Origin of the sequence: Halapricum hydrolyticum (genome assembly GCF_025517535.1) — an archaeon.
GTDB classification, from domain to species: Archaea; Halobacteriota; Halobacteria; order Halobacteriales; family Haloarculaceae; genus Halapricum; species Halapricum hydrolyticum.
In genome coordinates, this window is the sequence record NZ_JAOPKC010000003.1 from 112013 (window position 1) to 202092 (window position 90080).

Below are 90080 nucleotides of genomic sequence, written 5' to 3' on the forward strand. Positions count from 1 at the left end.
ACCTCGAAGGGGACGGGGATCTCCTGGCCGACCCAGGAGGGCACTTCGCCGCCGGGGTCGGCGACGGGGCTGACCTGGACGCGTTCCTCCTCCTCGTCGATCTCGACGATGCGCCACATCTCCCCGCGCTGGATGAAGATCTCGCCGGGCTGGGCGAAGTTGACGACGAACCGCTCGTCGAGCGTCCCGATGCGATCGCCGGAAGCGACGTCCTCGACGGTGTAGGTGGCCTCGTCGGGGATCATCGAGAGGTTCTGATAGAAGTACTGCCAGGTGCCCCGGCGCTTTTCGAGGGTGTCGCGGTCCTCGTCGAGCCAGATCACGTCGTTGCCGGCCAGTTCGCGGACGACCTGCTTGAACTCGTCTTCCCCGAGGTCGGCGAACGGATAGGCGCGGGTGAGGATCTCGTAGGCAGCCATCGCCCGGATCTCGCCGAAGTCCATGACGAGACCGGCGATCTGGTTGGCGACGGTGTCGAGGCTGCCGTGGTGGATCGCCGCGGGTTCGACCTCACCCTCGGTCGCCCGGCGGGCGATCGCCAGCGCTTCGAGCGTGTCGTCCGGCCGGGTCGTGATCACCGTCCCTGCGGACACGAGATCCCGGCGGTGGCCCGCCCGGCCGATCCGCTGGAGCAACCGGCGGACCTCACGGGGGCTGTTGTACTGGACAACGTGATCGACGCGACCGACGTCGATCCCCAGTTCCATCGAGGAGGTACACAGGAGCGCGTCGAGGTCGCCGGACTTGAATCGATCCTCGACGTCGATGCGGGCTTCCTTCGAGAGCGATCCGTGGTGGACGCCGATGTCGGTGCCGAGTTTCTTGAACCGCGAACCCAGCGCCTCGGCGGTCTGGCGCGTGTTGACGAACACCAGCGTCGAGTCGTGTTCGTCGATGATCTCGTCGATCGCGCGGACGTGGCTGGCCACGTCGGCGTCGGTCATCAGCTGGCCGGCGAGACGCTCGTCCTCGTCGGTGACCCGCGGCTCGCGGACCTCGACGTCGAGGCGGCTCCCCACGTCGACTTCAGCGATCTGACAGCCCCGATCGCCGGTGAGGAACTTCCCGACTTCCTCGGGATCGCCGACGGTCGCCGAGAGGCCGATCCGCTGGAACGGGCCGGCGAGTTCGCGCAGGCGTTCCAGCCCGACCGTCAGCTGTGCGCCGCGCTTCGCGGCGGCCAGTTCGTGGACCTCGTCGACAACGACGTGTTCGACGTCTTCCAGTGCACGCCGGAGCTTCTTCCCCGTGAGCATCGCCTGTAGCGTCTCGGGCGTCGTGACGAGCACGTCCGGCGGATCGTTGGCCTGCTTGCTGCGCTGGTAGTCGGTTGTGTCGCCGTGACGGACGTCGACGTCCAGGTCGAGTGTCTCGCCCCACCACTCCAGGCGGTCGCGCATGTCCCGGTTGAGTGCGCGCAGCGGCGTGACGTACAGTGCCCCGATCCCGAACCGGTCCTCGCTTTCCTCTTTTACCAGCGCGTCAAGCACGGGCAGCATCGCCGTCTCTGTCTTGCCCGTCCCGGTCGGAGCGATGACGAGCGCGTGGTCGCCCCCCGCGATCGGTCCGATTGCGCGACGCTGTGGCTCGGTCGGCGTCTCGAAGCCGCGCTCGGACAGCGCCTCCCGGACGGCCGCACCCAGTGCGGTGAAGGCCTCCGGACCGTCTACCGCTGACTCTGCCATCGGCTTCGATTGGGGCTTGAACCGATTAAGCGACGCGGTAATCGCCGGCCTGGCAACGCGGCAGTCAGTGATCCGGCGCCGCGGCAGTCAGCGCTTGGGGGATGTGGTAGCCGGCGATCGAGAGGCGCGACACCAACGGTCGACCGGGTTCTGCACGTCGCCTCGAACGGCGTCAATGGGCGTCGGGATCCGGGCCAGCAGTGCTATTCGACGTACTGGAAGAGTCGAGCCATCCCGGATTCGAGGTGATAGAGGTTGTGGCAGTGGAACAGCCAGTTGCCGGGGTTGTCGGCGAGGAAGTCGAACGTCACAGTCCCCATGTGGCCGGGGACGACGACGGTGTCCTTGACCGCGTTCCCGACACGGAAGAAGTGGCCGTGCAGGTGCATCGGGTGGACGACCGGACTCCGATTCCGCATGGTGACCCTGACGTGCTCGCCCTCTCTGATCCGGAGGGGGTCGGCGTCCGGGTACGCCTGCCCGTCGATCAGCCATCCGGACTGGCCCGCCGAAAGCGTCAGGTCGAACGTCCGGTCCGGACTCCCGTCGAGTCCGTCGATCGGCGTGCGTGCGACGAGGTCACTGTAGGAGAGTTCCCGTCTCGGGACGGACGGTGCGACCGGCGCGGAGGTGTCTCCGTCGTACGACAGGAGCGCTCTGGCAGGCGGTTCGCTCCCGTTGAGGGCCGTCGCCAGCAGTTCCCACGTTCCGGGGTTCGTCGCGTCCACGACCACGTCGTACCGTTCGCCTGCGCCGAAACGGAACGAGTCGACGCCGACCGGGTCGACCGGCCGGCCGTCGGAGTGCGTGACCGTCATCGGGTGGCCGCCGAGTCTCACCCGGAAGTACGTCGCACTGCTCGCGTTGATGAACCTGAAGCGGACGCGCTGGCCCTCCCGAACGTCGAGCCGCTGGGGATCGGCCGGTGGACGACCGTTGGCGAGCAGAGCGGCGTACGGCGGTCGTCTGTCGCCCATCATCCCGCCCATACCTGGACCGCCACCCATGCCGGGACCGCCACCCATGCCTGGACCGCGCCCGTCGCTATCGGTCCCCTCGTAGAGGGGCTGTGGCGCTCTATCGAGGTAATCGTCGAGTACGACCGTGTACTCCCGGTCGTACTCCACGTGAGGGTCGGCCTCTTCGACGATCAGCGGTGCAAGCAGTCCCCGGTCCAGCTGGAGTCCGACGTGGCTGTGGAAGAAGTAGGTCCCGGCCGGTTCGGCCCGGAACCGGTAGGTGAACGACTCTCCGGATCCGACCGGCTGCTGGGTGACGCCCGGGACGCCGTCCATCGGATTCGCCACGGGGACGCCGTGCCAGTGGACTGTCGTCTCCCGGGGCAGGTCGTTCGCCAGCTCGACCTCGAACACGTCGCCCTCGGGGACCCGAAGTTCGGGTCCGGGCAACCCCCCGCTGTAGATCCAGGTGTCGGGAGACAGGCCGCTGGCCGCCTGTGCCGGGGCTGCCCGGACCGTCGCAGCGGTGTCTGCCGGCCCCGATGGCGGCGAACGCGGCGTCGCAGTCGGGACGTCGCTGTCGTTCGACAGCGCTCCGATTCCCGTACAACCTGCGAGTCCGCCGAGGCCGGCCGCGCCCAGTGCCCCCAGGAGTCGTCGCCGCGTCGTCGATAACTCGGTCATCGTGCCCCGGGCTCGCCTGTGGCGCCTTCGGCTGCACTGGCACGAACGTCGTCGTGGACACTGCTGGTCGGGCTGTTTCCGAGTGTCGTCGCTTGCGCTTTGATCGCGTCTCCCGCCCCGTCAGATCGGTCCTGCTTCGTGTCGTTCATACTGTACAATACTCGCCGGACGCGGATGACGGTTGCGCGTGTGCCGATGACTACCACATCTTCCTGCCGTTTGCACTGTGACCTCCGTTGTGCGGCCGTTCGCTCGCCTGGTGCGCCGACGCTGGCCGCTGGGCTGTCTGGCGGTCTGATCGCCCTGATAGTTCGGTTGTGTCTCAAACGCACACTACTTTATCCGGCCGAGATCACGGACGATCCTCAGAATCGGGGGGAGCGGCGCGGAAAACCCCTGGGCGGACGAGTGGTTACTCCGTCGAAACAGACGAGGATGTACAATACTATTCTTTACCAGTAACTGGGGGAGCGCACGTAAACTAAAGTAGGGTGATTACCAAGTCCCGACGAGAACCGATGAATAATCCATCGACGATCGTCATTGGGGGCGGCGCGACCGGCGTCGGGATCGCGCGCGACCTCGCGATGCGTGGCGTCGACGTGACGCTCGTGGAGAAGGGGAACCTGACCCACGGGACGTCCGGCCGGATGCACGGGATGCTCCATAGCGGTGGCCGGTACGCCGTCACCGACCAGCACAGCGCGGAAGACTGCATGACAGAGAACCGGATCCTCCGGGACATCGCCTCCCACTGCGTCGAGATGACCGGTGGGCTGTTCGTCCAGATGCCCGAGGACGACGACGAGTACTTCCAGCAGAAACTGGAGGGGTGTCTGGAGTGTGATATCCCTGCCGAGGAACTGACCGCCGAGCAGGCCCTGGAGATGGAACCGTACCTCTCGGAGGACCTCGAACGGGCGATCTGGGTCCCCGACGGGGCGATCGACCCCTTCAGGCTCTGTGTCGCTAACGCCGTCAGTGCGGAGAACCACGGCGCACGGATCGAGACCCACTCGGAAGTGACCGACCTCCTGGTCGAGGACGGCGAGGTCGTCGGCGTCGAGGTCGAGCACAAGTCCGGAGCGGGGAGTCGTGTCCACGGCAACGAGGGCGAGATCGAGGAGATCTACGCCGACCACGTCGTCAACGCCGCGGGGGCGTGGGCCGGGCAGATCGGCGCGATGGCCGACCTCGACGTCGAGGTCATCCCGGCGAAAGGCGTCATGACCATCATGAACGTCCGGCAGGTCGACATGGTGATCAACCGCTGCAAGCCGCGGGGCAACGCAGATATCATCGTCCCCCACGAGACCACGGCCATCCTCGGGACGACCGACGAGGAGGTCGAAGACCCCGAGGACTTCCCCGAGGAGCAAGCGGAGGTCGACTTCCTCATCGAGGAGATGTCGAAGATGGCACCGATCCTCGAAGACGCCCGGACCCTGCGATCATACTGGGGCGTGCGACCGCTGTACGAACCGCCGGGGACCGGTACCGAGGAAACCGAACAGATCACGCGGAACTACTTCGTGCTCGATCACGACGAGCGAGACGGGACGCCCGGCCTGACGACCGTCGTCGGCGGGAAGTTCGTCACCTACCGGAAGATGGCTGAGGACTGTGCCGACCACGTCTGTGACCTGCTGGGCGTCGACGCCGAGTGTCGGACGGCCGAGGAACCGCTCCCGGGCAGCGAGGACGACGCGGTGCTGAGCGATGCGATGGATCGCTACGGCCTGCGCTCGCCGGTTGCCCGTCGGAACAAGCAGCGACTCGGCAGCCGCTACGACGACGTGCTCTCTGGCGCGGACCCCAACCCCGTCGTCTGTGACTGCGAGGGCGTGACCCGCGCCGAGGTCCAGGACGCGATCGAAAGTGTGGGAACCGACCTCAACGCCGTCCGCCAGCGGACGCGGGCGTCGATGGGGACCTGCCAGGGCGGTACCTGTGCGTATCGACTGGCGGCCGAACTCCACCCCGAGTACGACGAGGAGACCGCCCGGGCCGCGCTCGAAGAGCTGTATCAGGAACGCTGGAAGGGCCAGCGCCACGCGCTCTGGGGCGAGCAACTCTCGCAGGCGACGCTCAACCACGCCGTGCACGCAAGTACCATGAACCGCGATCGCGATCCCACCGACGTCAGCGTCGACTTCGACGCGTTCGAGTCCCGGGCCGTCGCCGACGGAGGTGAGTCAGATGGCGATTGAAGACGACGTGCTGGTGATCGGCGGCGGTATCGCCGGTCTCACGAGCGCCATCGCGGCCGCTGAGGCGGGCGCACGCACGCGTCTGGTCACCTACAAGCAGAGCACGCTCGGGAACGCGAGCGGTCTCGTCGACGTACTGGGATACGCCCCGGGCGACGACGCGCCGCGTGCCGATCCGTACGACGCGATCGCGCAACTCCCCGCCGAGCATCCCTACAGCAAGGTCGGGGCCGACGCCGTCCGCGAAGGACTGGCGCTGTTCGACGACGCCGTCGGAGATGGCTATCTCGGGAGCCAGTCGGAGGCGAACGCGCTGGTGCCGACCCACGCCGGTTCGGTCAAACCGACGGCGCGATACCCGCGCTCGATCGCCCCGGGGCTCGCCAGCGACGACCGGGACATGCTGCTTGTCGGCATCGACAGCGTCACCGGCTTCGACGCACCGATGGCCGCCGATCACCTTTCGGCCGTCGACGTGCCTTTCGACGTGCGCGGCGAGACCGTCCGCTTCCCGAAATCGTTCCCGCAAGACGCGGACGTGACCCGCTACGCCCGGGCGCTCGACCGCGACGAGTCGACCGACGCCGGAACCGTCCGGGAGGTGCTTGCCGATCGCGTCGAGACCGTCCTTGAAGACGAGCGGCGCGTCGGCTTCACGGCGTTGCTGGGTGACGCCCGCCACGAGGCCGTCCGGACGGAGTTGCAGGACTGGCTCGGCGTCGACGTCTTCGAGGTACCCACCGGGCCGCCGAGCCTCCCGGGATTGCGGCTGGAAGACGCCCTCTACGACGCGGCCGAGGACGCCGGGGTCCGGATCACGTCCGGCAACCCGATCGTCGACTACGACGCCGACGGTGGCCGGGTCGAACAGGTGCTCATGGACCGGATGGGTTCGGAGGTTGCCTACGAGGCCGAACAGTACGTGCTGGCGACCGGCGGCCCCGTCGGCGGCGGGATCGAGTCCGACCGAGACGTCGTCGAGGAACCGATCTTCGGCCTGCCGGTCGAGCACCCCGGCGACCGCTACGAGTGGTTCGCGGACGACGTCTGGGGCGACCACGCGTACACGACCTTCGGCGTCGATGTCGACGACGACCTGCGCCCGGTCGCGGACGAGGAGGTACAGTTCGAGAACCTTCGCGCCGCCGGCAACGTGATCGGCGGCTACGACTTCGCCACCGAGAAATCCGGCTGTGGCGTCTCGCTGGCCACAGGATACGTGGCCGGCAGTGAGGCAGGTGAGTTGACATGAGCAAACCAGAGGAATCCGAGACGTTCGATCCCGTGGACCTGTTCCCGGAAGCGACGGAGATGGACCTCCGCCCGGGAGTCGACAAGTGTGACAAGAACAGCAACTGCGAGACGGTCTGTCCGGTCGCGGAAGTCAACGAGGACTTCCCGGGACCGAAGTTCCAGGGGCCCGAACAGTGGCGACTCACCCGCAAGGGCGACCTGGAGTTCGACGAGTCGGTCGACAAGTGTCTGAACTGCATGCGGTGTGATACCGCCTGTACGAACGGCGTCCCGCTGGGGCAGATGCACAACGTCGCCCGGGCGAACTACGTCGACAACCAGATGAACCACGCTTCCCGGGAGTTCCTCCGCAACAAGATGCTGGCCAACTACGGCACGCTGGGGAAACTCGGGAGCATGATGCCCCGGATTTCGAACGCCGTCTTCGGGCTCGGGGCGACGCGCTGGCTGAACGAGAAGCTGCTCGGCTTCCCGAGCGAGCGCTCGTTCCCCGATTTCGCCACTCAGACCTTCCGGGGCTGGTGGAGCGACCGCGGCGGCGACGCCACCTCTGCCGAACGAGCCCGCGAAGCCCGCGAGGCGCGCGGCGAGGACGGTGAGGACAAGAAGGTCGCGTTCTTCCACGGCTGTTACGCCAACTACCACCAGACCGAGGTCGCCAAGTCGATGGTCCGGCTCTACGAGTCGCTGGGCTACGAGATCGCCGTGCCCGAACAGAGTTGCTGTGGCACGCCGATGTTCGCGAACGGGATGCTCGAGGACGCCCGTGGTGTCGCCGAAGGCAACGTCGACACCTTCGGCTCGCTCGTCGAGGACGGCTACGACCTGATCGCGACCTGCACCTCCTGTTCGATGGCCCTGCGCAAGGAGTACCCCGAACTGTTCGACATCGACGGCATCGAGGACGTCGCCTCGCACATGTTCGACGCGGTCGAGTACCTCCGGGTCAACGAGGATCTCGAAGCCGAACTCGAGGCCGCCGACGTCGACTTCCCGGCGATGACCTACCACGCCCCCTGTCACGGCGAGGTCATGGGCGTCGAGGGGATCATCACCGAACTCTTCGCGGACGTCGACGGCGTCGAACTCGATGACACGGGCGACGTCTGCTGTGGCCTGGCCGGCACGTACGGCTGGAAAGAGGAGAAGTACGACGACTCGATGGAGATCGGCGCGGAGATGTTCGAGGCCTTCGAGGAGGCCCCGGGCGAGGTCGCGCTGACCGAGTGTCCGATGTGCAGCGCCCAGATCGAACACGGCACCGGCTACGAGGTCAAACACCCGATGCAACTGCTCGAGACGGCGCTGGTCGAGTCCTGACGCGTCGCCTGAACTTCGTGCAGCCACGCAGAACAGACGCCCATTCCGTTCGCCGGTGACGCAGCACCGACGCGCATTCCTTTCCCGGTGACGCTCGAACGAGTTCTCGTACGGATTATTGTACCGCTTCGACCGCCCCGCGGTCGGTGCGGACGGGACGTACAATAACCCGTCTCACAGAGCGACCAGCACGGCCAGGCCGGCGGCGAACGCGAGCGCGATCGCGGCGACGGTCGAGTTCGTGTGGCCGCGCTGCAGGCGCCGGCTCCGGGACGCGACCCACGCGTAGGCGCCGACCGACCGCAGATAGAGGTCGTCGAACCCGTAGCGTCGATCCAGGATCGACGTGACGAACGTCGGCGTGACGCCGGCGATCGCGGCCCGGTACCGGAAGCCGACCGCCCCGGCGACGAGAACCGTGCCGGTCAACGCCAGCGTCGACGTCGTGACGACGTGGTCGACGAAACTCGACAGCGTGTAGGTCTCGACCGCGCGGGCCGGAACCGTCTCGGCCAGCGCCTGCGAGAACGACGGGACGGCAGCCCACGACCCGAGCGTCAGGACCGCCAGCACGAACAGCGGTACCGCCATCCGGATCGGAACCCGGCCGGCGTCTGTCGACGGCTCGCCCGTGAACACGAGGACGTAGATCCGCAGCGAGTAGACGACGGTGAGGACGGCCGTGACTGCCAGGACCGCCCCCGCAGCGACTTCGATCGGACTGCCGTGCAGTCCGGTTCCCAGGATTAGCTCCTTCGTCCAGAAGCCGTTGAACCCGGGGACGCCGATCAGCGCCAGGATCCCGACCAGGAACGTCAGGTTCGTGACCGGCATCTGCTGGCGCGACCCGATGCCGCGGTGCTCGAACATGTCCACGTGCTTGTGGACACTCCCGCCGATCTCGTAGATCACCGCGCCGGCACCGAGGAACAGCAGTGCCTTGAACAGCGAGTGGCTCAGCAGGTGGGCGGTCGCCGGAACGAGTCCGTGCGTCAGCCCGAGCGCGGCGAAGACGTAGCCCAGTTGGCTGATCGTACAGTAGGCCAGCGCGCGCTTGAAGTCGTTCTCTCGGGTCGCAAGCACTGCCGCGAGGAACGCGGTGGCGGTCCCGACGGCCAGCACGAGCGTGTGCCACCACGCAACCGACTCGAACAGCGGTCGCGTGCGGGCGAGCAGGTAGATCCCGGCGTTGACCATGCAGGCCGCGTGGATGAGCGCGGTCGAGGTCGTCGGGGCCTCCATCGCGTCGGGCAACCAGACGTGCAGCGGGAACTGCGCGGACTTGCCGACGGCCGCGAGCACGAACAGGCCGCCGACCCAGGCGAGCACCCACGTCGGAACGCCTCCGGCCTCGGCCAGCGCGATCGTCTCCTGCACGGAGAACGTCCCCGTGTGCGCGTACAGGACCGCGATCCCAGCGAGCAGCCCGACGTCACCGAAGCGCGTGACGACGAAGGCCTTCATCCCGGCGCGGGTCGAGGTCCGATCCCGGAGCCAAAAGGCGATCAGCCCCATCGAGCAGAGGCCCAGCACCTCCCAGAAGGCGTACAGCGCCACCAGCGAGTCGCTGAGACCGAACCCGATCATCCCGCCGACGAACAACAGCGTCAGCGCGTAGTAGCGAGTCAGCCCGTCCTCGCGCTCCATGAACCGCGTCGAGAACAGGAGGACGAGCGCCCCCACGACGCCCGCGATGGCGGCCATCGTGACGCCCAGAATGTCCAGATACAGCCCGAAGGAGACGTCGACGGCGGCCGCCCAGGAGACGCTGTAGTGGACGGATTCGCTCCCCGTCGCCTCCAGCGCCTGTGGGACCAGCGCGAGGGTCAACACGCCGGTGAGCGTGCCGACCAGCGTCGCGAACCAGGCCCGCGCGCGGTCGCCGGCGCGCGCTGTGACCGGCACGAGCGCCGCACCGACCAGCGGCGCGATGATCGCGGCCAGCGCGAGTACCGCGGGCGTCGCGAGACCGCTCCCCTCGACTCCCACGCCGACGGCTCCGAGCAGGACGCCGGCAGCGACGAGTCCCGGCAACGCCGCGGTCGTGTTCTCGACCGTGACGTTCGAGGTCACCATGACATCGCCCCCATTGCGTCGAGATCGAGCGTGTCGTACTGGCGATACACCGCGACGGCCATGGCCATCACGACGGCGACGACGATCGCGTCGACGAGGATCAGCAGGACGACGATCCCCTGGCTCGCCGCGTCGGTCGCGGCGAAGATCACCAGCGCTGCCTTCGAAGTGAGTTCGATGCCGACGAGCGTCTTCAGCAGGTTTCTGCCGGCCAGGACGCCGACGAATCCAACAGCCAGCATCGCCAGTGCTGCACCCAGTGGGACTGTCATGCTATCTCCTCCGTTTCGACTGCGCCTGATTCCGCCGCTTCGGAGGCCTCGCCGGGAGCCCGCTCGCTCTCCGGCGGTGCGAGCGGCGTCGTGAGCCGCGAGATCGCCAGCACGCCGACGAACACGAGGACGGTCACCAGCAGCACGTCCAGCGGATGGGCCGCCCAGAACCACTCGACGAACGGCTCGGTGGCTGCTGTCGACTCCGCCAGCGTGATCGTTGAGAGCCCCTGCCAGGCGAGCCCCAGCGCGGCGAGGAAGACCGCCCCCGCGCCGCCAGCCAGGACGGCGGTTCGTCCCCGGACGTACCCGACGTGGTCGTCGTCGGTCATGCTGATCACCAGCAGGAAGAGGATCGAGACCAGCCCCCCGGCGACGGTCGCCTCGAAGACCGCGGCGTAGGCCATCCCCTCGACGAACAGGAACGCTGCCAGCGCGAGACTCGACAGCGCCAGCGCGGAGACGACCCGGATCATGTCTCGAAGCCCGACGGCCGCAACCGCGAAGACGAGCATCGCCGCGAGTGCGGCGATGCCGACTGTCGAGGTCACGAACCCACCCCCGTTAGCGCGTCAGCCATCGCCTCCGCGGCCGGATGGACGATCTCGAAGCCGGACATCGGCACGAGCCCGACGACGATCGTCAGCGTCGTAACCGCGACCAGCGGGACCGCGATTGCTCGTGGCGAGGGTCCCAACGTCGCCAGCGACTCGTCGCCGCTCGCGAACAGACTCCGGAGCAACGGCAGGTAATAGCCCAGCGAGAGAAAGGAGTTGGCGACGACGACGAGCGCGAGCACGATCCCGGCCGTGCCGGCGACCTCGGCGCTCGCGACGACGATGAACAGCTTTCCCCAGAAGCCCGCAAGCGGCGGGACGCCGGCGAGCGCGAGGACGCCGACGACGAGCGCGCCGGCCGCGATCGGCATCCGGTAGCCGACCCCCGCGAGTGAGTCCATCGTCCCGGGATTGTCCGGGTCCGCCCGGCGCAACCGATAGAGGATCGCGCCGACGGCCAGGAACGCCCCGCCCTTCATCAGGGCGTTCGCCAGGATATGGAAGAAGGCCCCGTCGAAGGCCAGCACACCGCCGCCGTAGAGGCCCACGCCGAGGCCGACGACGATATAGCCGATGTGGGGGATACTCGAATAGGCGAGCAACCGCTTGAGTTCGCGCTGGCGCAGCGCCAGCAGGTTGCCGACGGTCATCGTCACGACCCCGAATCCGACCAGCAGGAGGCCGCTGGGGATCGACCCGGGGAAGACGGCCAGGCACTTGACGATTGCAACGAGCGCTGCGGGCGTCGCGACCCCCGCCAGCAGTGCGCTGACGGCCGCCGGTGCCTCGGTGTAGGCGTCGGGCAACCAGGCGTGCAACGGGACGATCGCGGCCTTGACGCCGAACCCGACGACTAACAATAGCACGGCGACTGCGAGCGGATCGACGAGCTGACCCTCCGCGGCGACGAGTGCCGGACCCAGCGCGTCGAACGCGAGGACGCCACCGCTCTGAGCGTAGACCAGCGAGATGCCGACGATCGCGAGCACGGAGCCGACGACGTTCATGATCAGATACCGGGTGCCGGCGGCGACCGCTCGTTCTCGTCCGAGTCTGAACGGGACCAGCGCGTAGCTCGCGACGGCCAGCAGCTCGAAACTGAGATAGAGCGTGAACATGTCGGCGGCGAAGCCGATCCCGACGACGCCGGCGACGAGCGCGACCACGAGCGGGTAGTAGGTCTCCTGGCCAGCGTCGAGAAACCGGACGGACGCGACACACACGAGGGCCCCGACGAACGTGGCGATCCCGGCCACGAGCACGCCCAGGTGTGTGACTACCACCGCGCCCTCGCTGCCCAGCACCGACGCCGTCCTCGGCAGTGAGCCGGTCGCCAGTACGGCAGTCGTGGCGAACGCGACGACGCAGACCAGCGACGCGACCCAGCCGGCGACCGTCTCCTGATCCGGCGCGGCCGCCACGACGTACGTTAGCAACACACCGACGAGCAGCACACCTAGCGGGCCGACGGCCAGCGGACTCGCGGTCATGTCCTCACCTCCTGACTAACACCAGCGTGGCCCATCGAGCGTCTCGGCGCAGCCGATCTCCGGACGCAAAGTGTTTTGCACGTGAACGTCGTGTCCCGAGACGTGTTCGAACAGCTCTCGCGTGTCGAGACCGACCGCGTCGCCGTCGTCGGGATGGGTGCCGAGGGCCGCGGCGACGACGCCGCCGGTCTCGAAGTGGCGCGACGACTCGATTCGACCCAGGGCCTGCACGCGATCGAGGGCGGCGTCGCGCCCGAGAACTTCACCGGCGTCGTCCGGGACTTCGAGCCGACGCTGGTCGTGCTGGTCGACGCCATCGAGTTCGGGGGTGAACCCGGCGACGTGGCGGTGATCGACTCCGACGACCTCCGGTCGGGATCGGTGTCCTCGCACACGCCGACGCCGTCGATGCTCCTCACGTACCTCGAACGCGAGACCGGCGGGACCGCCGTCCTGGTTGGCATCCAGCCGGCGACGATCGACCCCGGCGACTCGGTGTCACCCGCCGTCGAAACGGCCATCGAGGAGACCGTCGCCGTCATCGAACGTCTGTGTGCCGTCGAGTGACTGCATCGTATCGTAGCGTGATTGTCTCTCATTGTATCACCTTTCGAACGTATGTGTCGTCTCGAACGACGCGGGGTCCGAACTCGCGAGATCGTACTCTTCGGACATGGTGATCACGTCTGTGGGACAGGACTCGCCACACTGGCCACAGAACATGCACGCCGATTCGTCGTAGCGCCAGGAAATCTCCGAGCCGTCGGCCTCGACGACGATCGCGTCGGCCGCACAGTGGCGTTCGCACATGCCACAGCCCGTGCAGCCGTCCGGGTCGAACGCGACCCGCCCGCGGAACCGGTCTGGCATCGACCGGGACTGCTCCGGGTAGCGGATCGTCGCACTGTCCTTGCCGAGTGTCTTGAGCGCTTCCGGAACGAGTTTGCCAGGTAATCTCATGGAATCACCTCCGTCGTGCCGACGACGCCCACCACTGCCAGCTGGATCAACGCAAGCGGGACCAGCCACAGGTAGAACACCGAGACGAGTTGTTCGATGCGCAACCGGGCCAGCACCGCCCGCAGGACCGTCAGCACGAACACGATCGCGAGGGTCTTCACCAGGAAGACCCCGAATCCGATGACTGCGCCGGCAGTGCTACCGACGTCAGCGATCGCACCGGCGGGATACGGTCCGCCGAGAAACAGCGCCGACAGCAGTGCCGCGCCGACGACCAGCTCGACGTCCTTGGTCAACCGGAACAGCGCGAGCTTGCGGCCGGAGTACTCGACCAGCGGCCCCGTGACGAGTTCCGTCTCTGCCTCCGGTACGTCGAAGGGGATTCGCTCGAGCTTCGCCTGCAGCGAGAGCAGCGCCACGGCGAAGCCGATCGCGAACACCGGGATATACAGCGGCCGGGTCCCGACGAAGCTCGCGATACCGGAGACTGACCAGGTACCGGCGGCGACCGCCGGCGCGAGACACGCGAGGAAAAAGGGGATCTCGTAGCCGAACAGTTGCGTGAGCGTCCGGACGGTCCCGACCTGGCCGAAGGCGTTCCGGGAGTGCCAGCCGCCGAAGATCAGCGCGAACGACGGGATCGTCAGCAAGAAGAGGACGACGATCAGATCGCCCTGGAACGCGAAGACGGCCTCAACGCTCCAGATCGGAACGTACAGGATGGGCGTCAGCACGCCGGCCAGCGCGACGATCGGGGCAGCCTCGAAGATCGTCCCCTCGGCGTCTTCGGGGACGATACTCTCCTTCGAAAGGAGTTTCAGGAAGTCGGCGAACGGCTGGACGGCCGGCGGTCCGACCCGGTTCTGGAGCCGGGCGTAGAGCTTCCGGTCGGCGTATTCGGCGACGAGGGCGTACCCGAACAGGAAGGCAAAGCCCGGAAAGACCAGCACGTAAAACAGGCTCTGGCCGAGTTCGACCGCGAGGCTCATCGCGTATCACCGCCCTCGTACCACTCGATGCCGTACTCTCGGAGGTCGTCCAGCGTGTACCCCCCGGGGTCGTCGTCGGTCCCGGACTCGTCGACCCCGACCACCCCGCTGTCCGTCGCATCGGCCAGGGTGGCCTCGTCTTCGGCGACGGCCACGCCGATGCGGGACGTGCAACTGATGCAGGGGTCGATCCCGGCGACGACGATCGGCGTATCGGCGATATAGCTCCCTTTCAGCGCCTCGACGACCGTCGGCCAGTTCGCCAGCGTCGGCACCCGCACGTGGACTCGCTCGGGCGTGTCGCTGCCGTCGCTGCGGATGAAATGGGTGAGTTCGCCCCGCGGTGCCTCGTAGCGACTGAGCACGTCGCCGCTCTCGATGCCCGCGAGCAGGGCCTGCGGGGGCTTCTGACTCGCCTTCAGCTCTCCCTCTGGGAGATCCGCGAGCACCTGCTCGATGATAGCGACGCTCTCGGCGAGTTCTTCGATCCGGACCTGGAGTCGCGCCAGGAGGTCGCCGTCCTCGGCGGTGATCACCTCGAAGTCGACTTCGTCGTATGCGGCGTACGGTTCGTCCTTGCGAACGTCCCCCTGGACGCCCGACGCGCGGGCCGTCGGACCGACGGCACACAGTTCCTGAGCGCGCTGCTTCGAGACGACGCCGACGTCTTCACACCGAAGCTGGACCGTCCGCTCTGCGGGCACGGTTTCCAGGTAGAAGTCGATGCGATCGGACAGCTCTGCCATCCGGTCGCGGATCGCGTCGATCGTCTCCGTATCGATGTCCTCGCGGACGCCGCCGATCGTGTTGATCGAGTAGTGGACGCGGTTGCCCGTCAGCTCTTCCAGGCTATCCATCACGGCCTCGCGGTCGCGCCAGGCGTACTGCCAGAGGGTGTCGAACCCGATCTCGTGGCCGGCGACGCCCAGCCAGAGCAGGTGGCTGTGCAGCCGCTCCAGTTCGGCCACGAGCGTTCGGACGTAGCGAGCACGATCCGGCACCGAGAGACCCAGCAACTGTTCGACGCCCCGGACGAACGCCGTCGTATGGCTGTGCGAACAGATGCCACAGATCCGTTCGAGCAGGTAGATGTTCTCCAGGTAGCTCTTCGATCGGACCGCCTGTTCGATCCCGCGGTGGTTGTACGAGATCGACAGTTCCGCGCCGGTGATCTGTTCGCCCTCGACGGTGAGTTCGAAGTTCGCCGGCTCCTTCAGCGAGGGATGCTGGGGGCCGATAGGGATCGTCGTTTCCTCGGCCATCGTCAGTCACCTCCCTCCTCGTCGACCCGGAGCGGTGACCCACCTTCCCAGTCGTCCGGGAGCAGGAGCCGCTCGGGATTAGGGTGGTCGACGACTTCGATACCGAGCATGTCGATCAACTCCCGCTCGTACATGCTCGCGCCGGGGATCCGATCGGTGACCGTCCGGAGCCGGGGGTCGTCTTTGGGGAGACTCACCTGCAACGTCACTGTCCGGGTCCCGTCGTTCTCGACTGTCTTGGCGCGTGGTCGCAAGTGATAGAGTATGTCGATTTCTTCGCCAGCATCGACGCCCGTGATCGTCACGAGATGCGAAATCTCGGCTTCGAGCAGGAACTCGAGCGCGTCCCCGAGACGGTCCCGACTCGCGAGCGAGACCGTCTGCCGGCCGTCCGCGCTCCGGTCGATCGATTCGACCGCGTCGGGGAGTTCGTCCGCCATCTCACGTATCGGCGACGTGCTCATCGTCGATCACCCCCGCTGGCGCGTCACTGTCCTCGAAGATGCCTTCGCTTCGCTCGCGAAGCCGGGACGCTTTCCCGCCTTCGCCGGATTCTTCCAGGAGTCTGACGAGCCCGTCGATCAGCGCCTCCGGCGAGATCGGACAGCCGGGGACGTACATGTCGACGGGGATCACCTCGTCGACGCCGTCGTGGCAGCTGTAACAGTCCTGGAAGACGCCACCCGACGCGGCACAGGAGCCGGCAGCGACGACGAGTTTCGGCTCCGGCATCTGCTCGTAGATCCGCTCCAGACGCGGCTCCATCTGCCGGGTGACCGGCCCGGTACAGACGAGCACGTCCGCGTGACGAGGTGTGTCTTTCTTTAGGACGCCGAACCGTTCGAGGTCGTAGCGCGGCATCAGCGAATCGAGCGTCTCGATGTCACAGCCGTTGCAACTCCCGCAGTTGAGATGCAGTATCCACGGCGAGGCGCTGCGTGCCCATTCGAGGAGTTTCCCCATCTTTTCACCTCCGGGTCACCGGTCGTCGATCCGCTTCGAGCAGTGCGACCAGCGACAGGCCAACGACGGAAAGCAGTGGGATTCCGAGACTCAGCCCGCGCCAGGACAGCGGCATCGTCGCGACCAGCAACACGGCGACGTGGACGATCGTAAACCCGATCCCGACGTGATAGAGTCGGTATTTCGGCTGGAGTCGCTCACCCAAAGCGTCTTCACCACACGCGTACGCCGTTCGGAACTCTCCCTCGCCAGTTCGCTCATCCGCTATCCGCTGGCCGACCCGATCGATACCGATCGCGACGAGCAGGAATACCAGAAGTGCAACCGGCGGTGTGAGAACGACCGCTACAGTCATGCTCGGTCGAAGGAACAACTACGTAACGAGTAAATCCATCTCACATTCCCAAATTGTGAGCATTCCACACCACTGTATGTCGATAGTCGAACCACGGCGACCGCTCACTGAGTTTTGTTCGTGGCATGTGACACTACCCGCCACAGTCGAGCCGCTACGCGTCCGGGAGAAGCATGTCACACACCGAGTGGGCGGCGGGATGCGGTCCCCGAGACAACCGATGGACGCCGACGATCTCGCCTCTGTAATATTTCGAAGTCTGTTCAACGACGCGAACGCTGACGCGCTCCGGGGGACGTCCGGTCGGTCCCCCGGCCGGTGACGAGGGTTCGTCCGACCGACCACGACTCCCCCACGTGATCCGTGGCCAGGTGGCAGGTCCCCCATCCGATCGGCGATTCGGCGTCGGTTCCTCTTCCGGCGTGGCTCACTAACCGCCGCGATAATCACTCAGGCGCGGATGACGCTCGTCGGCCAGCAGTAATCCGACCTCCGCGATCAGCCCGACTACGACGGGGCCGGCGATGACGCCCACGACGCCGATCGAGAGGATGCCGCCGACGAAGCCGATAAAGTAGAGGCTTCCCGGCATCTTCGCCGTGAGCGCGGCCAGTTGCGGCCGAATGAGTGCGTCCGGGAGGAATCCGATCAGGAAGAGCCCGAGCACGGCGACCACGATCGCACCGGTCGTATTCCCGAGGGCGACCTCGAACCCGGCGATCGCCAGCACGAGTACGCTCGGACCGATGATCGGCACGAACTGGAGGATACCACTGACGACCGCAAGCGAGAACGCCGTCTCGTATCCGAGCGCCCAGAACAGGACGAACGCGACGAGAAACGTCCCGACCGAGGTCGCCGCCTGCAACACGTAGATCGCGTACAGTGTCGATCGCAGCCGCTCGTGTAGGGCCATCACGACGTCGTGATACTCTCGGGGGATCGGATGCAACAACGCGTTCGTGACGTCTTCTGGGCGGACCAGCAACGCGTACACCAGTAACACGAACAGGAATAATTTGAACCCCAGCGCCGGTGTCGAGCCGGCGACCGACAGCGCCAGCGACTCCCCGACTTCGGCCGCTTCGGCACTGAGGTCGCTCAGTGTGATCGGATAGCGCATCCCTGCAACCTCGAGTACCACCTCGTCCGGGATCTTCTCCAGCAACGTGATCAGATCGTTTCGGCGCACGTACAGGACGATCACGACCGGTAACACGATCAGTGCGACCGCAACGAAGGCCAGGGCCGTACTCGCTGCGGCCGCTGTCCGCCGACCGAGCCCCCGTTCGATGAGCTGCTCTCGAACCGGATAGAGCACGTATGCGACCGTGATAGCGAAGAATATCGTTCCGAACACGGCACCGAGGATGACCATCGACAGTGCCCCCAACACGACCAGCAACCCCGCAAGGACTGTGACACGTCGAACCATGCCTGCCTGTTTCACCAGATGTGACTAAACTGTTTTCCACAGACCGGGACACACGCACAAACACAACGATCAACCGTGAAGATATCAGCAATCGGACAAAATATCCCCGGATATCGGGGCCAAACCCTTTCCAGTCCTGAGATGTATATCAGTGATATGGAATCGCAGCAGGGTCTCGGTAACGATCACACTGTGGTCGAGCTCGAACCGGACGACTTCGGCGGCTACGAGATGTTCGTGACACTCGGACGGCTGGTCACGCCGCGACCGGTCGGATGGATTTCGACCGTGAGCGAAGACGGCCAGGACAACGTCGCGCCCTACAGTTTCGTCACACCGGCCAGCGTCGACCCGCCGGTCGTCGTCTTTACTGCTGCCGACCACCAGGACGGGACGATGAAAGACACCGCCCGAAACGCGATCGACACTGGCGAGTTCGTCTACAACGTCTTCACGGCCGGGTTGCTCGAAGAGATGAACGACAGCGCCGCCGACATCGACGAGTCGGAGTTCGAGGCCGCCGACATCAAGCACACTGACAGTGAGGTCGTCGATCCCAAGCGCGTTGTCGGCTGTCCGGCCTGGCTGGAATGTTCGGTCCGAGAGACGATGGAAATCGAGGGCACGCAGGTCATCTTCGGCGACGTTGAGCACCTGGGGATCCGTGAGGACTACCTCGACGCCGCCGACCTCCCCGACGTCGAACACATCGAACAGCGCGTGCTCGGCCATCTCATCGACGAACACTACACGCGGCTGGAACTGCTCGAGAAGCAACAGCCGCAGTAAAGGAGTCCAGGGGAGTTACGAGGGGAGCCGGATCGTCACGACGCTGCCGCGGGGTTCGTTGTCCGCGACCGAAATCGTCCCGTTCGACCGGACGACGAGTTGCCTGACCAGAAAGAGCCCGACGCCGGTTCCGTGAAACAGCGGCGTCTCGTCGGTATTGCCACACAGGAGTTCGCGCTCTATCTCGGGTATCCCCGGTCCGTCGTCGGCGACGGCGATCTCGACGCTCTCTGCCTTCTCACGGACGGTCACGGACACCGACAGGTCGTCGCCGTGACGGAGCGCGTTGTCAAGCAACTCGACGAGTGCCCGTTCGAACCCGTCGACGACGGTCGCCGTCGCGGTCTCGGTCCCGTCGACGGACACGGTCGCGTCGGGGTGCGTTTCGAGTACGTCCACACGCGCGATTTCGGCCAGACGCACGATATCACGCGCCGTCGACTCCGTCGAGCCGCGCAGCAACTCGGTGAGCGCTCGTTCCTTCTCGGCCTGCCGGAGCAACGAATCCGTCCGTTCGAGGATCGTGCCGACGGCGTCCTTGGCGTCGGCGCGCTCCCAGCGCAGTAACTCGGCCTGGCCCTGGACCACGGTCAATGCGTTGCGGATGTTGTGTCGCAGGATCCGACCCAGCACCGCGAGCTGGCGGTCGCGCTGCTTCCGATCGGTGACGTCCCGCGTGAATCCGGTTATCACGCGCGCCCCATCGTGGTGTTCATCGAGCAACCGGGCGTTCATCGAGAGCCAGCGGTGCTGGCCGTCGACTGCCACTGCTTCGTACTCGAAGTCCTCGACCGCTCCCTCCGCGAGCAGGCGTTCGAGAAACGCCTCGCGTCGCTGTGGATCGACGTAGAAGTCCGATCCGAGATCGTCGTACGCCGCCATCGCTTCTCGCGGGCTGTCGTAGCCGAGCGTCGTCGCCAGCTTGTGGTTGACCGAGAGCACGCGGCCGTCGGTCGTCGTCCTGAACACGCCGACCGGCGCGACTTCTAGCAAGCGCTCGTACGCCTTGAGGTCGAGCGTCGAACGCTGTGGTTCGAGCCGGCAATGGATCCGGGACACACCCCCGTCGGATCCGATTTCCGGACGCACGTCGAGGGCTATCGGTACCGCCGTACCGTCGCTCGCGCGAATCGCGATCGCACACGAACTGGCGTCCCCCTCTACGGCGTCGTCGAACGCGTCTTCGAACGCGTCGCGCTCGCCCTCGGGGAGCAACTCGACAAACGGGCGACCGACGACGTCCCCGCGGTCGCGATCGGTCAGTTTGACCCACTTGTCGTCGACGAACCGGATAGAGCCGTCCACATCGAGCGACTGCAGGGCGACGGAAACGCCGTGATCATCCTGCCGTCCGTCGACCCCCGAATCACGCGAACGACCAGTCATACGCCACGTAGACTCGCACCATGTATGAAGGTGAGGGATTTATGGAAAATATTTATCAGTACCGTGGACCGTGGCTCGATCACGGAGCGGCAGCGCGGAAGCCAGCGGCTTCAGCCCCCGGTAGCTGCTGCCGTCGCCACTTGCTGTTCGATCTCGTCGCCGATTTCCTCGATTAGCCTCGGAACCGCCTCGCTGACAGCTTCGGTCATCCCCTCGCCGTACTCGAAGGGGTCGGCCACCTCGATCGCGTAGATGGTTATCTCGGGCATCGACTCGCCCATCGCCTCCCCGAGCGTCGTCAGCGTCCCCAGGCCGACGTTGTGGGTCGCGAGTCCGCCGCTCTCTTTGTCGGGTTCGACGGCCTGGGGATCGAAGACGTACCAGTCGCCCGGGTCGCCGTCCTCGGTCACGATCGAGTCGATGATACAGACCCGATCGTGGCCGCTCAGCTCGTCGATGAGCATCAGCCGACCCGAGTTCATCGTTTCGAAGGTAACGCCCGGTCGATCGAGTCGCGACTGGAGGGCGTCGACGACTTCTAGCCCGACGACGTCGTCGCGCTTGATCTCGTTGCCGATACCCAACACGAGGGTGTCCATGGCTATCGGGAGACCTCGTCGAGCACCTCGCCGTCCTGTTCGACTGTCACTTCCAGAGGCATGTCGCCGATCGCGTGGGTCGAACACGACAGACAGGGGTCGTAACACCGGATGACGCTCTCCATCTTGTTGAGCGTCCCCTCGGGGATCTCGGGACCGTCGACGAACTTCTCGGCAGCGGTCCGGACGCCCTTGTTCATCGCGCCGTTGTTGTGGGTGGTGGCGACGATGAAGTTGGCGTTCGTGACCTTGCCCGTGTCGTCGACGTCGTACTCGTGGATGAGCGTGCCCCGCGGGGCCTCGATGACGCCGACACCGTTGTTCTTCTCGGGCTTGGTCGGGACGTTCGGAACCCCGTCGTAGACGTCGTCGTCGTCGAGCAACTCCCGGATGCGCTCGATACAGTAGAGGATCTCGATGAGCCGTGCCCAGTGGTAGTACGTCGAGCGCTCGTGGACGGGGCCGTCGGCGGCGTCCATGTAGCGTTCGAACTCCTCCTGGGCTTGCGGCGTCCGGAGCTGATCGACGGCGTTGAGCCGTCCCAGCGGGCCGACGCGGTACTGACCGTCCTCGAAGTCACGCCCCTTGTAGTAGGGGAACTTGAGGTAGCTCCAGTCCTCGGAGCGCTCGCCGATGATGTCGGCGTAGTCGCCGTCATCGATCTCCTCGAGGAGGTCGCCGTCCTCGTCGACCAGCCGGATGTCTCCGTCGTAATGTTCGAGGCCACCATCCTCGTCAACCAGACCCATGTAGCCGGTCTCGTAGGTGGCGTAATCCAGCGTGTCGTCGTCCATCTCCGCGAAGATCTCCTGCAGCAGATCGATCGTCTCGCGGACGTACGTATCCAGGTCCTCGGACTGTTCGAGCAACTGCTGGCCGTCCTCGCGGTCCAGCGTGTTGGTGACGCCGCCGCCGATCGCGAAGTCCGGATGGACCTTCTTGTCACCGAGCGTCGCGATGACGTCCTGGCCGAAGCTCCGCAGGTCGATCCCGCGCTCGGCGAGCTGGGGGTTCTCCTCCAGCACGCCTTCGATGTTGCGTTTCTCCGGATCGGCGTCGTAGCCCAATACCAGATCCGGACTGGACAGATAGAAGAAACTCAACGCGTGGCTCTGCAGGACCTGCCCCATGTGAAGCAGTTCCCGCAGCTTGTATGCGCCCTCGGGAATCTCGACGTCGGCGATCTCGTCGACGGCCTTCGCCGCGGCCAGCTGGTGGCTGACCGGACAGATCCCGCAGATCCGGGCCGTGATCTCGGGCATCTCCCAGACGGGACGGCCCTCGACGAACTCCTCGAACCCGCGGAACTCCGTGACGTGGAACTGCGTATCTTCGACATCGCCGTCGTCGTCCAATTCTATCGTGATCTTGCCGTGTCCTTCGACCCGCGTGACCGGATCGATAACTTCCTTCTTGCTCATTGTTAGTCGTACTGGAGTTTTTCTTCGACGATTTCAGGCTGCTCGCCGTCGAGCAGCGCTTCGATACCGTAGGCCATCACCTCTGCGTCCGGGGGACATCCCGGAATGTACACGTCGACGTCGATATAGTCGTCGAGCGGCCGGGCGTCCTCGAGCAGTGCCGGCACGGGGACGTCTCCGCGCGGGCTCTCGCTTTCCTCGTCGGCCTTGCCCTCGTAGACCTCGTCGATCATTTCGTCGGCGTCCTCGTCGTTTCGCAGGGACATGATCCCGCGCAGGGCCGCACAGTCGCCCCACGCGACGACGGTATCGCAGTTCTCTCGCAGTTCCTCGGCGACCTCGACGTTCTCCTCGTTCGTGACCACGCCCTCGGCGATGCCGATGTCGGCCTCGGGAACGCCTTTCTCGTCGACGATCATGTGGCTCGCTTTGATCTTGACGTCCTCGAGCAGGTCGACCAGGTCGTGGTCGATGTTCAGGAACTCCATGTGACAGCCCGAGCAACCGCCGAGACAGACCGTCGCGACGGTCGCCCGCTCGTCAGTCGTTTCTGCCTGGCTCATGGTTTCACCTCCTGTGGCTCGACAGCTTCGGAAAGCGCCGACAGCACCTCGCGGTCGGAGTCGACGGCGACGCGCGGTTCGAGCACACGCGCAATCTCGCGGTCGGCACCGCTGGCGTCGGTGACCGTGCCCGAGCGCTCGAACCAGTCGAGTGCCGGCAGGACGACGTCGGCGGCCTTCGTGAGGATCGACTCGCGAGTGGCCTGGACGATCACGGTGTCGGCCCCGCGAGCGACATCGAGCATCCGGTCGACGTTCTCCTCGCGGTCGTCGCCGGCGAAGAGGTACGCCACGTCCGCACTGCCGTGCAGGTCGTCGGTCCCCACGTCGGTGCCGGTGTTTGCCTGCCTGGGCAGGCTCAGGACCTTGCTGCCGGTCATCCCCGCCAGCGCGTAGGCGTTGACGATCGTGTCCTCGCTGACGTCGGGGCCGAGCACGACCACGCCGATTCCCGACGTCAGTGCCGGGACGGCGTCCATCAGCGTCTCGGCGTCGACGTCGGACAGCGCCGAGGCACCCTCCTCGACGACTTCGACGGCGTCTTCGGAGACCCGGTCCAGTCCGGTGCCTGCTTCGATGGAGACGTCAGACTTGCGGCCGAATCGGTCCTCGTCTTCGTCGACGCTCAGCAGCGTCGCGCCGCCCTTGCTGGCCCGGCGGACGTAGGACGCAGCAACGGGGTGCGTGTCGACGATGTCCGTATCGAAGACGACGACGCTGTCGGCGTCTAGCAGCGCTCGCGGCCCGCTCGCGCGCAGGCCGCTCGGGCTCTTCTCGAAGTGTTTCGCGACCTGTCGGGCGATCCGCTTTTCTTCCCTTGCCCGCCCGGCACCGGGAACCTCGACGGCTGCGTCGTAGTCGTCCATTGCCTCGGCGAACGCATCGAGCGTCTCGCTGGGCAGTCGATCGGACGCGACCGCGTCGACCGTCTCGGCGTCTTCGAGCAGGTCGGCGACCCGGTCAGTGGCCACGTCGACACCGACCGCGCCTTCGCCGCGGATCGACGGTTCGTGGATCCGGTCGCGATCGTCGCCGAGCAGGCCGAACCGTCCCATCTCACAGAGCTGGCCGCCGTCCGGACCGTCCTCGACGCCTTCGATCTTGACGATCCGGCCGGAGTTGGTGTACACCTCCAGTTCACAGCCCATGCTGCACTCGCTGCAGGTCGTCTGGACGACGTCACAGTCCTCCTCGCGGCCGCGATATGCGCTGAGGGGGCTGTACAGCGCGCCGGTCGGACAGGACTGCACACAGGCCCCACAGGAGACACACGAGGACTCTCCGAGGGGAACGTCGTCGTCGGCGACGATGGTGGCGTCCTTGCCGCGGTTACCGAACGAGAGGGTGTCGTTGCCGACGACCTCGTCGCAGGTCCGGATACACCGACCGCAGCTGATACAGCGGTCCAGATCCATCGTGATGAACTCGTTGGAGGTGTCCGGATCGATCTCGGGATACTCAAGCGGGAAGCGACTGCTGTCCAGCCCTGCACGGTTGAACATGTCCTCGAGTTCGCAGTCGCCTTCCATTTCGCAGTACATACAGTAGTGATTCTCCTCGGAGAACATTAGCTCCAGAATCGTCTGCCGGTGATCCCAGAGGTCGTCGGTGTCGACTTCGACCTCCATGCCGTCCTGGACGGCGGTCGTACACGCCGTCTCCAGGCGACTGCCGTCGATTTCGACCAGACACATCCGACAGGCACCGACGTTGGTCAGGTCGGCGTAGGCACACAGTGTCGGAATGTCGATGTCGGTCCGTTCGGTGGCTTCGAGAATCGTCTCGCCCTGCTTTGCCTGTACTTCCTGACCGTTGATTTCGAGCGTGACGCCGAGTTCGGCGTCAGCGTCGGTTGCCTTGCTCATGCTTCACCTCCGCGAACCTCGATGATATCAAGCGGACAGGCCTCGACACACTGCCCACAGCCGATACACGCCTCGGGATCGATCTCGTGGACCTCGCCCTGCTCGCCGCTGATCGCGTCGACCGGGCACGCCTTGGCACACTGATGGCAGCCGACACACTCGTCGTGGAGGATTTTGTACGTGTTCGCGTGTGCGCCACCGCCGAGTTCGCAGTCGCCGGCGGGACACTCTTCGTCTTCGATGTGTGCCCAGTACTCCTGTTCGAAGTAATCGAGCGTGCTCATCACGGGGTTGGGCGCGGTCTGCCCGAGCCCACACAGTGAGGCTTCGCCCATCGTGTCACCGAGCGACCGCAGCTCTTCGATGTCTTCGGCCTCGCCCTCGCCGTTGGTGATCCGTTCGAGGATCTGCAGCGTCTTTTTCGTGCCGTAGCGACAGGGCGGACACTTCCCACAGGACTCGTCGACACAGAAGTCCAGGAAAAAGCGCGACTGATCGACCATGCAGGTCGACTCGTCGATGACGATCATTCCGCCCGACCCCATCATCGAGCCCAGTTCCGAGAGGGTGTCGTAGTCGATGGGCGTGTCGCCGTACTCTTCGGGGATGACCCCACCGGAGGGACCGCCCGTCTGGACGGCTTTGAAGTCGCCGCCGGTCGTCCCTCCGCCGATGTCGAAGACGACGGTTTCGAGCTCTGTTCCGAGCGGCACCTCGACGAGCCCGGTGTTGCGAACGTCGCCGGTGACCGAGAAGACCTTGGTGCCACCGGACTGGTCGGTGCCGATGTCGGCGAACCAGTCGGCGCCCTCCAGGACGATCTGGGGAACGTTCGCCCACGTCTCGACGTTGTTGATGTTGGTGGGCTTGCCCCACAGGCCGGACTGGGGCGGGAACGGCGGGCGCGGACGCGGCATGCCGCGCTCGGACTCGATGGAAGCCATCAGCGCCGTCTCCTCACCACAGACGAACGCGCCGGCACCCTTCTTGATCTCCAGGTCGAACCCGTAGCCCGAGCCGAGGATGTCGTCCCCGAGCAGGCCGACCGATCGAAGCGTCTCGATGGCGTTCTGCAGGTGGTCGATCGCCAGCGGGTACTCCGCCCGGACGTACATGTAGCCGTGGGTCGCGCCGGTCGCGTACCCCGCGATGATCATTCCCTCGATGACGCTGTACGGATCGGACTCCAGCAGCGTCCGGTCCATGTATGCGCCGGGGTCGCCCTCGTCGGCGTTGCAGATCAGATACTTCTCGTCGGCCTCGTTGCCGGCGAGGAACTCCCACTTCTGACCGGTCGGGAACCCACCGCCACCACGACCGCGGAGGTTCGAGTCTTTGACTTCGTCGATGACTTCCTCGGGCGTGTACGAAGAGAGAACTTCCTCGAGCGCGAAAAAGCCGTCACGGGCAACGTACTCCCCGAGGTCTTCGGGATCGATCAGCCCGCTGTTGCCCAGCACGACCCGTTCCTGCGGCGCGTAGAACGGCACCTCGTCGAACAGCGGCACGTCGTAATCGTGGCTGCGCGCCTCGTGGTGGAGTCGCCCGGCCAGGACGCCACCCTCGGGCAGATCGCCCCGGGTGATCGCGTCGGCCAGCCGCTCGGCGGTGTCTTCGGTCACCTCTTCGTAGATGATCGACTGGCCGTTCGGTTCGACGACCTCGACAAGCGGCTCGCGGTCACAGAACCCGAGACAGCCGGTCTGGCCGACGATCGCGTTCTCGGCGCCGTCCAGCTCGTCGCTGAGAACGTCGTAGACGTCGTCGGCTCCGGCCGCGCGCCCACAGGAAGACATCCCGACCAGTACTTTCGTCTTGCCGGGATACAGCGAGTCGAGGCCGTCCCGTTTGAGCGCCTCCAGGTCTTCGATCGAGGTGATCTCTTCGAGACTGTCTGACTGGAGTAGGGTGCTCATGCGTCATCACCCCGGTATTCCTCGATGACGTCGGGGACTTTCTCCTCGGTGACGTTGCCGTGGACGTTGTCGCCGACCATCACTGCCGGTGCGAGGCTGCAGGCCCCGATACACCGGACGTGACTGACAGTAAACTGCCCGTCGTCAGTGACTTCTTCGAGTTCGACGTCGAGTTCGTCACAGAACTCTTCGGAGATCTCGTCTGCGCCCTTGACGTGACAGGCCGTTCCCGTACAGACCTTGATCGTGTGTTCACCACGCGGTTCCAGATAGAACTGCGAGTAGAACGACGCAGTCCCGTAGACGTGTGCCATAGAAGTGCCAGCTTTGTCTGCGATGAGCTGCATCGAGAATCGCGGTAGGTATCCGTACTCGCCTTGCACCTCCTGGAGAGCCGGGATCACTCCCTCCTTATCGTCCGGAAACGGTTCGATAAGCGATCGTACAGTGTCTACTTCTTCGTCGCAGACGTCTTCGACGTCCGCGTCGGCCGGGATGATCTCCGCGTCGTCGCCGCCCACGTCGGCGTCCGACTCGTGGATCGATTGCCGAATCGAATCTAACGATGCCATCCTACGTCTCCCTAAGTCTTACTCCTAAAGCAATCCTGGCCGGATTCTCACCGCCTGAAAACATATCTGTTAGAATATGAAGGACTGATACGAGCCTACATGAAAAAACAGGCAAAAAACTCCGGTAAAATCTGACGATACCGAACATGAACGTCGTTAATTTTGCCTTCGATAGGGTTTTCAAGAAGTGAGAACAGCCGCCGCTGTTAGGCTTTTTGGCTGTGACTGTCCGTGCAGTGGCCGACAGCAGCGTCGGCCGGGTGGATGGCATGAAGACACTGGCAAAATCAGAGTTCGAGACGCTGATCGACGGGTTGATCGACGACGACCCACGATCCGTCGTCGGCCCACAACGGCGGAGCGGGCAGTACGTCTTCGAGGAGCTCGACTCGGCTGCGGATCTGGCGCTGGAGTACGACCTGACGGCGCTCTCACCGAAGAAGTACCTGCTGCCGCAGTACGAACAGTTGCTGACCTACGAGCGAACCGACGGAGAGTACGAGATGCATGCCGGGACAGACACGGAGGGAGTGATCATCGTGGGCGTTCACCCCTACGACCTGGCCGCGATCGAGCATCTCGATAAGGTCCACATCGACACGATGGGCGACGAGCCGTATCGCAAGCGCCGCGAGGACTCGCTTTTGATCGGGCTGACGATGCAGTCGGTCGCACCCGAGAGTTTCGCCGCGAGTATGGGTGCGGCGACGACGGATTCGGGCTATGACCTCCTCGTGACGGACATCGGGGATCGGTTCGTCGTCGACATCGGGTCGTTCGAGGGCAACGAGTTGCTCGCGGACCTCGACACGCACAGCGCGAGTCATTCCGAAGTCCAGGAGGTTCGACGGATCGAGGACGATCTCCGGGGGCGGTTCGAGCGGGAGTTGCAGTTTCCGCCGGAGGAGCTCCCGACGTTGCTCGCAGAGCACTACGACGACATGGAGTTCTGGGAGTCCTACGCCGAGCAGTGTCTCTCCTGTGGGAGCTGTAACATGGTCTGTCCGACCTGTTACTGTTTCCAGGTAGAGACCGTCCGGGATCTGGGCGGGGACAGCGGCTACCAGCAGCGCAGTTGGGACGGCTGTCTCTTAGAGGAGTTCGCCTCGGTCGCACAGGGGGAGAACTTCCGCGAAGAGGTCGCACAGCGACACCGCCACCGGTTCATGCGCAAGGGACTGTACGTCTACGAGCGCTACGGCGACGTTTCCTGTGTCGGCTGCGGGCGGTGTACGCGCCACTGCGTCGCCGACGTCGCCGATCCGACCGATGTCTACAACGACCTCTGGGAGGCCACCAATGCTTGAAACTACCGAGACCGTCCGCAGCGAGTACGAACCCGTCCAGGGACGCATCGCCTGGATCGAGCAGTTCACCGACCAGGACAAGCTGTACGTGATCAGCTTACCCGACGACGTCGAACTCGACCACGATCCCGGCCAGTTCGTCGAACTGTTCGTCCCCGGCGTCGGCGAAGCGCCGTTCTCCATCTCGTCGTCGCCGACGAAGGACGGCCCCCTCGAGCTGTGTATCAGGGCGGTCGGCAACGTCACCCGTGCGCTCGACAGCATGGAGGGCGGGGACCCGCTCGGGATCCGCGGGCCGTACGGCACGGGCTTCGATCCCGAGGCGCTCGCGGGCGATGACCTGTTGTTTGTTGCCGGCGGGATCGGGCTGGCTCCGCTCCGGTCGATGATCAACTACGCGCTGGACAGAAGCGGGGAGTTCGGCGACCTCACGACGCTGTACGGCTGCAAGGAGCCGGCCGAACAGCTGTTCCCGGAGGAACTGCAGCGGTGGGATGACTCCGAAGAGATGGCCTTCTACGAGACGGTCGATCAGTGCCCCGAGGACCAGACCTGGGAAGGCCGGGAGGGCGTCATCACCGAGCTCATCCCCGAGGCGGAGTTCGACCCCGAGACCACGACCGCGCTGGTGTGTGGTCCGCCGGTGATGTACCGGTTCGTCATCGAGTCCCTGCAGGAACAGGGGCTTGCCGACGATCACATCTACCTCTCGCTGGAGCGCAACATGCACTGCGGTCGCGGGCTCTGTGGGCACTGCCAGATCAACGAACTGTACGTCTGCGTGGACGGTCCGGTGTTCAACTATCCGGAGGTTCGGGACAAATCGGAGGCGGAGGTATGACCGAACGCCCACGCGTCGCCTTCTTCGACTTCACGGGCTGTGAAGGCGACCAGCTGCAGGTCGTCAACCTCGAAGAGCGGCTGTTCGATCTCGTGGAGGTCGTTGAGGTCGTCAGCTTCCGGGAGGCGATGTCGGAACACAGCGACGACTACGAGATCGCCTTCATCGAGGGCAGCGTCGTGACGGCCCACGACGAGGAGCGTCTGGCGGGAATCCGCGAGAACGCCGACGTGGTCGTTGCACTCGGCTCGTGTGCTGCTTTCGGCGGTATCAACGCGATCCGCAACGACCAGGACTTCGAAACGGTCACAGAGCGCGTCTACGGCGACGACGCCGACATGATCGAGGCGAACCCGGAGGCCCGCCCGATCGAAAGCGTCGTCGAGGTCGACGCCACGATCCCGGGCTGTCCGATCGACCGCGAGGAGTTCGTCCAGGTCGTCACTGGCCTGATCAGGGGCGTCGAGCCGACGCTCCCGAACCACCCCGTCTGTGTGGAGTGCAAACTCGAGGAAAACGAGTGCGCGTTCCACCGCGACGAGATCTGTCTCGGTCCGGTCACCCGGGGCGGTTGCGGGGCGGATTGCGTCGGCGAGGGGACCCACTGCTGGGGCTGTCGCGGCATGGTCGACACTCCCAGTGAGGACGCCTACACGGCGGTCCTCGAAGAGCACGGTCTCGACGCCGAGGAGATCGTCGAGCAGTACCAGCTCTACTGGGGCTGGCAGCGGCCCGAACGGGCTACTCAGGAGGAAGCACAATGAGCGAGACAATAGACATCGAGAGCGAGTACGTCACCCGCGTCGAGGGACACGGCAACATCGTCGTCAACGTTGCGGACGGGGAAGTCGAGACCTGCGAGTGGCAGGTCGTCGAGTCGCCGCGCTTTTTCGAGTCGATGCTGGTCGGTCGTGACTGGACCGAGGCCCACCACGTCACCGCCCGGATCTGTGCGATCTGCTCGATCAGTCACACCACCGCGTCGCTGAAGGCGACCGAGGCCGCGATGGGCGTCGACCTCTCGGCGCAAGACGAGCGGCTGCGCAAACTGGCGCTGTACGCCGAGACCCTGCAGAGTCACGTCCTCCACCTGGGATACCTGGCGCTACCGGATCTGGTCGGCAAGCAGTCTGTGCTGCCGATTCTCGACTCTCACGAAGCGGAAGTCGAGGCCGTCGTCCGGCTGCACCGGCTGGGCAACGACCTGACCGAGGCCATCGCCGGTCGCTCCGTCCACGCCCAGCGTCACCTCCCCGGCGGCTTCTCGAAACTGCCCGACGAAGACGAACTGGACGCGCTCCGCACGCGGCTCGAATCGGCCTGGAGCGACGTCGAGCTCGTCGCCGATCTGCTGGTCGAGCTCAGCGACGAACTCCCCGACTTCGAGCGCGAGACGGAGTTCATCTCGCTGACCCATCCCGACGAGTACGCCTTCTACGACGGCACGCTGTACTCCTCGGACACCGGCGAACTCGACGTCGAGGACTATCGCGAGATCGTCGACGAGGTGGTCGTCGAGCAGTCGACGGCGAAGTTCACGTCCCACGCTCGCGAGTCGTACATGGTCGGTGCACTGGCGCGGCTGAACAACAACTTCGAGCAACTGGGGCCGATGGCGAAGGCGGTCGCCGACCGCTTCGGTCTCGAACCCGGCTCTCACAACCCGTATCTGAACAACGTCGCCCAGCTGGTCGAGATCGCCCACCTGATCGAGACCTCGATCGTCGAGCTCGACACGCTGCTGGACGGCGGGCTCGACCCGCAACCGGACTACCACACCCCCGACGTCGAGGTGGAAGCCGGGACCGGTATCGGTGCGGTCGAAGTGCCACGTGGCGTGCTCTTCCACGAGTACACCTACGACGAGGACGGCGAGATCACCGACGCGAACTGCGTCATCCCGACCAACCAGAACCACGCGAACATCCAACAGGACATGGAGGAACTGGTCCCGACGATCCTCGATCGGCCGGAAGACGAAATCGAGCTCACCCTGGAGATGCTCGTTCGGGCCTACGACCCCTGTATCTCCTGTTCGACGCACTATCTGGACGTCGAGTTCGTCGACGAGTAGCGCCCGGACACGCTTTTCTCCCCTGTGCACCCCCGGACACGCTTTTCCCCCTGTGCAGCCGGCAGGTACGCTTTTGCGTCCGTCGCGTCTATCGATACCTGTGTCGACAGTCGTGATCGCGCTGGGGAATCCGCTCCGGGGCGACGACGGGATCGGCAACGTCCTGCTCGATCGCCTCCGCGAGCGCGGGCTCCCGGCGGACGTGGAGTTTCGAGATCTCGGCGACGGCGGGTTCGACGTCCTGCACGCGCTGGCCGACGCCGACCGGGCGGTGATCGTCGACGCCGTCCGGTTCGGTGGTGAGCCCGGCGAGTGCGCCGTCTTCGAGCCCGACGACGTCGCGGCCGTCGTCGAGTCGCGGGGATCACACGATAGCGACCTCTTCGAGTTGCTCGATCTCGCGGCCGCCCGTGAGGAAGCACCCGAGCGAGTCGTGATATTCGGCGTCCAGCCCGGGGGAATGCGGGCGGGCGAGCGATTGAGCGACCCTGTCGAGACGGCCCTGCCGGATCTGACCGACGCGCTCGTCGAGGTCGTCGAGGGGCTGTGACCGGCCGGACGGGGGAACGTATCGACGATCAGGGCGCGACGCCGACGGTCAACAGCGTCCCGTGTTCGCGGAAGTGTTCGACCATCGCCTCGCGAGTCTCCCAGTCCTCGGTCGGGAATTCGTCAGCAGGCGGAATCTCGACTTCCCGATCCGGGATCGTGTCCTGCTCGACGACGTAAAAGCCGGCTTCCCGGAAGCGCTCGCGATACTCCTTTCGGGACCAGCGAGTCATCTCGATGTCGACGTACTCGGTCCACTCCGCAGTATGAGGATTGTCGGCGTGGAAGTCCACCGCACAGTAGAAGGTGCCCCCGGGCCGGAGGATCCGCCGGACCTCCTCGAGTGCAGCCATCGGATCGCTCGCGTAGTAAAACGCCTCCATCGAGAAGACGTGATCGACGCTGTCGGACTCGAAGGGCAGGTGTTCGAAGTCACCGACCAGAAAACCCGTGTTCGCGTCGTCGGTGTACGCGCTGGCGTTGCGTACCATCGCCGGCGATCCGTCCAGGCCGTAGGCCTGACCGGCACCGCCGGCCTCCCGCATCGCACGGGCAGCGTAGCCGCTGCCACAGCCCATATCGAGGACGGTATCGCCCTCCTCGATCGCCATTCGGGCCAGCGCGTGCTTTGCCGTGTGCCAGTGCCGTTCCTCCATGCCCCTGTCGCGGCCCTCGGCCGCCCACTCGTCGAATTCCTCGCGAACGCTCATACGCCGATCCAGTACCGCGGCGGTGAAAACGGGTTCGACTGCCGGTCGCCTGTCCGGCCGACTGTCGGTCGCCGACCCCTTCGTTTCGGGTGGAAGACGGGATAAATATCTCTCTATAGCACCGCATACCTCGACAGCGGTCCGTTTCGGGTGCGTCCGGTGGAACGGTGTCGCCCCCCGTTTCCGATGGAACGCGGCCGCGACCGTGAACCCGAACCGGTTTGTGGCTCGTCGCCCAGCGTACGGTATGTTCCGACCGAGATCGCGATTCAGGGTCTCCGACGTCGCCCAGCAGTTCGTCGGCGGGTTCCTGCTCGCGGGGCCGTTCGTCGTCACCGAGGAGGTGTGGGATCTGGCCCAGAACATGACCAACTGGCACGCCCTGTTTATCGTCGGAATGGTCTTTGCGATCGGCTACGGCGCGCTGTACGAGGCCGACGACGATCGCGATCCCGAGAGCGAGCCCGAAGTGGTCGGGATACCGCTGCGGTTCATCTCGCTCATGTCAATCTCCTTTGGATCGGTCGTGATCCTGTCGCTGGTCGTGACTGCGCCCGACCAGTTCCTCGGGGATCTGGCCGCCCGCGAACAGGCGATCGTCACTGCTCGGGCCGTGGCCGTCGGCGCGATTTTCAGCGTCGTCGGGGCCGCGACCGCCGACTCGGTGTTCTAGTCGAGGACTGCAGCGTCGCGGATCTCGAACCGTGCACCGCCCGCCTCGCTCTCGGTCGCGGTCACCGTCCAGCCGTGTGCCTCGGCGATCCGCGAGACGACAGTCAATCCGAAGCCCGTCCCGTCCGCGCTCGCGGAGTATCCCGATTCGAAGACCACGTCGGGGTCGTCGGCGCCGATTCCCTGGCCGTCGTCCGCGATATAGAACCCCTCGGTCGTCTCCAGCGGGCCGATCGTGACGGTCACGCCGCCGTCTTCGACGACATTGTCGCTCGATCCGTGATCGTCCGTCGAGCCGTGTTCCACGGCGTCCTCGGGAGCTTGCGACCGAGGGCTCGTGGAACCGTGTTCCACGGCGTTCCGGAAGAGATTCACCAGGAGTTGCCGGAGGCGGTCGCGGTCGGCCCGGAGGCGCAAGTCGTCGTCGAGTTCAAGCGTCGTCGCGCCGGTGTCGACTCGTTCCCAGGCGGTCTCGGTGACGTCGTCGAGAGCCACTGTCTCGATGTCCAGCGCCTTGCCGTCTGTCCGCGCCAGCAACAGCAAGTCTTCGATCAACCGATCCATCCGCTGGGCCGCCGCTCGGCTCCGCTGGAAGTGTTCGGGGTCGCGGGTCTCTTCGGCGAGCTCGATCGAGCCGGACAGGACCTGCAGCGGATCGCGAAGGTCGTGACTGACGATCCCGGCGAACTCTTCGAGGCGTTCGTTGCGATTGGCCAGTTCCCGGTTCACCCGGCCCAGTCGAGCGGAGTACACGCCGAGGAGCGCGCCGAGCGCTGCCCCGGTAACCAGTGAGGTGACGACCGCGACCAGATACGACGTCTCGAGCGTGCGACTGAGTAGCCCGAACCAGGTCCCGAGGACGAAGAACACGCCCGTGGCGACGCCGATCAGCTTCACGATCCGCCGCCGGAAGAACGGCGACATCGCCTCGTCGATCGACAGCCCGTAGCCGATCAAGAGTAGCCCCACGACGACCGGCAGCACGGCCTGGACAAGAGCTGCTGTGACCGGCGCATCGGCGACCAGCAGCGAGGCACCTGTCGCGAGGAGGGCCACCAGTCCCAGGAGAACGATCGGATTTCGGACGTGTGGGATGTCCACGTGTCTATATCACCGCTTACAACAGCCGTTTCAATAAACTTACTGGCAAAACACTCTGTTCAGTTGAATCGCATGCTCAGGCGAGTGAAGACGATATCGCACTCACGACGAGAGGCTCCCGAGTTGCGATCAGGCCGCGCCGTCGCCGTAGGTCTCTTCGAGGTATTCGACGATGTCGCTGCTCTCGGGCATGCCGTCGATCCCGTTGTCGCGGTCGACCAACACCGGAACGCCAGTCTGGCCGCTGATCTCCTCGACTTCGGTGCGCTTGCTGTGGCTGGACGGGACTTCGTGGGACACGTAGTCCAGTCCGAGTTCGTCGAGTTTCTTCGTGACCTTCGCACAGTAGGGACAGCCCGGAAGTTCGTACAGTTCGAGGCTCGTCATCGAAGATGGATACGCAGCGGATACAAAAGAGCCCCGCGGTCACGTGCGCAGGTGGCGTCGGATACCTCTACAGCTGACCCTGAATAATTCCGCTTGTCCGGACGAAGAAGTAAAGTACGAACGCGCCTGCGAGAACCCATTGACCAGCGTGGATATCGTCCCACTCACCCTGGGCGGTCTTGACGATCGGATACGAGATGATTCCAGCGGCGATTCCGTACGCGATCGAGAACGTGAACGGCATCACAAAGATCGTCAGTCCGGCGGGAACGGCATGGGCGAGATTATCCCACTCGATGTCTGTAATGTTCTGGAGCATCAACACGGCGACGACGACCAGCGCGATATGTGAGGCGTGCAGTGGGACCGCGGCCGCAAGCGGCACAAGTGCTAGCGAGGCAATGAACAGCAGCGCCACGACGAGCGCGGTCATTCCAGTCCGACCGCCTTCCTCGACACCGGTTGCCGACTCGATGTAAGTCGTGACCGTTGACGTCCCGATCATCCCACCGACGGTCGTTCCGATCGCGTCTGCGAGTAGCGGTTTGTCGATGTCCGGGAGGTTCCCGTCTTCGTCGAGGAAACCAGCGACTTGCGAGACGCCAGTGAGCGTGCCAGCCGTGTCGAAGAAGTCCACGAAGAAGAACGTGAACACGATTAGCGAGAACCCGAGTGCGTCGACGTTACTGAACCCATCGATGAACGCCCCGACAAGCGGCGAGATATCGTATCCGGCCACCGAATACGTCACTGCCGTGTCGCCAGTCAACGACGCGGGCGTGTACAGAGATATCGGGGTCCCGAACTTCTCGAACTGTGCCGGATGGGCGGTCGCACCGATGGCAGATGCAGCGTAACTGATGAGGGTCGTAATGATGATACCGAAGATAATCGATCCGGGAATCCTGGCCGCGTACAACGCGAACGTTATGAACAACCCGACGACAGAGATGATCGCGATCGGATCCTCAGCGAAGACCGGATTAAACTGGATGAACGTCGCTGGATCGCTGGCGATAACGTGCATCGCTTGCAGGCCAAGAATAGCCAGGAATAACCCAATACCAGCACCGATAGCGAACTTGACTGGTTCAGGGAATATCTTGATCACGTACTCACGAGCGCCTGCCACCGTGAGTAAGATGAACAGGACCCCTTCGACGACGACGGCTGCCAGGGCGGTCTGCCAGGGCACACCTAGCCCCAAAACGACGGTGAACGCAAAGAAGGCGTTCAGCCCGAGGCCAGGGGCCTGCGCGAAGGGTCTATTGGCATAGAATGCCATGATAAGCGTCGCAACTGCCGCAGTAATAATCGTCACGACCGCCAGCATTTGGCCGACTTCAGACGACGTTCGTCCCGGAACGTCGGTGATGGCCACTCCTAAGATATCGGGGTTCACTACGACGATATAACTCATCGTCAAGAAGGTCGTGAACCCGGCGACAATCTCCGTCCTGAGGTCGGTCCCGTGCTCCTCGAACCCGAAGTAATCCGCGAGTGTCTCCCGTACCATGTTACACAAACGAGCATATACTCCGGCCTCGGTTTATGTCTTTATAGATATATTGCCGATTCTATTCACGAACTTGTATATCTATTCTCTCTCAGAAGCGCTGGCATCGATCTCGGGAACGACTCGATTATGTACTCGTCAGAGCCACGACTGGGGCATCGGTGGCCTCGCGGACGGTCTCGATGCCCTCGCTGTCGGCGGCGACCAGCACGGCAGCGCCGACCACTTCGGCGTCGACCTGATCGGCGATGTCGAGCAAGAGCCGCTGGGTCTCCCCCGAGCGGACGATGTCGTCGACGACGAGCACGCGCTCGCCGGACTCGATCGCGGTCGCGGGCAGCGAGTAGGTCAACTCGATTCCGGGCGTGACGCGCTGGCGGGTCTCGACGAACTCCTCGACGGCGGTCTCGCGGGACTTCTTGGCGTAGGCGGTGCGGGCACCGTAGTACCGTGCCACTGCCGAAGCGAAGGTGATTCCGTCGGTCGCGGCCGTCAACACCACGTCCGGGCGGTCGAAGCCGACGTCTTCCGCAACGACGACCGCCGCGGCGTCCAGCAAGGTCTGATCGAAGACGAGGTCCGTGTTGTCGACGTACCCCTCCTCGTCGGTCCGGAGACGAGTGTCCAGTTCCTCGGCGACCAGTTCCCGCCCGAACCCGGAGACGACCTCGCGAGCGCGGTCGATACCGGGCAGGACGTGGCCGTTGACGTAGCGGTTCAGATCGCCGGCCGGCAGCCCGGTCTCGGCCGCCAGCTCGTCGTAGGTCCGCGACTCCTTGCGCGCCCGGAGGATCTCGACGGCGCGCAACTGGAGGGTGGCCTTCTCGACGCGATTCATGCCTTTCCGTTGCCACTACCCAGATATGAATATATCGGTCTATACAACCGTGGAAATAGACACGAGCGTGTGGGGAACTGTCGATCGCGGAACACCTATCAGAAGTCTACCAAAGGCTTCGGGATATCCCCCGTCGGCGTGTGTCTCCCGGCCACTACAGCAAGCGACAGTACTTTCGGTAAACGAAGAATGTGGCTATCGCGATTCGAGCCTGCCTACCGGCCGCTGTCTTCGAGCAGCTGGGTGGCAGTTACGAGCGCTTCCAGTTGCAGGCCGTGCTCGGCGAGGTTCTCGGCTGCGCCCTCCTCGCGGTCGACGACCACGAGCACGCGATCGACGACGGCACCGGCCTCGCGCAGGGCCTGTGCGGCGTCGATGGCGCTCTGGCCCGTGGTGGCGATGTCTTCGATGATGATGACCTCATCGCCGTCTTCGAGGTCGCCCTCGATCAGGTTCGCGGTGCCGTACTCCTTCTGTTGCTTGCGCGCGATGACGTACGGCCGGCCGGTCTCGACGCTGGTGACGGCGACCAGCGGGACGGCACCCAGCGCGACGCCGGCGAGCTTCGAGCCGTCGTCGCCGAGCAACTCGGCGAAGGCCTCGCTGATGAGCGACAGGCTCGTCGGATCGGTCTCGAAGCGGTACTTGTCGACGTAGTAGTCGCTCGTCCCGCCGTGGGAGAGCTCGAACTCCCCGAAGCGGACGGCGTCGGTCTCGCGCAACGCGTCGATGAGTCGCTGGGTGTCCATACTGTCGGATGTGCCGGCGCTCCGGTAATACCCATCGGATTCCCGTGGGCTTTTGTCCGCGAGACGCCCACGATGGGACGATGAGCGACCTCGAAGCGGCCGTCGAGGCGATCGAATCCGGCGAGCTGGTCGTCTATCCGACCGAGACGGTCTACGGCCTGGGTGCGGACGCGCTCGATCCCGCGGCCGTCGCACGAGTCTTCGATGCGAAGGGACGCGACCGCGACGAGCCGATCTCGATGGCCGTGCCCGATCTGAACACCGCGATCGAGTACACCGCGCCGACGGCGACCGAGCGGGCGTTCATGCACGAGTTTCTCCCCGGGCCGGTGACGGTCCTGGTCGAGCGTCGCGAGATGGTCCCGGACGTTCTCACCGCGGGCCGCGAGCAGGTCGGGATCCGGATTCCGGACCACGAACTCGCGCTGGCGTTGCTGGAGCGGGCCGCGCCGATCACGGCCACCAGCGCGAACGTCAGCGGCCAGCAAAGCGCCCGGCGCGTGGCCGACCTCGATTCGATCACTGATTCGGTCGCGGTCGTCCTCGACGGCGGCGAGACCGGCGGTACCGGCAGTACGGTCGTCGACGTCGAGACCGGTGACATCCACCGCCGGGGTGCCGAGGCGGACGCCGTCGAGGCGTGGCTCGACGGGCGGTGAGTCCTGTCTCTTCGTGTGCGATGATGCAGTAGCGACAGTCCACGGCTTCAGCCACAGGGAGAGGTCATCCCAGTAGCGACCGAAGGGATCGCGTCCTGACGCCGCATCCGTCGCGATACTCACAGGGCTGGCACTTTTCGCGGTTCTCGGTCCGGTTCGGTGGTCCGTCGATCGACTCGGCGGTCCGTAGCGCGGCCCGGTACTGCGAGCGCCGCCGAGCCGAGAGTTCGATCTCACGGATCACGCCGTAGGCCGGGTACTCCGCGAACGCGCGTTCGACCGGCTGTTCGCGCTCCCAGGCCAGCGCCAGCGCGGCCGCGACGAGATGGACCGACTGCGGCTCCCAGACGCCCTGCTCGGGTGGCCGGCCGGCGAACACTAGCGACGGCGCGAGCGGTCGTTCGAGCACCTTGTGGGCGATCCCGCGTGCGTCCTTGCCTTCGAGCAGGACCTCGCTGGCCGGCGGATCGACGAGTTCGTCCCAGGCGTCCAGCCCGGCCTTGAGACAGCCGACCCGCGACCGAAACGTCGTCGGCGTCACCTCGATCGGTGCCGCGAGCAGTTCCGTGTCTTCCGTCAGCAACTTCTCGTACTCGAAGGCCAGCTGTCGTCGATCCTGTACTCCGCTGGGGATCGACTCGCCGACGTCGGGATCGCGCCGCCGATAATACAGCTTTCGCGGACAGTAGGCCGCGGTCGCAACGTCACGAAACGCGTGCATACCCTGCGTGGCTGCGGGATCGCGTATAAACCTCCGCCGCGCCGCGACGGACGGCCGCGGACGACAGCAACGACCTGCTCTAGAACGAGAGATCGGTCTCGATGTCCTCGGTAGCGTCGTCGAGACCGTCTTCTTTGACGCTCTCGGTCAACTGGATCGAGAGATCGGCGTCGGTGAGTATCTCCTCGAAAGCCGTCCTGTACCGGTGACTCGTCCGCCGGGCCCGGTTCTGTGCAGTCGCGACCCGGCCGAAGTGCTCGATGGCGTCGCGGTCGGCGTCGAGTTCGGCCGCGATCGTCTCGCTGTCGGCGTCCTCCGCCAGCAGATCCCGGAGCGACGCCATCGAGAACGGCGCGTCGGCGTCGCTGTCTTCGACCAGGTGCAGGTCCATCCGAGCGCGAAAGACCGTCTCCACGTCGAGATCGAGTTCGTCCGCGAGCGTCCCGTCGTCGTCACCCTCGTAGAACCCCCTGACGATCGCGGCCAGCGTCCGGTCGTCGCAGTCGGTCTCGAAGTCGTATCGCTCGCGCATGTCCTCGATGACGTCGATCAGCCGCTCCACGATCCGCTCGTCGTCGCTGTCCGCCAGCGACCCCCGCCCCTCTTGCTGGCGCTCCGTGACCGTCTCTTCGCCGGCGACGTCGACGAAGATATCCCGGAGCTGTTCAGTCTTCTCGTCCATCGAACCGAAACACGACGATCAGCGTATAAAAATCCGTCCTCTTTTTTCACACCGATAGAACGACGAATCAGCCGTCCGTCTCATAGTGATTACTGTAAGTCTGTTCCGGGTCGACCGCACGATGTCGTGCAGTCGCACCGGTAAATCGTTACAGTAATCACTATCAGGTGGTTCGAAACGCCCGGTCGCCGGCGTCGCCCAGTCCGGGGACGATGTAGCCCTCCTCGTCGAGGTGGTCGTCGATAGCGACCGACAGGATCTCGACGTCGGGGAACTGTTCGTTCAGCCGGACGAGTCCCTCGGGTGCGCTGACGGCCGCGAGCACGAGCAGTCGTTCGGGATCGCCCATCTCCTGGACGTGCTCCAGGACGGTCGCCATCGTCGAGCCGGTCGCGAGCATCGGGTCGGCGACGATGACAGTGTCCTCGGGGTGGATCTCGGGGAGTTTCACGTAGTCGACTTCGATGTCGAACTCGCCGGCGTCGTCCATCCCGCCGGACTCGTCGCGGCTGGCGGAGATGACGCCCTGGCGCGCCCGGGGGAACGCCTTGAGCAGTCCCTCGACGAACGGCGTCGCCGCCCGGAGGACGTTGATGATCACGACGTCGTCCATGCCGACGACGCGCTCGCCGGTCGTCTCGGTCAGCGGCGTCTGGATCGTCTCGTAGGCCGTCTCCATGACGCCGTCGATGATCTCGTAGCCACAGATCCGCCCGAGCTTCACCAGCCCTTTCCGGAACGCGACCTGCTCGGTTTCGACGCTTCGCAGCTGTGTCAGCGTGTGTTTCGCGAGCGCATGCGTGACCACTTTCGCCTCGCCTCGGTCTTCGATCGTCATATGCGAGCCAGGGTTAGCGACGGGCAAATAACTGACGAGACGGCGCTCGTACGGTCACCAGGGGGTCTGTATCCAGAGGTATCGTACTGCCTGCTGTACGGTTTCGAAGGACTTCGGTCCTCCAGGGTGGCGAATGTCTGTACGAACGTACAGCCGGCAGTATCAGGACGGACCGCCCCGTACGCCCACGTATGGCCGTCGAGGTCACCGCCACTGCCGGGGAGATCGCCCGCGCCTACGACGTGCTCGCACCGATATACGATCGACTGGTCGCGAGCTGGGAAGCTCCGACCTACGCCCACGCTCTGTACGCCCTCGCTCCGGAACCGGGTGATCGAGTCCTCGATGTGGGCTGTGGCCCCGGGCATCTCCTGGCGCTGGTCGCCCCGCTCGTCGGCCCGGAGGGACACGTGTACGGGCTCGACGTCGCTCCGGGAATGCTCGAATCGGCCGGCCGGCGGCTGGCGGCACTCGACGCGCCTGCGACGCTCTGCCGCGGGGACGCACGGGCGCTCCCGTTCGCGGACGAGGTCGTTGACGCTGTCGTGCTGGTCGAGACGCTCGAACTGTTCTCGCAGACGGACGCAGCGGCGGTCCTCTCGGAGAGCCGGCGCGTCCTCGACCCCGACGGTCGGCTCGTCGTCGCGAGTATGGAACGCCGCGGCTACGAGGAGACGCCGTTCGTCCGGGCCTACGAGTGGCTCTACGCGACCTTGCCCGGGTACGACGCCGTCGGCTGTCGCCCTATCGACGCGTGCGGCCGGCTCACAGCGGCGGGCTTCACTATCGTGTCCAGCGAGACCGTTCGCCTGGCCGGCGTCTGGCCGACGACCGTCGCACTCGCAAAACCGTGATCGTCGCCCGGCTCAATCCTCGTACTCGACGCCCAGCTCGTCGAGCAGCGTGCGTGCCGCAGTCGCCGAAGACGGCGGTCCGCGCCCGGTCACGAGGTCGCCATCGACGGTGACGCTGGTGTCCTGATCGAGTCGGGAGTTCCAGTCGGCCCCGACTGCCTTGACCTCGTCTTCGACCCAGTATGGGAGCTTGCGGCCGTCGGGCATCCGGTCGTATTCGTCGACGATCCCTTCCTCCCACTCGTTGGGGAAGCCAGTGACCGATCGCCCCGCTGCGAGGAAGTCGCCGTCGCTGTCCCGTGTGAACGCGAGGATCCCGACCGCGTGACAGACGACCATCGCCTTCCCGTCCCCGCCCTCGACGGCAGTCCGCAGGGCCGCCCGGGCGTGTCTGTCCTGGTTGACGTCCCACTCCGTCCCGTGGCCGCCGGGGAAGACGACCGCGTCGAACGCGGCGGGATCGACCGCTGCAAGCGGTTCGGGATCGTTGAGTCGCTCGTCGTTCTCGTGGACTTCCTTGACTAGCGCGGCAGTCTCTTCGTCGACTTCGTCGGTATCGACCGACCGTTCGTCGAGTACTGCCGGCCCACCGGAGGGCGTCGCGACAGTCACGTCCAGACCGGCATCGTCGAGTGTCGTGAGCGGTTCGATACATTCCTCGCCCCAGTAGCCGTGTTCGCTAACGATGAAAAGTGCGGATGGCATCACTACCTATTGCGGGTTGCAGTCGGTTGTATTCCCGGCTTCCGGAAAATATTCGACGGCGATGGGGATCAGAATCCAGATCAGCCGATAGCTTAGCCACCAGTGCAGCGCGGGCGGAAACGCTTAACCACGTTCGACCCCAATCGAGTCGTCACGATGGACGTCTTGCGGCGCACAGACGCCGAACACATCGACCGATCACCGACCGACAGTGACTGCTGTACTGATCCGACGGCCCGCCCGGGTGGAGACGGATCGACGCTCGGCAGCCACGATACCCATGTCTGAGATGGAAGAGAGCGTCTCCGGGTTCAAGATCCGGGGCGGCTGGGCGGACGTCGTCGAGCACGGTGAGCGCCTCACGCGGGCGCTGAAAGACATCGCCGAACAGGAGGACGTCGAGGTCGACGCCGATGCCCTCGAGGAGTTCGACGAGTGGCGGCCCAAGAGCCACGAGCGCCTCGACGAGGACGTCAGCGAGAAGACCGCAGAGCAGGCCAGCGTCGACGAGGGCGAGGGCGAAAAGAAGGGCAAAGACCCCGACGAGGATCTCCAGACCGCTGGCGAGAAGCTCAGCGAGTCCTACGAGAGCCTCGACGACCCCGACGAGGCCGTCGACAAGTGGGGCGAGTCGATCGATTACGTCGCCCGTGCGGCCGACTCGGCCGGCCGGAAGGCGCTCCGGAAAGTCGAAGACACGGTCTATCAGAACGTGATGACCCAGCTCGCACCCTACTACTTCGACAACGAGCTGATCAGCGCCAACGTCAGGCGTGTCAGCGACGACGACCCCGAGTACGTCTTCGAGATCAACGTCAACGACGACGACCTGAAGATCAGGGTGTCGAACCAGCTTGCCGACTACGAGCAGGAACTCGACCGCTGGCACATCGACGTCGAGAAAGAGACCGAAACCCCGGAAGCCGCCGAAGGCGTCGAAGTCCCTGAGCGCAACCACGACGACGCGGATCCGACAAATACCTGAACCACGACGCGGATCCGACGAACACCGGCCCGTGGCGGGAGTCCGGCGAATACGTTCTTCGGCCGACGGATTCGACCGCAGTCGGTAGGCTATTGACTCGCGAGCACACAACGACACCAACATGGTAGAGGCGACGCTGCTGGCGACGCTGGCTGTCGCGACGCTCGCGAGCCTGTTCATGGCGTGGGCGATCGGTGCCGGGTCGTCGGGTTCGACACCGTTCGCGCCGGCTGTCGGGGCCAACGCGATCTCGGTCATGCGCGCGGGCTTTCTGGTCGGACTGCTCGGGCTGGCGGGCGCGACGTTGCAGGGCGCGAACGTCTCGGAAGCGGTCGGCCAGGAACTGATCGGCGGCGTCACGCTCTCGCCCGCCGGGGCGACGCTGGCGCTCCTTCTGGCCGCCGGGCTGGTCGCCTTCGGCGTGTTCACGGGCTATCCCATCGCGACCGCCTTCACTGTCACCGGCGCGGTCGTCGGGATCGGACTGGCGGCGGGTGGCGATCCGGCGTGGGCGAAGTACCGCGAGATCGTCGCGCTGTGGGTCGCCACGCCCTTCGTCGGCGGCGGAATCGCCTACGGCGTCGCGAAGACGCTGCGCGACGAGCGCGTGCCCGAACGGACCGCGGTCCCCGCACTCGCGGGATTCGTTGCTATCCTGCTGGCGAACGTGAATTTCGTCCTGCTCGGCGGGCCGGGCGAACAGTCGTCGATCGCCGTCGAACTCGCCGCCGCTGCCGGACAGGCGACGCTTGCCGGCCGGGTACTCGTTTCGTTCGTGTTCGCTCTCGTCGTCGCCGCCCTGTTGTACCGGGACCTGCAGGCCGACGCCGCGGCCGGCCAGCGCCACTTCCTGCTCGTCCTCGGGGGGCTGGTGGCGTTCTCGGCCGGTGGCAGTCAGGTGGGGCTGGCGATCGGCCCACTCTTGCCGTTGCTCGGGCCGGAGACGGGCGTCGAGGTCCCGCTGGGAGTCGTGCTCGTTTTTGGTGGGCTCGGACTGCTCGCCGGCTCGTGGACGGGCGCACCCCGGATGATCAAGGCGATCGCACAGGACTACTCCTCGCTGGGGCCGCGCCGATCGATCGCCGCGCTGATCCCGAGTTTCGCCATCGCCCAGACCGCAGTCCTGTTCGGCATCCCCGTCTCGTTCAACGAGATCATCGTCAGCGCGATCATCGGCAGCGGCTCCGCGGCCGGCGGCGGCGCGGTCAGCGGCGAGAAGATGGGCAAGACCGTCCTCGCGTGGATCGGCTCGCTCGCGCTGGCGCTGGGGCTGGGCTACGGGCTGTTTGTCGTCCTGACGGCGATCGTCGGCTGAACTCCTTCGAAACCGATCGAACAGTCGATATACTTACTCGCCGTCTTCGTCACCGTTCGTTTCGTCCTCGTCCAGCTCGACGCGGTGGATCCGGGCTTTCATGATCCGGGTGTTTTCGACCTGTTCGACCCGGATCTCGACGTCGTCGTACTCGACGATCTCACCTTCCTCGACCAGCCGGCCGACGCGGTTGAAGATGAACCCGGCCAGCGTCTCGAACTCTTCGCCCTCGGGGATGTCGATGTCCAGTGCCTCGTTGACCTCTTCGATGTTGACCTCGCCTTTGACGATCGCGGTCTCGTCGTCGACGAACTCGATCGGCTCTTCCTCGCTGCCTTCGAGGATCTCGCCGACGATCTCCTCGGTGAGGTCCTCCATCGTGACCAGGCCCTCGGTCGTTCCGAACTCGTCGATGACGATCACCATGTGCATGCGGTTCTCGCGCATCTCCGCCAGCAGTTCGTCGACGTTCTTGGACTCGGGGACGTGCAGCGTGGGCTCGATCAGATCCTCCAGTTCGAGGTTCGCGTTTTCGCCGTAGTAGAGGTCGCGAACGAGATCGCGGATGTGGACGACGCCGATGACGTTGTCGAGACTCCCCTCGTAGACCGGCAGCCGGGCGTGACCGCTCTGGATACAGGTCTCGATCGCCTCCTCGATCTCGTCGTCTTTCGAGACGGCGGTCATGTCGAGCCGCGGCGTCATAACCTCCTTGGCGATCGTGCGGTTGAACCGCAGCGTCCGCTGAAGCATCTCCCGCTCTTCCTCTTCGAGGACGCCCTCGCGCTCACCGGTCTTGATCATGTTGCGGATCTCGTCGCGGGTGACGTATGTGCTCTCGATGGCCGACTGGCCGCCGGTGACCTTGTTGACGATCCGGGTCAGGCGGTCGAACAGGACGATCAGCGGCAACAGCACCCACTCGGAGAACTTCAGCGGCCGGGCGATCCGTCGCGCCCATGATTCGGTGTTCTCGACCGCGTAGGACTTGGGCGCACTCTCGCCGAACAGCAGGACGACCGCCGTGATCCCGAAGGTAGCCGCAATCACGGACTGACCCTGGGTCAGGTACAGCCCGAACAGCCCCGTCGCGATCGAGGACATCGCGATGTTGACGAGGTTGTTGCCGACCAGGATCGTTACCAGCAACCGGTGCGGGTCTTCTTTGAGTTTCTGGACGACATGGGCTCCTGGCAACCCCTCTTCGGCCATCGAGTCGACGCGATGTTTCGCCAGCGAGAACATGGCGATCTCCGACGAGGAGAAGAAAGCCGACAATCCGATGAGCACGACGATACTGAGCGTCCCGAGCACCGTCACGGTGGTCTTGGACACCTCGACGCCGACGAGCGGCACGGTGTACAGCGCCGGACCGGCCAGTGACGCTATCGAGAGCGTAGATATACCCATCAACACTCCATGTTCCCCTGGCACAAAATTAACTCTTGTGTGCGAGACCGGACGAACGTCCGGCGTCGACGTGGCAATTGAGCGCTTGACGTCGACATAGCAATCGAACGTCCGGCGTCGAAATGACAACCTACCAACCACAGGATTATGACTTTAGAGAACCTACGTTTTGGGATGGCAGACGATAAATCCGGCCGGGAAAAGCAAGCTCGCGACGCCGATCGACGCCAGCGAGAGCGTGAGATCGCCATGGAGCTCGAGCGGGGTGACGAACCGGAGCCACCGATCGAGCCTGCAGTGCTGGCCGACCTCGAATCGGAACTCGAATCGGTTTCGTTCCCCGCGACGGGATCGGACGTGATCGCGGCCGTCGGCAATCGGGAGATCGAATCGGTCGACGGGCCGTACACGGTCGAAGAACTCGTCGCTGACACGGACGCAGAGCGCTTCGACACGCCCGAGTCAGTCCGGGTTCGAGTCCAGCGGCCGACCATCGCGACAGCGATGAAACGCGTCGTCGAGGCCGCCGGAACGCTGCGAAACGAGGAATTCGGCGACTCACAGCGTACCGCCTACGAGAAGACGTTTCGGGAACTGAAAGCGATCGACGCCGACGACGAAGACGAGGGGATCCGGGCCGTCGCCGACTGGATCGTCGGCCGGATTCACGAGCAGGGCAAACTTCCGGGGTCCCGGGCAGTCCGCCGGCAGGCAGCCGAGTTCTGCCGGGAGAACGGCTACGAGATCCGCAACGACGAGTGGCTCGGGATCTAGCGGGACAGGTCGTCCTGGTCGGTCGCGATCGGGCGACGGCTTCCGGCAGTCCGGATTCGACACGCCAAACGCGATCGTGAGCAGTCCGGAATCCCTATGCTCCCGGACGTGTGAGAGCCATCCAGATGAAAGTCTTCGGGTCGAGCGGCGTTCGCGGGGTCGTCAACGAGACGCTGACCCCGGAATACGCGCTTCAGGTCGCGATGGCGGCGGGCACGGTCTGGCGCAACGAACTGGGCGCCTCCCGGGTTGCGGTTGCCCACGACACGCGCACCAGCGGCGGGATGATTTCCGACGCCGCGCGCAGCGGACTCGCGAGCGTCGGTCTCGACGTCGACTATCTTGGGACGATCCCGACGCCCGGTGCACAGGTCTACGCCGACGAGGAGTCGATCCCGGCGCTGATGGTGACGGCCTCGCACAACCCGCCACAGCACAACGGCATCAAACTCATCGGACCGGACGGCATCGAGCTGGCCGTCGACCAGCTGGAACGGGTCGAACAGCGGTTGCTCGGCGAGCGCTTCGGGCGCAGCGGATGGGACGCGATCGGGCAAACACGGACGATCGATGGCGTCCAGCGAGCGTACGTCGATCAGCTGCTCGAATCGGTCGATCGCGAGCGCATCGCTGACGCGGAGCTGACGGTCGCGCTCGACCCTGGTCACGGTGCCGGGTCGGTGACCAGTCCCCAGTTCTTCCGCGAACTGGGCTGTCACGTTCTGACGATCAACGCCCAGCCGGACGGCCACTTCCCCGGGCGAAAACCCGAACCCGTCGCGGACAACCTCGGAGACCTCAAGCGGCTGGTCGAGACCACTGACGCTGACTTGGGGATCGCACACGACGGCGACGCCGACCGGGCGATCTTCGTCGACGAGACCGGCGCGTTCATCGAGGGCGACGCCGCGCTGGCTGCGCTGGCCCGGGAAGAACTCCAGGTGGGCGACGGCGTCGTCTCGGCGGTCAGCACGTCCCAGCGGCTGGTCGACGTCGTCGCGGACGTCGGCGCGGAACTGCATCTCACCCAGATCGGGTCGAGTCACATCATCACGAAGGTCCAGGAACTCGAGAAGGAGGGCACGCGAGTCCCGATCGCCGGCGAGGGCAACGGCGGGATCATCTTCCCCGGCTACCGGACAATCCGGGACGGTGCCTACACCGCCGCCCGGTTCTGTGAACTGCTCGCGGACCGTCGGGCCAGCAAGATCGCCGCCGACTACGACGAATACTACAACGTCCGGAAGAACATCTCCTACGAAGACGAGGGAGAGCGCTCCGCGATGACCGACGCGATCGAAGCAGTCGCCAGAGAAACCGACGCCGAGGTCAACACGATCGACGGCTATCGGATCGAGTTCGACGACGGCTGGGTGCTGGCCCGCCCCAGCGGGACCGAGCCGCTCATTCGCGTCTACGCCGAAGCCCGTGATCCCGACCGTGCCGAGGCACTCGCGGCGCTCATGTACGACGCTATCACGGCCGCTCCGGACGAAACTTGACTTCCTCCACACGGCTGAAGCCGTGGGATTCCCACGTTGGGATATTAGGGTTCACGATACAACCTGTTCTTGTGGGGTTATTCGTCCCGTTGATTTATCGAACAGGCGTACCGAAGGCTGAGCCAAGCAGCCGTTACTCCTATCCTGTGACGGATTCGGAGTTACCGTCGCTCGCATATTCTCCGCCGCGTTTAGGTCGCTATTGGCGACCAACTCGCAATTCTCACACACGTACAGGCCACGTTCGACTCGATTCGAGTCAGCTTCTGTCCCACACTCACAACAGGATTTCGACGTTTTCAACCCCGCTTCGTCTACACGTTCCACGTCGATACCGCGTTCTTCGGCCTTGTACTCGATGTGGCTGAGAAGCGTCTCGAACGCCCAGTCGTGTAGTCGCTTGTTGCCGTGTCGTCCCCAGTCTTCATCCTCACGGATGTTCTTCGGATGGCCGACGGCAATTGTCCCAACGTCTCGGTCAGCACACTGCTGAACAAGGTCTTTTGAGAGAGCGTGCAGGAAATGCTCTTGTCGCCGGGATTTCTTCTGTTGTGCCCACTCTGCGTGGTCGCTGGGGCCATTCTCGCCTTCCGTCTCGTATCCTTGCTGGCGGAAGTAGTGTGCGTCTTCTTTCAGGGCGTTGCCGGGATATAGTAGTGTCTCGTCACCGACAGAGATTGCCGCCGTGTTACAGATGCCAAGGTCAACACCTGCTGTCTTCTCACCGGGCGTCTCAGGCGTCTCAACCCGCATTTTACAGACGAAGTGCAGTTCCCACTGCTGGCCAGTCCAGACAGCACGCACCGTCTGGATGCTTTCAACAGCGTCGAGCGTCTGGTCGTCTGTCTGGAGTGTGTATTCACAGAGGATGTAGTCGGCGGCGTAGCGCGACTCTTTCATGTTCGTGCCCTTAGAAAGTCGGACACGGTTGTACTGTGTGTCGAGTTTGAAGCCCTGATTCTTCCATGTCACGGTCGAGCGTGGGTGTTCCTTGCCGTGTTTGCGGTTAGCGTGAGACCTGCGGTCTCACGAACCATTCGAACGGGCGCTCCGCGCCCGTGAGAAGAAGCCAGGTGGGTTCGCGTCTGGGTCGTCCTGTTCGTACCACGAGACGAACGCCTCACCGAGTTCCTGAAGAACTCGCTGACTAGATTGGCTGTGTAAGTCTGCGTAGCGTTCGTGGGTTTTGAGGTACGAACACAGTTCGTCGGCGTCTGGAATGTGGCCGATAGCATCCCAGACACGCGAAATCGTCCAGCGCCCGACGTTCCACAATTTCGACGCGGCAAAGCCATGCGAATCAAGATCGTCACAGACCTGCGAGTGGTTGCGGATACTCGCTTTGAGTGTCCGAGTGACGACCTGATTCGACGTATGTAAGCATAGTATTTTTAATTACATAAATGTTGGGCATCTCGGCGTGGAATATCCAGCCGTGGCTACGAGCGTGGAACGGTTCCCAGTTGTCGGCTTCATCCACATTCGTAAACGGGTGGGCTTTCGCCTTGTTACCGCTGTAAACCGCTAGTCTTCGAGGATGCTCGCGAGACGGTCGCGCCGATCGCGCAACTGCTTCAGTTCGTCCTGAACCGTTCCGTTTTTGAGGCGCTTGCGTTCGTCGCTGTCGAGTCGCTTCCTGGCGATGGCGCTCTCGCGCAACCGCTCGTAGTCCCCGCGCCGGCTGAGTGCCCGGACGTCTCGCAGCGCCGCCAGTACCGACTCCGGCGGATCGATCCGGTCGACGACGGAGACGAGTTCGCGGCACTGAAATTCGAGCGTCTCGGCGGTCGGCGGCGCCCACTCGATCGTCAGCGGGTCGGCGCCGAGTCGTTGCAGGTACGTCCGGTGGGTCGCGACGTTGCGCTTGAGCGCGCGGGCATTGTCGACGTAGTGGTCGAGCTTCGAGACCGAGTACTCGGCGTACTCGAGCAGTTGCGGGATCGATTCGGCTCCGGCCTCGGCCGTCCTGACGTATTCCAGCAGGTCTTCCGGCGGCTGGCGATACTCGACCAGGGGGAACGCGGCCGTCGACTCGACGAACGCGAGCACCTCGCGGGCGCTGGCTTCGCGGGTGAACGTTTCGAACGCCTCGGTGACGCGCTCGTTGTAGGCCTCGATCGGCTCGCGAAGCCGCTCGACGGGTGCGTCCAGATCAGCCTCGCCGAGTTCGACCAGGCGCTCGTACTCCGTGATCCGTTCGTCGAGCGCCCGTCGCTTCCGTTCGAGGTCGTGTCTCGCCTCGTCGAGGCGGTCTCGCGTTCGCCCGCGTTCTTCGAGACGCTCGACCAGGTCGGCGACCGGCCGTAGCGCCTCGCGAGCGTCCTCGAAGTCCGAGTGCTTGAGATATCGCTCGTGCATCAGGTCGTCGACCGCCTCGAAGTCCGCGCGGTGGGGCAGGTCTTCCGGGAGGTGCTCGAAGAAGTGTGCCAGTTCTTCCTGGTATTCGATGAACGCCTCCATGTCGACCTCTCCCTCGCCGTCGCTGACGATTCGAGACTCGTAGCGGTCGAACAGTCCGGTGAGTTCGCCGTAGTACTCCTGAAGCGTCCGCAGGCGCTGCTCGCCGGCCTCCTCGACGCGGTCACACGCCTCCTCGTGGGCGCGCTCGCGACGCTGGAACTGATCGATCAGCTCCTCGACGGACTGCCCCTCACTCATCGTAGACGTCCTCGGGATCGAACACCTTCTCGCCGACCACGTCGCCGTCGATCGTCCGGTAGAAGCAACTCCGGTGGCCGGTGTGACAGGCCCCGCCCTCCTGGTCGATCAGGTACAGCAGCGTATCACCGTCACAGTCGACGCGGATCTCTTCGACGTGCTGGGTGTGCCCGCTGGTCGCGCCCTTCTCCCAGAGCTCGTCACGGCTCCGGGAGTAGTAGTGGGCACGGCCGGTCTCGCGGGTCCGTTCGAGTGCCTCGGGCGTGACGTACGCGAGCATGAGAACCTCGCCGCTGTCGGCGTCCTGGGCGATCGCCGGGAGATACTCGTTGTCGTCGAAGGCCAGTTTCGGCGGCGCGTCGCTCATATCACTGTGGTCGGCACAGTCTCGCATAGGCCTTTTGCGTTCTAGATGCCGATCTCGTCCCCATACTGCCGCTCGTACTCGTCGGCCAGCCGATCGGGTGAGAGTTCCGGATGGGCCAGATCCCGCGAGGAGACGGCCAGCCCGCCGGCGAGCGTCCCCAGTCGAAGGCTCGTCTCGACGGACAGCCCCTGTCGATGGCCGTAGAGATACCCCGCGAAGAACGCATCGCCAGCGCCGTTTGTGTCGACCAGTTCGAACTCGGCGGCGGGAACCTCGAACCATTCGCCGTCGGCGGTCAGCGCGGTCGCACCGTCGCTCCCCCGAGTGCAGACGACCAGCCGTTTGCCGGCGTCGATCTGCTCGCGCATGAAGGCCCGATGGTCGTCCATCCCTTCCTCGCTCATGAACAGGTAATCGGCGGCCGCGAGGAAGTCGTCGTAGTACTCGTCCTCGCCGTCATACGCGTGGACGTCGGCCCAGACGGACGTCCCGGCCTCGGCCGCGGCCGGGAGCAGATGTCGCGAGTAGTTGACTGGACTGACGACGAGCGCGTCGGCCTCACCGACCCACCGCTCTAGCCGCCCGTAGTCGATATCCGGCTCCTGGGTCGGTGAGACGACGAAGATCGAGATCCGCTCGCCGGCGTCGTTCATCAGGTTGACGTGGCGCTCGGTCCCGTTGGGATCGTAATCGAACCGGAAATCGACCGGCTCGGCCGCGAAGCGATCGCGGATCGCCTCGCCGTAGCGATCCTCGCCGATCATCGCGTGAAACCGGGTGTCGACGCCGAGCCGACCCAGGTTCAGCGACTTGCCCGAGCCGCTCGACCCCAGCGTCTCCTGGAAGTCCCGTGCGAAGTGGGTCTCCGTCCGGTCGGGAAACGAATCGAGGTAGACGATCGAGTCCCAGGAACAGCCGCCCGCGACGAATACGTCCATATCGGGATCGAATCGGACAGCCGGCTTGTCACTGTCGGTTTGCCCGAGTCCGGCCTGCAGGATGTCGATCTAGCCGAGTCCGGCCTGCAGGATGTCGATCTAGCCGAGTCCGGCCTGCAGGAGCAGCCAGACCAGCACGTCACCGGCGACGAGACTCACTACCAGTCCCCCGAACATCGGGACGATAAAGGGGATCCCCGGGGAATACCACACCCGATCTTTCGTCGTGAGGAGTGTCAATCCGGCCCGGAGTTCCTCGGCGTCAGTCCCGTAGATGGGGCCGCCGATGTCCTCGAAGAACGCGTCCGAACCCCATGGATCGTCGTATTCTCGCCCGGACGGATCCTCGGGGGTCGAGGTATCTTCCAGACCTCCACCGTCAGTGAACACCAGCGACCCGTCCCGTTCGGGGATCGTTCCGTCGCCGGGATCCTCGGGCTCGGCCGGCAGGCTCGCGGGGTCGCGACAGCGTTCGGGATCGGCCCGCAACTCCGCAAGCGTCAGTCCGCGCCAGGAGAGGTACATCCGAAGCACGTCCAGATCCATGCCGCGTCGAGTGAAGCCGTCCGGTCGCTCCAGCAACCGACCGTACCGCCGGGGCAGCGTCTCGACGGCGACGGGGCGACCGACGACCATCATCCGACTTACCGCACCGCCGAGCAGGTTCCGGCCCGCGAGCGCGACGGGATAGACGGCGCCGACCAGCACCGTGTTCGAGAGGATGGTCAGCGCGAACACCCCGAGTGTGGCCTCGAACCACGGGAGGGTAATCGACGGGAAGTAGAACACCGGATAGACGGGAAAGAGGATCGCCAGCGCCATCAACGCCTTCGCGTCCGCGCCGCCGAATCCGCCGAACCACCAGAAAACGTACGAAAAGGGCACCAGAAAGCCTACGCTGATCGCCGCTCGGACGGCGAACGACTGGACGGTCTCGCCGGCCGGCCAGGCCTCGACACCGATGTCGAGCCCGTCGACGGTCAGCATCCACGCTGTGTCGGCCCAGACGGCCAGCCCGTCCCAGAAGAGCAGGCCGATCCCGAGCGCGATCAGGGGGAGCCACGTCTCGTTGGGGACGCGGCGGGTCTTGACGTCCCGGATCGCCGCCCAGCCAAGCACCGGTACGGCAACCAGGCGCAACAGATCGGTGATCGCTGCGGCGTACACGCTGGTCGAACGCTCAGGAGGCAGGCTGTTATCACTTGCGGAACGGCGAAGCGTCGATCTGACGCCCCGTGCCCGCCTCGAACCGACGGAATCGGCGCTCAATCACTCGATCAGCGGGGTCCCGTCGGCCTTCGGGCCGAGCGTCGGGCCGTGCGGCGGGTCGCCGTCGATCCGGCGGCGCGTCCGGTAGTCGGTCGAGCGCTCGACGGGGATCCGGCCGATCGACTCGATCAACTCGACGTACTGGTCGAACGAGCGGTACTCGCCGAAGCCGCCGCCCGCGCGCTTGGTGATCTCCTCGGAGAGGATCGTCCCCATGAAATCGTCCGCGCCGCTGTTGAGCAGCTTCAGTCCCTGCTGGTCGCCGTATTTGACCCACGACGCCTGGATGTGGTCGACGTTATCGAGGAACAGTCGCGAGACGGCGATCATCAGTTCGTCCTCCTGCACGGTCGGCCCGCCCTCGACCATCCCGTAGTCGTACAGCGGCGTGTTCTGGTGGACAAAGGATAGCGGGATGAACTCGGTGATCGCGTCCGTCCGGTCCTGCAACTCGCGAACCCGATCGAGGTGGATCGCCCGGTGAGCCTCGTTCTCGACGTGGCCGTACATGATCGTCGCGGTGATGTCCAGCCCAACCGTCGCGGCGGCCTCCATCGCTTCGAGCCAGCCGTCGCTGTCGATCTTACCCGGACAGATGACGTCCCGGACTTCGTCGACGAGGATCTCGGCGGCCGTCCCCGGTGCGGAGTCGAGCCCGGCGTCGGCGAGTCGTCGATAGACCTCCTCGTAGCTCCACGCTGTCCCGCGGCGTGCGTGGGCGGCTTCCTCCGGGGTCATCGAGTGGACGTGGACGCCGTCGACGCTCATCGCCTCGATCTGCTCGACGTAGGTTCCCGGGTCGACCTCGTAGGCCGACGGCGACCGATAGTTCAGATCGCCCCGATCGCTGGCTTCCAGTATCTCGCGGTGATCGTCGTCCAGCGCGAACGCGGGATGGAGTCCCGAGACGGAGGTCACCTCGTAGATCCCGCGCTCGACGGCGTCGGCGACGATCTCCCGGGATTGGGTGGGCGTCTTCGTGAATCCGTCGTGATCGGCGTCGGATGATTCGAGGAACTGATCGGAGCGATCCTTGAAATTGCAGAACAGACAGCCGGTGTTGCAGGCAGTCGTGACGTTGTTGTTGAGGTTGGCGACGAACGTGACCTCCCGGCCGACGAGTTCGGCGCGGCGGTGATCGGCCGCCTCGAGCACCTGCTCTTTGCGTTCGCGGTCGATCCCGTCCGTGCCGCTGCCGGTCGTGAGGAGTTCGATCGCGTCGGCGACCGTCAGCCGCGTCCCGTCGCGAGCCTTCGCCAGCGCGTTCTCGAAGTGCTGGTCGGTCTCGGGGCTGTGCTCGAACGCGAGCGCGTCCCCGGTGTTCGTCCCCGATTCGAAGGCAACCATCGTTTCGAACGGAGAGCGCGACAGTGAAAACGCCACGGGTCGCGTCGCGGTTCTCCGATACCGAAACCGGGGTCACCATTCGACCGATCGGCGCCCGGCAAGCGCAACGCTGATTGGCCGGTGCCCCCGAGTTTCGGGTCGTGACTGATCGCTCCGACGATGAGGGACGGCCGTCCGACGACGAAGACGCGGAGCGGCGCGACGCGGCGCCGGCCGATGACTCATCGAAGCCGGCCGATGACTCATCGAAGCCGGCCGACGACTCATCGAAGCCGGCCGACGAGCCGTCGGAGTCGATCACCGAGGGCGGGCTGATCCGACCGCTGATCCGTCTCGCCTGGCCCATCATCGTCATCCAGCTGTTGCAGGTCACCTACAACATCGCCGACACGCTCTGGTTGGGGCGGCTCTCGACGGACGCCGTCGGCGCGATCAGCCTCGCTTTTCCGCTGATCTTTCTGCTCATCGCGATCGCAGGCGGGTTCACGACCGCCGGCGCGATCCTGGTCGCTCAGTACACCGGCGCGAAGGGGAAGCGCTCCGCCGGACTGGTCACCGGCCAGACCGTGATGTTCGTCTCGCTTCTGTCGGTCGTGATCGGGATCGTCGGGTACTTTTACACGCGTCCGGCCCTGGAGTTGCTCCCCAGCGATCCCGAGACCTCCGCGGCAGTCATTCCGCTGGCCGCCGACTACATGGAGGTCATCTTCCTGGGGATTCCGCTGATGTTCGGCTTTTTCGTCTTCTCGGCGCTCATGCGCGGGTACGGCGACACGCGGACGCCGATGTTCGTGATGGCGATCTCCGTCGGCCTGAACGTCGTGGTCGATCCGATCTTCATCTTCGGCTTCCAGTCCAATCCGCTGTTTTCGTGGCTCGGCGCGGGCGGGCTGGAAGCGTCCCTGTTCGCCGCCACTGGCTTCTCCGGGCTCGGGATAGCCGGGGCCGCGCTCGCGACGATCCTCTCTCGCGGCGTCGCGACCGCGATCGGGCTGTACCTGCTGTTCGCGACGGGGATCGGCCCTGCTGTGTCGCTATCGCATCTCCGGCCGGATCTCAGCGTCATCGGGGACATCGTCCGGCTCGGGACGCCGAGCATGATCGAGCAGTCCGCGAGCGCGCTGGCGATGATCACCCTCACTGCGATCGTCGTCACGTTCGCGCCGCCGGTCGTGGCCGCCTACGGACTCGGCAATCGTCTCATCTCGCTGGTGTTCCTGCCGGCGATGGGGCTCGGGCGGGCGATCGACACCATGGTCGGGCAGAACCTCGGCGCCGACCGGGCCGACCGGGCGGCGCGCGCGACGTGGCTGGCTGCCGGGACCGGCGCGGGCGTGATGCTCGTCGTCGCCGTCATCGCGGTCGTGTTCACCGAACCGATCGTCAGCGTCTTCCTCGGGAGCGGCATCGAGGACGCCGCCGCGACGATCGAACTCGGCGTCGAGTACGTCCGGATCCGGTCGGTCGAGTTCGCCTTCATCGGCGTCTCGCAGGTCATCTTCGGCGCGTTCCGCGGGGCCGGCAACACCCGGACGGCGATGGTGCTGTCGATCGTCACGCTGTGGGTCGGCCGCGTCGCGAGCATCGGGCTGCTCGTGTTCGTGTTCGAGTGGGGTGCGACCGGCATCTGGGTCGGGATGGCCCTGGGCAACATCGTCGGGGCGTCGCTCGCGGTGCCGTGGTTCCTCCGGGGCACCTGGAAAGAGCGCTACATCGACGAACCGGCAGTCGAGGCCGAGGAGACGATCGCCTGACCGTCGGCGTTACAGCCGGCCGTCTCACGTCGGGAGGAGATCGACCGCGACGTCGAGCGCTTCGAGGACGACCCAGACGACGAACAGCGCGTACGCGGCCAGCAGGCCGTACGATTCGATCACCGAGAGCGCCAGGTCCGTCCGGAGCGCGGTAAACAGCAAGACTGTCGACAGCGTGAGCACGGCGAACATCGGAATCGCCATCGAGAAGTTGATCGGCGTGCTGCCGACGAGCATCACCCCGATCGGGATCGCGACCAGCAGATCGAACGTGTTCGACCCGAGTACGTTCGCGAGCGACGCGATCCCGCGCTCCTCACTTGCAGCCCGCACGCTCACCATCGCGTCGGGCAGGCTCGTCGCGGCGGCAGCGATCGTCACGCCCATGATGAAATCGGGGACGCCCAGGGCCGTGCCGATGACGTCGACGGAGTGAACCAGTCGTTCGACGGCGATCAAAATGGCGACCAGGCCGGCGACGAGCAACCCCCACTGGCGGCCGATCGCGATGTCGCTCCCGTCGTCGTCGCTCTCGTGATCGGCGGTGTCCTGGTACTGGATGAATACGTACAGCCCGTACATCCCGAGCGGGACAAGCGCCAGCGGCCGGGTGATGTTCCCTGCGAGATACTCGACGCCGCCGACGGGATAGTAGATCACCGCCAGCGCGAACGTGATGACGAGCACGGATACGGCGAGCATGTAGAACAGCGCTTCCTTGTACACCAGCGCCCGGTTGGCCTCGATCTTCTCCGCGGTGGTGATCCCGGCGAGTGCGGGGATCACGAGGATGTTGAACACTGCGGACCCGACGATCGTGCCGACACCCAGCTCCAGTGAGTTGACAGTGATCGCTGCGACGACGACCGTCGCCAACTCGGGGAAACTCGAACCGATCGCGGTGACGATCGATCCCTGGACGACTTCGGGCAGTCCGTAGTACGTCGCGAGCCGTTCGCTGGCGTTTTCCAGCCAGCCGCTACCGATCCAGATCACGCCGGTGGTCAGGAGAATGATCACCACGTCGACTGCGAGTGTCGCCATCGGATCAGTGATCGGACGGCGGCTGTAATTATCTGCCGATCAGATCCCCGGCCGAAAGCCCCGGGCGATTTATCGCATCACTCGGGGCCCGTTGCGCACCGTGATGACCGGCACGGGGACCGATCGAACGGTCTTCTCGGCGACGCTGCCAAGCAGGATCCGCTCGACGCCCTGGCGGCCCGTCGTGCCCATCACGACGGCGTCGATCCCCTCCCGATCGACGATTTCGTGGATCTTTTTCGCGGGAGATCCGGACTCGACGTGCGTGGTGACTCCGTCGATACCACGTTCCCTCGCGGTGTTTGCGACGGTGTCGACGACCTCGGCGGCGTGCGTTTCACCGGCGTTGGCGAGTCGCTCCGAGCGCACGTCGGGACTGAACGCGCCGGTGTCGACGACCGACAGCGCGTGAACGTCCGCGCCCATCGCCGCGGCCACTTCGACGGCGTGTTCGGTCGCGCTCTCGGCCGCCTTGCTCCCGTCTGTCGGGACGAGAATCTGTTCGAACGGCACGACGAACTTCTCGTCTGCGACCATCCGAGCCGTCAACACGGGCGTCTCTGAGAGCCGGACGACCTTTTCGGTGACGCTGCCGAGCAAGTACCGCGAGAGTCCCTGCCGCCCCCTGGTCGGCATCACGATCACGTCGAAGTCGTGCTCCTCGCCGTACTCGACGATCGTCTCCGCTGGCGTCCCCTGTACGACGTCTGCAGTGTATCGAACACCGAGCGTATCGAGGGTCTCGCCTGCTTCCGCGAGGATCTGCTCGCCTTGCTCGATGAGCCCGTCGAGTACTCCGCCGTCGGCGCGTGTGACGCTCACTTCGTTCGTGTCGGCGACGTACAACAGCCGGATCGATCCGTCCGTCCACTGGGCGAGCTCGCCCGCGTGGTGGAGTACTTCGGTCGCCCCGTCACTGCCGTCGAAGGGAAAGAGGATCCTTTCGTACATGATTGATCGACTGCGTCCCATCTGGGATGTTTTACCCGAGCCGATGTCAAACCCTATGGTGGTCCGGACGGAAACGCCGTCAATGACCAGCGTCAAAGATTTCCGGATCGATCAGGAGCCGACCGCCGAGGAGTTCGGCCGGGGCGCGTTCGTGTTCACCGACGATTACTCGGTGTTCGACTGGGGCAAGATGCCCGACGAGATCCCTCAGAAAGGCGCGTCGCTGTGTACGATGGGCGCGTACAACTTCGAGGTGCTCGAACAGAACCACATCCCGACACACTACGAGGGCGTCGCCGTCCCGGGAGAGGCGATCGGGGCCGGCAGCGAGCGAGTCACGGTCGATCTGGCCGACGCGCTTGCCGCCGGGATCGCACCACGCGAGATGGTGATCTCGCTGACGCAAGTGCCGGAGCTTCCCCACGACGGCACCGACTACGACTACGACGCCTACCACGACGCCGCGGGCGAGAACTACCTGATTCCCCTGGAGATCGTCTTCCGCAACACCGTCCCCGTCGGCTCGTCGCTACGCAAGCGTTCGGAGCCGGCCGATCACGGACTGGACTACGCGGAGTGGCCCGACGAGCCGGTCGACCTCCCCGAACCGGTCGTCGAGTTCTCCACGAAATACGAAAAGCAGGACCGCTATCTCGACCGCGAGGAGGCCGACCGGATCGCCGGGACAGCCGCTATCGACCGCCTGGAAGAGCTGGCGCTGTCAGTCAATTACATCCTCACCGAGCAGGCCGCGCGGGCCGGGTTCGTCCACGAAGACGGCAAGATCGAGTGTCTCTACTACGGACGCGAGATCCACGTCGCCGACGTCGTCGGCACCTTCGACGAGAACCGCTTTTCTTACGACGGCCAGGAGGTCAGCAAGGAGGTGCTCCGCCAGTATCACAAGCGCACCCAGTCCGAGTGGGTCGAGGCCGTCAGCGAGGCGAAAGCCGAGGCCGACGCGCGCGGGGTTGCCGACTGGAAATCCCTGTGTGACCGCGGGCCCGAGCCACTCGATCCGGCCGTGATCGAGACCGCGCGGGACCTCTACTGTGCCGGCACGAACGCCTACGTCGGCAGCGACATCTTCGACGCCCCCGAGATCGAGGCGGCGGTCGACGCCGCACGAGAACTGTAACGGGTCTTCGCTCCGGGCGTTTCCGTCGCCGTTACTCTGGCGCGATCGACGAGGCGTCGGCTCCGTCCTCGGGTTCGGCGACGTCCTCGAAGAGGTGCCACCGCTCGGTGTGGCTCGTGGTTTCACCGGGAGCGAGTTCGACGAGCGGCCCCAGCGTCTCCAGTTCGAGCATGAAATCCAGCATGAATACCTCGACGGAGGCCCCGCGATCGGGATAGGTCGCCTCGGGGTCGTACTCGAAGGTCTTGACGAACGCCTGACCGTCGTTGACGTACGCGGTCCAGCCGTCGAGTGCGTTCGCACCGATCTTGAACTCCGGCCCGTCGGCCTGTTCGACGAGCACGTGATCGTCGACGTAGTGGATGCGCTCGTCGCTGACGTCGGTGCGCGGCCAGAACACCAGCGACCGGTCGGGCAGCAACTCGTCGGGATCGCCGTCCGGGAAGGGGACGACCGCCGTCCCGCCGGGCTTGCAGACCGAGATCGCCCACGGCGCGAGTTCGACGCTCCAGACGCCCTCGTTGGTCAGTTCGTGCGTGATCTCGACGGCCGGCCCGTCGTCGGCCATCTCGATTTCGATCGTCTTCTGAACCCCGGTCTCGTCTTCGACCGGCTGGACGAGCCGACACCCCTGGTCTGTCAGGTCGGCTTCGACCGGTTCGTTGTCCGGCTGGTATGTCCGGGAGTCGGATTCCGGCCCGTGCCACAGGCGGTGGCCCCCGTACAGCTCCCACTCATCGCCACCGGTCGTCCCGGTCGCGGTCTCATCGAGGAAGAACACGTTCTCCCCGTCAGTACGGCGGAAATCGACGATTCGGGGGCCGACGTCGGTCGTGACGACGAGCGCGACCTGGCCGTTTTCGATTCGAATACAGTGCTCCCAGCCTTCGTAGGCGACGCGTTCGACCTGTGTCATGGTTACTCCGGGCCACCGGCCGCCGTCTGCGGCCGTGCGCGGCCTGCTGTCGTTCGGGGTTCGATCGGATCCGGCAAAAGCGTAGCGTCGATCACTTCGACCGGCCCGATCAGTCGTCACCGGTCGCGTGCCGGCTGCCGTTCCGGCGCGTTCCGGCGCGCGAGGCCGGACGCTCCATCTCCGTGGACGCGCCCGGAATCGCGTCCGGACAGAGCGACTCGAATTCGGAAAACCGTGCGCGGACGGTTTCCGGGCTGACGTCGGCCGCCGCCGCGACCTCGGTCTGCCGGAGGTCGACACGGCACTCCTCCAGCAGCGAGACGGTGTATAACGCGCCGGCAGCGACGCCCTTCGGATCGCGCCCGCTATGGAGGTTCTCCTCGATCGCGGCCTCGAGGAGCTGTCGCGCCCGCCTGACGATCCGTTCGTCCAGCCCGAGCGTCGATCCCAGCCGCGGGAGGTACGCGGTCGCCGACAGCGAATCGACGGCGATCTCCAGTTCGCGCTGGAGGAACCGAACGTCGCGCACGACGCTGTTGTTCGGACACCGGCTCGCGTTCGTGACCTCGGTGAGCGTTCGCACGACCTGGGCCTGTCGGGATCCGAGGTAGACTGTCGCTCCGGCGATCGATTCGTAGGCACGTCCATACAGGAGATGCTCCGCGAGCGCGCGCCGGAACAGCACGCTCGCGTTCGCACGGACACTGTCAGAGACCTCGAGCACGGCACACACGCGAGCGATCTCTGAAAGTCCCGGCTGCAGGGTCTGCTTGTTCGCCGCCCGTGCGGCCCGTCGCTGCTGTGTTCGCTGTCTGTGCAGACGCCGCTGTGTCCGACTCGAGACGCGATTCCCGCGTGCGTCCCGTCGCCGTCCCACGTACGAGGAGAGGCAACGGTTCGGACGTGTCGGACTCAGCGGCGCACCCGTGGCACGGCCGCCGTCGCGCGCTCGCGACCGCCGCCGTCGTGGACGGAAATCCGGCGGCAAGGACCCGAGCACGAGCCCACAATCGCGACACACGAGTTCGGACCGGGCAACGATTCGACCACCACACTCGGGGCAGGTGTCGATACGACCGTCCGCTGTCGAGAGAGATCCTCGATACATGTGTCTCCGACCATCACGACCGGCCACGACACAGGTCGTACCTCGGTACCCCATCCGGAACGATCCCCCGTGGCCACACCCATGATGGAATCCGTTCGCTGATAGCACCAAGATAGTGGTTAAAATTTCCGGTTTTATCCGGGTTTTGAAGGGGCGGTACAGTATCGTGATACGTCCCGGAGCCGCGATCGACGCGAGGTATATCGTGCGGGTCGGATGCGACACGTCTTCGGCACTCTTTTGCGGACTTGCCGCGGATCCACAGCCATGACAGATCGGTCCACACTCCAGGCCGTGTCGCCGCTCGACGGCCGTTATGCCAGGTATACCGAGCCGCTGGTGCCGTACGCCAGCGAGCAGGCGCTCATCCGCGCTCGCGTCGAGGTCGAGGTCGAATACCTCATCGCGCTCGCCGATCTCGATGCCACGCCGCTCGTCATCGACGACGGGCAACGCGCACAGTTGCGAGCGCTCTACGAGGAGTTCGAGGAGCGCGACGCGGAGATCGTCAAGCAACTGGAGACGACGGGATACAAAGAGTACCCAGCGACCAACCACGACGTCAAGGCCGTCGAGTACTTCATTCGCGAGGGGCTGCCCGAGGGTCTGGCGGTGGAAAACTGGATCCACTTCGGACTGACGAGCGAGGACGTCAACAACCTCGCGTATCGGCTCCTGCTCAAACCCGCTGTCGAAGACGTCCTGCTCTCGGAACTGCGGGCTGTCAGCGACGCGCTGGTCGAACTCGCACAGGAACACCGGTCGGTCCCGATGCTCGCCCGCACCCACGGCCAGCCGGCGACGCCGACGACCTTCGGGAAAGAGATGGCCGTCTACGCCTCTCGCCTGGGGCGAGCGATCGGCCGCATCGAGCGTGCGACCGACGAACTCTCGGGCAAACTCGCGGGGGCCTCCGGGACCTACGCCGCCCATCACGCTGCCTATCCCGAGGTCGACTGGCCCGCGTTCGCCGAGTCGTTCGTGGCCTCGCTGGGACTGGCACACGAACCGCTCACGACGCAGGTCAACCCCGGCGACGACCTCCAGTCGCTGTTCGACGCGTTGCGAGGCGCGAACAACGTCCTGCTGGATCTCGATCGGGACATGTGGCTGTACGTCTCCGACCGCTATCTCGGCCAGCAGACCCGCGAAGGCGAAACCGGCTCCTCGACGATGCCCCACAAGGTCAACCCGATCGACTTCGAGAACAGCGAAGGGAACCTCTCGAAGGCCAACTCAGACCTGACGTTCCTGGGTGATTACGTCACACACTCACGGCTCCAGCGCGACCTGTCGGACTCGACGGTCAAACGCAACGTCGGCGCGGCTTTCGCGCACTGCCTGATCGGGTACGACAAACTGCAGACCGGCCTGGGGAAAGTCACGCCGAACGAGGACGTCATGGCAGAGGACCTGCAGGCTAACCCCGAAGTGATCGGTGAGGCCGTCCAGACGATCCTCCGACGGGAGGGCTACGACGACGCGTACGAGCGAGTGAAAGAACTCACTCGCGGCCAGCGCGTCTCGCTGGCCGACTTCCGGGACCGATTCGAAGACATGGACGTGTCGGAAGACGTGCGCGAGGAGTTGAAATCGCTGACACCCGCCGAGTACACGGGAGTCGCGGACGAACTGGCTTCGAGACGGCGCTGATCCCGCCGAGTCCTGTCGTCCCAGCGAGGACATAACCCCTAAGACGCTACCGCCCCAAGCGGGCGTATGACCTCGCTCCGCGACGTGGGGAAGACGATTAGCAACGCCGTGCTCGAGAGCGTCGGCCGGGCCATGGGACGGGCGCAGGAACAGACGCCCCTCCCGGTGGATCTGCTGGAGAGCGACGAGGCGTATCTGGCTGTGTTTGACGCGCCGGGCGCGACTAGCAGCGACATGCAGGTTCGCCTGAGCGGCCGGACAGTCGAGGTTCGAATCGACCGGTTCCGGGACGTCTACGAGGGCTTCGAGATGGTCCTGCCCGGTCGAGGGCTGTCACTCGACGGCGCCGTGACGCTGCCCGAAGACGCGGCGATTGAACCCGAGGCTGCGACCGCGACGCTGCACGACAACGGGACGCTCCGCGTCACGGTCCCGAAAGGTGAGGAAGAACCCGACGTCGAGGCCGACGAAGAAACCGAATCCGAGACTGGAGAGGAAACCGAGGCTGACGAAGAAACCGAATCCGAAACCGACGAGGAGTAGCGGTACCGGGCCTGCGGTCACGTCGGCAGGTCGGTGCCGTGGCCGGTGGCGCAGTCAGGTTCTGATGGGGGACTCCAGTCAGTTGCGAGTTCGAGGAACTGCACGAGTATGTTCGCCGTCGCACCCCAGACAGTATAGCCGTCGACGTCGAAGAAGTGCAGCTGGATCTCGCCGTATCGTGGGTGGTCGCGACACTCGCTGTCGTAGTTGCTGTGATCGATCAGCTCCGAGAGTGCGAGGACCGTAATCTCGGCCACCTCGCCGTCGTTTGGCGTGTACGATCGGTCGGGGATCGTCCCGACGAACGGCCGGACGACGTACTCCGAGACCGTCTGGAAGTCGTCCAGTCGCCCGTGGAGCCGGGCCTCCTCCGGCCGGAGCCCGATTTCCTCGTTGGCCTCCCGCAGGGCTGTCTCGACGCGATCGGCGTCTTCCGGTTCGCGCCCACCGCCGGGAAAACTCATCTGCCCGGGATGGTCTTCGAGGTGCTCGGCACGTTTGGTGAACAGCAAGTGCGGGCCCGCCGGCCGATCGATTACCGGGAGCAACACCGACGCCTCCTGGACGTCGCCGCCGATCTCGACGGGTTCGTACTCTCGGATCGGCCCCAGGTCCATACCTGTACTCACACGCGAGCGCTAATAACTCACCCGGCGACCCCCGGAACCGCGACGTCACCCGTCGAGTGCGTCGTCCAGCCGGCGGCGCGCCTCGTCGAGTTCGACCGGCGCCCAGACCTCCAGTTCGTAGCTGACGTCAAGCAGGCGCTCGATCCGCTCGCGATCGCCGGTCTCGACGGCCGCGGCAGCGTCGGCCCGGAACCGTTCCTGTGCCGCCACAGCCAGGCGGTCCCGATCGATCGTCCGCGACTCGGCGTCGAGGATGTGCGGGAGATCGGTCGCACCCTCTGGCAGTTCTGGAAAGGCGACGGGTCCCGGGACCAGCAGATCGCCGTCGTCCAGTGCCAGCAGGTGGTACTCGGCGATCGCCGCGTCGATGGCGTCGTCGAAACTCGCGGGCTCGCGGTCCTCGCCATGCTTGTACGCGAGTTCGACACAGGCCTGCCGGAGCGTCGACCGATCGACCGCGCCGAACAGGTCGACGATCCCGGCGAGTTCGTCCGGCGTGAACTCCATGCGTCATAGAGTGACCGCCGCTGTCTTGACGATGGCGGTCGAACGTGGTCTATGGATCGCCGGACGTATCTCCGGGGAGTGGTGGCCGGCGTCGCAGTGCTGGCAGGCTGTGCTGGCCGTGGGTCCGAGCGAACGGACGCGGAATCGACGGCGAACCGACCGATGAGCGGCAGCGACGCCAGTCCGACGACCGGCCAGTCGACGATCCACGAATACTACGAGACGACGACGGTCCGTGCGCTGACAGCGGACGGGGAGACCCTCGGAACGGTGACAGCAGCGATCGCGGACACCCCGGAACTGCGATATCTGGGCCTCAGCGATACCGAACACCTGCCGGACGACCGCGGTATGCTGTTCGTCTTCGAGTCAATCGACGATCGGTCGTTCGTCATGCGCCGGATGGACTTCGGTATCGACATCGTCTACGCCGACGGCGAGGGGAGGATCACGACGATCCATCACGCGCCCGCGCCCGATCACGGCGACGGCAACGATCAGCGTTACCCCGGTCGTGGGCAGTACGTCCTCGAAGTCACGTACGGGTGGACGACCGATCGGGGCGTCGAAACGGGGGACAGGCTGGCGTTCGAACTGCCAGGTTAGTCGATGGCGTCCAGCCCCTCTCGCGAGCGCTCGCGGACGGTCTCTGGCGAGATCGGCGCGTCCGTCCAGGCCGGTAGCCGCGTATCGTCGTCCGGCGGCGTAATCGTCTCGGCGTAGGCTGTGACCTGTTCGCGCTCGTCGCTCCGGTCGTAGGCCAGTCCGTTGAACGCCGCGTCGGCCGCGTACTGCTCGATCAGCGTCGCGGCGCGCTCGCGATATCTGTCCGGGAGCGTCTCGAAGTCGGGCTCGACGCCGGCGTCTTCGAGCACCCACCACAGGGCCCGGCCGACGGACTGACACATCTCGCCCAGACCGTCGGGGCCGCTGACCGAGCGGTGATCGTGCTCGTGCTGGCCGAGATCGACCTGCGCTGTGTCTTCGAACCCAGCGTCCTCGAAGGCGCCGCCGAGCGTCCCGACTTCGAGCCCCCAGGTGCGGGGCACGCGGACGCGGCGGGCGAGGTCGGCAGTCATCGCGAATTCGCCGGCCAGAGCGTACCGGAACGCAGCCAGATACGAGAGGATCGGCGCGTCGTGAGCGTCTTCGAGCGCGCGGACGAGCGGCACGTAGAACAGGCGGTTAAGCCGGCCGTACAGGTGGTCATTTTCGACGCGAGCGTAGTACCCCTTCGAGAACGCGAACCCGTGGGCCAGCGGAAAGAGCAGTCGCGGGACGTGGGTTGGCGCATAGCTTTTCGCGTCGGCGTCGTGAACGACGACGAACTCGCTGTCCGCGGCGGCGACACCGAGCGCCAGCCAGACGTCCCGGCCTTTGCCGCGCCGGCCGTTCAGGTCTGCGGCCGCGAGCGCCTCTGTCAGCGGCGGCGAATCACACCACAGGATCACAAGTGGCAGGTCGAACGTCTCAAGCCACGCGTGCACCTCGCTCACGCGATCCGGACCGGCACGGAGGGCGACGAGCACGCGACCGGGCGAGACGGCTTCCAGCGTCGAGAACACCCGTTCGGCCGCGAGGCTGGCGTGATCGCGCTCGGTCATCGGAACGACGACCGTCGCTCGATCGGTCGGTGCGTCCGGATCGGCCCCACCGAAATCGTGGAGTGTCGTGACGCGCTCCTGGACGTACTCCATCGCACACAACTGGGGACGCCGCGAGGATAAACACTCGCCTGCTATCCCGCGTTGCCCATCGAATCAGCTTTCCGTCACGATCGTGCCCCGGTCGGCAGCCGGCCTGCCCGGTAGGTGACGACGAGACCGAGGAGGACGACGGCCAGCCCGACGGCAAAGGATCGGTAGATCGAGGGGAACGAGAAGCCGGCGTCGGTCAACAGCCCGACGGCCCAACTGCCGGTCGCCTGCACCAGCATCATCGTGCCGCTGTAGACGGCGTAGGCGCTTGCACGGTGGCGATCCGGCAGCGAGCCCAGCAGATAGGTATCCATCGCCGGGAACAGACTGTGAATCACGTAGCCCATCAGCAGCGCGACCGTGACGATCCAGGCCGTGCCGAACGGCAGCGTCAGCGCGAACACGCAGATCGCGAAGCCGGCCAGGATCGACAGCAAGAGGGGGACGAGCGGGACGCGGTCGGCCAGCCAGCCCGTCACCGCGAACGCCGGGACGCCGGCCGCGAACACGCCAGTCAGCAGCAGCCGCGCGTCACTGCCCGAAAAGCCGCGGGTGCGCAGATAACTGTCGAGGAAGTTGAACACGCCCTGCCAGACGAACCCGCTGGCGCTGATGACGACCACGCCAGCGAGGACGATCCGCCACTGGTGGCGGACGGCCGCGAGCAGATCTCGATCCGCAGTGCCCGCCTCGGGGAGCGGCGTCCGCCGGGTAGCGATCGTGAAGCCGACCGTCGAGAGCAGGGCCGCTACCCCGATGGCGTGGAAGGTCGTCCGCCAGTCGCCGACGAACAGCGCGACCGAGACGAGCAGCGAGGCCACGGCCGCGCCGATCTGACTCGCCATGCCGTGGATGCCGAGTGCCGTGCCGACCCGATGGGGGAACAGCTCGCTCACCAGCGGGTTGGCCGCGATGAAGTACGCGCCGCTTGCGATCCCCATCAGGAACGCGCCGACCATCACTTCGGTGACGCTGCCGGCTGCGGCGATAAACGCCGAGGCGGCGGCCAGGATCAGCCCGGTCGCACCGACGACGTAGTGGCGCGGGACGCGCGTCAGCAGGTAGCCCGTCGGGATCCGCGGGAGTGCACTGCCGAGCCACGCCAGGGTCACGGTCAGCCCGATCGTCGCGTTGGTCGTGATGAACGCCGCCTGGAGGGGCTCGACCAGCGGCGCGAACACCACGCGGGCGAGATTGACGAGGAAGACCAGCGTACAAAGCGAGCCGAACACCCGACGTCGTGTCACAATCGGGCTTCGAGCGGGGTGGTGTCAAAGCTTGCGAAGCCGCGCTCGACGACTCTCACGCCGCCCCGAGCTTTTTGAGAGTTGCTCGCATACCTCTCAGTATGGAATCTGTCAGGAAAGGGATCCGGTCGGGCGACATCGAGAAAGACACCTACGAACGGCTTCTCTGTACCAACTGCGACGAGGCGCTCAAATCCGAGAACGACCCCGACGAGATCGGCACTGTCCGGGTCTGTCCGGAGTGTGGTGCGGAGTGGAAAGAAGTCGGGTGATCGATCACTCGAAGATCGCGTCGAACGCGCTCGCGCCCATCGGTTCGTAGGTGCCTGCCGCGACGTTCTCTTCGACGTGATCGGGCGACCCCATCCCGACCAGCGCGCTCGTCACGGCGGGGGCGCTCCGTGCGAAGTTGATCGCTCGCTGGGCGCGGGTCTCGCCGTCGAGTTCGGCCTCGACCCGATCGGGCATCTCCCGGGCTAGCTTCCCCTGCATGAGACTCGCACTGGTGAAGACGTCCACGTCTGCCTCGTGGGCAATCTCCAGTGCGCTCCGGCCGTCGTGGACGGCCGCCGTGAACGCGTCGGCCATGTACACGTTGAACGGCAACTGGATCGCCTCGAAGTGACTGCTCCCGTGGCCGACCGCCTCGGCCGCACGCTCGGCACGATCGATCACCTCGGGCAGCGAGAGGTGGCTCCCCTCGTCTCCGACCCGGAAGGCGTCCCAGGTCGCGACGCCGTACGCACCGATGTCGTCGTCTTCGACCCGCCGTTCGAGGAGTTCGAAGGTTGCTTCGAGCCCATCGTAGACGTCCGCCCGCGATCGAGCCTGCAGTTGCGTCTCGGGGTTGTGCACGTAGTAGAGGTCGACCCGATCCACACCGAGATTCGACAGGGATCGGTCGAGCTGATCGTCGATGAACTCCGGTGCGATGCAGTGTTGGCCGGCCGCCAGGTCCTCGCGGTCGACGATCCCGGGTTCGACGAACTCCCGGTAGATGTATCGACTGGGGTCGTCGGGCCGCTCGCCGTCGAACGGCAGAAAGCCGCCCTTGGTCGCGAGGAAGACGTTCTCGCGGTCGATTTCGCTGTCGCCGATCGCCGCGCCAACGACGCGCTCGCTGCGCTGGTGGCGGTAGTTGATCGCCGTGTCGAGGACGTTGATCCCCGATTCCAGGGCCGCGACGATCGCCTCCCGGTAGGCCGAATCGGCCTCGTCAGTCGGGTCACCGAGGTACGTGCCGACGCCGATACTCGACAGTGCCAGGTCGCCGAACGGCCGGAAGTACGTCCGGGCGAAGCTCTCGTGGAAGCGGTCGCGATAGGCCCAGGTCCCCTCGTAGGTCGCCATGGACGGGGTTGGGGCGGCACGCGCAAAAGCCGCGCGGTGGTTTACTCCCGGTCAGGTGCGTGTCGTCCTCCCGTGTGCTCACTGCAACTCGCCGGTCATCGCCTCGAACAGCCGGTCGCGAAACTCCGCAACAGTGAGACCATCGCCGGGGCCGAGCCCCTCCATGTGTTCGATCGAGAGCTGTCCGCCGCCCATGCGGGCGTGGCCGCCGGCCTCGGCCATCGGGATGTCCTCGACTGCGGCTTTCAGCGCCTTGCCCATGTGCACGCGGTCGTCACGGGAGCGTCCCGAGAGGTGCAACGTGCCGTCGCGTCGGCCGAAGACGACGATCGCCGTCACGCCCTCCAGCCGGAGCAGTTCCTCGGCCGCCTGTGGGATCGCGTCCACGTTCCCCACATCCTCGACGTCGCTGACGGCGAAGGCGTTGCGGACGTCACGGCTGGTGATCGCTCGCGCTTTGACTTCGAGTACCTCGGCGTCGACCTCGGGATTGGCGACCCGGTCGAGCAGTTCCTCGTCGACGCCCCGGTACAGGAACCCGGCGGCGTCGAACTCCGCCGGCGAACACCCCTTCGTCAGGTGCTTGGTATCCGACTGGATCCCGTACAGCAGTCCAGTCGCGAGTTCGTCCGGAACCGTTGGTCCATCGTCCATGTCCGTCGGATCCCACCCCAGATCATCGAGATACTCGGTGACGATCGTCGCACACGCGCCGTACTCGGGGCGGACGTCAGTGAACGTCTCCCCTGTCCCCTCCCCTGGGTGGTGGTCGACGACTGCGATCGGGTCGATCCCGTCCGCACCCGGGAACCCCCGTGGTTCGTTGTGATCGACCAGCACGACCGTCTCCGCTTCGAGATCGCCGGCCGTCTCGATCCGCTCGAAGTCCTGGTCGAGTACGGTCTGGAACGCGCGGTTCTCCTGGCGACGAATCTGGCCCGGGTACTGGATCGACGCGTCGGTTTCGATGGCGTCCGCGAGCGACTGGACGCCCATGGCAGAAGCCATCGCGTCCGGATCGGGATTGGGATGGAGCAGTATCGCGACCTCGTCCTGGTCTTTCAGCACGCCCCGAAAGCGCGCTGCAGGCGAGCGCCGCCACCTGGAGAACAGCCACCATCCGACGGCCACGAGCACGAGGACGACGAAAACAGCACCGACTGCTATCGCCGGTCGTTCCCCGAGCAGGGATACGACAGCGTCGATCTGAGAGACGACGCCCCCGTCGGCCCCGGGCAACATACCACGGTGTGGTTCGCCAACGACAATGAAGGTTCCCCCTTCTGTCGGCCGGGTAGCATCTGTCGGACGGACTGGATCACGGGCGTCGATCTGTCCGTATCGAAACGCCGGTCACTCGACGTCCAGATCGAACTGCTCGTGCTCTTTTGCGGCGTTGAGAACGACGCTCGTGTTCGATTCGTTGATCTCGGGATCGGTCAGCAACCCCTTGATCTGGCTGTTCATGTCGTCGGTATCGAGGAACTTCCCGACGGCGATGACGTCGTAATCGCCGGTGACCTCGTAAACGCTCATCATCTGATCGTGCTGGCGAAGCGTCTCGGTCACGTCCGGAAGCGCACTCCCTTCGACCTTCAGCTGGACAATCGCTGTCACGTCGTAGCCGAGTTTGTCGTAATCGACTTTCGGCGTGTACCCCTGGATGATCCCCTCGTCTTCGAGCGTCGAGAGATGGTTCGAGACGGTCGTCACCGACACGTCCATATCGTCAGCGAGACTCCGGAGACTGGCCCGCCCGTCCCCCAGAAGCGCATTCACTAACTTACGATCCAGATTTTCGTACGTCATACTAGCTTCCCTCGCAACCGACCCATTAGAATTTTACGAACATACATTTCTGTCTCGGGGTTCGACCAGAATTGCGCAAAGCAGCAGGGTTTTTATGGCAGCACCATATTTCACACCTGTCGATTACAATGACAGGCGAACTCTCGACGGAGGAACAGGCGGTCCTCGAGGAAATCGAGGAGAAGAACGTAGATTTCCTGCGGCTACAGTTCACGGACATTCTGGGGACAGTGAAGAACGTCTCGGTCCCGGCCGACCAGGCCGAGAAGGCGTTCACGGAGGGGATCTACTTCGATGGCTCATCGATCGAAGGCTACGTGCGGATCCAGGAGTCGGACATGCGGCTGGTTCCGGATCCATCGACGTTTGCGATCTTGCCGTGGCGGAGTCGCGACGAGATCGACGGCGGCAACAGCGCGCGGCTCATCTGTGACGTCCACGACACCTCGACGGACGAACCGTTCGTCGGAGACCCGCGTGGCGTGCTGAAAGACGCGCTGGACCGCGCCGCGGAGATGGGCTACACCGTCAACGCCGCACCCGAACCGGAGTTCTTCCTGTTCGAGGAAGACGAGAAGGGGCGTGCGACGACCGAGACCAACGACGCCGGGGGGTACTTCGACCTCGCACCCAAAGACCTCGCGAGTGACGTCCGCCGTGACATCATTTACGGACTGGAGGAGATGGACTTCGACATCGAGGCCAGCCACCACGAAGTCGCCGAAGGGCAACACGAGATTAACTTCACCTACGACGACGCGCTGTCGACCGCCGACAACGTCGCGACCTTCCGTGCCGTCGTTCGCGCGATCGCCGCGGAACACGACCTGCACGCGACCTTCATGCCCAAGCCGATCCCGCGGATCAACGGCTCGGGTATGCACACCCACATCTCGCTGTTCGAAGACGGAGAGAACGCCTTCCACGACGAGGACGACGAGTTCAACCTCAGCGAGACGGCTCACAGCTTCATCGCCGGCGTCCTCGAGCACGCGCCCGCACTCGCCGCCGTCACGAACCCGACGGTCAACAGCTACAAGCGCCTGGTGCCGGGCTACGAGGCGCCGGTCTACGTCGCCTGGAGCGACCGAAACCGTTCGGCGCTGATCCGCAAACCTGCCGCCCGCGTCCCGGCTGCCAGCCGGATCGAGGCGCGCTTCCCCGATCCGTCGTGCAACCCCTATCTCGCGTTCGCGGCGCTCATCCACGCCGGGCTCGACGGGATCGAGAACGATCTCGAATGCCCCGATCCGGTCCGGGAGAACATCTACGAGTTCGACGAGCAGAAACGCGAGGAATACGGCATCAGCACGCTGCCGACCAACCTCGGCGAGGCGGTCGACGAGCTCGAGGACGACGAGGTCGTTCTCGACGCGCTCGGCCCGCACATCGCAGAGAAGTTCGTCGAGGCCAAGCGCTCGGAGTTCCAGGACTACCTGGTGGACGTCTCCGACTGGGAACTCGACCGCTACCTCGAGAAGTTCTAGACGGACGCTACGCGTCGTTCTGCCGCCGTATTTCTTTCTCGACGCGCTCACCGACCAGCGGCATCGCGACGACCGCAAGTCCGCCCACGAACGCGATCGGCCCGGCGGCTTCCGGCGACAGCGAAACGACCTCACCGAGGAGGAGTAGCGGTCCGGCGACGACCACACCGCTCACGACGGTCGCGGCGGCCGCCCGCCGCGTCGGTGAACGAACGAGCCCGTCCGCAAAGACGTACCAGCCGAGGGCCGCGCCCGCGGCGACGCCGGTGAGCAACACGAGATCGGTGATCGGGCCGACGATCATCAGCCCGACGGCGCCGACGACCGCACCGAGTGCAAACACCCGCTCGGGCTCCTGTAGGGCGATCGCGATGGCGAGTACGACCAGACCCACTCCGATCCCGGCGAGCACGTCCACCAGGTAATGCAGGCCGAGCACGAGCCGCGAGATCGAGACGACCACGACGAGTCCGGTGGCGATCGCTACTCGTGTTCGCGGCCGCCCGGTGCGAAGCGCCCAGGCCAGCCCACCGAACGCGACCGTCGAGCCGATGGCGTGCCCGCTCGGAAATCCGTGTCCCGATCCGGTCGAAAACCACTCGTACAGCGGCCACAGGCCGGCCGGAACCAGACCAGTCTGCGGAGCCTCGCCCGCCCCTGGCGGCCGGGGAAGCCCGAACAACTCTTTGGCGACTGTCACGACGACGAGGCCGGCGAGTACCGTACCGAGGACGACCGCAGCACGTCGACGGTCGATCGCCTCGTCGACGCGAGGTAACTGGGGTCCGACCCAGTAGGTGACTGTCACGATCAGCAGGAGAAACCACACGTCACCGAGCTGGGTCACGAGCGAGAAGAGAACGATGACCGCGTCGGGAAGCTCACGCAGCCACGACTGGACGCCGAGCCCGCGCATCGTTACCGCCGGAAGTCACGAACCTTGTCAAGTAGTTTTCCGGGGACGCCGACGGCGTTGACAGTCACGCCGACGAGGGTCATCAGCACGTACAGTCCCAGTGTCGACAGCCAGATCACGATCATCGAGAGGAACGCGACCCAGCCCGACAGGAAGTAGAAGGCCCCGAGCGTCATCACGGTTCCGTACAGCAGCACGAGGTACGGACCCCAGCCGGTGGCGTGGCCCCGGCGGACGCGCTTGCGAACGTACCGTTTGAGGTCCCGTTCGATCTCGTCGCGGTGGAGCGTCCGCTCGTCGATCCGGGTCTGCAGCTCGTCGATCTCGGCCCGCAGGTCAGCGATTTCTTCCCGCTGTCGGGCCTCGCCGGTGCCACCGTCAGCGTCGTCGGCCCCCGAGTCGCTCATTCGTTGTTCGGTGTCTCGATGCGCACCCTGTTGTAGTTGCCGGTCTCCGACGGCCACGTCGCCGGCGAGGACGCCGTTGAGAACCGCCCCCAGAAGGAGGAGGATACCCCCAATGTAGAACCACGTCACGAGCAACAGGACCGCTCCGAGGACGCCGTACAGCGCCGACCCGCCCGCACTGGCGGCGTATACCTGAAACAGGGCACTGAGTACGGTCCAGCCCACAGCCGCAAACGCTGCACCGGGTAGCGCGTCACGGACGCGCACGTCGACGTCCGGGAAGATCACGTATAGCGGCAGGAACGCGACCGTCAGGACGATCGGCAGCCCGATCGCTGTCGGCACGCCCGCGGACGAGAGACCGACAAGCCCGGCGAGTGCGGCCGCGAGCACGACCGCGCCGATGGCGACGCCGACCGCGAACAGTGCCGTGATGGCGTTTCGGAACTGCGTGAACAGCGTCACCTCCCGGTGCGTGTCGTAGATCATCGAGAACGCGACGTCCAGTCCCCGAAAGAGCTTGAGTCCGCCCCACAGCAGGACGGCGAGCCCGATCGCGGTTGCGCCGCCGCGCCCCTGGGCGGTCGTCAGCGCTGATCGCACGAGTTCCTCACCGCTTGGGGTCAGTGTGCCGCTCAGCTGCCGGATGACCGTCTCCGCCAGTGCGTCCCCGCCGAGCGTCGAGGCGACCGACAGCGCCAGCAGCGACAGCGGCAGCAGCGATACGAACGCGTAGTAGGCGATCGCCGCAGCTAGCAGCGTCAGCGGCGACCGTCTGACGACCGCCAGCAGCGTTCGTCCGACCGAAAGTGCTCGCGTTGCCCGTTCGTGCACGTCTCCCTGTGGGAGCGTCGAGAACAAATACGACGGGGGTCGGCCGGGCGCAACCACCACAACGAACAGCGTGGACCGAAACGTGTTTCGCCCCGTCCGAACAACGCCCTGGCATGCACGATCGAATCGAGCGCGTGACCGGCGCCATCACGTCGACAGCGCTCGTCGCCGCTGGCGTGCTGCTCGCGCCCGCGTTCGCCGGGCTCGGTGCGTCGCTGGCGCTCGCGGCCGTGACGCTGGGCGTGACCGTACTGGCCTTCCTCGCTCGCGAGGAGATCGGCGCGCTCGCCCCAGTACCGTGGCTGCGCTTGCACTTCGAAACCGTCTGGGCCGGAGCGGCAGCGGCCACGCTCGTGCTCGTCGCGTTCGCCGGTGCGACCTCCGCGGAACTGCAGACGCTGGGTGCCGTCGTCGGCCTGCTTGGACTGTTTAACTACCTGCTTCGGCCGATCTATTTCACGCTCGGGAACGTGTTCGCGCGAGTGGCGAAGTGATGCTGTCTCTATCTTGAATCAGCGAGAGAATCCCACCCTTCCCGCGAAGGACGAGCGTTCCGACGCTCAGTCGGAACCGAGGACTGAGCAGGGCGGGAGTGAATCGCGTAAGCTCTGGTGAAAAACCGCCGCGTTACTGCTGGTCGTGAGTCTCCAACGTGTCGAGTCCCGCTTCTAAAACCTCTGCATAGGCTTCCGAGAGGTTCATGTCGTTCGCTTCTGCGTAGTCTTTGATTTGTCCGTGGATTGCCCAGTCAATGTCGATGTTTGGCCTCATCGGTAGACTTATTGGATATTAGGACTCATTATACTTTGGATGAAGCGTACCAACACGTTCGCCGTGCGACCGCTCCCGACTTGAGATGGTCGTCGGCAAAGAACTCCGAGACAGACACAACAGCCCGAAAAGCCGTCTCCGACTGGAAATTGCTGGCGATCCGAACTGGCCCGACTACACGGACCAGAGCCGGTTAGAACTGTGGTACGACGAGACTGATAGCACCTTCCGAGCTTCGCAACCCGTAACTGTTTCTGACGATGCACGGGGCACTCCACTGGCCGACCACAAGGCCGCTCTGGACATTGGTGCAAACAATCTCGTTGCCTGTACCACGACGACCGGCGAGCAATATCTGTACGAGGGCCGGGAGTTGTTCCAGCGGTTCCGTGACACGACACGAGAAATCGCCCGGTTGCAGTCCAAACTACGGGAAGGCCGATACAGTAGCGAGCGCATCCGGCGGCTGTACCGGAAACGGACTCGTCGCCGCGACCACGCCCAAGAAGCACTGTGTCGTGACCTGCTGGAACGACTGTACGCCGAGGGCGTGGACACGGTGTACATCGGTGGCTTGACCGACATACTCGAAACCCACTGGTCGGTCAAGACGAACGCCAAGACCCACAACTTCTGGGCGTTCAAGCAATTCACCGAACGACTGGCGTGTACCGCCGAAGAATACGGGATCTCGGTCGAAGTCCGGTCAGAGGCGTGGACCAGCCAAGAGTGCCCACAATGCGGTTCAACCGACCGGACGACACGCCACCAAGACACGCTCACCTGTCCGTGTGGGTTCGAGGGGCACGCCGACCTTACAGCCTCAGAGACGTTCCTGAAGCGGCACACAGAGCAAGCAGTCAGGCCGATGGCACGGCCCGTGCGGTTCGAGTGGGACAATCATCAATGGCGTTCAACCACAGACGCTTCTTCAAATCCCAAAGAACAGCGCACAGACCCGAGTACCGTCCACCGTGACGGGAATGTTGCTTCCGGCGAGTCTTAGACCGGCTGAGACTCCCACGGAGGAAACCGCGCCGTTTACGGCGCGGAGGATGTCATACGACGTCACCGCGAACCGAGCGGCCGTCCTGGCGGTCGCGATACGCCTCGACGGCGTCGGCTGCCTCGCGCGCCTCGTCGTCGTCCATTCCGAGCATCGACAGCGCGTCCGCGAGCGTGGGGAAGGCGAGCGATCCGTCCCGGAGCTTCTCGACGGCGTCGTCGCTGCGGCGGCCGCTGTCCTCGCCGTCGCCGAGCCACAGACAGACGCCGCGGGGATCGAGTAGCTGTTCGTAGTTGCCGCGGGCCCGCGCCCCCTCGAGACGCTGGGTGACGTTGTCCTCGAAGGAGGCGTTGCAGACTTCCAGATGAACGGGTTCGTCCGGTTCGAGCAGGTGTGCGGCGAGACACTGCTCGGGTGCGACGTGACCGCTCTGATTGGCGCGGACGTACTCGGGATACTGCTGTGCCCACTCTGCCCGGACCGTCTGGCCGACTCCCTCGACGCCGTGTGTCTCCCGGAAGCGCTCGGCGGCCGCCTCGTCGCGCCCGAACAGGAGGTCCTTGGTCACGTAGACGTTCAGCCGATCGACCGGATCCATTCCGAGGGCGACGTCGCCGTAGACCCACACTTCCCGGACGGGGACCGGCATGATTTCGGTCGCGACCGTCTCGACGATGGCTTCGGCGCGGTCGAGGGCAGCATCGCGGTCGAGCGTCGTCATCATCTCCAGTCCGGGTTCGAGCGAGAAAACGGTTGCCCGACGATCCGCGGACGAGCGTCTCCGGGTTCCGGATCCCTCATGATCGACGATCTAGTCAGACCGACAGAAGCGAAGCCACTTTACCGGGAGCAAACCTGGACCGTGATATGAAGGTCGCGCTGGGCGGGACGTTCGATCCGATCCACGACGGCCACCGGGCACTGTTCGAGCGCGCGTTCGAACTGGGCGACGTCACGGTCGGCCTCACCAGCGACGAACTGGCCCCGCGTACCCGCCAGGAGGACCGCCACGTCCGCAGCTACGAGCAGCGCAGACGCGATCTCGAACGGGAACTGGGGTCGTACGCCGAGGAGTACGTCCGTGAGTTCGAGATCAGGAAGCTGACCGAGCCGACGGGCATCGCGACGGAACCGCAGTTCGACGTACTCGTCGTCTCGCCCGAGACCGAGACCGGTGGCCGCCGGATCAACGAGATCCGCCGGGAGAACGGTCACGACCCGCTCGACATCGAGGTCGTCGATCACGTGCTCGCCGAAGACGGCGACATCATCTCGAGCACGCGGATCGTCAGCGGCGAGATCGACGAACACGGGAATCTCACACCCGAGCGCGAGGGACGCAAGCCCATCGAAGAGTGATCACCACTCGGGCGCGTCGAACCCGGCGGATTCGAGGATGTCCTTCCACCGGTTCTGAATCGCCAGTCGCGAGACCCCGGTCGCGTCTGCGACCGCATTCTGAGAGCGCTGCTCGCCGGTCGTAAGCGCGCTCACGTAGACGCTCGCGGCGAGCACGGCTCGCTTCGAGCGGGCTGACTCGGGCGCGTTCGTCAAGAACAGGTCGACCGCTCGCGAGCGCGCTTCGGTCCCCAGCTCGAGGCGCTCGCTCGCCTCCTCGATGGCGGCGATCCACTCCTCGTTCTCGACGGCGTCGCGAGCGCGGTACACGCCCCCCATTCGGTGGGCGAGTGCAAAAACCTGTTCGGTCGTTTCACGCCTGCTTTCCCGCGTACTGGCTCGACTAGACACAGGTCACTAGCAAACATTTTTGCGTGATACTGTCTAACATACAAACGATGGTCCGAAATACTACGGAGTGTCCGGACTGCGGGGGTACAGGGAGACAAGCTGGCAGCATCTGCTCGACCTGCGGTGGCACGGGTCGAGAGCCAGAACTGACGCCGAACGAGAAGCCGCTTTACATTTCCTGAACGCACGTTCGCCTCACGTCGCCACTATCTCCCCTGTGTCAGTCGGAATCCGATCTGCTGAGGGAGGCCCGCGTCGACGACCTCGTGGACGACGGCGTCGGTGTCGTACTCGACGCGGTGTTCCGCGACGGTCCGGGCGTCGGGATCGATGACGCTGTAGGCTGCCCGGTGATCCCGATCGCGCGGCTGGCCGACGCTGCCGGGGTTGAGAACGATCCCCTCGTCGTAGATCTCGTGGTGCTGGACGTGGGTGTGTCCCATGATCAGCACGTCCTCGTCGCCGAGCAACTCGGGACTGAACTCCGAGGGGCGAGTGTAGTGGTCCGGATCGTCCGGGTGGCCGTGGACGATCTTCACGCGGCCGTCGAACAGTGTCCGCTCGGTTGGCAACTCCGCCAGCCACTCGATCTGTTCCTCCGTCAGGTGCTCGCGCGCGTACTCGACGCCTGCGGCGGCCATGTCGTTGAAACCGGGGTACTTGCCGGTGACGACTGCCCGGTCGTGATTGCCCTCGACGGTCGGGATGTCGGCGTCCCGGATTCGATCGACGCATTCGCCCGGCCAGGGATTGTACCCGACGACGTCGCCCGCGCAGACGAGTTCGTCGACCTCCGGCATGTCCGACAACACGGCGTCCAGCGCGACGATGTTCCCGTGTACGTCCGAGATGACCCCGATCTGCATGCCCCTGTTTCTGTGTGGGACGAACTTATAACGTCCGTTGTCGTGCCAATCGCTGACCACATCCCTTTTGCTCGTGCTGTTAGTATATCGGTCACAACAGATGGATCCGAGAGCGACGACGCGCTGCCGGACGGGGGCATAGCATTATGGACGAGGAAACAACCGTCGAGGCCCTCACGCGGCTGGGGCTGACGACCTACGAGGCGCGGGTATTCGTCGCCCTCCAGCGGCTCGGGACGGGCACGGCGAGTGACGTCGCGGAGATCACGGCCGTACCGCGTTCGCAGGTGTACGGTGCCGCCGAGGATCTCCAGGCGCGTGGCCTGCTCGACGTCCAGCAGACCCGACCGACGGTGTACCGTCCCGTCTCGCCCGAGGAAGCCGAGCGACGCCTGCTCTCGCAACTGGAATCGGTCGGTCGGGACGCCTTCGGGTATCTGGCGGACGTCCGGGGAAGCGTCGAAAACGACGAGGAACGGAGCGAGGCGATCTGGACGATCCGTGGCCGGGCGAACGTCCGCGACCGGGTAATCGACCTGATCGACGGCGCCGACGACCGGATCGTCTACGGCACGCCGCGACCGGAGCTACTCGAAGACGAGGTGCTGGCGGTGCTGACGGAAGCCGCAGACGCTGGCGTCGACGCGGCCGTCGTCAGCGACGAGCCGTCAGTCCTCGAGTCGGTGCCCGCCGACGGGCCGGTACGGGTCGTTCCGCAACCCGCAGATCGCCAGCCCGAGGTCAGCACGGCCCGGGTGTTGCTTGTCGACAGCGATACGCTCCTGATGAGCGTCGTCTCGGCGGCCGTCGGGGACGACGATCAGGAGGTCGCGTTCTGGAGCGCTGGCACCGCGTTCGCGACCGTGCTCGTCACGCTGTCCGAGGAACTGATCGAATTGGATCGCTAGATCACGCGAACGCAGTGCCGATGGCCGTCTCTATTGTCTTGCTATGAATCCAATCTGGCCAGAGCGACACCGAGTATGACGATCGCCAGCAGGGCGGCGACGACACCGAAGCCGGGACCGAACCCGTCGCCTGATTCGGCCGCGTCATCCTGTCGGGTCGTTTCCCCGTCGTCAGTCTGTCCAGATTCGTCGGTTTCCCGGTCGGTCTGGCCGCCCTCGTCGGTCGTCTGTTCGGTTTCTTGGTCAGTGGTCGTGTCGTCCCCAGACGGGCTTTCGGCGACGATCGTTCCCGACGCGCTGCCGTCGCTGGTTTCGACGGTGAACGTGTGCTCGCCCTGAAGGCTGAAGGCAAACGAGGCGGAGACACGAGTATTCTCGCCGGCGTCCAGCGCGATCGGCTCGTCGCTGAGGGTTGCGCCGTCGACACTGAATTCGACTGTGTCATTGCCGGCAACGCCGCCGGAGTTCTCGACAGTGACGGTCACGCCAGCGTCGCTGCCGGTTTCGACGGTGTCGGGACTGACGACGTTGGTAATCTCGACGGTCGCGGGTTCGCGCACGTCGGTCTCGGTACTGGCCTTGTCATTGACAGCTTCGACGGTGTGGGTCACGGCTCCCGCTTCCGCGAGTGGCTGCTCGAACGTGACTGCGCTGGTACCGGGTTCGAGCGTGACGAGTTCAGTCGCGACTTGCTCACCGTCGAGTGCGTAGCTGACCGGTACATCGACGGGGACGTTCGCTTCATTGACGATTGTCGCGGTCACGTCAGCGGCCTCGCCGGTTACCACCTGATCGGTGGCGGTGACGTTCGCGACCGTGATCGTCGAGCGCGGAACGACTTCGACGCTGCCAGCTGCGATCGAGTTGACCGTCAGGTTGTACGTGCCTGGTTCGCTGGGCGTCCAGGCGAACGCCGTCGTATTCGTCTCTTCTGCCCCGACAGTCACGTCCCGGGTCTGGACGACGGTATCCTCGGCGAGGAGCGTCGCCGTCTCGGAGCCGGCCAGTCGGTCGGGATTTTCGAGCGTCGCCGAGACGGTCGCCTCCTGACCGACGAGGAGCGTTTCCGTGGCGAGTGACGCGTCGGTGACCGAGACCTCGGGTGGTTCGACGACCTCCAGTGTGCCGGCGATTTCGCCGCCGACAGTCGGGGTGTAGCTGCCGGTCTCGGTCGGCGTCCAGCGGAAGGCGACCGATTGCTCGTCGCGACCGTCGACAGTCACAGACGTCGATTCGATCGTCTCGTTGTCGACCTGCAGGCCGAACGTCTCCGTCCCCTCCAGATCGCCGACGTTCTCGACAGTCGCGTCGACGCTGACCGTCGTGTCCCGGGCGACGATCGGTTCGTCCAGCGTGGTCTCGGCGACGCCGAGATCCGGCGGCGCGAGCAGTTTGACGGTCGCCGTGTCGGTGTGGCCCGCCAGCGAGGCCGTGACTTCGGCGGTGCCGCGGTCAGTCGACTGGAGCGTGCCGTTCTCGATCGAGGCCGCCGAGGTGTTCACGTCGTACTCGGCGGTGGTCGTCGCCGTGGTATCGTTGCTTGCGGCCAGTTCGAGCGTGACTGTCACCTCGGTCGATTCGTCGACGAGGATGCGGTCCTCGGCGAGGTCGAGCGAGAGATCCTGGATACGCCACTGCTGAACTGGCAGGTCGTCGGTCGCGGCCCAGACCTCCTCGAAGTCGAGGCCGTCCATGTGCTCGCGGGCCTGTGGGCCGGTCATCTGCTCGCGTGAGAGTGCCGTCCCGTGCTGGGACGTGGTTCCGCTGATCTCCGGACTCCAGTAGACGTCGCGGACGGCACCTTCGACCTCACCGAAGACTCTGTTTTCGACTTCGCTGTTGAGGATCGATTGTTGGACGCTGTATATCCGGTCCGGAGCGACGCCGTATATTGCACCGTCGGTATCGACACGGGCATTTCGGAGGGACCCATCACTTCCAGTAGGTATCGCGTGGAAGGAACCAGACTTCAGACTTCCGTCAACCACATCAGCGTTGACATACACCTGATCAGCAGGACCACCGAGGAATTTAGCCAGTCCCTGGCTGCCATCGGGAAGAGTAACATTCACAGCAACACGCTTGATCAAGCCTTGCTGAAAATGGTCTCGAGTAATCCCACCAGCATTATCCTCGTCTGCTCTAATTTCGCCGGCTATGACGACATCTTGTATCTTTCCTTCATTAGCAACAGTAATACCGCCAGCAAGCTCACCACGTATAAAAACACTCTGTAAAGTGAGATTTTTGATAACCCCACTTGACCCAATATTTTCGAAAATGCCGGCCTTTCGCTCCCCCGGACGGAACACGGTGAGGTCGGTCACAGTGTGACCTTGTCCGTCAAGTGTACCTGTGAACACATCTGGATAGTTTCCGATTGGTTCGAACCCCTGTCCATTATTCCAGTCTTCGGTTTCTGAGGCATTAATGTCGTTGCCCAGCACGTAGTGCGCGCTTTTGTCCTGTCCGATCGCCTGCAGTTCACGAGCATCAGTGATGATGTACGGATCATCGTCTGTACCATTCCCTTCCATTTCATCAAGCGATACGTCCTCGGCTGCCGCGGCAGGCGCCGTGAATATACCGACACCAATCACGAACAACGCGAGTAGTGTTACTATCGCGGGGCCCCACGCCCCACACACCTTCGATGACATCAGTCAATCCCGAATTAGTCATCATATAAAATTCTTCTCATATCTACTTGCAATAGAAATGTTTGATTAATGTGGTGTGGGTAATTATAGTGCGAAATATAAGATCTATGCTCTGCTAGCGTCCTACGCGTTGGGATTCAGAAGTGTGATCTTGTCGATCTGGTCATCCTTGTAATTGCCGTCTCCTGGTGGCTTGATATGGACTTCTATCTCTCCCGATTCCTGTCCGGGCCTCCAGTCGACGTCGTCTTCGGGACTAATATTTATTTCACTAGTTGTCGTCCCATCATAGTCTGTTTCGTCGAATGTGGTATCCGATTCATCCAGATTTGCCGTCCCCGATTTGAGATACACGGTTGCGTTCGGGATTCCCTGTCCATCCTCATCAGTCACGTTCACTTTTAGATCATATCCTGTTTCACCTGTCAGAACCTCCTCGTTCGGATTTGCCGACAACTCTTCCTCACCGACAGCACCGATGTCGTCGATGATGGTCATCATGACCGACAGCGCCGCGACCCCCACCACGATGGCGATCACGAGCCTGATTGGTAACCCCTCGATACCCCGTTCGTCCGTGCGGAACGATCTCCGTTCGCGCATACGCCAACCGTTGGTCCCGTATTCGTACTTAAATCCTCACACGGCGAAACCGGGGGACTGCGGCCGCGAACCGAAAGACAAAATAACCGATTCTGACAGTCTCCGACCGTGACGTTCGTCATCGGACGTGGGGAGGGGGAATCGCTCGAAGAACGACCCGCCGGGAAACTGGGGACGTACCGTGCCCTGGATGGCTCCAGTGGCGCGCCGCTGTATATCGATCTGGACCGCCCGCACGCGATGCTGGTCGTCGGCAAGCGCGGCTACGGCAAGTCCTACACCCTAGGTGTGATCGCCGAAGGGCTCGCCCGCGCCGAGGGCGTCGCTCCCGTCGTCGTCGATCCCATGGGCGTGTTCGACACGCTCGCCGACGAGTCACGCGGCAGTCCCGTCCCCGCTGCGGTCATGACCGCGCCGCCCGTTCGCCCGAACGTGCTCGATCCCCGGTCGTGGTGCACCCTGCTCGAACTCTCGCCCGAGAGCGGCGCCGGCGGATTGGTCTGGCAGGCCGCCGAGGCACACGCCAGCCTGGCGGGGATGCGCCAGTACGTCGCGAACGCCGACGCACCCGGGACCGACAAACGCGCCGCGATCAACCACCTCGATCTCGCTGACTCGTGGGGGGTATTCGACGAGACGGGCGTCTCGGCCGCCGATCTCGCCGGTCCGGAAATCTCCGTCGTCGACGTCTCGGAGCTCGACTCCGCACCAATGAACGCCGTCGCACGTGCCGTCGGCGAGGCGCTGTATCGCGCCCGGATCGAGAGGAAAATCGACCGGCTCCCCTGGCTCCTGTTCGACGAGGTTCACACCTTCTTCGACGGCGTCGCGTCGGCGGCCCTGGAGACGATCCTGACGCGCGGCCGCGCACCCGGTGTAAGTCTCGTGATGGCGACCCAGCGTCCCAGCGCGGTCCCGCCAGTCGGGGTCTCCCAGTCCGACGTCATCGTCTCCCACAGACTGACGTCCGGGGCCGACATCGAGGCGCTGAAGGCCACCCAGCCGACCTACATGGACGCCTCGCTGGAGGAGCGCATGCCCACCGAAACCGGGGACGTGATCGTCATCGACGACGCGACCGAGACGGTCCACGCCGCGACCGTCCGCCGCCGAGACACGCCCCACGGCGGCGACAGCCCTCGTGCCTCCGAACTGTGAGCGGTCAGGATCGAGGCGGACCGACTGCAGGTCTCCGAATCCGAGGTGGGCCGAGATGGCCGCGCACCGCCGTCGCCGAGTTTTAAATACGAAGACGAGGTCAGGGACGGTATGACTGATATCGAGCGACTGGCGGAGCGGCTGTCGGCCGTCGAGCGCACGGTGATCGACGGCGAACACGACTTCGACGAACTGGCAGACCTCGCTGAGGTCGTCGATCGGCTCGATCGCCTCGACAACCGGCTCGAGGAACTGGAGGGTCGCGTCGCGGATCTGGAGGGGCAGACTGATTCATTGCAGGGGTACATCGCCAACGTCGATTCGGTCAACGAATCCGTCGAGCAGCAATCGGCGTCGGCGCTGGCCGCGGTCGAATCGCTCGAACAGCGCGTCGACGATCTGAAAGCGCACGCGGAGACGGTCGACAACGTCGATCAGTACCGGCCGACGACCGGGTCGAGCACGACCGAACAGCCGATCGACGAGGACTCGATCGCCGACACTGTCGACGAACTCGTCGCGGGGACGGATCGTGAGCAGCGACTCGGTGTCGGCGAGTCCGGGGCCGATGGAGGCTCGCCGGGACGGGCGGACGGCGGTTCGGCCCCGTCACCGGGACGGGCTGGTGACGGATCGGCCGATGCGTCCACGCGCGCCGACGATCCGCGCGCCTCTCCCGGCAACCCGCGGGACTCAACTCCCGAGGCTGATCCGGACGAGATCAACCGTCGCTACGGAGGCCGCCCACTCCCGGTCTCCGATCGCGACGACCGTGCCGGAGCGGACGACGGGAGCGACGACAGTGACGGGTCCGATGGGAGCGATGGCAGCCTGCTTTCGTCGCTGAAATCGAAACTATCGTGATCCGGTACGTCGTCGCCGTCCTCCTGGCAGCCGCGCTGGTCGCAGCTTCGATTCCGGCAGTCGAATCCGCGGCGACCGCTCGCGGTGAGAGTATCGTCGAGTCGAACGTCGTCGAGATCGAGGTGGCCGCGGAAACACTACTCGAGGACGAGCGACTGCCACCCAACGGAATGTTGGGACCACAGCGGGCCGTCGAACTCTCGTTCCCGTCGGCGTCGCTCACGGCTGCTCCGGTCCGACACCTCGAGCTGGAGCGGGTCGACGACGAGAACGTCACGATCGCCCGCTATCGCGTCGGGGGTGGTTCGATGCAGACCGTCACTGTCGACGCTCCGATCGTCGACGAGTCGATGGGATCGCCGATCGAACTCGGCCGGCCGACGGGAGACGTGACGTACGTACTGCTGCTGCAGCGCGATCCGAACGATCACGACCGGCCCGTCGTCGTTTTGACCCGAACGAGCCGGTGAGCCCCTCGTCGGTTCGCAGTCTGGGCCGTACGGTCGTGACACGATCACCGCACACCTCTTCTACGAGACCAGTGGCCGATGGATTTCCACCGCTCCGAGAACTCGACGAGATTGAGCGACCAGACCGCTAGTGTCGGGGCGTTGCCGAGTTGGGCGCTCTCTTTCACATATTAGTGACGCCGGGACAAAGGAGGGCTCACGATGCTGTACGATCACGTCTCCGATCTTGAACTCGAAATAGAGGGCTACGACCTCGAACAGCGCGAGCGGGACACGTCGAGTGGCTTCACCCGAGCGACGACCATCGTCTCGTTGCACGGCGACGGCGAAACCGGGCGTGGCGAGGACGTGACATACGACAACGACGAACACGAAATCCTGCACGGTACCTCAGCGGACTTCCCCGTCGCGGGCGAGTACTCCCTCGACGAGTTTTCCGACCGGCTGTCCGGGATCGATTTCTTCCCCGGGGACGAGCCGAACCAGTCGATCTTCCGCAATTATCGGCAGTGGGCTTTCGAGAGTGCTGCGCTCGACCTCGCGCTGAGACAGGCCGACACGAACCTCGCCGACCGTCTCGGCCGCACGTACGATCCGGTTCGATTCGTCGTGAGTACGCGCCTAGAGGACCCGCCGACCGGAGACCGCGTGCTCGACTGGCTCGACCGAAACCCCGAGCTAGCGTTCAAACTCGACCCGACAGCAGAATGGACTTCGGAGGTCATCGAACGGCTCGCTGAAACCGACGCTGTCCGAATACTCGATCTCAAGGGTCAGTACCACGGAACGACAGTCGATCAGCCTGCCGACCCAGCACTGTACGAGCGGATCATCGAGGGCTTTCCTGAGGCACTTCTCGAAGACCCGGATCTGAACGAGGGGACGCGACCACTATTCGAGGGAGAAGAAACCCGCGTGTCGTGGGATTATCCGATTCGAGGCGTTGAGACCGTCGAGGATCTCCCCTGGGAACCGGAGTGGCTCAATGTCAAGCCATCCCGGTTCGGTTCAGTGCAGTCGCTTTTCGACACTATCGACTACTGCCGCGATCACGAGATACAGATGTACGGCGGCGGACAGTTCGAGCTCGGCGTCGGACGCGAACACATCCACGCGATCGCTTCGCTGTTCTATCCCGACGCACCGAACGACGTGGCCCCGGGAGCCTACAACGACCCTGATCCGAGCGGTGATCTGCCGACGAGTCCACTCGCCCCGCCAGAAACCGCTCGGGGCCTTTCGTGGATATGAGGACGAACTACAGGTGTCTCGTCGGAGACGAGTCGTCCGCGCTGTGAAGTGTATCACAGGACGGTCGCTTGGAAAGCAAATGGGTGCTGGAGGCCCCGGCCGCGCAGCGTGACAACCCCGGTCTGGAAAACACTCTCCACACGGCCCCCGGACGAAGGGCGCGCAGGCTCACCTGTCCGCGTACGAGGGGCGTTCCGCGTACTCGATCGGATCTCGCTCACCGAGGTTCTGGAATGCCTGCAACCGGAACGCGCACGCATCACAGGTGCCACAGGCCGGTGAGTCGTCCTGATAACAGCTCCAGGTGTGCTCGTAGGGGACGCCCAGCTCTAGCCCGCGCTCGGCGATGTCGGTCTTCGACCACTCGACGAACGGCGCGACGAGTTCGATGTCCGTCTCGGGTTTCGTCCCGATATCAATCACCTGCTGAAACGCCTCGAAGAAGTCGGGCCGGCAGTCGGGATAGCCGGAGAAGTCTTCGCTGTGGGCGCCGATGAAGATGGCCGAACAGTCGTTGGCCTCCGCATACGAGACGGCCATCGAGAGGAGGTTGGCGTTCCGGAACGGGACGTAGGAACTGGGGATCCCGTCGCTGTCCAGGTCGGCGTCCTCGACAGCCATCTCGTCGTCGGTGAGGCTGGAGGCCCCGATCGCAGCGAGATGCTCCGTCTCGACGTGGAGGAAGTCCGCCGCATCCACGTCCTCGGCGAGTGCTCTCGCACACTCCAGTTCCTTCGCAGCCGTATTCTGCCCGTAGGACGTGTGCAGGAAGTACGGCTCGTACCCTCTATCGATGGCCTCGTAGACGGCCGTGGCGCTGTCCATCCCGCCAGACACCAGGATGACGGCGCGCTCGCGCTCGCTCATCGCGTCTCACCGTCCGTCCGCGCGATCGCGTCGCGGAACCGCTGTTGCTCGTCGTTGGTCGGCGTCCCTACTGTGGCCCGAGTCGTCGTGGTCGTCTCCGTCTCGATGCCCCGCATCGCCTCACACATGTGCGTCGCCGAGATCTCGACCAGCACGGCCTCGGCGCCGAGTTCGTCGGCCAAGCCGTGGGCGATATCCTGTGTCAGCTCTTCTTGCATCGTCAGCCGTCGGGACTGCCAGCGCACGTAGCGGATCAGCTTCGAGAGGCCGACCACGTCGCCGTCCGGTCGGTAGGCGATGTGTGCAGTGCCCTGATACGGTAACATGTGGTGTTCACAGAGGCTGTAAACAGGGATTCCGGTTTTCACGACGAGATCCTCGTTGGTCGCCTCGAAGGTCCGCATCGCGGGTTTGGCTGCTTGCCGGTCGCCTTCGCTCAACGTTTCGAGCATCTCGGGGATGCGGCGCTGCCATGTGTCGGTGAGCCCGGGGCGGTCGGGATCCTCACCGATGGCTTCGAGAATGAGCTTGACGCCGCGCTGGGCCTTCTCGTGGTCGATTCCAGTGACAGGGTCGGTCTGTACGGGTAGCGATTCGTCCGTCGAACGATCGTCGAGCTGGGTGTCGTCACTCATAGGTAGGGTCTGTTAGGTTCCGGGGGCGTCGTTCCACAGATCGACGTGGAGTCGTGGGGTGTAGCGATAGCCGTACTCCATCGCCAGGTCGGCGACGGCGTTCCGCGTCCGATTCAGTTCTTCCCGCGTCGTCCCCTCCGGCATCAACAACACGTCGTCGTCGGGGATTGCAGTCGTCGTTGCCTCGCGGAGACGCGAGAGGATCGTTTCGATTTCGGCCACGTCGTCGCGATCGGTCACGACGAACTTGAGCTGGCTCGAATAGGCATCGACCAACGCGGCAAGCGCGTCGATATCGATCCGCTGTTGCTCGTGTCGATCGGCCCACTCGCCGTCACCGTGCGGGTCGAGATCGGCGGTCGGGGTGCTACTCTGGAGTTTCGGGCTGATACTCGCGAGATCGATATGTGCGTCGCGGTAGATCGTGCCGTTGGTCTCGACGGTAGTATGGTAACCGTGGTCGCCGAGTCGGTCCAACAGCTCGACGGCCTCGTCGTGGATCATGGGCTCGCCGCCGGTCAGCACGACGTGTTCAGCGTCATAGCTCGCGACTTCCTCGATGATCTCGGCGAGGTCCATCCAGGCGTGGGTGGGCTCCCAGGAGGTGTGATACGAATCGCAGAACCAGCAGCGCAGGTTGCAGCCGCTGGTGCGGACGAACACCGTCGGGACGCCCGCGAGCTTCCCCTCGCCCTGGAGGGAGTAGAACAACTCGTTGATCGGCAACGCGGCGTCGTGCTCCGGGCGGTCAGCCTCGAAGGCGTCGCTGTCGGCGTTGACTGGCATCAGTAGGTGGCGCAGAGCTCGTTGGTCTCACAGACTTGCACTAAGACCTCAGCTTTGCACGTTAGCGTCAGCTGTTGAATGAACGAACAGGTGATCGATTTCTTCCATCAGGTCATCGACGCCACGATCATTATTGTCCCGAACCC

Annotated in this window: 91 protein-coding genes and 2 pseudogenes (1 of these 93 cut by a window edge); 33 read left to right on the forward strand and 60 right to left on the reverse strand. The window is 64.9% G+C overall.

From position 1 onward, the window contains the following. The 3 genes from OB916_RS05305 to OB916_RS05315 form a co-directional block, all read right to left on the reverse strand. Positions 1–1685, reverse strand: partial view of a DEAD/DEAH box helicase gene (locus OB916_RS05305; RefSeq protein WP_315908245.1) — the 5' portion only. 1156 nt of this gene lie to the left of the window's left edge; 1685 of the gene's 2841 nt are visible here — the first part of the coding sequence; its start codon is at positions 1683–1685; its stop codon lies off the left edge, out of view. Positions 1686–1888: 203 nt separating this feature from the next. Beyond that, positions 1889–3328: a multicopper oxidase family protein gene (locus tag OB916_RS05310; protein ID WP_315908246.1), complete on the reverse strand. Its 1440-nt coding sequence runs from the start codon at positions 3326–3328 to the stop codon at positions 1889–1891. Further along, entirely contained in the window at positions 3325–3477 is a 153-nt protein-coding gene (locus OB916_RS05315; RefSeq protein WP_315908247.1) for a hypothetical protein, read from the reverse strand. The genes OB916_RS05310 and OB916_RS05315 overlap by 4 nt, the downstream gene beginning before the upstream one ends. Before the next feature lie 369 nt (positions 3478–3846). On the opposite strand from OB916_RS05315, the gene glpA reads away from it, so the two are divergent. The 3 genes from glpA to OB916_RS05330 are packed head-to-tail and all read left to right on the forward strand — an operon-like array spanning position 3847 to position 8112. Further along, positions 3847–5538: an anaerobic glycerol-3-phosphate dehydrogenase subunit GlpA gene (gene glpA / locus OB916_RS05320; protein ID WP_315908248.1), complete on the forward strand. Its 1692-nt coding sequence runs from the start codon at positions 3847–3849 to the stop codon at positions 5536–5538. Continuing rightward, a complete protein-coding gene (gene glpB, locus OB916_RS05325) occupies positions 5528–6790 on the forward strand; it encodes a glycerol-3-phosphate dehydrogenase subunit GlpB (protein WP_315908249.1) in 1263 nt (420 codons plus the stop codon). Before glpA ends, glpB begins: the two co-directional genes overlap by 11 nt. Then, positions 6787–8112 carry an anaerobic glycerol-3-phosphate dehydrogenase subunit C gene (locus OB916_RS05330; protein ID WP_315908250.1) on the forward strand — a complete coding sequence of 442 codons (1326 nt, stop codon included), beginning with the start codon at positions 6787–6789 and terminating at the stop codon, positions 8110–8112. The genes glpB and OB916_RS05330 overlap by 4 nt, the downstream gene beginning before the upstream one ends. A 174-nt stretch (positions 8113–8286) precedes the next feature. Here the strand turns inward: OB916_RS05330 and OB916_RS05335 are convergent, their stop codons facing one another. The 4 genes from OB916_RS05335 to OB916_RS05350 are packed head-to-tail and all read right to left on the reverse strand — an operon-like array spanning position 8287 to position 12507. After that, a complete protein-coding gene (locus OB916_RS05335) occupies positions 8287–10185 on the reverse strand; it encodes an NADH-quinone oxidoreductase subunit 5 family protein (RefSeq protein ID WP_315908251.1) in 1899 nt (632 codons plus the stop codon). Further along, positions 10182–10460 carry an NADH-quinone oxidoreductase subunit K gene (locus OB916_RS05340; RefSeq protein ID WP_315908252.1) on the reverse strand — a complete coding sequence of 93 codons (279 nt, stop codon included), beginning with the start codon at positions 10458–10460 and terminating at the stop codon, positions 10182–10184. The genes OB916_RS05335 and OB916_RS05340 overlap by 4 nt, the downstream gene beginning before the upstream one ends. Next, positions 10457–11011: a hypothetical protein gene (locus OB916_RS05345; protein ID WP_315908253.1), complete on the reverse strand. Its 555-nt coding sequence runs from the start codon at positions 11009–11011 to the stop codon at positions 10457–10459. The genes OB916_RS05340 and OB916_RS05345 overlap by 4 nt, the downstream gene beginning before the upstream one ends. Next, positions 11008–12507: an NADH-quinone oxidoreductase subunit N gene (locus OB916_RS05350; RefSeq protein ID WP_315908254.1), complete on the reverse strand. Its 1500-nt coding sequence runs from the start codon at positions 12505–12507 to the stop codon at positions 11008–11010. The genes OB916_RS05345 and OB916_RS05350 overlap by 4 nt, the downstream gene beginning before the upstream one ends. 102 nt (positions 12508–12609) lie before the next feature. Between OB916_RS05350 and OB916_RS05355 the strand changes: the two genes are divergently transcribed. Beyond that, positions 12610–13074 (forward strand): hydrogenase maturation protease, encoded by a 465-nt coding sequence (locus tag OB916_RS05355; protein ID WP_315908255.1) that lies wholly within the window; start codon positions 12610–12612, stop codon positions 13072–13074. 36 nt (positions 13075–13110) lie between these two features. On the opposite strand, the gene OB916_RS05360 is transcribed toward OB916_RS05355, so the two are convergent. The 7 genes from OB916_RS05360 to OB916_RS05390 form a co-directional block, all read right to left on the reverse strand. Continuing rightward, the gene (locus OB916_RS05360) at positions 13111–13467 is read right to left on the reverse strand and encodes a 4Fe-4S dicluster domain-containing protein (RefSeq protein ID WP_315908256.1); all 357 of its coding nucleotides are present in this window, start codon (positions 13465–13467) and stop codon (positions 13111–13113) included. Next, positions 13464–14456, reverse strand: coding sequence for a complex I subunit 1 family protein (locus tag OB916_RS05365; RefSeq protein ID WP_315908257.1), 993 nt, complete (start codon positions 14454–14456; stop codon positions 13464–13466). Before OB916_RS05365 ends, OB916_RS05360 begins: the two co-directional genes overlap by 4 nt. After that, positions 14453–15718, reverse strand: coding sequence for a hydrogenase large subunit (locus tag OB916_RS05370; protein WP_315908258.1), 1266 nt, complete (start codon positions 15716–15718; stop codon positions 14453–14455). Before OB916_RS05370 ends, OB916_RS05365 begins: the two co-directional genes overlap by 4 nt. Before the next feature lie 2 nt (positions 15719–15720). Next, on the reverse strand, positions 15721–16182 hold the full coding sequence (locus tag OB916_RS05375) for an NADH-quinone oxidoreductase subunit C (protein WP_315908259.1): 462 nt from the start codon (positions 16180–16182) through the stop codon (positions 15721–15723). After that, a complete protein-coding gene (locus OB916_RS05380; protein WP_315908260.1) occupies positions 16160–16681 on the reverse strand; it encodes an NADH-quinone oxidoreductase subunit B family protein in 522 nt (173 codons plus the stop codon). The genes OB916_RS05375 and OB916_RS05380 overlap by 23 nt, the downstream gene beginning before the upstream one ends. Positions 16682–16685: 4 nt before the next feature. Next, entirely contained in the window at positions 16686–17036 is a 351-nt protein-coding gene (locus tag OB916_RS05385) for a hypothetical protein (protein ID WP_315908261.1), read from the reverse strand. A 430-nt stretch (positions 17037–17466) separates the two neighbouring features. Further along, complete coding sequence (locus tag OB916_RS05390) at positions 17467–18471, reverse strand: AI-2E family transporter (RefSeq protein WP_315908262.1); 1005 nt, start codon at positions 18469–18471, stop codon at positions 17467–17469. Positions 18472–18627: 156 nt separating this feature from the next. On the opposite strand from OB916_RS05390, the gene OB916_RS05395 reads away from it, so the two are divergent. Next, on the forward strand, positions 18628–19260 hold the full coding sequence (locus OB916_RS05395) for a flavin reductase family protein (protein WP_315908263.1): 633 nt from the start codon (positions 18628–18630) through the stop codon (positions 19258–19260). A 15-nt stretch (positions 19261–19275) separates the two neighbouring features. On the opposite strand, the gene OB916_RS05400 is transcribed toward OB916_RS05395, so the two are convergent. From OB916_RS05400 to nuoE, 7 genes are all read right to left on the reverse strand, one after another. Then, entirely contained in the window at positions 19276–20646 is a 1371-nt protein-coding gene (locus OB916_RS05400) for a sensor histidine kinase (protein ID WP_315908264.1), read from the reverse strand. 110 nt (positions 20647–20756) lie between these two features. Further along, the gene (locus OB916_RS05405) at positions 20757–21245 is read right to left on the reverse strand and encodes a hydrogenase maturation protease (RefSeq protein WP_315908265.1); all 489 of its coding nucleotides are present in this window, start codon (positions 21243–21245) and stop codon (positions 20757–20759) included. Between the two features lie 2 nt (positions 21246–21247). Beyond that, a complete protein-coding gene (locus OB916_RS05410; protein ID WP_315908266.1) occupies positions 21248–22666 on the reverse strand; it encodes a Ni/Fe hydrogenase subunit alpha in 1419 nt (472 codons plus the stop codon). A gap of 2 nt (positions 22667–22668) precedes the next feature. After that, positions 22669–23229, reverse strand: a complete 561-nt coding sequence (locus OB916_RS05415) for an NADH-quinone oxidoreductase subunit B family protein (protein WP_315908267.1) — start codon at positions 23227–23229, stop codon at positions 22669–22671. Next, positions 23226–25094: a 2Fe-2S iron-sulfur cluster-binding protein gene (locus OB916_RS05420; protein WP_315908268.1), complete on the reverse strand. Its 1869-nt coding sequence runs from the start codon at positions 25092–25094 to the stop codon at positions 23226–23228. The genes OB916_RS05415 and OB916_RS05420 overlap by 4 nt, the downstream gene beginning before the upstream one ends. After that, entirely contained in the window at positions 25091–27010 is a 1920-nt protein-coding gene (locus OB916_RS05425) for an NADH-ubiquinone oxidoreductase-F iron-sulfur binding region domain-containing protein (RefSeq protein ID WP_315908269.1), read from the reverse strand. The genes OB916_RS05420 and OB916_RS05425 overlap by 4 nt, the downstream gene beginning before the upstream one ends. Continuing rightward, the gene (gene nuoE / locus OB916_RS05430; protein WP_315908270.1) at positions 27007–27582 is read right to left on the reverse strand and encodes an NADH-quinone oxidoreductase subunit NuoE; all 576 of its coding nucleotides are present in this window, start codon (positions 27580–27582) and stop codon (positions 27007–27009) included. The genes OB916_RS05425 and nuoE overlap by 4 nt, the downstream gene beginning before the upstream one ends. A gap of 269 nt (positions 27583–27851) precedes the next feature. On the opposite strand from nuoE, the gene OB916_RS05435 reads away from it, so the two are divergent. From OB916_RS05435 to OB916_RS05455, 5 genes are all read left to right on the forward strand, one after another. Then, positions 27852–28889 carry a 4Fe-4S dicluster domain-containing protein gene (locus tag OB916_RS05435; protein ID WP_315908271.1) on the forward strand — a complete coding sequence of 346 codons (1038 nt, stop codon included), beginning with the start codon at positions 27852–27854 and terminating at the stop codon, positions 28887–28889. Next, positions 28882–29730, forward strand: coding sequence for an FAD/NAD(P)-binding protein (locus OB916_RS05440; RefSeq protein ID WP_315908272.1), 849 nt, complete (start codon positions 28882–28884; stop codon positions 29728–29730). Before OB916_RS05435 ends, OB916_RS05440 begins: the two co-directional genes overlap by 8 nt. Further along, entirely contained in the window at positions 29727–30494 is a 768-nt protein-coding gene (locus OB916_RS05445) for an NADH-quinone oxidoreductase subunit B family protein (RefSeq protein WP_315908273.1), read from the forward strand. The genes OB916_RS05440 and OB916_RS05445 overlap by 4 nt, the downstream gene beginning before the upstream one ends. Beyond that, entirely contained in the window at positions 30491–31804 is a 1314-nt protein-coding gene (locus tag OB916_RS05450) for a Ni/Fe hydrogenase subunit alpha (RefSeq protein ID WP_315908274.1), read from the forward strand. Before OB916_RS05445 ends, OB916_RS05450 begins: the two co-directional genes overlap by 4 nt. Before the next feature lie 100 nt (positions 31805–31904). Next, positions 31905–32354: a hydrogenase maturation protease gene (locus OB916_RS05455; protein WP_315908275.1), complete on the forward strand. Its 450-nt coding sequence runs from the start codon at positions 31905–31907 to the stop codon at positions 32352–32354. Positions 32355–32382: 28 nt separating this feature from the next. Here OB916_RS05455 and OB916_RS05460 read toward each other — a convergent pair whose 3' ends face one another. Continuing rightward, entirely contained in the window at positions 32383–33063 is a 681-nt protein-coding gene (locus OB916_RS05460; RefSeq protein WP_315908276.1) for a class I SAM-dependent methyltransferase, read from the reverse strand. Positions 33064–33310: 247 nt separating this feature from the next. Between OB916_RS05460 and OB916_RS05465 the strand changes: the two genes are divergently transcribed. After that, on the forward strand, positions 33311–33736 hold the full coding sequence (locus tag OB916_RS05465) for a DUF2391 family protein (RefSeq protein WP_315908277.1): 426 nt from the start codon (positions 33311–33313) through the stop codon (positions 33734–33736). On the opposite strand, the gene OB916_RS05470 is transcribed toward OB916_RS05465, so the two are convergent. The 5 genes from OB916_RS05470 to pyrE form a co-directional block, all read right to left on the reverse strand. Next, the gene (locus OB916_RS05470) at positions 33733–34836 is read right to left on the reverse strand and encodes a sensor histidine kinase (RefSeq protein WP_315908278.1); all 1104 of its coding nucleotides are present in this window, start codon (positions 34834–34836) and stop codon (positions 33733–33735) included. The genes OB916_RS05465 and OB916_RS05470 overlap by 4 nt on opposite strands. 129 nt (positions 34837–34965) lie before the next feature. Beyond that, the gene (locus OB916_RS05475) at positions 34966–35223 is read right to left on the reverse strand and encodes a glutathione S-transferase N-terminal domain-containing protein (RefSeq protein ID WP_315908279.1); all 258 of its coding nucleotides are present in this window, start codon (positions 35221–35223) and stop codon (positions 34966–34968) included. Positions 35224–35290: 67 nt separating this feature from the next. Next, positions 35291–36739, reverse strand: coding sequence for an NCS2 family permease (locus OB916_RS05480; protein WP_315908280.1), 1449 nt, complete (start codon positions 36737–36739; stop codon positions 35291–35293). A 127-nt stretch (positions 36740–36866) separates the two neighbouring features. Next, a complete protein-coding gene (locus OB916_RS05485) occupies positions 36867–37577 on the reverse strand; it encodes a phosphoribosyltransferase family protein (RefSeq protein WP_315908281.1) in 711 nt (236 codons plus the stop codon). A gap of 215 nt (positions 37578–37792) precedes the next feature. Next, entirely contained in the window at positions 37793–38326 is a 534-nt protein-coding gene (gene pyrE, locus OB916_RS05490; RefSeq protein ID WP_315908282.1) for an orotate phosphoribosyltransferase, read from the reverse strand. Positions 38327–38406: 80 nt separating this feature from the next. Between pyrE and OB916_RS05495 the strand changes: the two genes are divergently transcribed. Continuing rightward, positions 38407–38985: an L-threonylcarbamoyladenylate synthase gene (locus OB916_RS05495; protein WP_315908283.1), complete on the forward strand. Its 579-nt coding sequence runs from the start codon at positions 38407–38409 to the stop codon at positions 38983–38985. A gap of 64 nt (positions 38986–39049) precedes the next feature. Here the strand turns inward: OB916_RS05495 and OB916_RS05500 are convergent, their stop codons facing one another. The 3 genes from OB916_RS05500 to upp all read right to left on the reverse strand — a co-directional run bounded on the left by OB916_RS05500 (position 39050) and on the right by upp (position 41226). Continuing rightward, on the reverse strand, positions 39050–39706 hold the full coding sequence (locus tag OB916_RS05500) for a CRISPR-associated protein Cas4 (protein WP_315908284.1): 657 nt from the start codon (positions 39704–39706) through the stop codon (positions 39050–39052). A 79-nt stretch (positions 39707–39785) separates the two neighbouring features. Beyond that, complete coding sequence (locus OB916_RS05505; protein ID WP_315908285.1) at positions 39786–40388, reverse strand: conditioned medium-induced protein 4; 603 nt, start codon at positions 40386–40388, stop codon at positions 39786–39788. A 163-nt stretch (positions 40389–40551) separates the two neighbouring features. After that, positions 40552–41226, reverse strand: coding sequence for a uracil phosphoribosyltransferase (gene upp / locus OB916_RS05510; protein ID WP_315908286.1), 675 nt, complete (start codon positions 41224–41226; stop codon positions 40552–40554). Between the two features lie 191 nt (positions 41227–41417). Here upp and OB916_RS05515 point away from each other — a divergent pair, with 191 nt between their 5' ends. Next, positions 41418–42080: a methyltransferase domain-containing protein gene (locus OB916_RS05515; protein ID WP_315908287.1), complete on the forward strand. Its 663-nt coding sequence runs from the start codon at positions 41418–41420 to the stop codon at positions 42078–42080. A gap of 12 nt (positions 42081–42092) precedes the next feature. Here the strand turns inward: OB916_RS05515 and OB916_RS05520 are convergent, their stop codons facing one another. Then, on the reverse strand, positions 42093–42785 hold the full coding sequence (locus OB916_RS05520) for a type 1 glutamine amidotransferase domain-containing protein (protein WP_315908288.1): 693 nt from the start codon (positions 42783–42785) through the stop codon (positions 42093–42095). A 156-nt stretch (positions 42786–42941) separates the two neighbouring features. Here OB916_RS05520 and OB916_RS05525 point away from each other — a divergent pair, with 156 nt between their 5' ends. The 3 genes from OB916_RS05525 (at position 42942) to OB916_RS05535 (ending at position 45085) form a co-directional block, all read left to right on the forward strand. Then, positions 42942–43073, forward strand: a complete 132-nt coding sequence (locus tag OB916_RS05525; RefSeq protein ID WP_315908289.1) for a hypothetical protein — start codon at positions 42942–42944, stop codon at positions 43071–43073. Next, positions 43066–43770 (forward strand): DUF5828 family protein, encoded by a 705-nt coding sequence (locus OB916_RS05530; protein WP_315908290.1) that lies wholly within the window; start codon positions 43066–43068, stop codon positions 43768–43770. Before OB916_RS05525 ends, OB916_RS05530 begins: the two co-directional genes overlap by 8 nt. A gap of 121 nt (positions 43771–43891) precedes the next feature. Continuing rightward, positions 43892–45085 (forward strand): inorganic phosphate transporter, encoded by a 1194-nt coding sequence (locus OB916_RS05535; RefSeq protein ID WP_315908291.1) that lies wholly within the window; start codon positions 43892–43894, stop codon positions 45083–45085. A gap of 33 nt (positions 45086–45118) precedes the next feature. Here OB916_RS05535 and OB916_RS05540 read toward each other — a convergent pair whose 3' ends face one another. Then, entirely contained in the window at positions 45119–46495 is a 1377-nt protein-coding gene (locus OB916_RS05540; RefSeq protein ID WP_315908292.1) for a hemolysin family protein, read from the reverse strand. Positions 46496–46669: 174 nt separating this feature from the next. Between OB916_RS05540 and OB916_RS05545 the strand changes: the two genes are divergently transcribed. Continuing rightward, complete coding sequence (locus OB916_RS05545) at positions 46670–47269, forward strand: DUF5789 family protein (protein ID WP_315908293.1); 600 nt, start codon at positions 46670–46672, stop codon at positions 47267–47269. Between the two features lie 125 nt (positions 47270–47394). Next, a complete protein-coding gene (glmM, locus tag OB916_RS05550; protein WP_315908294.1) occupies positions 47395–48771 on the forward strand; it encodes a phosphoglucosamine mutase in 1377 nt (458 codons plus the stop codon). A gap of 51 nt (positions 48772–48822) precedes the next feature. On the opposite strand, the pseudogene OB916_RS05555 reads toward glmM, so the two are convergent. The 6 genes and pseudogenes from OB916_RS05555 to cofH all read right to left on the reverse strand — a co-directional run bounded on the left by OB916_RS05555 (position 48823) and on the right by cofH (position 55350). Continuing rightward, a pseudogene (locus tag OB916_RS05555) lies at positions 48823–50160 on the reverse strand (RNA-guided endonuclease InsQ/TnpB family protein). Positions 50161–50295: 135 nt separating this feature from the next. Continuing rightward, positions 50296–51429 carry a DUF7118 family protein gene (locus OB916_RS05560; RefSeq protein ID WP_315908295.1) on the reverse strand — a complete coding sequence of 378 codons (1134 nt, stop codon included), beginning with the start codon at positions 51427–51429 and terminating at the stop codon, positions 50296–50298. Further along, positions 51422–51796, reverse strand: a complete 375-nt coding sequence (gene hisI / locus OB916_RS05565) for a phosphoribosyl-AMP cyclohydrolase (RefSeq protein ID WP_315908296.1) — start codon at positions 51794–51796, stop codon at positions 51422–51424. Before hisI ends, OB916_RS05560 begins: the two co-directional genes overlap by 8 nt. A gap of 41 nt (positions 51797–51837) precedes the next feature. After that, positions 51838–52734, reverse strand: a complete 897-nt coding sequence (locus OB916_RS05570; RefSeq protein ID WP_315908297.1) for a carbohydrate kinase family protein — start codon at positions 52732–52734, stop codon at positions 51838–51840. 99 nt (positions 52735–52833) lie between these two features. Further along, entirely contained in the window at positions 52834–53901 is a 1068-nt protein-coding gene (locus OB916_RS05575) for a prepilin peptidase (protein WP_315908298.1), read from the reverse strand. Between the two features lie 102 nt (positions 53902–54003). Further along, a complete protein-coding gene (gene cofH, locus OB916_RS05580; protein WP_315908299.1) occupies positions 54004–55350 on the reverse strand; it encodes a 7,8-didemethyl-8-hydroxy-5-deazariboflavin synthase subunit CofH in 1347 nt (448 codons plus the stop codon). 296 nt (positions 55351–55646) lie between these two features. On the opposite strand from cofH, the gene OB916_RS05585 reads away from it, so the two are divergent. Beyond that, a complete protein-coding gene (locus tag OB916_RS05585; RefSeq protein WP_390884032.1) occupies positions 55647–57104 on the forward strand; it encodes an MATE family efflux transporter in 1458 nt (485 codons plus the stop codon). A gap of 24 nt (positions 57105–57128) precedes the next feature. Here the strand turns inward: OB916_RS05585 and OB916_RS05590 are convergent, their stop codons facing one another. Beyond that, positions 57129–58148: a sodium:calcium antiporter gene (locus OB916_RS05590; protein WP_315908301.1), complete on the reverse strand. Its 1020-nt coding sequence runs from the start codon at positions 58146–58148 to the stop codon at positions 57129–57131. A gap of 69 nt (positions 58149–58217) precedes the next feature. Then, entirely contained in the window at positions 58218–59099 is an 882-nt protein-coding gene (locus tag OB916_RS05595; protein WP_315908302.1) for a universal stress protein, read from the reverse strand. Between the two features lie 82 nt (positions 59100–59181). Between OB916_RS05595 and OB916_RS05600 the strand changes: the two genes are divergently transcribed. Beyond that, positions 59182–60237: a phosphoribosylaminoimidazolesuccinocarboxamide synthase gene (locus tag OB916_RS05600; protein WP_315908303.1), complete on the forward strand. Its 1056-nt coding sequence runs from the start codon at positions 59182–59184 to the stop codon at positions 60235–60237. A 31-nt stretch (positions 60238–60268) separates the two neighbouring features. Here the strand turns inward: OB916_RS05600 and OB916_RS05605 are convergent, their stop codons facing one another. Both OB916_RS05605 and OB916_RS05610 read right to left on the reverse strand, forming a co-directional pair. Then, positions 60269–61153, reverse strand: a complete 885-nt coding sequence (locus OB916_RS05605; RefSeq protein WP_315908304.1) for a hypothetical protein — start codon at positions 61151–61153, stop codon at positions 60269–60271. A 109-nt stretch (positions 61154–61262) separates the two neighbouring features. Next, positions 61263–62315, reverse strand: coding sequence for a transcription initiation factor IIB (locus tag OB916_RS05610; protein ID WP_315908305.1), 1053 nt, complete (start codon positions 62313–62315; stop codon positions 61263–61265). Between the two features lie 213 nt (positions 62316–62528). Here OB916_RS05610 and purB point away from each other — a divergent pair, with 213 nt between their 5' ends. Together purB and OB916_RS05620 are read left to right on the forward strand one after the other, a co-directional pair. Next, complete coding sequence (gene purB / locus OB916_RS05615; protein ID WP_315908306.1) at positions 62529–63914, forward strand: adenylosuccinate lyase; 1386 nt, start codon at positions 62529–62531, stop codon at positions 63912–63914. Positions 63915–63980: 66 nt separating this feature from the next. Then, positions 63981–64457, forward strand: coding sequence for an Hsp20/alpha crystallin family protein (locus OB916_RS05620; protein ID WP_315908307.1), 477 nt, complete (start codon positions 63981–63983; stop codon positions 64455–64457). A gap of 17 nt (positions 64458–64474) precedes the next feature. On the opposite strand, the gene OB916_RS05625 is transcribed toward OB916_RS05620, so the two are convergent. Together OB916_RS05625 and OB916_RS05630 are read right to left on the reverse strand one after the other, a co-directional pair. Next, positions 64475–65074 (reverse strand): NUDIX hydrolase, encoded by a 600-nt coding sequence (locus OB916_RS05625; protein WP_315908308.1) that lies wholly within the window; start codon positions 65072–65074, stop codon positions 64475–64477. Positions 65075–65131: 57 nt separating this feature from the next. After that, entirely contained in the window at positions 65132–65593 is a 462-nt protein-coding gene (locus OB916_RS05630) for a DUF7109 family protein (protein ID WP_315908309.1), read from the reverse strand. Between the two features lie 51 nt (positions 65594–65644). On the opposite strand from OB916_RS05630, the gene OB916_RS05635 reads away from it, so the two are divergent. Then, positions 65645–66199 (forward strand): DUF192 domain-containing protein, encoded by a 555-nt coding sequence (locus OB916_RS05635; protein ID WP_315908310.1) that lies wholly within the window; start codon positions 65645–65647, stop codon positions 66197–66199. Here OB916_RS05635 and OB916_RS05640 read toward each other — a convergent pair. Next, complete coding sequence (locus OB916_RS05640; protein ID WP_315908311.1) at positions 66196–67290, reverse strand: glycosyl transferase family 2; 1095 nt, start codon at positions 67288–67290, stop codon at positions 66196–66198. The genes OB916_RS05635 and OB916_RS05640 overlap by 4 nt on opposite strands. A gap of 74 nt (positions 67291–67364) precedes the next feature. Continuing rightward, a complete protein-coding gene (locus OB916_RS05645) occupies positions 67365–68537 on the reverse strand; it encodes an MFS transporter (RefSeq protein WP_315908312.1) in 1173 nt (390 codons plus the stop codon). A gap of 101 nt (positions 68538–68638) precedes the next feature. On the opposite strand from OB916_RS05645, the gene OB916_RS05650 reads away from it, so the two are divergent. Further along, the gene (locus OB916_RS05650) at positions 68639–68809 is read left to right on the forward strand and encodes an HVO_0758 family zinc finger protein (RefSeq protein WP_315908313.1); all 171 of its coding nucleotides are present in this window, start codon (positions 68639–68641) and stop codon (positions 68807–68809) included. A gap of 4 nt (positions 68810–68813) precedes the next feature. Here OB916_RS05650 and OB916_RS05655 read toward each other — a convergent pair whose 3' ends face one another. The 3 genes from OB916_RS05655 to lrp all read right to left on the reverse strand — a co-directional run bounded on the left by OB916_RS05655 (position 68814) and on the right by lrp (position 71696). Beyond that, entirely contained in the window at positions 68814–69887 is a 1074-nt protein-coding gene (locus tag OB916_RS05655) for an aldo/keto reductase (protein ID WP_315908314.1), read from the reverse strand. Positions 69888–69965: 78 nt separating this feature from the next. Continuing rightward, positions 69966–71129 (reverse strand): DHH family phosphoesterase, encoded by a 1164-nt coding sequence (locus tag OB916_RS05660; RefSeq protein ID WP_315908315.1) that lies wholly within the window; start codon positions 71127–71129, stop codon positions 69966–69968. 111 nt (positions 71130–71240) lie between these two features. Further along, a complete protein-coding gene (lrp, locus tag OB916_RS05665; RefSeq protein WP_315908316.1) occupies positions 71241–71696 on the reverse strand; it encodes an HTH-type transcriptional regulator Lrp in 456 nt (151 codons plus the stop codon). A gap of 128 nt (positions 71697–71824) precedes the next feature. On the opposite strand from lrp, the gene glnA reads away from it, so the two are divergent. Then, complete coding sequence (gene glnA, locus OB916_RS05670) at positions 71825–73183, forward strand: type I glutamate--ammonia ligase (protein WP_315908317.1); 1359 nt, start codon at positions 71825–71827, stop codon at positions 73181–73183. A gap of 7 nt (positions 73184–73190) precedes the next feature. On the opposite strand, the gene OB916_RS05675 is transcribed toward glnA, so the two are convergent. Both OB916_RS05675 and OB916_RS05680 read right to left on the reverse strand, forming a co-directional pair. Further along, entirely contained in the window at positions 73191–74099 is a 909-nt protein-coding gene (locus tag OB916_RS05675; RefSeq protein WP_315908318.1) for a phosphatase PAP2 family protein, read from the reverse strand. Between the two features lie 2 nt (positions 74100–74101). Then, on the reverse strand, positions 74102–75340 hold the full coding sequence (locus OB916_RS05680; RefSeq protein ID WP_315908319.1) for a YhjD/YihY/BrkB family envelope integrity protein: 1239 nt from the start codon (positions 75338–75340) through the stop codon (positions 74102–74104). Positions 75341–75453: 113 nt separating this feature from the next. On the opposite strand from OB916_RS05680, the gene OB916_RS05685 reads away from it, so the two are divergent. After that, on the forward strand, positions 75454–75834 hold the full coding sequence (locus OB916_RS05685) for a hypothetical protein (protein WP_315908320.1): 381 nt from the start codon (positions 75454–75456) through the stop codon (positions 75832–75834). A 133-nt stretch (positions 75835–75967) separates the two neighbouring features. Here the strand turns inward: OB916_RS05685 and OB916_RS05690 are convergent, their stop codons facing one another. Next, positions 75968–76111 carry a hypothetical protein gene (locus tag OB916_RS05690; protein WP_315908321.1) on the reverse strand — a complete coding sequence of 48 codons (144 nt, stop codon included), beginning with the start codon at positions 76109–76111 and terminating at the stop codon, positions 75968–75970. 67 nt (positions 76112–76178) lie between these two features. Between OB916_RS05690 and OB916_RS05695 the strand changes: the two are divergent. Beyond that, positions 76179–77117: pseudogene (locus tag OB916_RS05695) on the forward strand (RNA-guided endonuclease TnpB family protein); the annotation flags it as partial. 52 nt (positions 77118–77169) lie between these two features. On the opposite strand, the gene OB916_RS05700 reads toward OB916_RS05695, so the two are convergent. Continuing rightward, positions 77170–77838: a DUF7095 family protein gene (locus tag OB916_RS05700; protein ID WP_315908322.1), complete on the reverse strand. Its 669-nt coding sequence runs from the start codon at positions 77836–77838 to the stop codon at positions 77170–77172. Between the two features lie 146 nt (positions 77839–77984). Here OB916_RS05700 and OB916_RS05705 point away from each other — a divergent pair, with 146 nt between their 5' ends. Continuing rightward, positions 77985–78476 carry a phosphopantetheine adenylyltransferase gene (locus OB916_RS05705; protein WP_315908323.1) on the forward strand — a complete coding sequence of 164 codons (492 nt, stop codon included), beginning with the start codon at positions 77985–77987 and terminating at the stop codon, positions 78474–78476. Here OB916_RS05705 and OB916_RS05710 read toward each other — a convergent pair whose 3' ends face one another. Together OB916_RS05710 and OB916_RS05715 are read right to left on the reverse strand one after the other, a co-directional pair. Next, positions 78477–78785, reverse strand: coding sequence for a transcription initiation factor IIB family protein (locus OB916_RS05710; RefSeq protein WP_315908324.1), 309 nt, complete (start codon positions 78783–78785; stop codon positions 78477–78479). Positions 78786–79072: 287 nt separating this feature from the next. Further along, entirely contained in the window at positions 79073–79732 is a 660-nt protein-coding gene (locus tag OB916_RS05715; RefSeq protein WP_315908325.1) for a metallophosphoesterase family protein, read from the reverse strand. A 146-nt stretch (positions 79733–79878) separates the two neighbouring features. Here OB916_RS05715 and OB916_RS05720 point away from each other — a divergent pair, with 146 nt between their 5' ends. Continuing rightward, positions 79879–80640 (forward strand): TrmB family transcriptional regulator, encoded by a 762-nt coding sequence (locus OB916_RS05720; RefSeq protein WP_315908326.1) that lies wholly within the window; start codon positions 79879–79881, stop codon positions 80638–80640. Positions 80641–80681: 41 nt separating this feature from the next. Here OB916_RS05720 and OB916_RS05725 read toward each other — a convergent pair whose 3' ends face one another. After that, entirely contained in the window at positions 80682–82628 is a 1947-nt protein-coding gene (locus OB916_RS05725) for a CARDB domain-containing protein (RefSeq protein WP_315908327.1), read from the reverse strand. Between the two features lie 795 nt (positions 82629–83423). Further along, positions 83424–83903, reverse strand: coding sequence for a DUF7382 domain-containing protein (locus OB916_RS05730; protein WP_315908328.1), 480 nt, complete (start codon positions 83901–83903; stop codon positions 83424–83426). A gap of 108 nt (positions 83904–84011) precedes the next feature. Between OB916_RS05730 and OB916_RS05735 the strand changes: the two genes are divergently transcribed. The 4 genes from OB916_RS05735 (at position 84012) to OB916_RS05750 (ending at position 87646) form a co-directional block, all read left to right on the forward strand. Continuing rightward, the gene (locus tag OB916_RS05735) at positions 84012–85061 is read left to right on the forward strand and encodes an ATP-binding protein (protein ID WP_315908329.1); all 1050 of its coding nucleotides are present in this window, start codon (positions 84012–84014) and stop codon (positions 85059–85061) included. A 111-nt stretch (positions 85062–85172) separates the two neighbouring features. Next, on the forward strand, positions 85173–85925 hold the full coding sequence (locus tag OB916_RS05740; RefSeq protein ID WP_315908330.1) for a DUF7310 family coiled-coil domain-containing protein: 753 nt from the start codon (positions 85173–85175) through the stop codon (positions 85923–85925). After that, on the forward strand, positions 85922–86395 hold the full coding sequence (locus OB916_RS05745) for a DUF7311 family protein (RefSeq protein ID WP_315908331.1): 474 nt from the start codon (positions 85922–85924) through the stop codon (positions 86393–86395). Before OB916_RS05740 ends, OB916_RS05745 begins: the two co-directional genes overlap by 4 nt. Before the next feature lie 201 nt (positions 86396–86596). Further along, entirely contained in the window at positions 86597–87646 is a 1050-nt protein-coding gene (locus tag OB916_RS05750; protein ID WP_315908332.1) for a hypothetical protein, read from the forward strand. A 168-nt stretch (positions 87647–87814) separates the two neighbouring features. Here OB916_RS05750 and queC read toward each other — a convergent pair whose 3' ends face one another. Genes queC through OB916_RS05765 form a run of 3 tightly spaced genes read right to left on the reverse strand, consistent with a single transcriptional unit; the run spans position 87815 to position 89934 of the window. After that, entirely contained in the window at positions 87815–88513 is a 699-nt protein-coding gene (gene queC, locus OB916_RS05755) for a 7-cyano-7-deazaguanine synthase QueC (RefSeq protein ID WP_315908333.1), read from the reverse strand. Next, on the reverse strand, positions 88510–89148 hold the full coding sequence (folE, locus tag OB916_RS05760) for a GTP cyclohydrolase I (RefSeq protein WP_315908334.1): 639 nt from the start codon (positions 89146–89148) through the stop codon (positions 88510–88512). The genes queC and folE overlap by 4 nt, the downstream gene beginning before the upstream one ends. A 12-nt stretch (positions 89149–89160) precedes the next feature. Next, positions 89161–89934, reverse strand: coding sequence for a 7-carboxy-7-deazaguanine synthase QueE (locus OB916_RS05765; RefSeq protein ID WP_315908335.1), 774 nt, complete (start codon positions 89932–89934; stop codon positions 89161–89163). Between the last annotated feature and the right edge of the window lie 146 nt (positions 89935–90080).

Excerpts from the sequence above, each read along its gene's own strand:
- OB916_RS05310 (WP_315908246.1), bottom strand. The coding sequence starts at position 3,328 with ATGACCGAGTTATCGACGACGCGGCGACGACTCCTGGGGGCACTGGGC.
- OB916_RS05315 (WP_315908247.1), bottom strand. The coding sequence starts at position 3,477 with ATGAACGACACGAAGCAGGACCGATCTGACGGGGCGGGAGACGCGATC.
- glpA (WP_315908248.1), top strand. The coding sequence starts at position 3,847 with ATGAATAATCCATCGACGATCGTCATTGGGGGCGGCGCGACCGGCGTC.
- glpB (WP_315908249.1), top strand. The coding sequence starts at position 5,528 with ATGGCGATTGAAGACGACGTGCTGGTGATCGGCGGCGGTATCGCCGGT.
- OB916_RS05330 (WP_315908250.1), top strand. The coding sequence starts at position 6,787 with ATGAGCAAACCAGAGGAATCCGAGACGTTCGATCCCGTGGACCTGTTC.
- OB916_RS05340 (WP_315908252.1), bottom strand. The coding sequence starts at position 10,460 with ATGACAGTCCCACTGGGTGCAGCACTGGCGATGCTGGCTGTTGGATTC.
- OB916_RS05350 (WP_315908254.1), bottom strand. The coding sequence starts at position 12,507 with ATGACCGCGAGTCCGCTGGCCGTCGGCCCGCTAGGTGTGCTGCTCGTC.
- OB916_RS05360 (WP_315908256.1), bottom strand. The coding sequence starts at position 13,467 with ATGAGATTACCTGGCAAACTCGTTCCGGAAGCGCTCAAGACACTCGGC.
- OB916_RS05365 (WP_315908257.1), bottom strand. The coding sequence starts at position 14,456 with ATGAGCCTCGCGGTCGAACTCGGCCAGAGCCTGTTTTACGTGCTGGTC.
- OB916_RS05370 (WP_315908258.1), bottom strand. The coding sequence starts at position 15,718 with ATGGCCGAGGAAACGACGATCCCTATCGGCCCCCAGCATCCCTCGCTG.
- OB916_RS05375 (WP_315908259.1), bottom strand. The coding sequence starts at position 16,182 with ATGAGCACGTCGCCGATACGTGAGATGGCGGACGAACTCCCCGACGCG.
- OB916_RS05380 (WP_315908260.1), bottom strand. The coding sequence starts at position 16,681 with ATGGGGAAACTCCTCGAATGGGCACGCAGCGCCTCGCCGTGGATACTG.
- OB916_RS05385 (WP_315908261.1), bottom strand. The coding sequence starts at position 17,036 with ATGACTGTAGCGGTCGTTCTCACACCGCCGGTTGCACTTCTGGTATTC.
- OB916_RS05390 (WP_315908262.1), bottom strand. The coding sequence starts at position 18,471 with ATGGTTCGACGTGTCACAGTCCTTGCGGGGTTGCTGGTCGTGTTGGGG.
- OB916_RS05395 (WP_315908263.1), top strand. The coding sequence starts at position 18,628 with ATGGAATCGCAGCAGGGTCTCGGTAACGATCACACTGTGGTCGAGCTC.
- OB916_RS05400 (WP_315908264.1), bottom strand. The coding sequence starts at position 20,646 with ATGACTGGTCGTTCGCGTGATTCGGGGGTCGACGGACGGCAGGATGAT.
- OB916_RS05405 (WP_315908265.1), bottom strand. The coding sequence starts at position 21,245 with ATGGACACCCTCGTGTTGGGTATCGGCAACGAGATCAAGCGCGACGAC.
- OB916_RS05410 (WP_315908266.1), bottom strand. The coding sequence starts at position 22,666 with ATGAGCAAGAAGGAAGTTATCGATCCGGTCACGCGGGTCGAAGGACAC.
- OB916_RS05415 (WP_315908267.1), bottom strand. The coding sequence starts at position 23,229 with ATGAGCCAGGCAGAAACGACTGACGAGCGGGCGACCGTCGCGACGGTC.
- OB916_RS05420 (WP_315908268.1), bottom strand. The coding sequence starts at position 25,094 with ATGAGCAAGGCAACCGACGCTGACGCCGAACTCGGCGTCACGCTCGAA.
- OB916_RS05425 (WP_315908269.1), bottom strand. The coding sequence starts at position 27,010 with ATGAGCACCCTACTCCAGTCAGACAGTCTCGAAGAGATCACCTCGATC.
- nuoE (WP_315908270.1), bottom strand. The coding sequence starts at position 27,582 with ATGGCATCGTTAGATTCGATTCGGCAATCGATCCACGAGTCGGACGCC.
- OB916_RS05435 (WP_315908271.1), top strand. The coding sequence starts at position 27,852 with ATGAAGACACTGGCAAAATCAGAGTTCGAGACGCTGATCGACGGGTTG.
- OB916_RS05440 (WP_315908272.1), top strand. The coding sequence starts at position 28,882 with ATGCTTGAAACTACCGAGACCGTCCGCAGCGAGTACGAACCCGTCCAG.
- OB916_RS05445 (WP_315908273.1), top strand. The coding sequence starts at position 29,727 with ATGACCGAACGCCCACGCGTCGCCTTCTTCGACTTCACGGGCTGTGAA.
- OB916_RS05450 (WP_315908274.1), top strand. The coding sequence starts at position 30,491 with ATGAGCGAGACAATAGACATCGAGAGCGAGTACGTCACCCGCGTCGAG.
- OB916_RS05460 (WP_315908276.1), bottom strand. The coding sequence starts at position 33,063 with ATGAGCGTTCGCGAGGAATTCGACGAGTGGGCGGCCGAGGGCCGCGAC.
- OB916_RS05465 (WP_315908277.1), top strand. The coding sequence starts at position 33,311 with ATGTTCCGACCGAGATCGCGATTCAGGGTCTCCGACGTCGCCCAGCAG.
- OB916_RS05475 (WP_315908279.1), bottom strand. The coding sequence starts at position 35,223 with ATGACGAGCCTCGAACTGTACGAACTTCCGGGCTGTCCCTACTGTGCG.
- OB916_RS05480 (WP_315908280.1), bottom strand. The coding sequence starts at position 36,739 with ATGGTACGGGAGACACTCGCGGATTACTTCGGGTTCGAGGAGCACGGG.
- OB916_RS05485 (WP_315908281.1), bottom strand. The coding sequence starts at position 37,577 with ATGAATCGCGTCGAGAAGGCCACCCTCCAGTTGCGCGCCGTCGAGATC.
- pyrE (WP_315908282.1), bottom strand. The coding sequence starts at position 38,326 with ATGGACACCCAGCGACTCATCGACGCGTTGCGCGAGACCGACGCCGTC.
- OB916_RS05495 (WP_315908283.1), top strand. The coding sequence starts at position 38,407 with ATGAGCGACCTCGAAGCGGCCGTCGAGGCGATCGAATCCGGCGAGCTG.
- OB916_RS05500 (WP_315908284.1), bottom strand. The coding sequence starts at position 39,706 with ATGCACGCGTTTCGTGACGTTGCGACCGCGGCCTACTGTCCGCGAAAG.
- OB916_RS05505 (WP_315908285.1), bottom strand. The coding sequence starts at position 40,388 with ATGGACGAGAAGACTGAACAGCTCCGGGATATCTTCGTCGACGTCGCC.
- upp (WP_315908286.1), bottom strand. The coding sequence starts at position 41,226 with ATGACGATCGAAGACCGAGGCGAGGCGAAAGTGGTCACGCATGCGCTC.
- OB916_RS05515 (WP_315908287.1), top strand. The coding sequence starts at position 41,418 with ATGGCCGTCGAGGTCACCGCCACTGCCGGGGAGATCGCCCGCGCCTAC.
- OB916_RS05520 (WP_315908288.1), bottom strand. The coding sequence starts at position 42,785 with ATGCCATCCGCACTTTTCATCGTTAGCGAACACGGCTACTGGGGCGAG.
- OB916_RS05525 (WP_315908289.1), top strand. The coding sequence starts at position 42,942 with ATGGACGTCTTGCGGCGCACAGACGCCGAACACATCGACCGATCACCG.
- OB916_RS05530 (WP_315908290.1), top strand. The coding sequence starts at position 43,066 with ATGTCTGAGATGGAAGAGAGCGTCTCCGGGTTCAAGATCCGGGGCGGC.
- OB916_RS05535 (WP_315908291.1), top strand. The coding sequence starts at position 43,892 with ATGGTAGAGGCGACGCTGCTGGCGACGCTGGCTGTCGCGACGCTCGCG.
- OB916_RS05540 (WP_315908292.1), bottom strand. The coding sequence starts at position 46,495 with ATGGGTATATCTACGCTCTCGATAGCGTCACTGGCCGGTCCGGCGCTG.
- OB916_RS05545 (WP_315908293.1), top strand. The coding sequence starts at position 46,670 with ATGGCAGACGATAAATCCGGCCGGGAAAAGCAAGCTCGCGACGCCGAT.
- glmM (WP_315908294.1), top strand. The coding sequence starts at position 47,395 with ATGAAAGTCTTCGGGTCGAGCGGCGTTCGCGGGGTCGTCAACGAGACG.
- OB916_RS05560 (WP_315908295.1), bottom strand. The coding sequence starts at position 51,429 with ATGAGTGAGGGGCAGTCCGTCGAGGAGCTGATCGATCAGTTCCAGCGT.
- hisI (WP_315908296.1), bottom strand. The coding sequence starts at position 51,796 with ATGAGCGACGCGCCGCCGAAACTGGCCTTCGACGACAACGAGTATCTC.
- OB916_RS05570 (WP_315908297.1), bottom strand. The coding sequence starts at position 52,734 with ATGGACGTATTCGTCGCGGGCGGCTGTTCCTGGGACTCGATCGTCTAC.
- cofH (WP_315908299.1), bottom strand. The coding sequence starts at position 55,350 with ATGGTTGCCTTCGAATCGGGGACGAACACCGGGGACGCGCTCGCGTTC.
- OB916_RS05590 (WP_315908301.1), bottom strand. The coding sequence starts at position 58,148 with ATGGCGACACTCGCAGTCGACGTGGTGATCATTCTCCTGACCACCGGC.
- OB916_RS05595 (WP_315908302.1), bottom strand. The coding sequence starts at position 59,099 with ATGTACGAAAGGATCCTCTTTCCCTTCGACGGCAGTGACGGGGCGACC.
- OB916_RS05600 (WP_315908303.1), top strand. The coding sequence starts at position 59,182 with ATGACCAGCGTCAAAGATTTCCGGATCGATCAGGAGCCGACCGCCGAG.
- OB916_RS05605 (WP_315908304.1), bottom strand. The coding sequence starts at position 61,153 with ATGACACAGGTCGAACGCGTCGCCTACGAAGGCTGGGAGCACTGTATT.
- OB916_RS05610 (WP_315908305.1), bottom strand. The coding sequence starts at position 62,315 with ATGGGGTACCGAGGTACGACCTGTGTCGTGGCCGGTCGTGATGGTCGG.
- purB (WP_315908306.1), top strand. The coding sequence starts at position 62,529 with ATGACAGATCGGTCCACACTCCAGGCCGTGTCGCCGCTCGACGGCCGT.
- OB916_RS05620 (WP_315908307.1), top strand. The coding sequence starts at position 63,981 with ATGACCTCGCTCCGCGACGTGGGGAAGACGATTAGCAACGCCGTGCTC.
- OB916_RS05625 (WP_315908308.1), bottom strand. The coding sequence starts at position 65,074 with ATGGACCTGGGGCCGATCCGAGAGTACGAACCCGTCGAGATCGGCGGC.
- OB916_RS05630 (WP_315908309.1), bottom strand. The coding sequence starts at position 65,593 with ATGGAGTTCACGCCGGACGAACTCGCCGGGATCGTCGACCTGTTCGGC.
- OB916_RS05635 (WP_315908310.1), top strand. The coding sequence starts at position 65,645 with ATGGATCGCCGGACGTATCTCCGGGGAGTGGTGGCCGGCGTCGCAGTG.
- OB916_RS05640 (WP_315908311.1), bottom strand. The coding sequence starts at position 67,290 with ATGGAGTACGTCCAGGAGCGCGTCACGACACTCCACGATTTCGGTGGG.
- OB916_RS05650 (WP_315908313.1), top strand. The coding sequence starts at position 68,639 with ATGGAATCTGTCAGGAAAGGGATCCGGTCGGGCGACATCGAGAAAGAC.
- OB916_RS05655 (WP_315908314.1), bottom strand. The coding sequence starts at position 69,887 with ATGGCGACCTACGAGGGGACCTGGGCCTATCGCGACCGCTTCCACGAG.
- OB916_RS05660 (WP_315908315.1), bottom strand. The coding sequence starts at position 71,129 with ATGTTGCCCGGGGCCGACGGGGGCGTCGTCTCTCAGATCGACGCTGTC.
- lrp (WP_315908316.1), bottom strand. The coding sequence starts at position 71,696 with ATGACGTACGAAAATCTGGATCGTAAGTTAGTGAATGCGCTTCTGGGG.
- glnA (WP_315908317.1), top strand. The coding sequence starts at position 71,825 with ATGACAGGCGAACTCTCGACGGAGGAACAGGCGGTCCTCGAGGAAATC.
- OB916_RS05675 (WP_315908318.1), bottom strand. The coding sequence starts at position 74,099 with ATGCGCGGGCTCGGCGTCCAGTCGTGGCTGCGTGAGCTTCCCGACGCG.
- OB916_RS05685 (WP_315908320.1), top strand. The coding sequence starts at position 75,454 with ATGCACGATCGAATCGAGCGCGTGACCGGCGCCATCACGTCGACAGCG.
- OB916_RS05690 (WP_315908321.1), bottom strand. The coding sequence starts at position 76,111 with ATGAGGCCAAACATCGACATTGACTGGGCAATCCACGGACAAATCAAA.
- OB916_RS05700 (WP_315908322.1), bottom strand. The coding sequence starts at position 77,838 with ATGACGACGCTCGACCGCGATGCTGCCCTCGACCGCGCCGAAGCCATC.
- OB916_RS05705 (WP_315908323.1), top strand. The coding sequence starts at position 77,985 with ATGAAGGTCGCGCTGGGCGGGACGTTCGATCCGATCCACGACGGCCAC.
- OB916_RS05715 (WP_315908325.1), bottom strand. The coding sequence starts at position 79,732 with ATGCAGATCGGGGTCATCTCGGACGTACACGGGAACATCGTCGCGCTG.
- OB916_RS05720 (WP_315908326.1), top strand. The coding sequence starts at position 79,879 with ATGGACGAGGAAACAACCGTCGAGGCCCTCACGCGGCTGGGGCTGACG.
- OB916_RS05730 (WP_315908328.1), bottom strand. The coding sequence starts at position 83,903 with ATGCGCGAACGGAGATCGTTCCGCACGGACGAACGGGGTATCGAGGGG.
- OB916_RS05740 (WP_315908330.1), top strand. The coding sequence starts at position 85,173 with ATGACTGATATCGAGCGACTGGCGGAGCGGCTGTCGGCCGTCGAGCGC.
- OB916_RS05750 (WP_315908332.1), top strand. The coding sequence starts at position 86,597 with ATGCTGTACGATCACGTCTCCGATCTTGAACTCGAAATAGAGGGCTAC.
- queC (WP_315908333.1), bottom strand. The coding sequence starts at position 88,513 with ATGAGCGAGCGCGAGCGCGCCGTCATCCTGGTGTCTGGCGGGATGGAC.
- folE (WP_315908334.1), bottom strand. The coding sequence starts at position 89,148 with ATGAGTGACGACACCCAGCTCGACGATCGTTCGACGGACGAATCGCTA.
- OB916_RS05765 (WP_315908335.1), bottom strand. The coding sequence starts at position 89,934 with ATGCCAGTCAACGCCGACAGCGACGCCTTCGAGGCTGACCGCCCGGAG.